Source organism: Puerhibacterium puerhi (assembly GCF_009846865.1).
Classification (GTDB): Bacteria; Actinomycetota; Actinomycetes; order Actinomycetales; family Cellulomonadaceae; genus Puerhibacterium; species Puerhibacterium puerhi.
Window position 1 is genome coordinate 1 of the sequence record NZ_WUWN01000014.1, and the last position, 85,661, is coordinate 85,661.

The window sequence follows — 85,661 nt, forward strand, 5'->3', positions numbered from 1 at the left end:
GGCGGGGGCGGGCGGCCGCCAGCCCGGCGGCCGGCGTCCGGGCCCGCAGCCGCGCCTCGCGCCGGCCGCGCACCGCGCCGACGCCGGCCACGAGGGGCGCCAGCAGCACCACCCGCGCCAGCTTGGCCACGGTGGCGGTGGCGAGCGCCGTCGTCGACACCGCGCCCGCCGCGGCCACGACCTGGGCGACCTCCTGGACGCTGGCGCCGACCCACAGCCCGGCGCGCTCGTCGCCGAGCCCCAGCAGCCGGGCCAGCGGCGGGAGCACCACGATCGCCAGCGTGCCGTACGCGGTGACCAGCGCGAGGGCGGCGGCGACGGCGTCGCGCAGCCCGCGCTCCCGCTCGGCCCGCTCCTGCGGCGTCTCGCCGGGCCGGGCCCGCTCCAGCACGCCCGTCATGGCGGACACGGCCGCCGCGCCGCAGACGGCGAAGCCCGTGGCGACGAGCAGGGACTCCTCGCGGGTGGTGCCCACGCGGCGGCCGAGCAGCAGCGTGCCGGCGAAGGTCACCGCCAGCGTCCCGGCGACGACCGCCAGCCCGCGCCAGCCCAGCGCCAGCACGTCCGGCAGGGACAGGCGCAGGCCCAGCAGCACGACGCCCACGCGCAGCACCCGCCTGGCCACGACGGCGGTGCCGGGCGCCGTTGCCGCCCAGCGGCGCCCGGCGGCGGGGGAGCGGCGGGCGGCCGCGCCGGCGACCGTGCCGACCAGTGCGCCGAGCACCAGGGCGAGCACGAGCGGCGAGACGGTGGGCGTCAGCGGGGCGAGCGCGAGCAGCGCCGCGGTGGCGGCGGCGCACAGGAGCAGTCCGGGCAGGAGGGGCACGCCCCCACCCTGCCTCCCGCACCGCCGGCCCAGAACCCCGCCTCGCCGATGGGCCCATAGCATCGGGCTATGGCGACCGAACGGCAGCGCGGGGAGCGCGCGTCCCTGGCGCTGCTGGAGCTGCTGGTGGCGACCCAGGCGCACGGGTCGATCAGCGCCGCCGCGCGGGCGCTCGGCATCAGCCAGCCCACCGCCTCGAACGGCCTGCGCGCGCTGGAGCGCCGCCTCGGGCTGGCCCTGCTGGCGCGCACGCCGCGCGGCGCCCGGCTCACGGCGGCGGGTGCCGCGGTCGCCGCGTGGGCCGGCGAGGTGGTCGCCGCGTCCGACCGCTTCGAGGACGCCGTCACCGCCCTGGGGTCCGGCGCGCGCGAGCGGCTGCGCGTCGCGGCGAGCCTGACCGTGGCGGAGTACCTCGCCCCGCGCTGGCTCGCCGCGCTGGCCGACGACCCCGGCCGCGGCGTGGCCGCCGACGTCGAGCTCGCCGTGCGCAACTCCCGCGACGTCATGGCGGCGCTGCTGCGCGAGGACGCCGACCTCGGCTTCGTCGAGGGCCCGGGCGTGCGGCGCGGCCTGCGCAGCCGCGTGCTCGCCGACGACGAGCTCGTCGTCGTGGTGGCGCCGACGCACCCCTGGGCGCGCCGCCGGTCCGTCGGGGCGGCGGCGCTCGTCGACGGCGGGCTGGTGGTGCGCGAGGAGGGGTCCGGCACGCGCGACGTGCTGGCGCGGGCGCTCGCCGCGGCCGGCGTCGCGCTCCCGGAGCACCTGCCGACGCTCGGCTCGACGGCCGCCGTCAAGGCGGCGGTCGCGCACGGCGGCGCGGTGGCGGTGGTCTCCGCGCTGGCGGTGGCCGACGACGTCGCGCGGGGCGCGCTGGTGCGGGTGCCGGTGGTGGGGCTGGACCTGCGGCGGCGGCTGCGGATGGTGTGGCGGGACGGCGCCGCGCTGTCGCCCGCCGCGCGCCGGCTGGCCGACATCGCCACGGGCGGGCGCGCGGGCCTCAGCGCCTCGTGAAGCGCCAGCAGTCCGTGGCGTAGGGCAGCGGCACCTCGGTGCGGCCGGCCAGGTCCGGGTGCGTGCGGGCGAGGGCGTCGACGCGGTCCAGCAGGGCCGCCCGGTCCGCCTCGGGCAGCGTGAGCACGTGGCTGCGCGACGCCGCCAGCGCGCGCAGGCCGGCGGGCGTCACGGTGTCGTCCCAGCGGGTGGTGGTCAGCTCCGGCGGGCCGAAGGCGGGCCCCGGCCGCGGCGTGTGCTTGGTGCCGCCCAGCACGTCGCCGTGGCGGACGATCGCCGCGAACCGCGCGACCCAGTCCACGGACTCGTCCCAGAGGTTCCACACGACACCGAGGACGCCGCCGGGCCGCAGCACGCGCGCGATCTCGGCGCCCGCGGCGGGCTCGTCGAACCAGTGCCACGCCTGGGCGACCACGACGGCGTCCACCGACGCCTCGGGCAGCGGCAGCGCCTCGGCGGGCGCCACGTGCGCCTCGACGCCCGGCAGCGCCGCCGTGAGCCGGTCGAGCATGCCGGGGGAGTGGTCGACGGCCACCACGTCGTGGCCGTGCGCCACCAGCAGCGCGGTCATCTTCCCGGTCCCGGCGGCGAGGTCGAGCACCCGGCGGGGGGCCGGCAGCAGGGCGGCGACCACCGCGTCCGGGTACGACGGGCGCGCGGCGGCGTAGAGCTCCGCCTCCTGCCCGAAGGAGGCGGCGCGGTCGGCGTGGGAGGCCGGGTCGGGACGCATGCGTCGATCATGGCAGCGTCCGCGCAGAGGACGTGTCGAAGGCCACGCTGCGCTCACCTGCGCGGCTTTGGAACCACGGCCCATCGTCGGGTAATGTTCTCTGCCGTTGGCCCGTTCGGGACGGCGCCCTGAAAGCGTCGGATTTGTCCCGAAAGGTCCACCACCATGGGGTATGGTGTAATTGGCAGCACGAGTGATTCTGGTTCACTTAGTCTAGGTTCGAGTCCTGGTACCCCAGCGCTGAGCACCGGCCGGCATCGGCTAGAGTTCTCACGGCACGGTCCGGCGACGGACCGACGTCACGCCCCTATCGTCTAGTGGCCTAGGACGCCGCCCTCTCACGGCGGTAACGCGGGTTCAAATCCCGCTGGGGGTACGCAGCAGCCGCACCGGCGACGGGCGGCGACGCACCGGCTCTTCGGAGCCACAGTTCTAGCCCCTATCGTCTAGCGGCCTAGGACGCCGCCCTCTCACGGCGGTAACGCGGGTTCAAATCCCGCTGGGGGTACAGGCAGGAGGCCCGGTCCGAACGGACCGGGCCTTCGTCGTTCTCCGGGATGGGTCGGGGCGGCGCGAGGGTGCGCCGAGGGGCCGGCCGGCCCGCCGGTCAGCCGAACAGGCCCCCGACGAGGTCCACCAGGCGCCCGAACGCGGTGGTGATCACGTCCCACGCCGCCTCGAGGATGTCCGCCGCGCGGTCCGGGCTCGTCACCACGGCGTAGATCAGGAAGATCACGACGAGCCAGACGACGACGGTCCTGAGCCTGCGCATCGGGTCCTCTCGAGATCGGCGAGCGGGGTGGTCGAGCCGGGCGCACGGCTGCGGTGCGCCCGACCCGCACTGTAGTGAGCGACGGGGCGGCGGCCGGGGTCATTCCCCGGCGCGGCGCAGGACCTCGGTGAGGCGGTTGGCGGCCGCGACGACGGCCGCGGAGTGCAGGCGGCCCGGCTGGCGCGTGAGGCGCTCCACCGGCCCGGACACCGACACCGCGGCGACGACCTTGCCCGACGGCCCGCGCACCGGGGCCGACACGCTGGCGACGCCGAGCTCGCGCTCGGACACCGACTGCGCCCAGCCGCGGCGTCGGACGCCGGACAGGATCGTGGCGGTGAAGACGGCCTCGCGCAGGCCGCGGTGCAGGCGGTCCGGCTCCTCCCAGGCGAGCAGCACCTGGGCGGCCGAGCCGGCGTGCATGGTGAGCGTCGCGCCCACCGGGATCGAGTCGCGCAGGCCGACCGGCCGCTCGGCGGCCGCGACGCAGACGCGGTGGTCGCCCTGGCGGCGGTAGAGCTGAGCGCTCTCGCCGGTGTGGTCGCGCAGCGCGATCAGCACCGGGTTGGCCGCCGCGAGCAGGCGGTCCTCGCCCGCCGCCGTGGCGAGCTCGTTGAGGCGCGGTCCGAGGATGAACCGGCCCTGCATGTCGCGCGCGACCAGGCGGTGGTGCTCGAGCGCCACGGCGAGGCGGTGCGCGGTCGGTCGAGCAAGGCCCGTCGAGGCCACGAGCTGCGCCAGCGTGGCGGGCCCGGCCTCGAGCGCGCCCAGCACGGACGCGGCCTTGTCCAGCACGCCGACTCCGCTAGTATCGTCCATAAGTCGATATTGCCGTCTCAGGTGCTGAGATTGCAAGTCGGCGGCATCGAACCCCGAGAAGGAGACGAGCACATGGCCGGCACGCTGGCGGAGAAGGTCTGGCAGGCGCACCTGGTGCGCCGTGGTTCCAACGGCGAACCGGACCTCCTCTACATCGATCTCCACCTGCTGCACGAGGTCACGAGCCCGCAGGCCTTCGAGGGCCTGCGGCTGGCCGGGCGGCCGGTGCGCCGCCCCGACCTCACGATCGCGACCGAGGACCACAACACCCCGACGCTCGACATCGACCTGCCGATCGCGGACCTCACGAGCCGTACGCAGATCGACACGCTGCGCGCCAACGCCAAGGAGTTCGGCATCCGCCTGCACTCCCTGGGCGACTCCGACCAGGGGATCGTCCACCAGGTGGGACCGCAGCTGGGCCTGACGATGCCCGGTCTCACCGTCGTCTGCGGCGACTCGCACACCTCGACCCACGGTGCCTTCGGCGCCCTGGCGTTCGGCATCGGCACCTCCGAGGTGGAGCACGTGCTGGCCACCCAGACGCTGCCGCTCGCGCCGTTCAAGACGATGGCGATCACCGTCAACGGGCAGCTGCCGCCCGGCACGACGAGCAAGGACATCATCCTGGCGATCATCGCCAAGATCGGCACCGGCGGCGGGCAGGGCTACGTGCTCGAGTACCGCGGCGAGGCCATCCGCTCCCTGTCGATGGAGGCGCGGATGACGATCTGCAACATGTCGATCGAGGCCGGCGCGCGCGCCGGCATGATCGCGCCGGACGAGACCACGTTCGAGTACCTCAAGGGCCGCCCGCACGCGCCCGAGGGCGCCGACTGGGACGCCGCGGTGGAGTACTGGAAGACGCTGCGCAGCGACGACGACGCCGTGTTCGACGCCGAGGTCGTGCTCGAGGCGGCCGACCTGGAGCCGTTCGTCACGTGGGGCACCAACCCGGGCCAGGGCCTGCCGCTGTCCGCGAGCGTGCCCGTGCCGGAGCAGATCGCCGACGAGAACGAGCGCACCGCCGCCGAGCGCGCCATCGAGTACATGGGCCTGGAGCCGGGCACGCCGTTGCGCGAGATCGCGGTGGACACCGTGTTCATCGGCTCGTGCACCAACGGGCGCATCGAGGACCTGCGCTCGGTGGCCAAGGTGCTGCAGGGCCGCAGGAAGGCCGAGAACGTCCGCGTGCTCGTCGTGCCGTCGTCGGCCCGCGTGCGCCTGCAGGCCGAGGCCGAGGGCCTGGACGTGATCTTCAAGGAGTTCGGCGCCGAGTGGCGCAACGCCGGGTGCTCGATGTGCCTGGGCATGAACCCCGACCAGCTCGCGCCGGGAGAGCGGTCGGCCTCGACGTCGAACCGCAACTTCGAGGGCCGCCAGGGCAAGGGCGGGCGCACCCACCTGGTCTCGCCGCTGGTCGCCGCGGCCACGGCAGTGCGCGGCACGCTGTCCTCGGTCGCCGACCTGGACCTGCCCGCCGACGTCGACCTCACGACGTTCGACGGCTCGCCGCTGTCGCCGCTGGCCGCCCCGTCGCTCGTCTGACCGCCCCCGCCCGAGGAGTCATCGCCATGGAGAAGTTCATCAGCCACACGGGCGTCGGGGTGCCGCTGCGCCGCAGCAACGTCGACACCGACCAGATCATCCCCGCCGTCTACCTCAAGCGGATCACCCGCACCGGGTTCGAGGACGCGCTGTTCGCCGCCTGGCGCGGCGACCCGTCGTTCGTGCTCAACCAGGACGCCTACCGCGCCGGGTCCGTGCTCGTCGCCGGCCCCGACTTCGGCACCGGCTCGTCGCGCGAGCACGCCGTGTGGGCGCTCAAGGACTACGGGTTCAAGGTCGTGCTCGCCTCCCGGTTCGCGGACATCTTCCGCGGCAACTCGGGCAAGCAGGGCCTCGTGGCCGGCGTCGTCGCCCAGGAGGACATCGAGCTGCTCTGGAAGATCCTCGAGACCAAGCCGGGCACCGAGGTGACCGTCGACCTCGAGGCGCGCACCGTCCACGCCGACGACGTCACGGTGCCCTTCCAGATCGACGACTACACCCGCTGGCGCCTCATGGAGGGCCTGGACGACATCGGCCTCACGCTGCAGCGCGAGGACGAGATCTCCGCCTTCGAGGCGCAGCGCGAGGCGTGGCGGCCCAGGACGCTGCCCGCCAAGCACCTGCCGTCCGTGCCCGTCGAGCCGGCCCGCCCGGTGGAGCGCACGGCCTGAGACGTCCCACCGCTGCGAGTGTCGGGCCCCGGCGCGTCCGGGCTCACAGGCGCGGCGGCCCCTGGCGCACCTTCTCCAGCAGCACCTCGGGCGTCACCGTCGTCGGGTCCCACCACGACTCGAGCCACCACGTGGCCCCGGCGTCGGCGAGCTCGCGCGCCTGCGCCGCGGCCTTCTGCGGGTCCTCGTCCAGGCGGCCCTGGAACGCGATCTCGAACGGCCCGGCGTCGGGGCCGCGGCGCTCGGCGATCCATGCGGCGAGGTCGCGGATCGCGAGCGCGTCGGCCTCGGCGTCCTCGGGCGACTCGCCGCGCACCTGCGGGACGATGCCGTCCCAGCGCAGGGCGCGCTCCAGGCTGCGCAGCGGCGGGCGCTCGGCGTCCCACACCCCCACGGGCCACACCGGGACGCGCCCGCGCACCGGCGGCACCGGGAACCGGAACGGGCCCGTGGTGACCAGCTCGCCGTCGTAGTCGAACTCCTCGCCCGACCAGGACCGCTCCAGCCAGCCCAGCACCTCGTCCAGCAGCCGCGCGCGCTCGCGCAGCGCGACCGGCTGGCCGGGCACCGAGGTGAACGCCCGGTCGGTCGGCACGCCCACCCCGACGGGCAGCACGAGCCGGCCGCCGGACAGGTGGTCGACGGTCAGGACCTGCTGGGCCAGCTCCCACGGTCGGCGCCGCGGGACCGCGAACACCACCGCGCCCAGGGTGATCCGCTCGGTCACCGCCGCCGCCGCGGCCAGCAGCGCGAACGGGTCCCACGTCGGGTGGGCGTCGAAGCCCCCCTCGTCGAGGCTCACGCCGTCCCAGCTGAAGAAGCCGTCCCAGCCGTGCTCCTCCGCCTCGCGCGCCAGCCGCACCTGCTGCTCCGGGGTGCCGTAGCTCCCCACGAATCCGAACCGCATCGTCCGTCCCTTCGTCGTCGGGCCCCACCGACGATACGAGCCGCCGCCGACACGAGTTCCCCCGCTCGTGCCCGAGGGGTTCCGCGGGCACGTGACGTGCGGCGATACTGGCGCCCATGGAGGCCACCGCCGTCGTCCTGCTCGCCGTCACCGCCCTCGGCGCAGGGGTCGTGAGCGGGGTCTTCTTCGCGTTCTCGGGCTTCGTGATGCAGGGGCTCGACCTGCTGCCGGCGCCGGAGGCCGCCCGGGCGATGCGGTCGATCAACGTCACCGCGCTGCGGCCGCCGCTGATGGTCGTGCTGTTCGGGACCGCGGTGCTCGCCGTCGTCGTCGCGGTGGTGACCGTCGTCGACGGCGCGGGCGGCGCGTGGTGGGCGGTGGCCGGCGCGGCCGTCTACCTGGCGAGCGTCGTCGGCGTGACCTCCGCGGCGAACGTGCCGCGCAACAACGCCCTGGACGCCGCGCCCCGCCAGGACGAGGCGCTCGCGCGGGCGTGGTGGGCGTACCGGCCGGGGTGGACGGCGTGGAACCACGTGCGCACGGCCGGCGGCGCCGTCTCGGCCGCGCTGTTCGTCGTCGCGCTCGTCGCCACCGTCGGGGGCTGAGGGGGAGACGTGACGCGCTACGTCGGCCTGCTGCGCGGCATCGCGCCGTCGAACCCCGCCATGCGCAACGCCAACCTGCGGCGCGTCGCCGAGGGCGTGGGGCTGCGGGACGTGCGGACGGTGATCTCCAGCGGCAACCTCGTGTTCGACGCCGACGCCGAGGCCGCCGACATCGAGGAGCGGCTCGAGGCAGCGTGGCCCGAGCAGCTGGGCTTCGCCAGCACGTCGATCGTGCGCAGCCGCGCGGAGGTCGAGCGGCTCGTCGCGGCGGACCCGTTCGCCGGCCTGGAGCACGGGCCGGCGTCGTACCTGCTGGTGACGTTCCTCAAGGACCCGTCGCGGGCGGCCGAGCCGCCGGCGGCGGCGCCCGACGGAGCGGCCTTCCGCCTCCTCGGCGCGGCGCACGGCGCGGTCTTCAGCGTCACCGACACCACGGGCCGGGCGGTCGACGTGATGTCGTGGCTGGAGAAGGTCTACGGGACGGGCATCTCGTCGCGCACCTGGCGCACGGTGCTGCGCCTGCGCGACGCGCTGCGCTGACCTGCTGCGCTGACCTGCTGCGCTGACCTGCTGCGCTGGCGCGCTGTGCTGACGGGCTGACCGCGAGAGACGCACCTCACGCCACGGCGACCTTGCGATCCGAATAGGCTGGGCGCCATGGCTTCCCACTATGACGTCGTCCTCCTCGGAGCCGGCCCCGGCGGCTACGTCGCCGCCATCCGAGCTGCGCAGCTCGGCAAGTCCGTCGCCATCATCGAGGAGAAGTACTGGGGTGGTGTCTGCCTCAACGTGGGCTGCATCCCCTCCAAGGCCCTGCTGCGCAACGCGGAGCTGGCGCAGATCTTCACCCAGCAGGCCGACCTGTTCGGCATGTCGGGTGACGTGACGTTCGACTTCGGCAAGGCGTGGGACCGCTCGCGCGAGGTCGCGGACGGCCGCACCAAGGGCGTCCACTTCCTCATGAAGAAGAACAAGATCACCGAGTACGACGGTCGCGGCACCTTCAAGGACGCCAAGACCATCGAGGTGAAGCTCAACTCGGGCGAGACCGAGACGGTCACGTTCGACAACGTCATCATCGCCACGGGCTCGAAGGTGCGCCTGCTGCCGGGTGTCGAGCTGAGCGACAACGTCGTGACCTACGAGAAGCAGATCATGACGCGCGACCTGCCGAAGTCGATCGCCATCGTGGGCGCCGGCGCCATCGGCATGGAGTTCGGCTACGTCATGAAGAACTACGGCGTGGACGTCACCATCATCGAGTTCCTCGACCGGGCGCTGCCGAACGAGGACGCCGACGTCTCCAAGGAGATCGCCAAGCAGTACAAGAAGCTCGGCATCAAGCTCCTCACCTCCACGGCCGTCCAGACCGTCAAGGACGACGGCACCTCGGTGACCGTCTCCTACAAGGGCGTCAAGGACGACAAGCCGGGCGAGCTCACCGTCGACAAGGTGCTCATGGCCGTCGGGTTCGCCCCGAACGTCGAGGACTACGGCCTCGAGAACACCGGCGTGCAGCTCACCGAGCGCGGCGCGATCGCGATCGACGACCACATGCGCACCAACGTGCCGGGCATCTACGCCATCGGCGACGTGACCGCCAAGCTCATGCTGGCCCACGTGGCCGAGGCGCAGGGCGTCGTCGCCGCCGAGACCATCGCCGGCGCCGAGACCATGACGCTCGGCGACTACCGCATGATGCCGCGCGCCACGTTCTGCCTCCCGCAGGTCGCGTCGTTCGGCCTCACCGAGCAGCAGGCCAAGGACGAGGGCTACGACGTCAAGGTCGCCTCGTTCCCGTTCATGGCCAACGGCAAGGCGCACGGCCTGGGCGAGCCGGTCGGCTTCGTCAAGATCGTCGCGGACGCCAAGTACAACGAGCTGCTCGGCGCCCACATGATCGGCCCGGACGTCTCGGAGATGCTGCCCGAGCTGACGCTCGCCGCGAAGTGGGACCTCACGGCCGACGAGGTCGCCCGCAACGTGCACACCCACCCGACGCTGTCGGAGGCCATCCAGGAGGCCATCCACGGCATCGCGGGGCACATGATCAACTTCTGAGTTGATGGCTCTGCCGGCACTCGCCGGCAGACCTGGTCAGAGGCCCGGATCGGCGGAAAACCGCAGGTCCGGGCCTCTTTCTGTCTCGGGGTGCTGAGGACACCTAGGGGCAGGAGGGGCCCGGAGAACCCATCCGCTATGGCACGCGGGTGGCACGACGGGCACGACCAGAGGTAGAGACATGGCTACCGAAAGGGTCTCCACCTGCTGCCAAGATGCTGCCGTGGATGACCCCCGAATCTGGATCACTTTCCTTGCAGTTCTCGGCTTCGTTATGCCGGCAGGGGGATTGCTCAGCGCCTTCCGACATGCCCGGACGAGCGCTCGCGAGGTGAATACCCAGCTGTCCCGAGGCCTTCAACTCATGCGTCAGGAGGAGATGGAGCGCAGTGTTGTGCCTTACAGCGATCAACAGAGCCGGGCAGAGATCCGCCAGCGCTACGCGCGAATGCGTGCCGACGAGGGGATCCAGATGGATACGTACGGCTCCGTGGCGTTCGCGACCCTCACGGCCAAAGACCAGATCTGGAGCACAGCGCTCTCTGGGATCAAGGGCGACCTCGTGTGGGTAGGTGTGGGACTTGTCGCTGGCGGCGTGGCCAGCGTCTGGTCCACCTGGATCTGACGCCGGACGTCCCGCGCCGGTCAAGCTGCGGGCGCTCCGGCACACGTCTCCGCGTGGAGGGCGACAGGCCAGCAGACGCGGGGATGCAAGAGACGCCAGCGGCCGCACTTCTCGACCCTCGCACCCAGATACCGCCCTGCGCGTGCAGCACGACGCGGTCGGCATGGCCGCTGGTGGTCGCCTGGAGACGCCAACGTCACGTTACCTCCGTTGGCGTTGTACCCCACTTGATCTCGTCGACGGGGCCGCAGGCGAGAGCCGTCTGCCGTGGGCAACTTGGCCATCGACTCGGCGTTCCGGGGTCGCGAGCAGAGACGCGGCTGCTGAGGTCGTCGATCTGCGCTGGTCCTCTCCGGCAGGTTCGTCACTTGGGGCAGCCGTACTGCGCCGCGGACGCCAGCGGGGCGAGGTGCCCACGCTCGAGCAGCCGTCGGTCTGTGTGGCCCCTCCGATAAGGCGACGTGGTCCCGGTACCAGGACCTAGGCCGTCACGAGACGGCCGCGCGGTCGCCCTGCGAGCAAGACCGCACGCGCTCGTTTTCGACTGCCGTGCGAGGCTCAGCGGGACGGCACAGGCTCGCTTCATGGGTGATGACGTGAAGTTCAGCAAGGGCGACGAGGTCACGTGGTCCAGCCACGGGCAGACGGTGCACGGCGAGGTGGTCGAAGAGATCACCGAGGACACCGAGGCAGCGGGCCGGACGGTCCGGGCGTCGAAGGACGATCCGCAGTACCGCGTGCGCAGCGACAAGAGCGGCAAGGACGCGGTGCACAAGCCGTCCGCGCTGAAGGACGAGAAGTGAGCGACGAATTCGACGAGGCCGTCAACATGACGGCGAGCGAGCTGGAGCGGTGGCTGGACGCCGACGAGTCGAAGTCGGTGGGCCAGTCCGACGGCGGCGAGTCGGTCGGCCACGAGTCCGGCCGGCGGATCGTGGAGCTGCTGCGCAAGAAGAAGGGCGACCTGACCGACGACGACGAAGCGCACATGCGCAAGGTGGTGGGGTACGTCCACCGGCACCTCGCCCAGCGCCCGGACGGCGACGTTAAGGACACGAGGTGGCGCTACTCCCTGATGAACTGGGGACACGACCCGCTGAAGGACTGAGCCGCAAGGCGCTTGGTTCTTAGCCGCGGTGTGGGGACTGCGTCTGTATCTGCATGCTCTTTACCGTTGGGGTGCGCAGTCTCTGAACTTGGGCTGGGTAGCCCCTAACGTGAGAGTCGTGTGGCCGCCATTTCAGAAATGATATTTGTGCTGGTCCTCCGCTAGGGGGAACAAGCCTAGAGCGATTGCGCTGGCCTCATCGAACGAGTCATGGTCGATCCATGGCTTCTGCTTGACATGGGTTTCCATCCAACGCCGGTCGGTCCTATCGTGCCTGATCGTGTAGGCGTGTGAAGGCGCAACGAGGTATGTCGACGTTATGGCCCATTGCGTAGGAATGTACTCCACAGTGGGCCGGGCTAGGGGATGCTTGAGAGCGAAGAGCAGGGTTTCAGACAGGCGTGTGAGTGCATACGCGGGGTCAGGTTTACCCCATACGTTGAGCGGCTCAAGGCACCGTGCGGCGTCTGTGAAGAGCGCGACTAAATCCATACTCTCGTGGGCCCATGACTTGATCGGTTTGCCGTCCGCCGATTCGAGTGTGACCACCAGCTTCGTGTTCCACTCGAATCTGAATCTCTCCGAAATTTCGGGTCCCGCTGTTACGCGTACGCCCGCGGCGTCGATTAAGTTTGAACGTAGGGCCGCTTCGATCGCCGCACTGAGCGTCTCCATGGTCGGTGCGTCAGTTGCGATTGATTCGAACAGTTCCTTCTTGTCGGCGCGCTCAGAAGCCAGTCTTTCGTCTACCCGGTCGCTCAGATCGCTAAGATCCTTCAAGCCCTCGACCCGTGTATCGAGATCCTCGAATGTGGTGCGCAATGCCCCAGTGGTGGCCTCCTCCACATCGTCGACCCGTTGCTGCAGCCGGGACGCGACGAATTCGATCGGCGCGACCAGCAGGATCGTCGTGCCGAGCCCCAGAAGCGCAGATTCGATCCACTCCCCAAGCCACACGGGTGCGGTTCCCGGATGAGACGCGATCCAGGGGGTCAGGAACGAGGCGCCGATGCAAACGAGGCCCACAACGCATGTGGCGGCAATCGCCTGCTTGCTCGTCACTCGGTCGAGCCACCGGGATCCGCGAACGTTCGAAGTCACCGTCGAATGGTGGCAGACCTTCCACCGTGCCTCTGGCGCCGGCGAGCCCTCGGCGCAGTGGGGGCGCTCCCGTAATCGACTCGGCCGCTAGGACCGCCCCGTCGTGTTGGGCTGTGCCTGCCGCCGCGGGAGCGGGCATGGCTTGGTAGTTGCGTATCCCGTACGAGCGGACCTCTGTGATCCCGCCGCGTAGGGCAGGGGCACTGGTGATGCGGGTCGGTTGAGGCGCTCAGTAGTGAGCTCGGGAAGCCGGCTCAGGTACACCGTGGCCGTCGAGTAGCAGGTTGGCGCTGGTCATCGTCATCGCCGGGCCCGCCGCCGCGGCTCCGGCCCCGCCTACCTCTACGGCACGCCGGAGACCCCCGCCGACGAGGAGAAGTGCGCCCTCCTCTACTGGCTCGCTGACCAGTTCAAGCGCTATCAGTTGCACGGCCACGGCCTGAGCGAGGACGCGGCCGGCACCCCCGCGCCACGAAGGGCACGGAGTGTCCGACACCGAGCACGACCGACCGAGGGTGAGTAGCCTCACTCGGCGGGGGGAGCGGCGGCGATGGCCCTCGACGAGCCCCCGGATGCGGCCCTCCGAGTACCGCGACTGGGATGCCACAGAGCCGTGAATGACCTGTGCGAGGGCGCGCGCGCGTGTGCGTCGGGCGGGGCCCGACGTGTTGTTGCGGGCGGTGGGTTAGGCGGCGGGTTCGAGGTGGACGGTGTGGCCGAGGTGTTCGAGCTGGGCGACCAGTCGGCGGGTGTGGGCCTCGGTGTTGCGGCGGGTGTGCCAGTCCGGGCCGAGGTCTTGGTAGGGCTCGTCGCGGGCGAGCATGTAGTAGGCGCTGACCAGGATGGAGTGGGCCACGGCGATCTGGGCGCGGCCGGCCCCGCGGCGGCGGGCGAGGCGGTCGTGCTGGGCGGCGAGGTGGTTGCGCCCGTGCATGCGGCCGGTGGCGGCGGCGGCCTCGACCAGGGCGGAGGTGAGCCACTTGTTGCCGTGGCGTTTGCCGGTCGGGGCGCGCCGGCCGGCGGACTCGGAGATCCCCGGGGCCAGGCCGGCCCAGGCGGCCAAGTGGGCGGCCGAGGGGAAGCGGGACATGTCCGCGCCGGTCTCGGCGATGATCACCTGGGCGGCCTTGGCGCCCACTCCGGGGATGGTCTGCAGCAACTGAAGCTGGTGGGCCCATGGGGCGCAGGCGGTGGCGATGGCCTGGTCGAGGTCGGCCAGGGCGTGTTCGACCAGCTCCAGGCGGTCCAGGATCGCGGCGGCCAGGACGGCGTGGTGGGCCTCGAAGTGGCCGTCCAGCGCCTGGGCGAGCTCGGGGATCTTGGTGCGCATGCGGGTCTTGGCCATCTCGGCCAGCACGAGCGGATCGCGTTGCCCGGCGATCATCGCCCGCAGCATGGCCCGGGCGGAGACGGTGGTCAGGGACGAGGCGACCGAGGACAGCTTGATCGAGGCATCCTCGAGCATCAGCTCCAGGCGGGTGGCCTCGCGGGTGCGGTCGCCCATCAGCTGCATCCGTAGCGGGTCAGCATCCGCAGCTGCCGGATCGGTGGGGGCGGGACGAACGAGGCGGTCAGCAGCCCGTGCTCGCGCAGCTGGGCGATCCACTCCGCGTCGCGCACGTCGCTCTTGCGCCCCGGCACCGCCTTCATGTGGGCGGAGTTGAGCAGCCAGACCTCCATGACCTCCTCGAGGCAGTAGAACGGCGGCTTCCAGTAGGTCGAGGTCGACTCCATCGCCGCGATCGTGACCCCGGCCTCGACCAGCCATGCGCGCATGACCCGCAGCGCCCCGGCCGTGGTGCGGAAGGTGCGCGTCTCGCTGGCCCGCCGGCCTCCGGGGGGCGGGGGTGCGCACGCAGACCGTGACCGTCGCCTTGCCCACGTCCAGCCCGGCGACGCGTTCGAACAGCACTTCCATGACCGGCCTCCCTTCGGCCGGCCGGCCGCGACCACCGCGGCCGGCGCCGCCCGGAAGGCCCTCTGCCAGGACACAGACCCGCGTGCTCGTAGCGACAATCCACCGGCACCCGAGGACCTCGCGCCATACACCGTCTACGGGCTCGCCCGCACCAGTGTGGTCCGGCGTCGCCGGGCGCACCCCGATTCTCAGCGACCACCGCGGCGACCGCCAGGCCGCCATCCGTTACACCTCTGGCAAGTCGCGGCAGGTGGGTTTCGTCCGCACGTAACCGCAGGGTCGGAGGTTCGCGTCGGTTGCATGCACTAGAGTCGGCAGTCGTAGGAGGAGGGTGTCGATGTCACTAGTGGTGCAGATTGAGACATCCTCACCACGCCCTGGACGTCGGTTCGAGCCGGTTCAAGAGCGCGCACTACACGCAGCAGCCACGGCTGCGTGCCACAGCCTTCCAGGTGCAGCGCGGGGGCTTGTTGTAATCCCGGAGTTCTCGGGTCCGATAGGTATACCTGACTTCACAGCGTTCATAGGCGACGCAGGGGATCTCATTCGGCGCCAGCGGCTTAGCGTACCCGCGACGACCAATGAAATCGATGCAGGAATTCTCTCTGTCGCCCACGTGCAGAGGCCGCGAACGGCCGCGAGCATGGCTCAATCCTTGAACTGGCCGCTGAGCACCATCGCAGGCCGGCTTCGCGGCCTGGTTCTCCGGGGTTCTCTATTGGAGCCGACTCCTGGACGCTTTGTGCGACCAGCCGAACTCTCAGCCCGCGGAAGGCTATACGCTGTCGAAGCGAAGGTGGACGACTGGCGGTCCGGGCTCCGACAGGTGCGAACGTATCGCGTATGGGCAGATGCGTACGTCCTTGTCATGGCTAAGGTCGCGGAGCGCGCACTTGGCCAATTGACGGACGAAGTGACGCGCGACCGCGGTGGTCTCGTCGTTGATGGCGAATGGATCCTTCGCCCGCGTATCGGCCGTTTAAGTGCTCACCGGAAGCTTCAGGCCTGGGAGATGTTCGCCAACGCGTCGCGTTGTGGGTTAGAAGCGCCAGCCCTCGCTCCGGGCGTACATGCGTAGCCCTTCTTGCAGAGGATCGATCCATTCCGCGGACCGATCGCGAATGCCGCTTGATGAAGACACGGCCGCCCACCCCGCGCGGGCATTAGAGTACATCCCATCGAGAATTCGAAATCGATCCTCGTAGCTTCGGCCCGACGCAACAGCAAGCACTGCGCCACTTACGGCACTGATGTGGTGGAGGAACGAGGCCCTTGGGCCGGGCGCTGCGGGAAGCCCGCCGAGACGGGCAGCAAGTGCCGGGTCTTGCTGGCCCAAGAGTTGACCGTCGCGCTTGCTGAGTGTACCGAGTAGGCCAGCGACCGTGGGTCGCTCGTACCAACTAGCAATGCCGTTTCCGGTGGTCCGAGCGGCGTAGTCGGCGTAGGCCATCACCCGCTGCCGCTTGTCCCAGCCGCTCCCTACGGATGTCGCTCCCGCAGCAACTGCCGGCAACGCAGCGAAATCTCCGTGTGATATGTGAACTGGGCTGTATTCGCTCAGTGCGCGCACTGTGCGACAGCGCCCAAATACCTCGTTTGGTGTGACACTTGGCGGCGGGTCGTTGTCGGGCTGGACAAACGAAATGAGCCAGCCACCCGGAGTCAGCGCGGCGAGCGCTCCGACATGAGCGTCGAGGTCGGTGCCGTCGCTCCAGAAACTGCCGGTTCCGGCGATGGTCAAAGTGGCCGCGGGGTCGCGTTCCACGGCGAATCGCGCGGTGTCGAGTGCAATTGCGCTCAGGTTGTTGAGGCCTGACGGAAGCAGCGGGGTAGGCGCTAGGTGGGGTGCACCAATTTCATCTTGGAGCCTATAGACGCGGCGCACATGCTCGTCACGATAGGCCGCTTGCGAGAGGTCCCCGACCGGTCCGCCCCAGAGTGGGTACTCGGAGTAGTAGCGAAGGTCTCCGACCCCTGTCATTTGAAGGACATGGGTAGCGGGGTCGAACCAGTAGGGGATGCCAGCAGACCGGAACTCTTGCGATCGCGGTCCCAGTCCCGGCTTGTTGCCGGAACCGCCGCGATGCCTGTAGGGCGAGGCCCAGGGAGAGATAACCGCCCCAGCGGCGTAACCCGCCGCGGCGGCATCAGTGATCCAGCCGACCTGGAATGGTCTTGGGCTGTCTTCGACGTACGCGGTCATGGCGTGGCAAGAAGTGCGTCGCGAAGAGCGGCACCGTTGAGGTACCTGCGCGCTGGCTGGGGGTGGAGCGTGCGCATCACCAGGGAAGCTTGCTCCTGGGTGAGGTCGGGACGGAGCGTTGCGAGCGGTTGGAGGGAGCCGCTTCGAAGGCGATCGAAGTACTCAAGATCATTTCCGTGGTAGGGATACGGCGAGGTGCCGGTCAGGGCGGTATACATAAGGATTCCGACCTGGAAGATGTCCGACATGGGCATCGGACCGCCGCTGTAACTATTGAGGTGCTCGGGAGTCAGATAACCCGGCGTGCCGGGTTGTCCGGCGACTGTGAGGCCAGACCTGAGGGTATGCCGCGCGAATCCGAAATCAAGCACCTTGTACGTGCCGTTTGTGAGCCTCCGTACGTTGTTGGCGCTCAAGTCCCGATGGATCACTGCCTTTTCGTGACCCGCGGCCAACCCCACGGCGACCTGGCGCGCCATCTCTCGCACATCCGTCCAGGCCCAAGGAACTCGCCTAGCGAGGATCGCTCCGAGATCTTCGCCGTCGAGGTACTCCTCAAGCCATGCCGCGCCGTGTACAGGGTCGCCGAGCTCGATCAAGGTCGACTCGACGTGCACGACGTTGGGGCATTCGAGGCTTGCGAGGAGATCCACTTCGCGCTCGGCCCTCTTGAGAGTCTCGTCCGTAGCGAAGTCGACAGCGACTACCTTGAGGACGCACTCAGTTCCGTCCCGCTCGACCAGGCGCACAGCTTTCTGGCCGCCGACGGCGCCAATGGACCCCTTGTCGACGAGGTTGAGAGCAACTAGTGCTTCCTTGACGAGAGCGTCGTCGGCCACTGCCATGCGGGGAGGCTATCGCCACGGACGGTGACTTCGGCGGAAGGACACGTCTTGCGGGTGAATTCACCCTGCATCGGTCTCGTTCGACGCTGAGACTGCAGCGCAGTAGTGCGGAACGAATTCCCACGGCGTGGGCTCGGTGGCAGCGGGAGTTGCGGGGAAGTGTCCAGTCTCGTCGGCTGGCGCCGGGCGCTTCCGCGCTGCATCGCAACAGCTACTCGCTAGCCTGTGGAGTGCGGCCCTGGCGAGGCGTTCTGGCGTCCAGAGCGGCACGCAGGTGGCACGAGGTGAAGCCGAGAGCAGCAGAATCGGCGGAATTCCAACGGTCTTCGGCAACTGGCCTACTTGATCAACTTCTAGTCGATGGCGTCCGCCGGCACCTGGCGGCAGGCCTGGTCAGAGGCCCGGCTCTGCGGAAGACCGCCGGTCCGGGCCCCTCTCTGTCGCGGGCCGTCGAGGACTCCTGGGGCGAGTCTGCAAGGAGCGCGAGTCGGGTCGAACGGAACCGCAACCCCCGTCGACGGTCGGCGGGTCCGCTCCTAGCGTTGCCCCATGGCTGGCTCGCGGCGGGTTCTGATTGTTGCGACGAACGCTCATCGGTTCGAGAGGGTGGGTTTCCGGACGGGGTTGTGGCTCAGTGAGCTCACCCACTTCTGGGATGTCGTCGAGGATGCGGGGTTCGCGATGGACATCGCCAGCCCGTCCGGCGGCAAGGTCCCGCTGGACCCGGAGAGTCTGCTGCTCACGGAGATGGGCAGTGCCGTGGGAGTGAAGGGCCAGTTGGCCAAGCGATACGAAGACCCGGACTTCATGCGCCTCCTCGACGCGACCACCGCCGTCGCGGATGTGGACGCCGCTCAGTACGACGCCATCTATCTGACTGGCGGTCACGGCGTCATGTTCGACTTCCGCGATTCGCCGCTCGCGGAGCTGGTGGCACGGTTCTACGACGCGGGCAGGGTCGTCTCCGCGGTGTGTCACGGACCCTGTGGCTTGCTTGACGTGCAGCTGGGCAGCGGCGGGGCGCTCGTGGACGGCAAGCAGGTGACGGGGTACTCCTGGACCGAGGAGGTCGCCGCCAGGCGCAATGACGCCGTGCCGTTCAGCCTCGAGGAGGAGCTTCAGAGGCGCGGCGGGAGATACAGCAAGTCCAAGGTGCCGTTCAGGTCGCACGTCGTCGAGGACGGGCGGTTGATCACGGGACAGAATCCGAGGAGCGCGCCTGACGTTGCGGAAGCAGTCGTCAAGATGCTGAACGCGACCACCGATCAGTCCCCGTCCCGTTCGACCACCCTCGGGGAGTAGTTGCAGGGCCTCCCGCCGACCGACCGTCGTGCCGGGCGCCGCCTCGCTCGCCGCGCCCGGCGGCAACCCGATGGACCTGTCGACGCGCACGACGGCGAACCGCGGACGCTAGGGCGCCGCAGGCACGTAGCACCCCTCGCGCTCCGCGCGGACCGCGGCCAACGTCCTCGACGGCGCCTGGAGCTTGTGCAGGATGTGTTCCACGTGCGTGGCCACCGTGCGGCCCGAGACCCCGAGCCGCCTGGCGATCTGCTGGTTGGAGCGGCCGTCGATCACCAGCCCCAGCACCTGGAGCTCGCGCGGGGTGAGCCCTCGGTGCTCGGCGGCGGGCGCCACCACGACCAGGCCGAGGACGCAGTCCGGGAGGTCGGCCGCCGCCAGGACGGTCAGGCGGACGTGCTCCGCCGTCGCGTGGCCGTCGTGCGCCGGCCACAGGAAGGACCGGTAGACCTGGCCGTCACGGAGCGTCGCGCGAGCGATCCGCACGACGGGCGAGTCCCCGGCCAGGAGCGCGTCGCCCGCGAGACCCGGGAGCGGACCGACGGTCTCGTCGTCCAGCAGGACGGCCCCGGCGGTGGCGCCCCGCACGATCCGTGCGCTGGCGGCCAGCGCACGCATGGGTGACAACGCCCGGGCGATCAGCGACGAGAGCCTTCCCAGGCGGTCCCGCAGCCACGCGGGCGGCGGGTCGCCCGCTGTCGACAGCAGGCCCAGGAACCCCACGTACCGGCCTCCGGTGTCGAAGAGGGCCGTGCCCAAGCCTCCCCTGAGGCCGGCGGGAAGCAGGCACTCCGCCCCGGAGGGCAGCTCCTCCAGCGCGAGCGGGAAGTCCGCGACGCTCATCGGGGTCGCGCTGCGGTCGAGCCCCACGAGCTCGATCTCCCGGGCGACGGACGGACCGTCCAGGTAGTCGACGACGGATCGATCCAGCCCCGTGCTGGCGACGTAGGCGATACGGCTCGTCCCGGGCACGGTGACGGCGACCCACAGGGTGTCGAAGGTCGGCGCCCAGCGGTGCAGCGTCTCCACGACGGCCTGCGCTCGTTCGGCCAGGGGCGCGCTGGATGCGGCGATCGCAGCCATCTCGGCCATGGGGCGAACCGGGCGCATCTCGGCACCTTAGGGCGACACCCGACCAGTCGCGTCCGGGCGACCCGAACGGCCTCACGGGGCCGACCAGCCGCGCCCGCACGCCGACCGGATAACCCGTCAACCGTACCGCCGGAGCCCCGGCCAGGCCCGCTCGGTGGGGCGCGCGCCGGGGCGCGCGATTCCCGAGGTGCGGAGGAGAGGCACACCGGGGAAATCGGCAGGTCTGCCGATACCGCCCCTGGCGCCGCCCTACGTGTAATGAGGTGCCCGCCCGGGACCGGACGGGGGATACCCACTCGCGACCCGGAGGCAGCGATGAAGGCAGTGGTGTACGAGGGCCCGCGGCAGGTCAGCGTCAAGGACGTGCCGGACGCCCGGATCGAGCGGCCGACCGACGTCCTGGTCCGGGTGACCTCGGCGAACATCTGCGGCTCGGACCTGCACATGTACGAGGGCCGCACCGACTTCGAGACGGGCCGCTGGTTCGGGCACGAGAACCTGGGTGAGGTGGTGGAGGTCGGCGACGGCGTCGACAAGGTCAAGGTGGGCGACTGGGTCGTCCTGCCGTTCAACATCGCCTGCGGGCACTGCAAGAACTGCGAGCGGCAGCTGACGAACTACTGTCTGACCGCCCAGCCGGAGCCGCAGATGGCCGGCGCCGCGTTCGGCTTCGCCGACATGGGCCCTGGCCCGGCGGGCAGGCAGAGCTGCTGCGGGTGCCGTGGGGCGACTTCAACTGCCTGCGGCTGGGCGAGGACGCGGAAGAGAAGCAGACCGACTACGTGATGCTCGCCGACATCTTCCCCACCGGCTACCACGCCACCGAGATGGCCGGCGTGAAGCCCGGGGACCAGACCGTGATCTACGGCGCCGGTCCGGTCGGACTGATGGCCGCCCTGTCGGCCACCATCCGCGGGGCCGGCAAGGTGATGGTCGTCGACCGGCAGCCCGACCGGCTGCGCCTGGCCGAGTCGATCGGCGCGATCGCCATCGACGACTCGAAGGTGGACCCGGTGCAGGTAGTCCTCGACGAGACGATGGGGCTGGGCGCGGACAACGGGTGCGAGTGCGTCGGCTACCAGGCGCACGAGCCTGACGGCCAGGAGCAGGCGAGCCTGACGATGAACCGGTTGGTCGCCTCGGTCCGCTTCACCGGGAGCATCGGCGCCGTCGGCGTCTACGTGCCGCAGGACCCGGGCGGCAGCGACGACCTCGCGAAGCAGGGCAAGATCGCCCTCGACTTCGGCATGCTCTGGTTCAAGGGCCTGCACCTCGGCACCGGCCAGGCGCCGGTCAAGAAGTACAACCGGCAGCTGCGCGACCTGATCGCCGGCGGCAAGGCCGAGCCGTCGTTCATCGTCAGCCACGAGCTGCCGCTGGAGCAGGCTCCGGAGGCCTACGACCACTTCGACAAGCGCGACGACGGCTGGACGAAGGTCGTGCTGCACCCGGCGATGGCCGGAGCGGGGGCCTGACGTGGCAGCGCTGGACGGACGACGGGTCGCCATCCTGGCGGCCGACGGCGTGGAGCGGGTGGAGCTGGAGCAGCCGCGCCAGGCCCTGGACGGCGCGGGCGCCCGCACCGAGGTCGTGTCGATCAAGGACGGCGAGATCCTGGCGCGCGACCACGACCTGGAGGACGCCGGCACGTTCGCCGTCGACCGCCTGGTCGGCGACGCGTCGGTCGACGACTACGACGCCCTGCTGCTGCCCGGCGGCACGGTGAACCCGGACAAGCTGCGCATGGAGCCGGCCGCGGTCGCGTTCGTCCGCGACTTCGTCCAGTCGGGCAAGCCGGTCGCCTCGATCTGCCACGGCCCGTGGAACTTCGTCGAGGCCGACGTCGCGCGCGGGCGCCGGCTGACCTCGTTCCCGAGCGTGCGCACCGACCTGCGCAACGCCGGGGCGGAGGTGGTCGACGAGGAGGTGGTCACCGACGGCAACATCACGACGAGCCGGTCGCCCGACGACCTGCCCGCGTTCTGCGAGCGGATCGTGCAGGAGTTCGCGGGTGCCTCGGCCGCCGCCGCGGGGGGTGGGACATGACCTTGTCGGTCGGAGGAGTGGTCTCGTTCGCCGCCGGCGCCGTCGGGAGCGTCGTCCGCCTCGTGCGCCGGCTCGTCAACCCGTCCGCCGCCCGGCCGGCCGGCCGGGGGTCGCCTGCGTCGGGATGGCTCGCGGTCACCGTGCTGCGCGAGCCGTCCGAGGTGGACATCGCGGCGCTGCCCGCGCCCCTGGCCGAGCTCGGCGGCCGGGTCGAGGCCCGGACCCGCCCGGCTCCAGGCGGCAAGGGCACCGAGCTGGCGGCGCGCCTGCGCGACCGACCGCCCGGGGGATCCCCCGCCGCCCGCCTGACCGGGCGCGATCCGCAGGCGGACCTCCGGTCCGCGCTGCGCCAGGCGAAGCAGGTCCTCGAGGCGGGCGAGGTGCTCGCGGTGGACCCCGCGCCGCACGGCAAGCGGCCGCCCACCCCCGGCGGCCTGCTCCTGGAGGCGTGGACCAAGGTGGCTCCCAAGGCAGGTGTGCGATGAAGGCGGTGACCTGGCGCGGGGTCAACAAGATCGGCGTCGAGGACGTCCCCGAGCCGACGATCCTCAACGACCACGACATCATCCTCGAGGTCGGCCTGAGCACCACCTGCGGCTCGGACCTGCACCTGCTCGGCGGCTATATCCCGGCCATGCGCGCGGGGGACGTGCTCGGGCACGAGTTCATGGGCACCGTCGTCGAGGTGGGCCACGGCGTGACGAAGCACCACGTGGGTGACCGCGTGGTGGTGGTCTCCTTCATCGGCTGCGGCCAGTGCTGGTACTGCCGGCAGGGGCTCTGGTCGCTGTGCGACAACGGCAACCCCAACCCGGGGATCACCGAGGCGCTGTGGGGCCAGTCCATCGGCGGCTGCTTCGGGTACTCCCACGCGATGGGCGGCTGGGCGGGCAGCCACGCCCCCTACATCCGCGTGCCCTACGCCGACCAGGGGGCCTTCGCGATCCCCGACGGCGTCTCCGACGAGCGGGCGCTGTTCGCCTCCGACGCCGCACCCACCGGCTGGACGGGGGCGCACCAGGCCGGGGTGGAGGCCGCCGACGTCGTCGCGGTCTGGGGTGCCGGCGGCGTGGGCCAGATGGCCGCCCGCGCGGCCATGCTCATGGGCGCCGAGCGCGTCGTGGTCATCGACCGGTACGACAACCGGCTCGAGCAGGTCCGCACGCACATCGGGGCGGAGACCCTCGACTACGAGCAGGTCGACGTCCCGGGGGAGCTGCGGGAGATGACCGGGGGCCGTGGCCCCGACGTCTGCATCGAGGCGGTGGGGATGGAGGCGCACAGCCCGGGGCCGCAGTACCTCTACGACCAGGTGAAGCAGCAGCTGCGGCTGCAGACCGACCGGCCCACCGCGGTCCGCGAGGCGATCTACGCCTGCCGCAAGGGCGGGACGGTGTTCACCCTCGGCGTCTTCGCCGGTCTGGTGGACAAGTTTCCCCTGGGCGCGGTGATGAACAAGGCGCTGACCCTGCGCGGTGCCCAGCAGCACGGGCAGCGCTACGTCCCGCAGATCCTCGAGCACATGAGCCGCGACGAGCTGCGGACCGAGCACCTCGCCACCCACGTGATGTCGCTCGACGACGGGCCCAAGGGCTACGAGATGTTCAAGAACAAGGAGGACGGCTGCGTGCGTGCGGTGTTCCGCCCCGGCGCATGAGGCGTGCTCAGGCCCGGGCCTGCGCGAGGCGGGTGCGGCGGTCCTCCTCCCGCTTCGAGTACGCGGCCGCGCGGATCGCCTCGTCCGACTCCAGGCCGCTGCCGAGCCCGCCGCCGACGGTGGCCGCGGACGCGACGAACCAGGCCAGCAGGAACAGGTCCTTGTAGCCGAGCGACTGCTGGACGGAGCTGCTCATCACGCCGGGGTCGAGGATGAACAGCGCCCAGGCCAGGTTCACCAGGTACAGCGCGACGTAGCAGATGGTGACCCCTGCGAGCAGGGTCAGCAGCGTCGACGCGTTGTACAGGCGCGACCTGTCCCGCGCCGCGGCCGAGGTCCGGTCGGGGCGCTCCCACAGGTTGCCGTCGATCGTCAGCCAGGCGACGACCAGCGTGATGGACACGACCGTCGCGAGCGCGAGGCGCCACCCCGCCAAGGAGCTGGCCAGCAGCCAGACGGTGGAGTTGATGGTGGCGATGGCGCCCGTGGTCAGCGCCGCGACCAGCGCCGACTTGAGCCCCGGGACGAGCAGCCAGGGGCGGTTGGCCAGCACCATGCCCCGGAGCAGGCGCCACCGCCCGCTGCGCCGGGGAAGGTGCACGCGGTGCTCGCCCTGCGAGGTTTCCGGGTCGGCCATGCCGGCGACCAGCGTGCGCACCGCCTGCCGGGTGCGCGCGTGCATCCGCAAGCCCCCGAGGGCGGGCAGGGACACCACCGCGGTCCGTCGCCGCGGGTCGGTCTCGACCAGCATGTACCGGCCGTCGTCGTCGCGGACCGGAAGCTCGGTGATGCCGACGACCACGTCCCAGTCGTGCTCGCGGGCATGGTCGGTGAGCCGCCCCAGCGCCGTGGCCACGTCCTCGGACTCGACGGTGAACGGCTCGCTCAGGACCTCGACGTCCCAGGCGCCGGCTCCCCGGGGCCCGTCCGGGCCGAGGCGACCCAGCCGGCGCGCGATCTCGGAGGGCTTGGCCGGGTCGGCCACCAGGCCGATGCGCAGCGGCCTCATACCAGCAGGCTAGGGCGCAGCCGGCACGGACGCGCGGCACGGGCGGCGTGAGCCGGCCGTGCGGCGGCAGGGGTCGAGCGCGGCTCCCGGGAGCAGCTTCTTGACGGGGCCGAACGCGTCGCCTACGGTTGCCGCAACCGGTTGCGCAACGATGACTAGCGAAGGAGCTAGAAGCGATGACCATGACCCGACGCGCGGCCAGGCCCCTGGCCCTGGCGACCGCCCTCTCCGCCGTCCTGCTCGGGGCGGCCTGCGCCCCTTCGCCCACGTCGTCCGACGACTCCTCCGCCGGCTCGGGGAAGGGCACCACCATCACCGTCGGCATGGAGGCCGGCTCGCCGCACGAGGCGTTCTACAAGAAGGCAGCCGCGGACTTCACCGAGGAGACCGGCATCAAGGTCCAGATCCTCGGCGTCCCGCACGACAACATGCACCAGCAGTTCCTGTCCGACGCGATCGCCGGCGGTACCGCCTACGACGTGCTCATGGTCGACCAGCCGTGGGTGTCCGAGTTCGCGGCGAACGGCTACCTCGAGCCGCTGGACGACCGGCTGAGCGACGAGGACCGGTCCGACTTCGTCGCCGGCACGCTCGACACCGAGAGTTACGACGGCAAGCTCTACGGCCTGCCCTTCCTCGTGCACAACCTGGTCACCTACTACCGGCCGAGCATGCTCGAGGCCGCGGGCATCGACGCCCCGCCCACCACCTGGGAGCAGTACCGCGAGGCGGCCCGTCTCACCACGGACCCGGGCACGGGGACCTACGGCACGATGATCCCGGGCAACCGCGACGGCGAGGTGGCCACCCGCTTCGAGAGCTACGTCCAGCAGGCCGGCGGCGACATCGTCGACGCCCAGGGCAAGCCCGACATCGACACCCCGCAGGCCCGCGCCGCCCTGCAGATGATGACCGAGATCCAGTTCGACGACGGCTCCAGCCCGGCGGGGCTGCACGACTTGTCGGCAATCCAGGGTCAGTTCCTGGAGGGCAAGATCGCGATGGTCTCGGTCTGGCCGTACCTGTGGGCGATGGCCACCGACCCGGAGCAGTCCAAGATCGCCGACGACGTCGCGGTGGCGCTCAACCCGGGCAACCCCGACCAGGTCGCCACCACGTTCTCCTGGGGCCTGGGCGTCTCGGCCGGCTCCGACGCCAAGGACGCCGCGTGGACGTTCGTCTCCTGGGCCACCAGCACGGACGTCCTGACCCGCAAGGGGATCGAGCAGCTCTCGCCGGTGCCGCGCACGTCCGCGATGGACGCCATCGCGCAGTCCGACGAGCTGTCCGAGGCTGACCGCAAGGCCCTCGCAGTCTTCTCCGACTCGGTGGCGCGCAGCACCACGATGCCGATGACGCCGGCCTACTCCGCCTACCAGTCGGCGATGTCGGAGGCGGTGTCGTCGGTCATGTCGCGCCAGGCCACGCCTGACCAGGCGCTGGCCACCGCGCAGAAGCAGATGGAGCAGGCCGATGAGGGCTGACCACCCCGCCGGAGCGGTCGCCGCCGCCGGCCCGGCGCCCGTCCGTGGACAGCGAGCACCCACGGTGGCCGGTGACCGCCCGCACGGCCGGACGCGGGGCCGCACCATCGCCGGCCGGCGCCGGCTGACCGGCATCATGATGACGGCGCCGGCCCTGGTAGCCCTGGCGGCGACCGCGCTCTTCCCCCTGCTGTGGACCGTGAGCCTGAGCCTGCAGAGCTTCAGCGTCGCGGTCGGCGGTCCGGAGCCGGGCTTCGTCGGTCTCGCCAACTACGGTCGGGTCCTCGCCAACCCGGCGTTCTGGACCGCGCTGGGGCAGACCCTCGCCTACGTCGTCGTCACGCTCGTCGTCGAGCTCGCCGTCGGCCTGGCCGTCGCGCTGGCCCTCGCCAAGGAGACCGCGGGGCGCAAGGCGCTCCGGGTCGTCGTGGCGCTGCCGCTCATGATCGCCCCGGTCGTGGCGGCGATGGCGTGGAAGTTCCTGTTCTCCCCGGGCTACGGGCTCGTCAACGAGGGGCTCGCGCGGCTCGGGATCGAGGGGCCGGCCTGGCTCGCCGACCCGTGGCTCGCCCGCGCGACGATCCTGGTCACCAACGCGTGGATCGCGCTGCCGTTCGTCATCCTGGTGCTGCTCGCCGGTCTGGCCAACATCCCCGGAGAGCTCAACGAGGCCGCGCGGGTGGACGGCGCCGGCCACTGGCGGCGCCTCTGGCACATCACGCTGCCCCTGCTGCGCCCGGCCATCCTCATCATCCTGGTGATCCGTCTCGCCGACGCCTTCCGGGTCTTCGACGCCGTCTACGTCATCACCGGGGGCGGCCCCGGCGACGCCACCGAGGTGCTGTCGACCTTCCTGTACCGACAGATGTTCACGAGCGCCGACTTCGCCGGCGGGGCCGCGACCTCGGTGCTCTTCGTCGTCGTCATCGCCCTGACCGCCGGTGCGGTCTTCGCGGTGCTGCGCCAGCGGGAGGACCGCCGATGAACCGCACCCAGTCGCGCCACCCGGTGCGCACCCTGTCCCGCGCGACCGCGTTCGGCGTGCTCGCCGTCGTCGCGGCCTTCCTGTTCGTGGTGCCCGTCGTGTGGGTCGTCGCGACGTCGCTCAAGCCGGACGGCGAGATCTTCGCCATCCCGCCCACCCTGCTGCCGAAGGAACCCACGCTCGCCCACTTCGTGTCCGTCCTGGGTGACGAGTCGATCCTGCGGTTCTTCCGCAACAGCCTCGTGGCCGCGGGCCTGGCCACCGGCGTCAGCCTGCTGCTCGGGGTGCCCGCCGCCTTCGGCTTCGCGCGGTTCCGCTACCGGGCCTCCGGGCTGCTGCTGGGTGCGGTGCTGGTCACGCGCATGTTCCCGCCGGTCGCGCTGGCGCTGCCCTTCTTCCTGCAGTTCCGCCAGCTGGGCCTCCTGGACTCGCCGGTCGGTCTGGCCGTGGCCTACCTCCCGGTCGTGCTGCCCCTCGTGATCTGGATGCTGGAGGGCTTCTTCCGCGAGCTGCCGGAGGAGGTGCTGGAGGCGGCGCGCCTCGACGGCATGGGCTCGCTCGGCTCGCTGCTGCGCATCGTCGTGCCGATCTCCCGGCCGTCGATCGCCGTCGCCACGATGTTCGGGTTCCTCGCCGCGTGGAACGAGTTCGTCATCGCGCTGTCGCTGACGCGCACCCCCGCCGGGCAGACGATGCCCGTCGGCATCGGCGGCTACATCACCCAGTTCCAGACGCTCTGGGGCGACATGACGGCGGCGTCGGTGCTCTACCTGGCGCCGGTGCTCGTGATCACCGCCCTCGCGCAGCGCGGGATCATCTCCGGCCTCACCGCCGGCGCCACCAAGGGCTGAGACGCCCCCGGGCGCCCCGCGCCCCACCACCTGCTTCCTACTTCAGCTTCAGGAGAGATCACGTGATGCAGATCCACACCACCGGCGGCCCCGACCGGCACGGCATCGAGCTGCGGCTCGACCGCGAGCCCGTGGCCGCGGCCGAGCACCCGGTGCTGGTCGAGGCGTTCGACGGAACGCCCGGCGGCTGGCAGGGTCGGCCGGTGGCGTCCGGCTATGCCGAGGTGCGTCAGGACGGCGGCATGGTCGTCGGGATCGCGCGCGTCGAGGTCGCGCAGGCCCGGCTCGAGGTCACCGACACCTGGCGCGTGGCCGAGGGCGGGGGTGTGCGGCTCGAGCGGCGGATGCGGTGCCTGGCCGCCGAGCCGGGCGCGGCCGTGCGCCTCGTGCTGGGCCTCGACGTCGTGGCGGAGGGCTTCGACGCGGGCTCGCAGGTCTTCGCGCCGCCCGCCCTGTACGACCTCAATGACGTCGACGGCGACGGCGTGGAGGACTACCTCGACACCCGCGAGCTCGTCTTCCGGGACGACCGGCTCACCGGCCTCGCCGTGCTGGCCTACGAGCCGCGACGCGGCCTCGGGCTGGCGCTGACCCGCGACGACCTGCCGGAGCACGACGACGTCCCCGACCGGGCGCGAGGCCAGCAGGCGGTCGTGCAGCGCACCGACGTCGGCAGCCTCGGGCTGGTGCCCACCGGCGCGGGCTGGCTGCTCACCGCGGCGTACCCCTTCGTCGAGCGTGGGCGCAGCCACGCCCTCACGGCGCAGGGGCGCGAGCCCTGGGGCGCCTTCCTGCCGGTCACCGCCGGGCTGGAGGTCACCGTCGACTACGGCGTGCGCGCGGTCGGGGGCGCCTCGGCCCCCGAGGCGCTGTGGCGGCTGTGGACGCAGCGCATGGCGACCCTCGCACCGCGCCGGGTGGAGCTCGCCGAGCCGCTCGAGGAGCTCACGCGCCTGCGCCTCGACGCCCTCATGCCGTACTACCGCGAGGACGCGACGACCGCCGGCTTCGTGACCAACTGCCACCCGCAGGACGGCGTACAGCTCGGCGACGTGCTCCAGTACGGGTTCACCGGGCAGACCGTGCTCAACGCGCTGCACGTGCTGCGGCACGCCGACGAGATGCCCGACCCCGAGGCCCGCGCCAAGGGCCTGCGGGTCGTCGACAGCTTCGTACGTCGTGCCGAGCGCTCCCCGCTGGGGCTGGTCCACACGCTGTACGACTTCGCCACCCAGCGCGACGCGAGCTGGTGGAGCGGCCTGCTCCTGCCGCTCGCCTACGCCGACGAGGACAGCGGCATCGAGCAGCTGATGGGCCCCGTGCGCGAGCACATGGCCTACGCCATCGACGCGCTGTCGGGCGCGCCCGACGGCACCTACCTGCGGTGCGTCGCCGAGGAGCACCACGCCCTGCTGCGCGCCTACCGCAGCGAGCTCGAGGCCGGCGTCGAGCACGACGACTGGCTGGCCGTGGCCCGTTCGTTCGGCGAGTTCCTCCTGGGCGCGCAGGAGGACGACGGGTCGTGGCGCCGGGCGTACGCCTTCGACGGCACACCGCTCGTGGAGCCGCGGGCCTGGTTCGGACGCGCCGAGCTCAACCAGAAGTCGTCCACGGCGACCGCGGTGCCGTTCCTGCACGAGCTGTACCGCGTGACCGGGGAGGCGCGCTGGCGCGACGCGGCGGTCGCTGCGGCCCAGTTCGTCGCCGAGCACTTCGTGCGCCGGATGAAGTTCAACGGCGGCATCCACGACTCCATCTACGCCCGGGCGCAGCTCGTGGACTCCGAGAGCATCCTGTTCTCCCTGCGCGCCTGCCTGGCGGCGAGCGAGATGATCGACGACGCGGACTTGCGCGCGGCGGCGGTCGACGCCGCACGGGTCCTCGCCACCTGGGTCTACCTGTGGGACGTGCCGTTGCCGCCGTCGAGCACGATGGCGCGGTTCGGCTTCCGCAGCACCGGCTGGAGCGCGTGCGACACGGCGGGTGCCGGCTACATCCACCCGTACGAGCTGCACGCCGTGCCCGACCTGCTCGAGGCTGCCGTGCTCGGCGGCGACGAGCACCTCGCCGTCGTGGCCGACCTCGTGCTGCACGGGTCCAACGAGACGGTCGCGACCGTGGGGCGCGACTGGGGCTACGCACGTCCCGGCCTGCAGGAGGAGGGGCTCCTCGTGAGCTGGTGGCTGGTCGACGACCCGATGTTCGTCGACACCGGCTTCGGGGGCCGCGGCAAGGGCGAGGGCAACAAGACGTGCCTGCCCTGGATCTCGGCCGTCGGCATCGACGCGACCGACGAGGTGCTGCTGCGGCACGGGACCACCGAGCTGCGCGCCGCGTGGCGCCGTGCCGTCGCCCCGGTCGCCGCGGACACTATGGTCGAGGCGTGACGGCGGCAGGGGCAGGAGGGGCGCGTGGGTAGCGTCGACAGCCGCGACGCGGTGCGGGCGAGGCCACGCCGGACGACCCTCGCCGACGTGGCGCGCCTCGCCGGTGTGTCCAAGGCGACCGCTTCGCGCGCCCTCAACGGCCGCGGGGAGATGAGCGCGGAGACGCGCGACCGGGTGGTGGCCGCGGCCGCCGAGCTGGCGTTCACTCCGTCGGCCATGGCGCGGAACCTGGCGAACGGGCGCACCGGGACCGTGGGGATCCTGACGAACGACCTCGAGGGCCGCTTCGTGATCCCGATCCTCATGGGGGCCGAGGACGCGCTCGGCGCCGGGCGGACGTCCGTGATCCTCACCGACGCGCGAGGCGACGCCGTGCGCGAGCGTCAGCAGCTGCGGACGCTGCTGGAGCGGCAGATCGACGGGCTGATCGTCGTGGGCGGCCCGCGCACCGACCCGCGCCCGTCGCTCGGCCGGGACCTCCCGGTGCCCGTCGTCTACGCCTACGCGCCGTCGGAGGACCCGGACGACCTGTCGCTGGTGGTGGACAACGTCCGGGCGGGGAGGATCGCTGCCGAGCACCTGTGGGAGCTCGGCCGGCGCCGCGTCGGCTTCGTGGGGGGCGACCCGACGTACTGCGCGTCCCGCGAGCGCGAGGCCGGCGCAGCCGCGGCGCTCGCGGAGCACGGAGCCGAGCTCCTGGGTACGGGCCTGCGGTCCGGCGACTGGACCGAGCGCTGGGGGAGGGCCGCGGCCGGCCGGCTGCTCGAGCTGCACCCCGACCTCGACGCGGTGATCGCGGCCTCGGACCAGCTCGCGCGTGCCGCGATCGAGGTCCTGCGCGAGACGGGGCGGGCGGTGCCGGAGGATGTCGCAGTCGTCGGCCACGACAACTGGTCGGTCGTCGTCGCGAACACCCGGCCGGAGCTCACGAGCGTCGACGGACGGCTCGAGACGATGGGGCGGACGGCCGCCGGCCGGATCTTCGACGCGCTCGCCGGGCAGGAGCTGGGCCACGGCGTCGAGCTGACCGGGGTGGACCTGGTGATCCGCGGTTCCACCGTGCCGGACGAGTAGGCGACCCCGGCACGGAGGCTCGGCGGTCCCGGCTGCGGGAGCTCAGCCTGCGACCGCCCGCGCCGCGCGGTGCCCCAGGCCTGCCGAGATCCTCCGCGCCGCCTCCAGCACCACGGGCTCGAGCGCCTCGAGCCGCTCGGGCGGCATGTACGGGCGGGTCGCCGAGACGCTGACGGCCGCGACGATCGCGCCGGAGATGTCGCGCACCGGCGCGGCGACGCACAGGATGCCGGGCTCGTTCTCCTCGAGGTCGAAGGTGGTGCCGCGCGCCACCGACGCCTCCATGACGCGCACGAACGCGTCGGCAGTCAGGACGTCGCGCTCGAGCCCCTGCCCGGCGCCCGCCGGCCGGTCGGCGAGGAACTGCTCGCGCCAGCGGTCGGGGGAGTCCAGCAGCAGCGACTTGCCGATCCCGGTGCGGGTCAGCGGCATGCGGTGCCCGATCCGCGACCGCATCTCCGCGCCGCGGGTCCCGGGGATCTTGTCCAGGTAGAGCACCTGGCCGCGGTCCTCGATCGCCAGGTGGACGGTGTCGCGCACCTGGCCGGCCAGCGCGCGCAGCACCGGCCCCGCCACGGTGGTGACCGGGTTCTCCTGCAGCGCCTGGTAGCCGAGCTCGATGAGCGCGGGCCCGAGCGCGTAGTCGCCGCCGTCGAGCTGGCGCAGGTACCCGGTGGCCAGCAGCAGCTGCAGCAGCCGGTGCGTGGTGCTGCGCCCGACGCCGGTCTCCTGCGAGATGTCCCGCAGCCGCGCGTGCCCGCGCGCGACGGCGTTCACGATCGCGATGCCGCGAGCGAGCGTCTGGGTTCCCGGGGGAGCGGCGGGCTGCTCGGGCGTCGTGGGGGCGGTCATGTCGACATCGTATCCCGATAATAGGGAAGCCGTTGAGATTATCGGGACGGCGGTCCTAGCGTGCGCCGCATGGTCGACGACGCATCGAGGCGCACGGCGGGGCTCATCGCCCTGGACTGGGGGACGACGTCGTTCCGGGGCTGGCTCCTGGACGACGCCGGAACCGTGGTCGACCGCGTCCGCTCCGCCGACGGGACCCTGCAGGTCTCCGAGCGGGCCGACTCCTCGGGTGAACGCGCCGCCGCCTTCGACGCCGCTTTCGCCCGGCTGTGCGGCCACTGGCTCCAGCAGCGTGCCGACCTCCCGGTGATCGCCGCGGGGATGGTCGGCTCCAACCACGGGTGGGCCGAGGCCGGCTACCTCGACGTGCCGGCCGACCTGGCCGACCTCGCCGACCACCTGACCCGCGTCCCGGGCACGCGCGTGCACATCGTGCCGGGGCTGCGCGTCCCGGGCCCCGACCCGGACGTCATGCGCGGCGAGGAGGTGCAGCTCGTGGGCGCGCTCGCCGAGACCGAGCGGCCCTCGACCGTCGTCCTGCCCGGCACCCACTCCAAGTGGGTAGACCTCGCCGGCGCCCGCGTCACCACCTTCACCACCGCCATGACCGGCGAGCTGTACGGGCTGCTGCTGCGCGACAGCATCCTCGCCCGGCTCGCCACCGAGCCCGCCGGGCCCGCCGGGCCCGCCGGGGACGAGGTCTCCGCCGCCTTCTCGCGCGGCCTGGACGTCGAGGCCGCGCGCGGCGACGAGCGAGGCCTGGCCGCCCTGCTCTTCACCGCCCGGACCTTCGTCATGGCCGGCCGGCTCGACGGGGCCGACGTCGCGGACTACGTCTCCGGGCTGCTCGTCGGCGACGAGGTGCGCCACGCCGTGCGCGGCATCCCCGCCGACGTCGTCGCCGTCTGCGGCTCGCGCCCGGTCGCGTCCCGCTACCGCATCGCGCTCGAGCGCCACGGCGCCACCGTGCGCCTCGTCGACGAGGACGCCGCCGCCCGCGGGCTGTGGCAGGTCGCGCTCGACGCCGCGCTCGTCCCCGCCCCCGCCACCCGCACCACCGAGGAGCTGCTGCCATGACCGCCACCGTCGGGCTCGTCGCCATCCTGCGCGGCGTCACCCCCGCCGAGTCCGTCGACGTCGCCTCCGCCGTCCTGACGGCAGGCTTCGACGCCGTCGAGATCCCCCTCAACTCGCCCGAGCCGCTGGAGTCGGTGGCCCACGTGCGCGCGGCCTTCCCCGACCGGCGCGTCGGCGCGGGCACCGTGCTCACGCCCGACGACGTGCGCCGCGCCGCGGAGGCCGGCGCCTCGCTGATCGTGTCGCCCAACACCCGCGCGGACGTCGTCGCGGAGACCGTCCGCCTGGGGCTGGAGAGCTGTCCCGGCGCCGCGACGCCGTCGGAGGCGTTCGTCGCCGTCGAGGCCGGCGCCCGCGCCGTCAAGCTCTTCCCGAGCCCCAGCATCGGCATCGGCGGCATGCGCGCCTGGGCGAGCGTCCTGCCGGCCGGCGTCGGCCTGGTGCCGGTCGGTGGCGTCGACGCCACCAACCTCGGCGACTGGGCCGCCGCGGGCGCGGCGGGGGCCGGCATCGGCACCTCGCTGTACCGACCGGGGGACGGCGCCGACGTCGTCGGCGAGCGCGCCGCCGAGCTCGTCGGGATCTGGGCGCGGCACGCCGCCTGAGCCGCCCCCCGGACACCACTCGCACCACCCGCACGACCGCACCACCACCGACCGCACCACCACCGACCGCACCACCACCGACCGCAATGACGCACAGAGCACAGAAGCCGGAAGGGTTGCCGTGAAGATCACGTCGATGACGACATTCGTCGTCCCGCCACGCTGGGTGTTCCTCAAGATCGAGACCGACGAGGGGATCGTCGGCTGGGGCGAACCTGTGCTCGAAGGGCGGGCGGCCAGCGTCGTCGCCGCCGTCGAGGAGCTGTCCGAGTACCTGATCGGGCAGGACCCGCGGCGCATCGAGGAGCACTGGACGGTGCTGTACCGCTCCGGGTTCTACCGCGGCGGCGGGATCCACATGAGCGCGCTGGCCGGGATCGACCAGGCGCTGTGGGACATCAAGGGCAAGGCGCTCGGCGTGCCCGTGCACGACCTGCTCGGCGGGCGGCTGCGCGACAGCATTAAGGTCTACTCGTGGATCGGCGGCGACCGGCCGTCCGACACCGCCGCCGCGGCCAAGGACGCCGTCGACCGCGGCTTCACCGCCGTGAAGATGAACGGCCCGGAGGAGCTGCAGTACATCGACACGCGGGCCAAGGTCGAGAAGGTCGTCGACAACGTGCAGGCGGTGCGCGACGCCGTCGGGCCGAACATCGGCATCGGCGTCGACTTCCACGGCCGGGTGCACCGCCCGATGGCGCGCGTGCTGCTCGACGCGCTCGCGCCCTACCACCTGATGTTCGTCGAGGAGCCCGTGCTCTCGGAGCACGTCGACGGCATCGCCGAGGTGCTGCGCACCTCCGCGGTACCGATCGCCCTCGGCGAGCGCCTGTTCTCGCGCTGGGACTTCAAGAACGTCATCACGCAGGGCCTGGTGGACATCATCCAGCCCGACCTGTCGCACGCCGGCGGCATCACCGAGGTCCGCAAGATCGCCGCGATGGCCGAGGCCTACGACATCGCCGTCGCCCCGCACTGCCCGCTGGGGCCGATCGCGCTCGCGGCCTGCCTGCAGCTCGACGCCGTGGCGTACAACGCGGTCATCCAGGAGCAGAGCCTCGGCATCCACTACAACACGAGCAACGACCTGCTCGACTACCTCGTCGACCCGTCGGTGTTCGCCTACTCCGACGGGTCCGTGGCCATCCCGCGCGGCCCGGGTCTCGGCATCGAGGTGAACGAGGAGTACGTGCGCGAGCGCGCGGTCGAGGGGCACCGGTGGCGCAACCCCGTGTGGCGCCACAGCGACGGCTCGTTCGCGGAGTGGTGAGCGCCATGACCCCGACCTCCGCTGCGTCCTCTGCGCCGTCCGCTGCGACGTCCGCCACCGGTGCCGCCACCGGTGCCGCCCACGGCGCGGACCCCCGCGCCGGCCTGCGCCGCCAGGCGTCCCGTGCCCGCCTGCTCATCGCGGTGCTGCTCTTCGTCACCGTGGTGATCAACTACCTCGACCGCGCCAACCTGTCCGTCGCCATGCCGGCCATCGCGTCCGAGCTCGAGCTGTCCACGGGCCAGCAGGGCATCCTGCTCAGCGCGTTCGGATGGACCTACGCCGCCCTGCAGATCCCGGGTGGCTGGCTCATCGACCGCGTCTCGCCGCGCATCCTGTACCCCGCGTGCCTGGTGCTGTGGTCGCTGGCCACCGCGTTCATGGGGCTCGCGGGCGGGTTCGTCGCGCTGATCTGCCTGCGCCTGCTGGTGGGCATGCTCGAGGCACCGGCCTACCCGATCAACAACCGCGTGGCCACCACCTGGTTCCCGGACAAGGAGCGCGCCACCGTCATCGGGTTCTACACCTCCGGCCAGTTCATCGGCCTGGCGCTCCTGACCCCCGTGCTCACCTGGCTGCAGGCCGCGTTCAGCTGGCACTGGATCTTCATCGTCACCGGCGGTGTCGGCGTGCTCTGGGGCGTGGTCTGGTACCTGGTGTACCGGGAGCCGCGGGCCTCCAGGGCCGACGAGCTCGAGATCGAGCACATCCGCTCGGGCGGCGGGCTCGTCGACCTGGACACCGAGATCCGCGCGGCCGAGCGCAAGAAGAAGCTCGACGCCCGCGACTTCGCGCACGTGCTGCGGTCGCGCAAGCTGTGGGGCATCTACATCGGCCAGTTCTGCCTGACCTCGACCCTGTGGTTCTTCCTCACCTGGTTCCCGACCTACCTGGTCGACTACCGCGGGATGGACTACATCAAGTCCGGCTTCCTGGTCTCCCTGCCGTACGTCGCCGCGCTGATCGGCGTGCTGCTGTCCGGCGTCGTGTCCGACGGGCTGCTGCGGCGGGGGCGGTCGCTGGGCCTGGCCCGCAAGGGTCCGATCATCACCGGGCTGCTGCTGTCGACCGCCGTCCTCGGCGCCAACTTCACCGACGACACCACGTGGGTCATCGTGTTCCTGTCCGTGGCGTTCTTCGGCAACGGCCTCGCGTCGATCACCTGGTCGCTGGTCTCGGCCCTGGCCCCGGAGCGGCTGCTCGGGACCACCGGCGGCATGTTCAACTTCATCGGGAACCTCTCGTCGATCGCGACCCCGATCGTCATCGGGTTCCTGGTCAGCTCGACGAGCTTCGCGCCCGGCTTCGTGTACATCACCGCGGTCACGCTGCTGGGCATCGCGTCGTACGTCTTCCTGGTGGGCAAGGTCGAGCGGGTCGCGGACCGGCCCGGCACGGCGGCAGCCACCGCGTAGGGGCGGGCGCGCCCGCGGTCCTGCCCGTGCGGCAGGCCCGCGGGCGCGGCGTGTCAGCTGAGGCGCTCGGCCGCGAGCTCGGGACGCCAGCCGAGCTGGACCATGTCGCCGAGCGGCAGGCTCACGCTGGTCATCGTCACCGCCGGCGCGGCGGCCGCGGCTCGGGCGAGCAGGCGTACTCCCGCCACGTTCATGAAGGACACCCGGGAGGTGTCGATCTGGAGCGGGCCGTCGAGCGCGTCGAGGTGGGCGGAGGCCTCCGCCTCGACGCGGTCGAACACGGACTGGTCGATCTCGCCCCACATGGACCAGGCGCCGTCGCCGAAGTCGACGCCTCCTGCGGGATCGGAACCACGGGCTCGGTCAGAAGTCACGACGGATCAGCCTCGTCGGGCGCACCACGATGATCACCGACGCGGCGCGCGCCCACGGGCCTGGGTCGGCTCGGCCACCGAGAGGCGCTGGCGGCCCCTCGGCGAGAGTCCTCCGTCACCCTTTTCGGGGGACCTTGGTCACGCTACGCCGAACGGTGGTGCGACGACACCCGCGGGGCTAGCCCGGTCCCGGGGAGGGACGCGTGGGGAGCGAGGTGGAGCGGGCGGCGCCTGTCGTGCTGGCAGGATGACCACGTGCCCGCGACCCGACCCGATCCCGCCGCCCCGCTCGACGGGGCACTCGTGCGCCTGCGCGCCCTGACCGAGGCCGACCTGCCGGCGCTGTTCGACGCCGTCGGGCACCCCGAGGTGTTCGCCGGCGGCTGGGGCGGCGGCGCGGCTGCCTACCGCGAGGACTACGCCGCCTGGGCCGACTTCGCGCGCGGGTACCTGCCGTGGGCCACGGGCAACGTCTACGCCGTCTCCGTGCGCGAGGCGGCCGACGCCGTCGTGGGCACGACGACGCTCGGCGACTTCGACCTGCGCAACGAGGCCACGCACATCGGCTGGACCGCGTACGCGCCGCGGGTGTGGGGCACCGGCGTCAACGCCGACGCCAAGCTCCTGCTGCTGTCGACGGCGTTCGCGCACGGGTTCGAGCGCGTGCGGCTGCAGGCCGACGTGCTCAACACTCGCTCGCGCGCCGCGATCGAGCGCCTCGGCGCCCACCCCGAGGGGGTGCTGCGGCACGTGCAGCGGCGCGCCGACGGGTCGTGGCGCGACACCGCGGTGTACTCGGTGCTGCGCGAGGAGTGGCCGCGGGTCGAGGCCGGGCTGCGGGCGCGGCTCGACGCCGCCCGGGCGACGCCAGTGCGCTGACCGACGCCGCGCCCGTCAGGCGGCGCGCGCGAACCAGTCGAGCGCGAGGTCGGCGACGGCGGCGGGGGCGTCGTCGGTGACGAAGTGCGCCGCGTCGTCGACGTAGGCGAGCTCGAGCCTGTCGGCGTACCGCTCCGGGTCGGGGCAGATGCGCCCCATGAGCTCCTCGGTGGTGGGGTGGTCGCGGCGGCCGAACACGACGAGGGTCGGCACGACGAGCCGCCGGCGGCGGTAGACCCCGCGCATCATGCGCGCGGCCTCGGCCAGGACCATGCGACGCACGAGCGGCCGCACCGCGGCGTCCACCTCGGCCCGGCGCATCGGCGCGAGGTGGGCGTCGACGGTCGCCGCCGACATCGGGCGGGCGGCGTACCGCGGGGAGAAGGTGCCGCGCAGCGAGGCGCCCGGGCGGTGCCAGATCAGCGGCGGCAGGTGCTGGAAGGCCGGGAAGAGCCTCGGGCTGAACGTGAAGAAGGCCGGCCACACGGACAGCTGCACGGCCGTGCGGACCCGCTCGGGGTGGTCGTAGCTCAGCTGGACCGCGGTGATGACACCCATGTCGTGGGAGACGAGGTGGGCGCGCTCGATCCCGAGGGCGTCGAGGAGCGCGAGCACGTCGTGCAGCCGCGTCTCGCGCCCGATGCGGGGGTCGTCGGCCACGGTCCAGCCGGCGCCGCGCAGGTCGGGGCACAGGGCGCGGTAACCCGCCGCCGCGACGGTGGGCGCGATGTCGTGCCACTGCCACCAGTGCTCGGGGAACCCGTGCAGCAGCACCACCGGCTCGCCGTCGCCCACGGCGGCGACGTGCGTGCGCAGGCCGGGCGTCTCGACGACGAGGTGCTCGAAGCCTGGTGCCTCGGGGAGGGGTGGCGTCCACTCCAGCACCTCGTGGGGGCCGGTGAGCCGGGGCTGTGACGCGTCCATGGCGAACCCCCTCGTGGCGTGGCCTACTACGTTCATAGTAGAACCATGGGGGAGCGAGGTCCATGCCCGACGGCGACCGGGAACGGGAGTGCGGGCGGGAGAAATGGCGGGTGCACCTGGTGGACCCGGTGCTAGCGTCGTGGCGATCGTGACCCGTCGGCCGGGGGAGGTGAGTCCCATCAACGCAGTCATCGAGGTGGGCGCTCCCCAGGAGCCCACGGTCGCGCGGCTGAGGTAGCCGCTGCGGGGAGCGCTCGCGGCACTTCGCGAGAGGCGACTCCCATGAACGCACCATTCCCCTCCGCCGCGCCCTCGGCCGCCGAGGCGGCGCGGCCCCACCAGGACCAGTCGCAGGTCGACGCCGCGAGAGGAACGGACGCCGCGCGCGAGCGAGCGCTGGTCCTCGGCGGCGGCGGGTCGGCCGGCAACGCCTGGCTGATCGGCGTGCTCGCCGGCCTGTCCGACGGCGGTCTGGACGTCACCCAGGCCGACCTGGTCGTCGGGACGTCGGCCGGAGCGACAGCGGCGGCCCAGATCGCCGGCGCCGCCCCGAGCGAGCTGCTCGCCGCCATCCTGTCCGAGCCCCGGCAGCAGCCACGTCCGGCTGCAGCCCAGCAGCCACGTCCGGCTGCAGCCACCGGCGGACGGGGGCCGGCGTCGGCGAACCACATGGAGCGGACCGGCCGGATCATCGCCGCGGCAGGCGACGTGGCCGACATGCGCCGTCGGCTCGGCGCGTCGGCGCTCGAGCTCGACGCGGACGACTCCTGGTCGCAGCGCTGGCGCGCCACCGTCGCCGCCCGCCTGCCCGGCCCCGACTGGCCGCAGCGACCGCTGCTCATCACGGCGGTCGACGCCCGCACCGGTGAACCGGTCGTCTTCGACCGCCACAGCGGCGTCGACCTCGTCGACGCCGTCGCCGCCAGTACCTCCAGCGGCCTGCCCTACGCGGTCGGCGACGACCGGTACCTCGACGGGGCGTACCGGCGCAACGAGAACGCCGACCTGGCTGCCGGGTACGAGCGGGTGCTGGTGCTGTCGCCGCTCGGCGGCCGGACACGCATGCCGCTGGACTGGGGCATGCAGCTGGCGGTGCAGGCCGACGAGCTCCGCGCGTCCGGCAGCCAGGTCGAGACCGTCCTGCCGGACAGCGCCTCGCTCAGCGCGTTCGGCAGCAACCTGATGGACCTGTCGACGCGACCGTCGTCTGCTCGGGCCGGTTACGACCAAGGTCAGGAGCTGGCCGAGCAGCTCGCCGGACTCTGGCGCTGACACCGACACGCGAGCGCTCCGGAGGCGGAGCGGAAGGCGGTTAGCCTGCGTGCAGGAGTGGCGCGGACCCACGCGGTCCGCGCTCCTCCTGCACGTTGCGCGCCTGGAGACGTTGGAGGCGAACATGTCGCACTGGACCGAGGTGGCGCGCTGATGCGGCACACGCCCCGCTACCTGATGACCGACCCGGACGAGGTCAAGCGCCTCATCCGTGCCAACCCCTGGGCCACGTTCGTCTCGTCGGTCGACGGCGAGCTGGTCGCCTCCCACTACCCGGTGCTCCTCGACGAGGACGCGGGGCCGGGCATCGTCATCCTCAGCCACTTCGGCCGGCCCGACGACCAGCTGCACCAGCTGGGGCAGCATCGGGTGCTGGTGATCATCCAGGGGCCGCACGACTACGTCTCGCCGAGCTGGTACGCCCCCGGCGACGTCATCCCGACCTGGAACCACGTCACCGCGCACCTGTACGGCACGCCGGAGATCCTCACGGAGGAGGAGAACTACGCGGTGCTGTCACGGCTCACCGACCACTTCGAGAGCCACCAGCCGCACGGCCGCAGCCTGAGCGAGGACGAGGCCGGAACCCGCCGTGCCGCGAAGGGCACCGTGGGCCTACGGATGCGCGTCGACCGGTTCGACGCCCGCGCCAAGCTCAGCCAGAACAAGGCGCCCGAGGTCGTCCAGAACATCACCGCGCACCTCGCGGTCGGTAACCCCGCCCTGGCCGAGGAGATGCGCCGCACGCACCGAGAGGCGGGACCGGGCGCCGGCGAGTGACCGGAGCGGCTCGGCAGAGCGGTGACAGGGACCTTCCTTGCACCACTCGACGGCGGCTGCTCCGCGCCCGGCGACGGCGATGCCACACCTCTGGCTACCCGCGCCGAGCAGTCCGTCCGTAAGACGACCGTCGGGCTGTCGCGAGGTGCTCCGCTGGAGGTGCTCCGCGGCCCTGGGAGTACCGCGGATGGCGTATGGCGGCCACGGCGGAAGGCGGATGCGGCAGCAGTGCGTCCTCCGCGATCCTCACATCTCGAAAAGACCTCGCCACGTGACAGGAGGGAGACCGTGAGCTTTGGGCGGCCACAAGGCAAGCGAGCGGCGAACCGAGACTGCGGATCTGCGGCCGGGAGGCGCGATGCGCCCCGGGTCGGCCGACAGGGGCTCACGAGGAGCTGGCCGGCGGTTCCTGCTGACCGGTGTGGCCTCGAGCGGCGTCTACGGGGCTGTGGCCACAGCCCTCGGGGCCGCCGCCGGCATATCCCTCCAGGCGGCGCACCTGATCGCGACCGCAATCTCGACTGCAGTCGCCAGCGCCCTGCATCGCGGATTCACCTTCCACGCAGCGCGGTCCGCCACCTGGCAACGGAGCCAGGTGGCGGGCGCCGGCGCGGCGCTCGTCGGCTTCGCCGCAACCTCGGGCGCTCTGGCGGTGTGGCAGGACTTGGCCCCGCACGCCGGCAGGACCTCGAGCGTGCTGCTGGTCTATGCGGTTCAAGGGCTCGTCGGTGTGCTGAACTTCCTCGTGATGCGTCGCGCGCTGCGCGCACAACCCCAGACCCCGGCAGGTGGGGTTGCAGGAATGAGGCCCGACGGGCTCGGGGGATGACCCGGAACGCGGTTGGAGGCGGCAGATCGTCCGGCGTAGGTACGGACGGGGAGGTGTGATGACGAACGGCAGTACCGTGCGGCTCGGCGCCCGCGTCGACGCGTTGACCCGCGTGGGGCGCGTCGGCCGTCCTGCACCGGCTGCCTGGTTCCTGACTTTCGGGGCCCTGCTGGTGATGCTGGTGACGACCTCGGTCCGCACCGGTGCGTACGTGCCCGACGTCTCGCGGCTCGTGGCCGTCGTCGTGCTGTGGTTGCCCCTGCTGTTGCGCACCTGGCGACCGCTGCTCGCGCTGGCGGGCACGGTCATGGCCGAGTCGGCCTACCTGGCGCTGTACACGGACATCCACGCCACGGCTACAGGCGCCGACTTCGGAGCATTCCAGCCGGTGCCGCTCGCGACCATGGTCGCTGCCTGGACGGTGGCCTCGCGCGCCCGGCGCCTCATCGGGTGGAGCGCCGGCCTCGTCGCGGGCGCGGTGCTGTTCTTCGTCAGCATGGCCACCCACGAGTCCGGCCTCCTGCTTCCCGACCTGGTGATGTTCAACCTGGTCGCGCTCGCCACGGGCATCGGAGCGGTCGTGGCCGCCCGGCGCGAGGCCATCGAGGCCGCGGCCCGTGCCCGTGAGGAGGACACGCGGCAGGCCGTCCTGGACGAGCGGCTGCGGATCGCGCGCGAGCTGCACGACGTGCTCGCGCACAACCTGACGCTGGTCAACGCCCAGGCCGCCGTCGCGGACTTCCTCATACGCACCGACCCGGACGCCGCCTCGGGCGCCTTGAAGGACATCACCCGGCACACGAGCCGCGCGATCGACGAGCTGCGCGCCACGGTAGGCCTGCTGCGCCATGGTGACGACGGCACCGCCGACGACCGCGGTGCAGAGACCGGACTGCGTCCCGTGCCGGGGCTGAACGACCTGGACCGCCTGATCGAAGAGTTCCGAGCCACCGGTCACCGTGTCGACCTGGCCGTCACCGGCGAGCCGGCGTGGCTCGGCCAGCAAGGTGATCTGGCGGCCTACCGCCTCCTGCAGGAAGCCCTGACCAATGCCGCCAAGCACGGACCGGACGAACCCGTCACCGTCCGGCTGCAGTGGTCCCACGAGTCACTGAGCCTGTGGGTGTCCAACCGTGTCCCTGCGATGCCGGACCGCACGGACCGGGCGCCCGGCACCGGACACGGGATCATCGGCATGGCCGAGCGGGCTGCGAGTGCGGGCGGCAGCCTGACGGCTGGACCGACCCCGGACGGCCGCTTCGAGGTCACCGCGACCCTGCCCCTCCCGCCCGCTCATGCGTCCGACAGCCCGACCCCGGCCACCGCGGTCGATACCCAGGAGGAAACGCCCCGATGACCGTGCGCGTCCTGCTCGCCGATGACCAAGCCCTGCTGCGCTCCACCTTCCGGCTCCTGCTCGACTCGGTCGCGGACATGGAGGTGGTCGGGGAGGCCGCCACCGGCGCCGAGGCGGTGCGCAAGGCCCGGACCAACCCGCCCGACGTCGTGCTCATGGACATCCGGATGCCTGACATGGACGGCATCGAGGCGACCCGCCGCATCAGCGCCGACCCCGTCCTGGCCGACGCCAAGGTGCTCATCCTGACGACGTTCGAGACCGACGACCTCGTCGTCGGCGCGCTGCGCGCCGGCGCATCCGGCTTCCTCGGCAAGGGCGTGGCGCCCGAGGCCCTGCTGGACGCGATCCGCACGGTCGCATCCGGCGAGCGACTGCTGTCGCCGACGGCCACGCGCGCGCTGATCGAACGGGTCCTGACTCAGCCCCTCGCACGCACGGTGCCCGGGATGGACGAGCTGACGGAGCGGGAACGCGAGATCACCTTGCTCGTGGCGGCCGGGCTGTCGAACACCGAGATCGCCGAGCGCCTGGTCATCAGCCCTGCCACCGCCAAGACGCACGTCAACCGCGCGATGATGAAGACCGGCGCCCGCGACCGGGCCCAGCTGGTCGTGTTCGCCTACGAGTCGGGGCTCGTCGCCGCCGGCTCCTGACACGCATCCGCGAGCCACTGCAGGGTGCCCGGAGGTACCGCGGCCGCGGTAGGCCGGACGCACCGGTGAGGCGACGACGCTGCCGAGCACGGCGGCGAGCCTGGATGGCATGACGACGTCGACGACCCCGCCATGGTTGGAGCTGGACTCACGCGCCGAAGACGGCTCCGTGGCGGTCCGCCGCCGGGACAAGAGGCAGCCCGACGTGACGTGGCGGTTGCTGGCCTGCCGGACACGGCAGCTCGCGGGCGTCCTGCACCACGCGGGAGTTCGACGCGGGCACCGCGTCGCAGTCATGACCGGGCCCGGACCGATGCGTACCGCCACGCTCTACGCCGTGTGGCGGCTGGGCGGGATCGTCGTCGCCGCGAGCGACACGCTGAGCCGTCGCGAGCGTCTGACCGCGATTGCCTCCGCGCGACCCGTCGCCGTCATCGGTGACCGTCGCTCCCTGGCCGGCACGCGACAGCTGGCGTCGGTCCACCTGCGCCTGGCCACCGAGCCGCTGAGCCCGCTGGACATGCTCACGACCGGTACGCGCCTGCACGTGGCCGCCCTCGTCGCGCGGCGCCCGCACGTGATCTTGCCGTCCCCGCCCGCGCCGGACGACGACGCGGCGCTGTTGTTCCCTCGTCCTGGTGGTGCCGCCGATCCCGTCGGCGTCTTCTACACGCAGGCCGAGCTCGCCGACGTCTACGCCCGCATCCACCCCGACGCGAGCCCGCGGCCCCGCACCGGCGCGCCTGGTGCACCCGGGCTGGTGGCGCGCTCGTCCCGGGCCGGGGCCGCCGGGCTGGCCGCCGCCCTCGTCACGCCGGGGTTCCCCGCCGCCGAGCTTCATCTGCCCGCCCACCTGCTCGTCGCGGACGAAGCACCTGCCTGCCGCTCGTGTGCGTCGCCAGGCGTGCGGCGCGTACCGCAGACGGCGTAGGCCACAGCCTGCAGCGGGCCGACGACCGAGGCCGCCCTCCGCCGGAAGCCTTGGGGATGTTCAGCCTCGACCTCGAAAGGCACTCTCGTGAGCGCACTCGCCCAGTTCTGCTACCGACGGCGCAGGCTCGTCCTGATCGCCTGGCTCGTGGCCGTGATCGGCCTCGCCACCGCCGCGCTGAGCGCCGGCACCGCTTTCAACACCGCGACCGACCTGCCCGACCGCGAGTCCTCCCGCGCGTACGCCCTGCTCGCCCAGGCGGGCCCAGGGAGCGACACCTCCGACGGCACCGTGGTCTGGAAGACCGACGGCGCGCCGATCGACGACCCGGCAGTCCGGGCCGAGATCGACGCCCTGCTCGACGACCTCTCCGCCGTGCCCGGCGTCGAGGGCGTCGTCAGCCCGTACACGCCCGAGGGTGCGGCCCAGGTCAACGCCGCCGAGCACACCGCGTTCGCCACCGTCGCCGCCACCGACGACGTCGTCGTGGACGACGTGCGGGCGGTGGCCGAGGCGCACACCGGTCACGGGCTGGAGATCGGCGTCGGCGGACAGGCGTTCGCCGAGAACCCGGCCCCGTCCCACGGCACCGAGGCCATCGGCATCCTCGCCGCCCTGGTCATCCTGCTGCTGGTCTTCCGCTCCGGCTGGGCCGCCGCGCTGCCCATCCTCACCGGCGTCACCGGCGTCGCCACCTCGCTGCTGACGGTCATGCTGCTGGCCCACCTGATCGACCTGGACGCCACGTCCCTGACGATGGGCGCCCTGATCGGCCTGGGCGTCGGCATCGACTACGCCCTGTTCATCGTCAACCGCTACCGCAAGGCGCTGAGCGCCGGCGCGAGCGTGCCGCAGGCGATCAGCCAGGCCGTGACCACCTCCGGGCGCGCCGTCGTGTTCGCCGGCCTGACCGTCGTCGTCGCCCTGCTGGGGATGTTCGTCGTCGGCATGGGCGTGCTGACCGGCATGGGCCAGGGCGGCCGCGGTCACCGTCGTGTTCACCGTCCTGGCCGCGATCACGCTGCTGCCTGCCCTGCTCGGCATGCTCGGCGACAAGGTGCTGTCCAAGAAGCAGCGCCGCCAGCGGGCCATGGGCCTGATCCTGCCGGAAACCACCGCCGGATCCCTGTGGGCCCGCTGGGCGCAGCTGCCGCTCAAGGCACCACGCACCACCGCCGTGGTGGCGCTGGCCCTGCTGGCCGCCCTCGCGGCGCCCGCGCTGAGCATGCGGGTCGGCAACTCCGACGCCAGCTCCGACCCCGCCGGGTCCCCGACCCGCGAGTACTACGACCTGATGGCACCCGCGTTCGGTGAGGGCGTCGACGCCGGTCTGGTCCTGGTGGCCGAGGTGCCCGACGCCGCGGCCGCCACGGCGTTCAACCACCTGGCCGCGCAGCTGCCCGACGTCGCCGGCGTCGCGTCGGTGCAGGCGGCGCCGGCCGAGGCCGGCCAGCCCGTGGCGATCGCCGCGGTCGTCCCCACCACCAGCGCGCAGACCGCCGAGACGCAGGACCTGGTGGACGCCCTGCGCACCGACGTCATCCCGGCCGCGGAGTCCGGGACCGGACTGCAGGTCTACGTCGGCGGCGAGACCGCCACCAACGTCGACATCGCCGAGGCGCTGATGGGCAAGCTGCCGCTCTACCTCGGGCTGGTGGCGCTGCTGGGGTTCGTCCTGCTGGTCGTCGCGTTCCGCAGCATCCTGGTCCCGCTGGTCGGGGCGCTGACCAACCTGCTGACCCTGGCCGTCGGGCTGGGCGCGATCACCGCGATCTTCCAGCTCGGGTGGGGCAGCGGGCTGCTGGGCGTCGGGTCCGGCGCGCCGATCATGTACATCGTCCCCGTGATCATCGTCGGCGTGATGTTCGGCCTGTCGATGGACTACCAGGTCTTCCTGGTCAGCCGCATGCACGAGGAATGGGTCCACACCCGCGACAACGCCCGTGCCGTGCGCGTCGGGGTCGCCGAGACCGGCCGCGTCATCGCCACCGCCGCGACCATCATGCTCGCGGTGTTCGCCTCCTTCGGCTTCAGCGGCGAGCGGATCGTCTCGGCCATCGGCATCGGCCTGGCGATCGCCGTCCTGGTCGACGCGTTCCTGGTGCGCCTGACCCTGGTCCCCGCCCTCATGCGCCTGCTCGGCAAGCGCAACTGGAGCTATCCCCGCTGGGCCGACCGCATCACCCCGCACCTGTCCGTCGAGGGGGCCATGGAGACGACCGCAGGCACCGCTGGTGCGGACGAGCACGCGCGGCTCGTGGGAGCCGGCGCCGGACCCGGTGACCGGTACCTGGACTGACCTCACGGGGAGGGCCGCGGGCCCAACGCATCGGCCCGGGCGGCACCCAGTGCCGCCCGGGCCGATGCGTCCCGCCGAGCCCACCGCGATGCCGGTGCCGTGCGATGGCTTCGGGTGCGTCCCCTAGCATGTGCGCGGCGTGGTGATCCGCCGGACCGAGGCGACGTGCCCGTGTGGGCCGGCTCCGTGACCTCGGTCCGCGCCGGGAGCCGCGCCCTTCTGCGCACACCAGGGGGCTGCAACGTGATCAGGATCGGCATCGTCGAGGACGACGCTGCGAGCGCTGCGCTGCTCACCGGGTACCTGCGCCGCTTCGAGGAGGAGAGCGGCGAGGAGCTCGTCGTCACCCGGTACACCGACGGCAGCGCGTTGGTCGCCGGCTACCGCCCCGACTTCGACATCCTGCTGCTGGACATCGAGATGCCCGGGCTCGACGGGTTCGCCGCGGCCGAGCAGATCCGGCAGGTCGACCGCGACGTGGTGATCGTCTTCGTCACCAACACGCCGCAGTACGCCGTGCGCGGCTACGAGGTGGACGCGCTGAGCTACGTCCTCAAGCCCGTGTCCTACTTCGCGCTGGTGCGAGAGCTCAAGCGCTCGATCGCCCGGCTGCGGCAGCGGCCCGCGCACTACCTCGTGCTCACCGTCGACGGCGGCCTGGTGCGGGTGAACACCGACGACGTCGTGTACCTCGAGAGCGCCAAGCACCGCACGATGGTGCACACCGTCGACGGGAAGCACTCGGTGGTCGGCCCGCTCAAGGGCCTGGAGGCGCAGGTCGACGGCATGGGCTTCTGCCGGATCAACAGCGGGTACGTGGTGAACCTGCGCCACGTCGTGGCGGTCCAGCAGAGCAGCTGCCTCGTCGTCGGCGGCCAGACCCTGCCGATCAGCCGGCCGCGCAAGAAGCCCTTCCTCGCGACCCTGACCGACTACCTCGGGGCGTCGCGCGCATGATCCTGGACGCCCTGCCGGACATCCCGCGCAGCCTCACCGGCCTGGCGGAGTGGGCGGCCTGCCTCATCTACGTGCTGCTGCGCCCCCACCGGGTGCGGCCGCTGCGGCTCGGGCTGCTCGCGGCGGGCGCGCTGGGCGTGCTGGTGGGCGTCCAGCTGCTGGCGGGCACGCTGCCGCACCTGCTGTGGCCGGCCGGGATGCTCGCCGCGGCGGCGGGCATGTTCGGGTTCATCGTCGCGGCGGTGAAGGCGCCGCTGCGCGACGCCGGCTACCTGTGCGCACGCGCCCTCGTGCTGGCGGAGCTGGTCGCGGCGCTGCACTGGCAGGTGCACTCCTTCTTCTTCCTCGAGGCGGGCCGCCTCGACCCCGGGTGGCGGGTCCCGTTCTTCTTCGTCGTCTATCCGCTCGCCCTGGTCGCCGCCTACCTGATCGAGGCGCGGCACTTCCGGCGGGCCGAGGCGCTCGCCGTCACGCCGCGCGAGCTGGCCTCCGCGCTCGCCATCGCGATGGTGACGTTCTGCATGAGCAACCTCAGCTTCCTCAACGCCAACACACCGTTCAGCGGGCGCCTCGGGCTGGAGATCTTCTACATCCGCACGCTCGTGGACCTGTGCGGGTTCGTGGCGCTGTGGGCGCAGCAGGGCCAGCGGCTGCAGCAGCGGGCCAAGGCCGAGGTCCGGGCGATCGACGGCATCCTGCGCAGCCAGCACGAGCAGTACCTGCAGTCCAAGCAGAGCATCGACGCCGTCAACCGCCGGTACCACGACCTCAAGCACCAGATCGACGTCATCCGGGCGGAGCGGGACCCGGACCGCAAGGCGTCGTACCTGGACGACCTCGAGGCGAGCATCAGCGACTACGCGGCGCGGGCGGACACGGGCAGCGGCGTGCTGGACGTCATCCTGACGGCCAAGAGCCAGCAGTGCGCCGCGCGGGGCATCAAGCTCACCCACGTGGTGGACGGGGCGCTGCTGGACTTCCTGCCCGCGATGGACATCGCCGCGGTGTTCGGCAACGCCCTCGACAACGCGATCGAGGGGGCCGCGCGGGTGCCGGACCCCGAGCAGCGGCTGATCACCATGGCGGTGTTCGCCAAGGACCGCCTGGCCATGGTGACGATCGAGAACTCCTTCACCGGCGAGCTGCGGATGGAGAACGGGCAGATCGTCACGCGGCGGGCCGACCGGGAGCGCCACGGGTTCGGCCTCAAGAGCATCCGGTACACCGCCGAGAAGTACGGCGGGTCGGTCACGGTCAACGCCGAGGACCAGTGGTTCGTGCTGCGGATCCTGCTGCCGATGCCGCGGGCCGCGGCCGCCCGCGCCGGGAGCGCGGAAGCCCGCCGCTGACCGCACCCGCTGACCGCGCCGCCTGACCCACCCGCGGCCGTGCGGTGGCGCAAGACGACAGTTTGTGCTCCGCAACGCGCAATTCATGCATGCGCCGTTCTGCGGCCTCCCGCGGTCTGCTTCGATCACCGCGTCCGGGTCGGTGCGCGACCCGGGCCTGGATGTCGACGACGACCAGCCGCTGACGCGCCCGTCCACCCCCGGTCGCACCGCAGCCCGAGGCCGCGAGCGCGCACCAGCACTGCACGGACCGCACGTCGTCGCGCGGCCCGCCACCCCTCACCGAGAGAGGCTCAGCATGTCCCAGCGAAAGAAGAACCGGCGGCTGTCGATGCCGATCGCCGTCGGTACCTACGCCCTGTGCGCGGCACTGGGCGTGGGGCTCGTGGTCGGCAACGTGTACGCCGGCAAGTACTCCGACCTCGTGTCGGTCTACCTCGACCAGCCGACGCAGAAGGTCGTCTCCGCCGACGGCGAGAAGGCCGAGTACTTCACGAGCGACTTCACCAGCGACGAGGAGCGCCAGGAGCACCTCGCGTCCGTCGGGACGCGGATCTCCCAGGAGGGCATCACCCTCGTGCAGAACGACGGCGGGCTGCCGCTCGCCGCGGGCGCCAAGATCAGCGTGTTCGGGCAGGACGCCGTCGACCCGGTCTACGGCGGCGGGGGCGCCGGGTCGGTCGACCCGGCCAAGGCGGTCAGCCTCGAGTCGTCCTTCGCCGACGCGGGCCTCGAGGTCAACCCGACGCTGTGGGACTTCTACGCGTCCGGCCCGGGCAAGGACTACCGCAAGACCACCCCCGACGTGTACGGCGAGGGCGAGTTCAACGTCAACGAGGTGCCGCAGAGCGCCTACACCGACGAGGTGAAGGCGAGCTACGGCGAGTACGGCGACGGGGCCGTCGTGGTCCTCGGCCGCTCCGGCGGCGAGAGCGGCGACCTGGCCCACACCCCGGACGCGGCGGGCAGCACCTACCTGCAGCTCACCGGCGACGAGCGCGACCTGCTGCAGTCCGTCACGGACAGCTTCTCGACCGTCGTGGTCCTGCTCAACACGCAGAACCCGCTCGAGCTGGGCTTCCTCGAGGAGTACGACGTCGACGCCACCCTGTGGATCGGCGCCCTCGGCCAGACCGGCGCCGCCGCCGTCGGCCAGGTGCTCACCGGCGAGGTCAACCCGTCGGGCGCGCTGGTGGACACCTACGCCTACGACTCCCTGAGCGCCCCGAGCATCGCGAACCTGGGCAGCTACTCCATCACCAACAGCTCGATCGACCGCGGCAACCAGTACATGGTCTACGCCGAGGGCATCTACGTCGGCTACCGCTACTACGAGACCCGCTACGAGGACGTCGTCCTCGGCAACGAGCAGGCGTCCGCGTTCGACTACGCCACGCAGGTCCAGTACCCGTTCGGGCACGGCGAGTCGTACACGACGTTCGAGTGGTCGGACTACGGGGTGACCGAGAGCGACGACGAGTTCGCGGTGCAGGTCACCGTGACCAACACCGGCGACGTCGCCGGCAAGGACGTCGTCCAGGTCTACCTGCAGTCGCCGTACACCGACTACGACCGCGAGCACGGCATCGAGAAGTCCGCGGTCGAGCTGGCCGGCTACGCCAAGACCTCCGCGCTGGACGCCGGCGCCTCGGAGACGGTCACCGTGACCGTCCCCAAGGAGCTGATGAAGGCGTACGACGCCGACGGCGCGGGCACCTACGTCGTCGACGCCGGCGACTACTACCTGGCCGCCGGGACGGACGCGCACACCGCGCTGAACAACATCCTCGCCGCCAAGGGCAAGACCACGGCGGACGGCATGGACGCCGACGGCGACGCCGGCTTCGCCCACCAGGTCACCGTCGGCGACCTGGACGCCACGACCTACGCCGTCTCCCAGGCCACCGGCGAGCCGATCACCAACCAGTTCGCCGACGTCGACCTGCGCCACTACGACGAGGGCTTCACCTACCTCAGCCGCTCCGACTGGGCCGGCACGTGGCCTGCGACCTACCAGGACGGCGAGTGGACGGCGCCCGAGCAGCTGCTCGCCGACCTGGAGATCCCGTCGGTCGAGGACCCGGAGGCCACCAGCCCCGCGTTCGACACGGTCAGCGACGAGTACGGCGAGCTGAACACCGCCACCCTCGTCGGCGAGGACTACGACGCCCCGTCCTGGGACGCGCTGCTCGACCAGATGACCGTCGAGGAGACGGACGAGCTCGTGCGCGTGGGCGGCTACGCCACCAAGCGCGTCGACTCGATCGGCCTGCCCGGCACCACCGACAAGGACGGCCCCGCCGGCATCTCCGACACCCTCGTGGGCGGCAAGAGCGGCATGGGCTACCCGCCGGCCATCGTGCTCGCCTCGACGTGGAACGACGCGCTCGCCGAGGAGTTCGGCGCCGCCATCGGCGAGGACAGCCTCGCCCTCGGCGTCGCCGGCTGGTACGGCCCGGCGATGAACATCCACCGCTCCCCGTACAGCGGCCGCAACTTCGAGTACTACGCCGAGGACTCGGTGCTGTCCGGGAAGATGGGCGCCGCCGTCGTCGACGGGGCGCAGTCCAAGGGCGTCCTGGTGTTCATGAAGCACTTCGCGCTCAACGACCAGGAGACCAACCGCATCGGCCTGGCGACGTTCGCCGACGAGCAGGCCGTCCGCGAGCTGTACCTGACGCCGTTCGAGCTCACGGTGCGCGAGGGCGGCGCCCGCGGCGCGATGGCGTCGATGAACCGCCTCGGCGCCCGGTGGTCCGGCGCCCACGCGGGGCTGATGACCGCGACCCTGCGCGACGAGTGGGGCTTCCGGGGCGTGGTCGTCACCGACCAGGCGTCCTTCGACGTGTTCGCCTACGAGGACCTGCGCGCCGGCCTCGCCGCCGGGACGGACCTGTGGCTCAACACCGACGCGAGCCTGTGGAAGCTGTCCGACGAGCAGATGACGCCGACCGTGCTGGCGAACATGCGCCAGGCCGCGCACAACGTCGCCTACGCCGTGGCGCAGAGCAACGCGATGAACGGCCTGTCCTCCGACAGCCGCATCGTGCCGGTCACCCCGCTGTGGCAGAAGGCGCTGATCGGGGCGGACGTCGTCATCGGCCTGCTGCTGGCGGGGACCGTCTTCCTCGTCACGCGGAAGCTGGTGCGCCAGCGGCGCGTCGAGGCGCGCCCCGGCGCGGGCGCCGGCGCCTGACGGCGGCGCCCGGTGGCCCGGTGACGGCACCGGGCCGACGGGCGCGGCCGGGCCGCCTCCTCCCGATGCGGAGCGAGCGCGGCCCGGCCCGCCCGGGCGCGAGCGGACGCGCCAGACCCAGCAACAGCGTGCGAAGGGAAGGCTCCGCGTGAGCGAAGCGACGAGGGCGGCCGGGCAGGTCGAGAACCTGACCCTGCTGGAGAAGGCCGCCCTGCTGACCGGCAAGACCGTCTGGGAGACCCACGACCTGCCGCGGCACGGCGTGCGGTCGCTGTGGCTGGCCGACGGCCCGCACGGCGTGCGCAAGCAGACCGGGGCGGCCGACCACCTGGGCATCGCGGAGTCGCAGCCGGCGACCTGCTTCCCGACGGCGGCCGCCGTGGCCAACACCTGGGACCCGGAGCTGGCCGAGGAGGTCGGGCGGGCGCTCGGCGCCGAGGCCGCGGCGCAAGACGTCGACGTGCTGCTGGGCCCGGGCCTGAACATCAAGCGCTCGCCGCTGGGCGGGCGCAACTTCGAGTACTTCTCCGAGGACCCGCTGCTGGCCGGGAGGCTGGCCGCCGGGTACGTGCGGGGCATCCAGTCGGCGGGCGTCGCTGCCTGCCCCAAGCACTTCGCCGCCAACTCCCAGGAGCTGCGCCGGATGGCGTCCGACTCCGTCGTCGACGAGCGGACGCTGCGCGAGGTGTACCTCTCGGCGTTCGGGACCGTCGTCACCGAGGCCCGGCCGCGCACGATCATGTCGGCCTACAACCGGGTCAACGGCACCTACGCCCACGAGAACCCGTTCCTGCTGCGGCAGGTGCTGCGCGAGGAGTGGGGCTTCGACGGGGCGGTGGTGTCCGACTGGGGCGGCTCCAACGACGTCGTGGCCGCGGCCGCCGCCGGCGGCACGCTCGAGATGCCCGCCGCGGGCCTGGACTCCGCACGCCAGCTCGTGGCGGCCGTCCACGACCGCCGGCTCGCCGAGGCCGACCTGGACGCCCGGGCCGCCGAGGTGCTGCGGCTCGTGGCGGACGCCCGCGAGCCCGGCACGGCGCCCGCCGTCGACGCCGCCGCGCACCACGCGCTCGCCCGCCGCGTCGCCGCCCGCTCCGCCGTCCTGCTCAAGAACGACGACGCCGTCCTGCCGCTCGCAGCCGGTACCCGCGTGGCCGTGATCGGCGACTTCGCGCGCACGCCGCGCTACCAGGGCGCCGGCTCCTCGGCCGTGAACCCGACCCGCCTGGACTCCGTCCTCGACCTGATCGGCTCGTCCGGCCTGACGATGACCGCGTTCGCCGCCGGCTTCCGGCGCGACGGCACGCCCGACGCCGCGCTGCACGCCGAGGCGGTCGAGGCGGCCCGCGGCGCCGACGTCGCGCTGCTGTTCCTCGGCCTGGACGAGATCGCCGAGTCCGAGGGCCTGGACCGCTCCACGCTGGAGCTGCACGCGGCCCAGACCGAGCTGCTCGCGGCCGTCGCCGCCGTCAACCCGAACACCGTCGTGGTGCTGTCCGCCGGCGGGGTCGTCGAGATGCCGTGGCTCGCCTCCGCCAAGGCCCTGGTGCACGGCTACCTGGCCGGCCAGGCCGGCGCCGGCGGGCTGCTCGACGTCCTGACCGGTGCGGTCAACCCCGCCGGCCGCCTGGCCGAGACGGTCCCGGTGCGGCTGGCCGACACCCCGACCGCCACCACGTTCCCGGGCCGGCAGCGCACCGCCGAGTACCGCGAGGGCCTGTACGTCGGCTACCGGTACTACACGACGGCGGGCGTCGCGGTGACGTTCCCGTTCGGCTTCGGCCTGTCGTACACGACGTTCGCCTACTCCGACCTGAGCGCCACGGCCGACGCCGCGACCGTGACCGTGACCAACACCGGCGCCGTCGCGGGCGCCGACGTCGTGCAGGTGTACGTGTCCCGCACGACGCCCGGCGTGCACCGGCCGGTGCGCACGCTCGCCGGGTTCGCCCGCGTCGAGCTCGGGCCGGGGGAGTCCCGCGCCGTGACGGTCCCGCTCGGCGACGCCGCGTTCCGCCACTGGGACGCCGCGACCGGGGCGTGGCAGGTCGAGCAGGGCGCCTGGCGCGTGCTGGCGGGCGCGCACGTCGACGACCTGCCGCTCGCGGTCGACGTCGAGCTCGTCGGCACCGTCCCCGCCCGCACGGAGGACGTGCCGAAGCGGTACATGACCGGCGACGTGCAGCACGTGCCGGACGAGGACTTCGCCGCGCTGCTCGGCCGACCCGTGCCCGACGCGGCGTGGACGGGGCCGCTCGGCGCGAACGATGCGCTGGGCCGGATGCAGACCGCGCCGAGCCCCCTGGCGCGGCTCGCGTACCGCATCCTCGCGGCCCTGCGCGACCGCGCCGAGCGCCGGGGCAAGCCCGACCTCAACATCCTGTTCCTGCTCAACATGCCGTTCCGCGCCATCGCGAAGATGACGAACGGCATGGTCAGCGCCGAGATGGTCGACGGCATCGTCCGCATCGTCAACGGCCACTTCTTCAGCGGCGCGGGCGCCACGGTCCGCGGGTTCGTCCGCACCCGCCGCGCCGACCGTGCCACCGCCCGCCGGCTGCGCGGCGACGCCTGACCTCCGAAAGAGAGCTCTCTCGCATGTTCACCCGACTCAAGGACGCCTGGCGGCGGTTCGCCGAGCAGCGTCCCGGGATCGCCCAGTTCGTCGTGTTCCTCGTGCTGAGCAACGGCATCACCGTGCTGCAGCTCGCGCTGATGCCGCTCATCAAGTGGCTGTTCGGGATGACGTCCCTGGTCGACACGGCGTTCCAGGTGTGGCCGATCGGGTCCAACCCCGACGGGTCGCAGTACTTCGTCTTCGACTACGCCGCCGGGCCGCTGCCGGGCGGCGGGGGCGGTTTGGCATACTTCCTGGCCGTGCAGATCACCCTGCTGATCGCGCAGGTGATCAACTTCTTCGCCCAGCGCAACATCACGTTCAAGTCGAGCTCGTCCGTCGCCAAGGCCGCCACCTGGTACGCCGTGGCGTACGTCGTCATCACGCTCGTCGCCGCCGCGCTGCAGGGGCTGTACAAGACGCCGATCTACGACCTGTTCATCGACACGTGGGGCCTCGGCGGCACGGGGGAGACGCTCGCCGACGTCGTCACGATGATCATCAACGCGGCGATCTCGTTCTGGGTCTTCTTCCCGATCTTCAAGGTCATCTTCCGCAGCGGGCCGAGCGCCGACCCGGCGCCCGCCGCGGCGGTGCCCGCCGAGAGGCCGGCGGCGTGAGCGCCGTGCTCGAGGCGCCGGCCGGCGCCCGCCGCCCCGCCGCGACGACGCAGGCGCCGGTCGCCGAGCCGGTCCTGTCGGTCATCGTGCCCGCCTACAACGCCGAGGCGTACCTCGAGCGCTGCCTCGACTCGCTCGTCGGGGCGGGCCCGGACGTCGAGGTGCTGGTCGTCGACGACGGGTCCACGGACGGCACCGCCGCGCTCGCCGAGCGCTACGCCGAGGCGCACCCCGGCGCTGTCGAGGTCGTCCGCAAGGCCAACGGCGGGCACGGCTCGGCCATCAACGCGGGGCTGGCCCGGGCCCGCGGCCGGTACGTCAAGGTCGTCGACAGCGACGACTGGCTCGACCGGGACGCCTTCGCCCGGGTGCTGGAGACCCTGCGCGGCTTCGTCACCGGCGGCGACGTCGACCTGCTGGTCAGCAACTACGTGTACGAGAAGGCCGGCAAGCGCCGCAAGACCGCCGTGCGGTACCGCAACGCGCTGCCGCGCGAGCGGGTGTTCACCTGGAGCGACACCCGCCGCTTCCGCAAGCGCCAGTACCTGCTGATGCACTCGATGATCTACCGCACCGAGCTGCTGCGGGAGTGCGGACTGCGGCTGCCTGAGCACACGTTCTACGTCGACAACCTGTACGCCTTCGAGCCGCTGGCGCGCGTCCGCACCGCCTACTACCTCGACGTCGACCTGTACCGGTACTTCATCGGCCGCGAGGACCAGTCGGTGCACGAGGCGGTGATGCTGCGCCGGCTCGACCAGCAGCTGCGGGTCAACTGGCTCATGCTGCGCCACCTGCAGACCACGCCGGTCACTGACCGGCGGCTGCACGCCTACCGGCTGCACTACGCCCGGATCATCTGCGCCGTCTCCTCGATCCTGCTGATCCGGTCCGGGACCCGCGCGGCGCTGGCGGAGAAGGACCAGCTCTGGCGCGAGCTGCGGCGCGAGGACCCCACCCTGTACCGCCGGCTGCGCTGGAGCACGCTCGGGCACCTGAGCAACCTGCCCGGCGCCGCGGGGCGCCGGGTCTCGGTGCTGGCCTACCGCGTCGCCCAGCGCGTGGTCGGGTTCAGCTGACGCACGCCCTCCCCACCCACCCCTACGAGCGAAGGACCGCCATGGCAACCGCCCTCGGGCTCGACGTCGGAGGCACGAAGATCGCGGCCGGTGTCGTGGACGACGCCGGCCGCGTCCTGGCCTCGGTCCGCCGCCCCAGCCCGACGCACGACTTCGCGGCGGCCCTGGCGGTGATCGACGAGATCGTCGAGTCCCTGGGACGCGAGCACGAGGTGAGCGCGATCGGGATCGGCGCGCCCGGGTTCGTCGACAACGACATGTCGACCATCTCGCTGGCGCCCAACCTGGGGTGGCGCAACGTCAACCTCGGCGCCGCCGTCGCCGACCGCACGGGCCTGCCGACGGTCGTGGAGAACGACGCCAACGCCGCGGCCTGGGCCGAGTACCGCTTCGGCGCCGCGCAGGGGCTGGGCTCGGCGGTCATCCTGACCATCGGCACCGGCATCGGCGGCGGCATCCTCGAGGGCGGCCGCCTGGTGCGGGGCCGCTACGGCTTCGCCGCCGAGGTGGGGCACATCGAGATCAAGGCCGACGGGCGGCGCTGCAGCTGCGGGCTGCGCGGGTGCTGGGAGCGGTACGGCTCGGGCACCGCGCTGGTGCACGAGGCGCGCGAGCTGGCGACCGTCGCCCCGGCCAACGCCCGGCGCCTGCTGGAGCTGGCCGGCGGTGACGTCCAGCGCATCGACGGGCCCGTCGTCACCGAGGCGGCGCTGCAGCTGGACCCCACGGCGCTGGAGATCTTCGCGATCGTCGGCACGTGGATCGGCCGCGGCATGGCCCAGCTGGCCGCCGTCCTCGACCCTGCCGCGTTCGTCCTCGCCGGCGGCGTCGCCGAGGCGGGCGAGATCCTGCGCGCCCCCGCGGTCGCGGCCCTCGAGCAGCGCCTGACCGCCCGGTCGTTCCGCACGGCCCCGCAGGTGCTGCTCACCGGCCTGTCCGGGCAGGCGGGCATCGTCGGGGCCGCCGACCTGGCCCGGGCCGGGAGCGCCGCACCCGCGGGGGTCTGAGGGTCGCCGCCGGCGACGGGCCGCCGTGCCGCAATCTTGCGCAAGGGTTGACAGGCTTGCGCAAAAGACGGCAAGGTGTGTCGGTCGTCACTGGAGACCGGAGGACACCGTGGTTCCCACCCTCACCGAGGTCGCTCAGCGCGCGGGCGTCTCGCTCTCGACCGCGTCGCGCGCCTTCAGCGAACCGGACCGCATCTCGCGCGAGGCGCTCGACCGCGTCGTGCAGGCCGCTGACGAGCTCGGCTACGTCGCCTCCAGCCCGCGCCGCGGGCGCGGGGGCAACCGGCCCACCCGCTCGACGACCGTCGCGATGGTGGTGCCCGACCTCGCCAACCCCGTGATCGCCCAGTTCGTCAAGGCGGCGCAGGCCCACGGGTGGTACCGGCGCCAGACGCTGGTGCTCGCCGACACCGACGGCAGCCCGGACCGGGAGCGCGAGGTGATCGGCGAGCTGCAGGGCCGCGTGGACGGGTTCATCGCCTGCGCCCCGCGCCTGCCGGCGCACGACATCCGCGAGCTGTGCGGCGCGGTCCCCCTGGTGCTGTTCAACCGGGACTCCGACGAGGTCCCCAGCGTGCTGACCGACGCCGAGCACGGGCTGCGGCAGGCGCTGGAGTACCTGCGGGTCCTCGGCCACGAGCACGTGGCCTACGTGCAGGGCAGCCAGTACTCGTGGTCGAACACCCAGCGCGTGGCCGCGATGCGGCGGCTGTGCGAGGAGAACGACCTCGCGCTCACGCTCGTGCCGTGGCAGGCGGAGTCGATCGCGGGCGGCAACGCCGCCGCCGCGAGCGTCGTGGCCAGCGGCGCCACGGCGGTCATCGGGCACAACGACCTCGTCGCGGTGGGCCTCGTCCAGGGGGCCGCGCAGCTCGGCCTCGCCGTGCCGGACGACCTGAGCGTCGTGGGCATCGACGACACGTCGATGGCCCAGGTCGCCACGCCCGCGCTGACCAGCATCCAGGTCCCGGCGTCTCGCGCCGGCGTGCTGAGCATCGACATGCTGCACCGCGCCATGTCCGGCGAGGAGCCGGACGAGACGGCCCCCGCCACCGTCCACCTGCCCACCCAGCTGGTGGTCCGCCGGTCGACCGGGCCGGTCTCGGGCTGGACGCCCGGAGGCGGGCGATGAGCGCGCTCACGGTCGTGGTCACCGACGCCAACCTCGTGCCCCTGCGCGACGAGCTCGAGCGCCTGCTGCCGGCCGGCACCGACGTCGTCTGGGCGCCCGGCCGGAGCGGCGCCGAGCTGGCCCCGCTCCTGCGCGGTGCCGACGTGCTCGTCGGCCCGGAGCTGACGCCCGAGGCCGCCGCGGGCGCCGACGCGCTGCGGCTCGTGCACGTGGCCGGCATGGGCGTCGACCGGGTGGACCCCGCGGCGGTGCCGCCGGGAGCCGCGGTCGCCACGACCGCCCACCACGAGCGCTCGATCGCCGAGTACGTCGTCTGGGCGGTGGCCGGGCTGCGCCGCGAGCTGCCGCAGGCGGACGCAGCGCTGCGCCGGGGGCGGTGGCGCTCGTCGGTGTACGACGCCGCGATGCCGCAGGCCGAGACCCTGGGCACCGCGCAGGTGGGGTTCCTCGGCTTCGGCAACATCGGGACCGCCGCGTGGGAGTACCTGCGCGTGTTCGGCGCCCAGGGGCGCGCCGTCACCGGCAGCGGGCGCGTCGACGCCCGGGCGGCCGGCCTGGCGTGGGCCGGCGGGCCCGACGACCTGCTGCGCCTCGCCGAGGAGTCCGACGTGCTCGTCGTCAGCGTGCCGCTCGACCGGCGCACCCGCGGTCTCGTCGGCGAGCGCGAGCTCGCGGCGCTCGGGCCGCGCGGCGTGCTGGTCAACGTGGCCCGCGGGCCCGTCGTCGACGAGAGGGCGCTGTTCCGGGCCCTCGCGGAGCACACCATCCAGGGCGCGGCGATCGACGTCTGGTACTCGTACCCCGGGCCGGACGGGCGGGCGGCCCCCGCGAGCGAGCCGTTCCACACGCTCGACAACGTCCTCATGACGCCGCACCTGTCCGGCGTCACCCGGCAGACCTTCCTCGGCCGCGTGCGCGACGTCGCGGCCAACGTCGACGCGCTCGCCCAGGGGCGGCCGCTGGAGCGGACGGTCCCGATCGAGACCCAGGAGCCCGTGGCATGACCGACACGATCGTCGGGGCGGAGGTCTTCCTCACCAGCCCCGGCCGCAACTACGTGACCCTGCGGATCACCACCGCGGACGGCGTCGTCGGGCACGGCGACGCCACGGTCAACGGCCGCGAGCTGGCGGTCGCCTCCTACCTGCGCGACCACGTGGCGCCCCTGCTCGTGGGCCGCGACCCGGCCCGCATCGAGGACACGTGGCAGTACCTGTACCGCGGTGCCTACTGGCGGCGCGGCCCGATCACGATGGCGGCGATCGGCGCCGTCGACGTGGCCCTGTGGGACATCCTCGCCAAGCGTGCCGGCCAGCCCCTCTACCAGCTGCTCGGCGGCGCCGTGCGCGACCGGGTCCTGACCTACACCCACGCGTCCGCGTGGGACACGTCGGCGCTGCTCGACGCCGTCGACGCCCGGCGCGAGCAGGGCTTCCGGGCGGTGCGCGCGCAGTTCGGCGTCCCCGGGCTGCCCACCGTCTACGGCGTGCACAAGGACGTCGCGGCGTACGAGCCCGCCGCCCGCGGGGCCGCGCCCGCGGAGGAGCGCTGGGACACCTCGGCCTACCTGCGGCACGCCCCCGCCGCGCTGGCGGCCGTGCGCGACCACGTCGGGCACGAGCTCGAGCTGCTGCACGACGCCCACCACCGCCTCACGCCGCAGCAGGCGGCGCGGCTGGGCAAGGCGCTGGAGCCGGTCGACCTGTACTGGCTGGAGGACGTCACGCCCGCCGAGAACCAGGAGGCGCTGCGCCTGGTGCGCCAGCACACCACCACCCCGCTGGCGATCGGCGAGGTGTTCAACACCGTCTTCGACCTGCACCACCTGGTCACCGAGCAGCTCGTCGACTTCGTCCGCGTCGCCGTCGTGCACGCCGGCGGGGTCAGCCACCTGCGCAAGATCTTCGCGCTCGCGGAGGCCTTCCAGGTCCGGGGCGCCCCCCACGGGCCCTCGGACGTGTCGCCCGTGTCCTTCGGCGCGAGCGTCCACCTGGGGATGTCCACGCACAACTTCGCCATCCAGGAGTACATGGGCTACGCCGACCTCGTCCACGAGGTGTTCCCGCACGCCTGGAGCTACGCCGACGGCTACCTGCACCCCGGGCAGGAGCCCGGCGTCGGCGTCGGGTTCGACGAGCGGCTCGCCGCGCGGTACCCCTACGACCCCGCCTACCTGCCGGTCGCCCGCCGGCTCGACGGCACCCTGACGGACTGGTGACCCGATGACGACGACGACCGCCGCCACCCGGCCCCTCGGCCGCGCCGCGCTCGCGGGCAGCGCCGACCTGCTGACCGGCCCGCCGCCCGGGCGCACGGGCATCGTGCACCTCGGGCTGGGCAACTTCCACCGCGCCCACCAGGCCGTGTACACGGCCGTGGCCCAGGGCGCCGAGCCCGGCGACTGGGGCATCCTCGGCGTGGCCAACCGCTCGCGCACGGTGGTGGACGCGCTGCGCGCGCAGGACCACCTCTACTCGGTGCTGCAGCTGTCGCCGGAGGGCTCCCGGGTCAGCGTCCCCGGGGTCCACACCGGGACGCTCGTCGCGGCCGAGGACCCGCACGCGGTGGTCGCCGCGATCGCCGACCCCGCGGTGCGCGTGGTGACGCTGACCGTCACCGAGCACGGCTACCGGATCGCGCCCCGCACGGGGCGCCTCGACCTCGACGCCGACGACGTGCGCCACGACGTGCGCGGCGGGGCGCCGCGCACGACGGTCGGCCAGGTCGCGCGGGCCCTCGAGCGGCGCGCGCTGTCCCACGCGGCGCCGCTGACGGTGCTGTCGTGCGACAACGTGCAGGCCAACGGCGCCACCACCCGCGGCCTGGTGCTCGACTTCCTCGCGGCCGCCGGTGCCCACCCCGACGTCGTCGACTGGGTCGAGCGGACGGTGACCTTCCCCAACACGATGGTCGACCGCATCGTCCCCGCGAGCGCGCCGCGGTACGCGGCCGAGGTGCGGCGCCTGACCGGCCTGGACGACCGCGCTCCGGTGCCCGCCGAGCCCTTCAGCATGTGGGTGGTCGAGGACCGCTTCGCCGCCGGACGCCCGGCGTGGGAGCGCGCCGGAGCCGTCTTCAGCGACGAGGTGGACGCGTACGAGCTGGTCAAGCTGCGCCTGCTGAACGGCACGCACTCGCTCATCGCCTACCTGGGCGCCCTGGACGGCCGCGCGACGATCCCGGACTCGCGGGCCCAGGACTTCGTCGAGCAGGCGGCGCGCGCCGTGATCGCCGACGAGTACCTGCCCAGCATCGAGCTGCCGTCCGGCTTCGACCCCGAGGCCTACGTCGACGAGCTCTTCGCGCGCTGGTCGAACTCCGCGCTCGGGCACCGGACGAGCCAGGTCGGCTCCGACGGCTCCGTCAAGCTGCCCCAGCGCGTCCCCGAGCCGGCGACCCGGCTGCTCGACCGCGGCGTCGTCCCGCAGCACCTGGCGCTCACGGTCGCTGCGTGGCTCTGCTGCGTCGCGCCGCCCGACGGCTTCGACCCCGGCCCGCACGCGCGGGCCATGGCCGACCCGGCGGCGCCGCGGCTCGCCGCGCTGGCGCGCGAGGCCGGCACGGCCCGCGATCTCGTCGAGGCGGTGTTCCGCCACGGCGGCGTCTTCGGCGCCGACCTGGCCGAGCGCCCGGACCTGCTGGCCCGGGTCGCCGAGTACGTCGACCTGATCACCACCCACGGCCCGCGGGAGGCCGCGGCGGAGGCCGCACGCTCCCGCGCCGCCGCCCGCGAGGCCTGACCGCCGACCGGACGCACGCGCACGGCCGGCCGACCGCCGGCCCGGGCGACGACGCCCGCACGACCCGCAGTGGTCGTCACGACGAAGTGACCCGCTCCCGGCGACGGGAGCCTGACCGGAGGAGCCAGCACATGGACCCCGCAACCACCGCGACGCCCACCGAGGCGCGCACCCGCGCCCCACGCCCCGACGCGCAGCCCGAGCCCCGGGAGGTCCGGCGCGCCGCCATGGCCGGCCTCGTCGGGACGGCGCTGGAGAACTACGACTTCGTGCTCTACGGCACGGCCTCGGCGCTCGTGTTCAGCGAGCTGTTCTTCCCGAACATCTCGCCGGCGGCCGGCATCCTGGCCAGCTTCAGCGCCTACGCCGTCGGGTTCTGCGCCCGACCGCTCGGCGGCTTCTTCTTCTCGCGCTACGGCGACCGCATCGGACGCAAGTGGGTCCTCGTGGCGACCCTGTTCCTCATGGGCGTCTCCACGCTGGCGATCGGCCTGCTGCCCACGTACCACCAGGCCGGCCTGCTGGCACCGGCGCTGCTGGTGCTGTGCCGCTTCGGCCAGGGCTTCGGCGCCGGCGCCGAGCAGTCGGGCGGTGCCACGCTGCTGACCGAGACGGCGCCGCGGGGCAAGCGCGGACGCCTCGCGTCGTTCGTCATGGTCGGGGCCGCCCTCGGCACGGTGCTCGGCGCCGGCGCCTGGGCGCTCGTGCAGCTGCTGCCCGAGGACGACCTCATGAGCTGGGGCTGGCGCGTCGTGTTCCTGTCCAGCATCCTCGTCACCGCCTCGGCGTACGTGTTCCGGCGCAAGCTCACCGACACGCCGGTCTTCCGCGAGGCCAAGGAGCAGCGCCACACCTCCAGCGCGCCGGTGCGCGAGGTCTTCCGCAACGGCCGCAGGCCGCTGCTGATGGTCACGTTCATGACCGTGGGGCTGAGCGTGCAGTCGTACACCTACCAGGTGTTCATGGCCTCCTACCTCAAGGAGGACGTGGCGATCGACGCCTCCGCGGTGCCCCAGATCCTGCTCGTCGGCGCGATCTTCGGCGGCATCGGCGCGTTCCTCTTCGGCCGCCTGTCCGACCGGTTCGGGCGCAGGCCGGTGTTCATCGCCATCGCCGCCGTCCTGCTGGTGCTGCCGTACCCGACGTTCATGGCGCTCAGCTCGGGCAACCTCGCCCTGATCTACCTCGTGATGATCGTGGGCTTCATGCTGGCCTGCCAGGGCGGCGTCGCCGTCACGATGAGCTACTTCCCGGAGCTGTTCGGGTCGCGGTACCGCTACGCCGGCGTCACGCTCGGGCGGGAGTTCGCGGCGGTGCTCGGCGGTGGCTTCGCGCCGCTGCTCGCCGCCGCCCTGGTGACGGCGTTCTCCGGCTCGTGGCTGCCCGTCGCCGTCTACATGACCCTGGCGATGGTGCTCGCGCTCGTCGCCGCGCTGACGGCGCCCGAGACGCGCGACCGCGACCTGACGGTCCCGGAGAACGCCACCGACGAGCGCGCGGCCGCCGCGCGCTGAGCACGACCGGCTGAGCACGACCGAGAGAGGCTGCACGATGACCAGCTCCACCACCGCCCCCGTCCCGACCCCCGCGCCGCCGGGCGACCCGGTGCTCGCCGTCGTCGCCCACGGGGCCGGCGACCTGCGGGTCGAGCGGCAGCCGGCCCCGCGGCCCCGCGAGGACGAGGCGCTGGTGCGCATCGCGTACGGCGGCATCTGCGGCTCGGACCTGCACTACTGGCGGCACGGCGCGGCCGGGGAGTCGGTGCTCCGGGCGCCGATGCGGCTCGGGCACGAGGTCGCGGGCACGGTCGTCGCGGCGGCGCGCGACGGGTCCGGTCCGGCGGCCGGGGCCCGGGTCGCCGTCCACCCGGCGACCCGGGGCACCGCGCCCGGCCGCTACCCGCACGAGCGGCCCAACATCTCGCCGGGCGCCACGTACCTCGGCAGCGCCGCGACGTACCCGCACTCCGACGGCGCGTTCGCGTCGCTCGTCGCGGTGCCGTCCCGGCTGCTGCGGGCGCTGCCGGCGGGGCTCGACCTGCGGACCGCCGCGCTGGCCGAGCCGGCCGCCGTCGCCTGGCATGCGGTGGACCGGGCGGGCGACGTGCGCGGCCGGGTGGCGCTCGTGGTGGGGGCGGGGCCGATCGGTGCGCTCGCGGTGAGCGTGCTGCGCCACCACGGCGCCGCGCGCGTCGTCGCCGTCGACGTGCACGAGCACCCGCGCGACGTCGCGCGGGCGCTCGGCGCCGACGAGACCCTCGCGGCCGCCGACGCCGAGGCGATCGCCGCGGTGGAGGCGGACGTCGTGCTCGAGTGCTCGGGCTCGACGCCCGGGCTGGAGTCGGCGGTGCGCGGCGCCGCGCGCGGCGGCACGCTCGTCCTGGTCGGCCTCATGCCGAGCGGGCCGCAGCCGGCGCTGCTCTCCCTCGTCGTGACCCGCGAGCTCGACGTGCGGGGCTCGTTCCGGTTCAACGAGGAGTTGGACCAGGTGCTCGAGGCGATGGCCGACGGCACCCTCGTCGTCGACCCCGTCGTCAGCCACGAGCTGCCCGCCGAGCAGGCGCTCGAGGCGTTCGCCGTCGCGGCGGACCCGTCGCGCTCGTCGAAGGTGCTCCTGCGCTTCTAGGCCGGGCGCCGTGCACCCGGGCGGAAGACCCGGTCCCGCCCGGAGGGTTCAGCCTTCCGGGCGGGGCCGGGCCTTGCGACGATGGGCGCGTGGAGCTGCGCACCAGCGTCGACGTGGCCGCCTCCCCGCACCGCGTGTGGGAGGTGCTCGTCGACGTCGAGCGGTGGCCGGAGTGGACGGCCTCGGTGCGCAGCGTCCGCCGGCTCGACGACGGCCCGCTGGCCGTGGGCTCGCGGGTCGCGGTCTCCCAGCCGCGGATCCCGACCGGCACGTACACGGTGACCGCGCTCGAGCCCGACAGCGCCTTCCGGTGGGAGCAGCGCCAGCCCGGCAGCACCGTGCAGGCCCACCACGTGTGCGAGCCGCTGTCGGACGGCACCACCCGGGTCGAGCTGAGGGTCGTGATGAGCGGGCCGCTCGGGGGAGTGGTGGGCCGGCTGTACGGGAGGCTCACCGAGCGCTACCTCGCCATGGAGGCCGCCGGGCTCAAGGCCCGCGCCGAGGGGCGGCGGTAGGGAGCGGTGGGGGCCTGCGCCACCAGGCCCATGCCTCGGCTCGGGTCAGCCGCCGTCCGCGCCGCCGGGCGCCGACGTCACCATCGGCGCCGGCACGACCGAGGCGACGTCCACCGCGACCGGCACGCCGTACCGCTCGCTCAGCTCGTCGGCCAGCACTTCAGGGTCCTCGTGGGCGCCGGGCGCCACCCCGACCGTCAGGCCGGAGTAGTCCGGCGCGGGCGCCGCGAACGAGACGCCGTCGACCCCGGTGACCACCGTCTGAGCCAGGTCACGCATCCTCCCGGGAAGGTAGGCGGTCTGCTCGACGCGGATCGCGACGTCGGGATGCCGCTCGATCATGGCCGTCAGCTCCGGCGGCGGGTCGCCGTGCCAGTGCACGACGTACCCGCCCGCGCCGTCGAGCGCGACGGTGCCGAACCGCGGGTCGTTCTGGAACGCCACCGTCAGGTCCTGGGCCGCGTCGCCGTCGTCCACCGTCCTCGGCGCGTGCTCGGGCATGCCGGGCAGGTCTCCCAGGTCGTCGATGAGCTGCGGCGGGGCGGTCTGCGCCGGGTCGGTGACGACCGGTGCGGGCTCCGCGGGCACGTCCATGGTCAGCGGCGACGGGGAGTCGCCGGGCGCACCCGGCGGCGTCTCCGCCGTCCCGCACGCCGCCAGCGCCAGCGGCGCGAGCAGCAGGAGCACCCGCCGCGGCCGGGGGCGGGCGCGGGTCGTCCAGCGCCCGCCGTCCGCCGATCTGCTCACACTCCCTCGACGTCCCGGACGCCGGGAAGGTTGCCCAGGGAGGAGGAATTCACCCTCGGCTGGCCCGCTACGTCACCAGCTCGGCGAGCGTCGCCACGACGTCGACCAGCGCCCCGCGCCGGTAGAGCGTCACCGGGAACGGCCGGCCCACGGCGGTGCCGAGCATGAGGCGCTGCAGGTCCTGCGGGGTGCGGACGGGCGTCTCGCCGGAGGCGATGACGATGTCGCCGAGGTAGATCCCCGCGGCCGCCGCGGGGCTGCCGCGGACCACCTCGGCGACCCGCAGCCCCGTGCGGCGCCCGAGCCGGTCCGCCAGCGCCGGCGGCAGCGGCATGGCCGCCCCGGCGATGCCGAGGTAGGCCCGGCGCACCCGGCCCCTGCTCGCCAGCTCGGTGAGGATCCGCCGCGTGGTGGTGTTGATCGGGACCGCGAGACCCAGGCCGATGCCGGCCACGGCGGTGTTGACGCCCACGACCGTCCCGGTCGCGTCGGCGAGCGCCCCGCCGCTGTTGCCGGGGTTGAGCGCGGCGTCGGTCTGGATGACGTCGTCGATGGAGTGCGCGCCGAGCGCGGTGCGCACCGGCAGGGACCGGCCCAGCGCGCTGACGACGCCGGCGGTGACCGACCCGGCGAAGCCGAGCGGGTTGCCGACGGCCACGACGAGCTGGCCGACGCGCAGGTGGTCGGCGTCGCCGAGCCGGGCGGGGGGCACGAGGTGCGCGCGGGTGCGCAGCACCGCGAGCTCGGACAGGCGGTCGGCGCCGAGCACCTCGAAGGGTGCCTCCTCGCCGTCGGCGGCCACGACGCCGCCGCCGTCGACGCCCTCGACCACGTGCGCGCTGGTGAGCAGCAGTCCGTCGTCGGTGAAGGCGACGGCCGAGCCGGCGCCCTCGCCGCGGCGGCTGCGGACGAGCACGGAGAGCACCGACGGCGCCAGCGCCGCCGCCACGGAGGTCACCACCTGGGAGTAGGTGTCGAGCGGATCGTCCATGACGGTGCAACACTTCGGCGGACCGGTCCATGCCCGCCCCGCACGCAGCTCCGGCGGAGTAGCGTCCACCCTGAGGGCCGTGCCGCCCCGAGCAGCCGGCCCGCGCGGGAGCGGCATGACCGTGGACCTGGTCGGCGAGGCGAGGACGTCCTTCGCGCGGCAGCGGTGGGCGGAGGCGTACGCGCGCCTCGCCGCCCTCGACGGCGGGCGCGACGACGACGCCGGCGGCGTGGGCCCCGACGACCTCGTCCGCCTCGCCACGGCGGCCGTCCTGCTCGGCCGCGACGTCGAGGGCAGCGACCTGTTCGGCCGCGCCCACCACGCCTACCTGGCGGGCGGCGACGTCGAGGCCGCCGCCCGGTGCGCGTTCTGGGCCGGCATGGTCCTCGTCGGGCGCGGCAGCCCCGCGCAGGGCGGCGGCTGGCTCGCCCGGGCCGCGCGGGCAGCGGCGGACCTGCCGGCCGACGCCGTCGTGCGCGGCTACCTGCGCATCCCCGCGGCGCTCGCGGCGATGCGGGCGGCGCGGTACGCCGAGGCGCTGGAGGACTTCGACGCCGCGCTCGAGGTGGGGCTGCGTCACCGGGACCGCGACCTCCTGGCGCTGGCGCGGCTCGGCGTCGGCGGCACCTGGGTGCTGGTGGGGCAGAACGCGGCCGGGACCGCGATCCTCGACGAGGTGATGGTGGACGTCACCGCCGGGCAGGTCTCGCAGATCCCCTCCGGCATCGTCTACTGCGCGGCGATCGGCGTGTGTCGCGAGACGTACGACCTGCCGCGGGCGCGCGAGTGGACCGCCGCGCTGAGCCGCTGGTGCGCCGAGCAGCCCGACCTCGTGCCGTTCCGCGGGGAGTGCCTGGTCGACCGCGCGCACATCATGCTCGTGCGCGGCGACTGGGCCGACGCCCTGGCCGAGTGCGAGCGGGCGGTCGAGCGCCTCGCCGACCCGCCCGGACAGCCCGAGCTGGGCCCGGCGCTGTACCAGCAGGCCGAGGTGCTGCGCCTGCAGGGGCGCCTGACGGAGGCCGAGGCGGCGTACCGGCGCGCGAACCAGCACGGGTGGTCGCCCCAGCCGGGCCTGGCGCTGCTGCGCCTGGCCCAGGGCCGCACGGACGACGCGGCGGGTGCCGTCCGCCGGGCTCTCGCCGAGACCGACGAGCCCGTCGCGCGGTGCCACCTGCTGCCCGCCGCCGTCGACGTCCTGCTCGCGGAGGGCGACGTCGCCGCGGCCAGGGCGGCGGCGGAGGAGCTCGGGGCGACGGCGGGGCAGCGCGAGACCGCGTGGCTCGCGGCGGCTGCCGCGGCCGCCCGCGGTGCGGTGCTGCTCGCCGAGGAGCGCCCCGGCGAGGCGCTGCCGGCGCTGCGCCGGGCGTGGGGGCTGTGGCAGGAGCTCGGCGTGCCGTACGAGGCCGCCCGCACGCGCGTCGCGATGGGTCGGGGCTACCGGGCGCTGGGCGACGAGGACGCCGCCCAGCTCGAGCTGGACGCGGCCCGGTGGGCGTTCACCGAGCTCGGCGCCCGCTCGGACCTCGCCTGCACCGAGGCGCTGAGCCGGCGCACCGCCGTCGCGCCGGGCGGCCTGACCCCGCGCGAGGTGGAGGTGCTGCGGCTCGTGGCGACCGGGCGGACCAACCGCGCCGTGGCCAGCGAGCTGTTCCTCAGCGAGAAGACCGTGGCCCGCCACCTGAGCAACATCTTCGCCAAGCTCGACCTGCCGTCGCGCGCCGCCGCGACGGCGTACGCCTACGAGCACCACCTGCTGTGACCGGGCTGCGCAGAAGTACCCATGCCGCACGGGACCGGATGGGTCGACCGACCGACGCCGCCGCCGGGCGCGCTCCCTAGCGTCGTTCGTGAGCGGTCCCCGACCGGGGGCCTGGAGGGACAGTCATGGACGCACAGGTCGAGACCCTCGTCGTCGGGGCCGGGCAGGCGGGCCTGGCCACGGCCTACCACCTGAGGTGCCGGGGCGTGCCCACCCTGGTCCTGGAGGGCCGCGGGCGGGTGGGGGACGTGTGGCGGCAGCGGTACGCCTCGCTGCGGCTCTTCTCCCCGGCGGCGGCCGACGGCCTGCCGGGGATGGCGTTCCCCGCCCCGCGCGCCAGCTACCCCACGGGCGCGGCGATGGGCGACTTCCTCGAGGCATACGCCGCGGCCATGGACCTGCCGGTGCGCACGGGCGTGCACGCCGAGCGGGTCACGACCCGCACGGGCGGCGGCTTCCGGGTCACGACGGCGGACGGCGGCGTGATCGACGCGGAGCAGGTCGTGGTCGCCACGGGCGGGCACCAGCGCCCTCGTGTGCCGGCGTTCGCCGCGGACCTGGACCCGGACATCGTGCAGATCCACTCGGCCGGGTACCGCGACCCGGGCCAGCTGCAGGACGGTCGGGTGCTCGTCGTCGGCGCCTCGCACTCCGGCGCCGACCTCGCCTTCGAGGCCGCGGCCACGCACCCGACGCTCCTGTCGGGACGGCTGCCCGGTGAGGTGCCGTACACCCTCGGGCGGCCGTCGGCGCGGCTCGCCGGCCTGGTGATCCCCTTCGTCTTCCGGCGCGTCCTGACGCTGCGCACCCCGCCCGGGCGCCGGCTGGCGTCGGCGGTCCGCCACGGCGGCGCGGCGCCGCTCATCCGCGTCAAGCGCCGTCACCTCGCCGCGGCCGGCGTCGAGCTGGCCGAGGCCCGCACCGTCGGGACCCGTGACGGGCGGCCGCTGCTGGCCGACGGGCGCGTGCTGGACGACGTGCGCAACGTGCTGTGGTGCACCGGGTACACCGAGGACTTCCGGTGGGTCGAGCCGGCGCCGCTCGACGCGGACGGCCGGCTGCGGCACGTGCGCGGGGTGGTCGAGGAGGTGCCCGGCCTGTACTTCACGGGCCTGGTCTTCCAGCACTCGTTCGCGTCCATGCTGATCCTCGGCGCGGGCCACGACGCCGAGCACGTGGCCCGCCGCGTCGCGGCCCTGCGCCGAGAGCGGGGGAGCGGGCCGGCCGGGGGACGGCGTCAGGGGCGGCGCCAGTCGTCCGACGTCAGGCTCGAGCCGGCCGTCGGGCCCATCCGGGTCATGCCGCCGTCGACGACCCACGACGCCCCCGTGACGTAGCTCGACCCCGGGCCGCAGAGGAAGGCCACGACGGAGGCGATCTCGCGGGCGTCGCCGGGGCGGCCCAGCGGCACGCCGGGGCGGGGGTTGCCGTGCGGGTCCTCGTCCTCCTGGCCGGTCATGGGCGTGGCGATCTCGCCGGGTGCCACCGCGTTGACCGTGATGCCGTGCTCGCCGAGCTCGATCGCGGCGGTCTGGGTCAGCAGGCCGAGCCCGCCCTTGGCGGCGCAGTACGGCGCGGCGCCGACCTTCGGCAGGTGCTCGTGCACGCTGGTGATGTTGACGATGCGCCCGCCGCGCCCCGCGGCGACCATGTGCCTCGCGGCCGCCTGCATGAGCAGGAACGGGCCGTCGAGGTCGGTCTCGATGACCGTGCGCCAGGCGGGGTAGTCGAGCTCGAGGAACGGCGTGGACGTCCCGGTGCCGGCCACGTTCACCAGGGCGTCGAGGCGCCCGAGCCGCTCGACGAGCTCGTCGACGGCCGGCGCGAGGGCCGGCAGGTCGGTGACGTCGAGGTGCCGCAGCTCGGCGCGGGCGCCGTGCGCGGCGACCTCCTGCGCGGTGGCCTTCGCCTCGTCCTCGTCGGCGTACCAGCACAGGCCCAGGTCGAACCCCGCGGCGGCGAGGGCGACGGCGCTGGCGCGCCCGATGCCCGACTCCGAGCCGGTCAGGACCGCGACGGGGCGACCGTCGCCGGGGGAGGCCTGCGCGCCGCTGCGCGGGTCGAGGTCCGGGGCGGCGTTCTCGGGGCGTGCGCTGCTCTGCGTCATGGCCCCAGGCTCGGCGGGCGCGCCGGGGCTCGCACGCGGACGTGCGAAGGGCCGGCCGCCTCCGGGGAGGCGGCCGGCCCTACGGCCTGCGGGACGGGGTCAGGACCCGACGTGCCCGGTGTAGTCGACGTCCTTGGTCTCGCGGGACAGCAGGAGCGCGACGAGCGTCAGCAGCGACATCACGGCCAGGTACACGCCCACGAGCCAGGTGGAGCCGTCGGCCAGCGTCCACAGCCACACGGCGATGAACGGGGCCACCGCGGCGCCGAGGATCGACGAGACGTTGTAGGCGACCGCCGAGCCGGTGTAGCGCACGTTGGCCGGGAACAGCTCGGGCAGGATCGCCGCCATCGGGCCGAAGGTCAGGCCCATGAGGGTGAAGCCGAGCACGAGCACCGCCATGACGCCGACGGTGCCGCCGGAGAACAGCGGGGCGAACAGCGCGCCGAACACCACGATGGCGGTGGTGACCCACAGCAGGTGCTTGCGGCGGCCGAAGCGCTCGGCCAGCGGGCCGGACACGACGGTGAAGATGCCGAAGAACACCACGCCGACGATGAGCATCCACAGGAAGTCGGTGCGCTCGTAGCCCAGGCCCGACGGCGTGGCGTCGGTCGGCGCCGTGCCGTAGGTCAGCGTGAACGTGGTCATCAGGTAGAACAGCACGTACGTGGCCAGCATGATGAACGTGCCGGAGACGATCTTGCGCCAGCTCGACCGGAACACGTGGGCGACGGGGACGGAGACGACGGCGTTGGTCTCCTGCACCTTGCGGAAGGCCGGGGTCTCGATGAGCTTGAGGCGCACCCACAGGCCCACGATCACCAGCACGGCCGAGGCCAGGAACGGCACGCGCCAGCCCCACGAGGTGAACTGCTCCTCGCTCAGGGTGGCGGCCAGGGTGATGAACACCGTGTTGGCCAGGATGAACCCGATCGGGGCGCCGAGCTGCGGGAACGTGCCCCACACGGCGCGCTTGCCGGCGGGCGCGTTCTCGGTCGCCAGCAGGGCGGCGCCGCTCCACTCGCCGCCCAGGCCCAGGCCCTGGCAGAAGCGGCACAGCACCAGCGCCGCGGGCGCCAGCAGCGCCCAGCCCGGCGTGGAGGCGGGCGGGATCAGGCCGATGAGGAAGGTCGCGACGCCCATGACGAGCAGCGACGCCACGAGGGTGGCCTTGCGCCCGACGCGGTCGCCGAAGTGGCCGAAGAGGATCGACCCGAGCGGGCGCGCCACGAACGCGACGCCGAACACGGCGAACGAGCTCAGGAGCGCGGTCGCGTCGCTCTGGGTGGCGAAGAAGAGCGTCGGGAAGACCAGGACGGCGGCCGTGGCGTACGCGTAGAAGTCGTAGAACTCGATGGACGTGCCGATGAGGCTCGCGACGACGACGCGGCCGCGCGAGTTCTCGGCGGCCGGTGCGTCGACGGCGCCGGCGGCGGCACTCGTGACAGCGGGGGAGGACATGGCGGCGACGATAGTCCCGCGTCCGCATGGCGGAAGGACCTGTCTGCGATGTGGACACTGGTTGACACCGCCGGGACCGTGTGCGGCAGGCCACAGCGGCCCGCGCCGCGGCGCCGTCGCAGGTCGGCGCGGGCGGGCCGGTGAAGGGCTGCGGCGTGTCGTCGCGCGGCGGCACGGAGGCAGGGTGAAGGTGTGGTGAACGGGAACGAACCGCCCGGTCGGCGTGTTGGCACCGGCGAACTCGCGGGGGGAGGATCAGCGGCGGTCCAGGGCGCACCGACGTGCGACGGACCGCACGAGCCTTGCCCCGGACGAAGCGACCTCGACGACAGGACGACGACGAGCACATGAACGACTTGCTGTACGTGAACGGCGGTAACCCCCTCGAGGGCACGATCACCGTGCGAGGGGCCAAGAACTTCGTCTCCAAGGCGATGGTCGCCTCGCTCCTCGGCGAGACCGCCAGCGTGCTGCGCAACGTGCCGCAGATCCGCGACGTCGCCGTGGTCACGGGCCTGCTCGAGCTGCACGGCGTGACGGTGAAGTCGGACCCCGACGCCGGGATCCTCGACCTCGACCCGTCGAACGTCGAGTCCGCGCACATGGCGGACATCGACGCGCACGCCGGCTCCAGCCGCATCCCGATCCTCTTCTGCGGCCCGCTGCTGCACCGCCTCGGGGAGGCCTTCATCCCCGACCTGGGTGGCTGCCGCATCGGCGACCGGCCGATCAACTACCACCTCGACATCCTGCGGCAGTTCGGCGCCGTGGTGGACAAGCGCCCCAACGGCATCCACCTGCGCGCCCCGCGCCGCCTCCAGGGCACCAAGATCTCCCTGCCGTACCCGTCGGTCGGCGCCACCGAGCAGCTGCTGCTGACGGCCGTGCGCGCCGAGGGCATCACGGAGCTGTCCGGCGCGGCCACCGAGCCGGAGATCATGGACCTCATCGCCGTGCTGCAGAAGATGGGCGCGATCATCTCCGTCGACACCGACCGCGTGATCCGCATCGAGGGCGTCGACCGGCTCGAGGGCTTCACGCACACCGCGCTCGGCGACCGCATCGAGGCGGCCTCCTGGGCCTCGGCCGCGCTGGCCACCGGCGGCGACATCACCGTCAAGGGCGCCACCCAGCCGGAGATGATGACCTTCCTCAACACGTTCCGGAAGGTCGGCGGCCAGTTCGACGTCCAGGACGACGGCATCCGGTTCTGGCACCCGGGCGGCGACCTGCGCTCCATCGTGCTCGAGACGGACGTGCACCCCGGCTTCATGACCGACTGGCAGCAGCCGCTCGTCGTCGCGCTGACCCAGGCCACCGGCCTGTCGATCGTGCACGAGACGGTCTACGAGAACCGGTTCGGCTTCACCGAGGCACTGCGCCAGATGGGCGCCACGATCCAGGTGTACAAGGAGTGCCTGGGCGGCGGCGACTGCCGCTTCGGCCAGCGCAACTTCCACCACTCCGCGGTGATCTCCGGCCCGACGCCGCTGGCCGCCGCCGACATCGAGGTGCCCGACCTGCGCGGCGGGTTCTCGCACCTCATCGCGGCGCTCGCGGCCAAGGGCACCTCGACCGTGCGCGGCATCAGCCTGATCGACCGCGGCTACGAGAACTTCCAGGAGAAGCTGGTGGCCCTCGGCGCGGACGTCTCGCGCGACTGAGCCCGCAGCCCCTGGGCAGCACCGCCCGACGACGGCGCCCCCGGCCATCCGGCCGGGGGCGCCGTCGTCGTCGCGGGTACCCTCTTCGAGTGCCTGTCGCCCGCCCCGAGTCCCGAGCGTTCCGCGCCATCGCGTGGCTCGTCCGCCACCTGCTGTTCGCGATCTTCCGCTACGAGTGGTCGGGTGCCCGCCACCTGCCCGCCCAGGGCGGGTTCATCGCCGCGGCGAACCACGCCACCGAGCTCGACGCGCTGACCTTCGCCCACTACCTGTTCGACCAGGGGTACGAGCCGCGCATCCTCGCCAAGCGGAGCCTGTTCACCACCCCGGTCGTCGGCTGGGTCCTGCGGGCCACCAACATGATCCCCGTGGACCGGGGCACCGCCGACGCCGGCCGCTCGCTCGAGGCGGCCCGCGAGCAGCTCGGCGACGGCGCGTGCGTGGCGATCTTCCCCGAGGGCACCATCACCCGGGACCCCGACCTGTGGCCGATGGAGGGCAAGACGGGCCTGGCCCGCATCGCCCTGGCCACCCGGATGCCGGTGGTGCCCGTGGCCCAGTGGGGCGCCACCGCGGCGCTGCCCCGGTACGGCCGCATGCTGCGGCCGTGGCCGCGCAAGCGGGTCCAGGTGGCGGCCGGGCCGGCCGTCGACCTGTCCGACCTCTACGACCGGCCGATGGACGCCGCGACGCTGCGCGAGGCCACCAGCCGCGTCATGGACGCCATCACCGAGCTCCTGGCGCAGCTGCGCGGCGAGCCGGCGCCGAGCGCCCGCTTCGACCTGCGCAAGCACCCGGAGTACGCGGCCAAGCGCACCGTCTACCCGCCGGTGGAGCGCCCGTGAGCGCCGCGGGGTCGACGACGCGGCCCGTCGCCGCCGTCCTGGGCGCCGGCTCCTGGGGCACCACGTTCGCCAAGGTGCTCGCCGACGCCGGCTGCGAGGTGCGCCTGTGGGGCCGCGACGCCGAGGCGGCGCGCGAGATCACCGAGCGCCACCGCCACAGCCGCTACCTGCCCGACGTCGAGCTGCCGGCGCGCCTGACCGGCACGACTGACGCGGCCGCCGCGCTCGCCGGCGCCCGGGTCGTCGTGGTGGCCGTGCCGTCGCAGGTCGCGCGCGGCGTGCTGGAGGGCGTGCGCGACCTGGTCGAGCCGGACGCCGTCGTCGTGTCGCTCATGAAGGGCGTCGAGCTCGCGACCGACCGCCGGATGAGCCAGGTGGTCGCCGAGGCGCTCGGCGTGCCGGACGAGCGCGTCGCCGTCGTCTCGGGGCCGAACCTCGCCCGCGAGATCGCCGACGAGCAGCCGACCGCCACCGTCGTCGCGTCGACCTCCGAGGAGACCGCGCGGCTCGTGGCCGCCGCCTGCACCACCGGCTACTTCCGGCCGTACACCAACCCCGACGTCGTGGGCGTCGAGCTGTGCGGCGCGGTGAAGAACGTCATCGCCCTGGCGGTCGGCATGGCACAGGGGCTCGGGTTCGGCTGGAACACCACCGCGAGCCTCATCACCCGCGGGCTGGTGGAGATCACCCGCCTCGGCCAGGCGCTCGGCGCCGAGCCCGAGACGTTCGCCGGCCTGGCCGGCATGGGCGACCTCGTGGCGACGTGCGCCTCGCCGCTGAGCCGCAACCACACCCTCGGGCGGCACCTGGGCCAGGGCCTGAGCCTGGAGCAGGCGGTGGCCGCCACGGGCGGCACCGCCGAGGGCGTGAAGTCGTCGCAGTCGGTGCTGGACCTCGCCACCCGCCACGGGGTGGAGATGCCCATCACGGCCGGGGTGGTCGCCGTCGTCGAGGGCACGCTGCCCATCGCCGAGCTGGGGCCGACCCTGCTGGCGCGCCCGCAGAAGGCCGAGGGGGCCTGACGCCCGGGCGCCCGACGCCGGCCGGCGTCGGGCGCCCGGGGGCCGGATCAGGCGGCGGCGGCGCGCAGGGCCTGGTCGAGGTCGGCCCAGAGGTCCTCGACGTCCTCGACGCCCACCGACATCCGCAGCAGGTCCTCCGGCACCGTGAGCGACTCGGTCGCGAAGCGGCGGCGGCGCTCGAGCGTGGACTCCACGCCGCCCAGGCTCGTGGCCGGCACCCACAGGCGCAGCGCGGCGACGACGGCGTCGGCCGCGGCGGCGCCGCCGGCCGGGCGCAGGCCGATGATCGCGCCGTAGCCGCCCATGAGGCGGGTGGCGCGGTCGTGGCCGGGGTCGGCCGGCAGCGAGGGGTGGCGCACCTCCGCGACGGCCGGGTGGTCGGCCAGGCGGCGGGCCAGCTCGGCGGCGTTGGCCTGGGCGCGCTCGACCCGCAGGTGCAGCGTGCGCAGGCCGCGCAGCGCGAGCCACACCTCCATCGGGCCGGCGATGGCGCCGTGCAGCGTGCGGTAGCCGCGCAGCTCGGCCTCGATCGCGGGGTCGTTCGTCAGCAGCGCGCCCATCACCACGTCGGAGTGCCCGGCCAGGTACTTGGTCACCGAGTGCAGCACGACGTCGGCGCCCAGCTCCAGCGGCCGCTGGACCAGGGGCGTGGCGAAGGTGTTGTCGACGACGGTGCGCACGCCGCGCTCCCTGGCCGCCGCGATCAGCGCGGGCAGGTCGGCGACCTCGAGCATCGGGTTGGTGGGCGACTCCAGCAGCGCGACGTCGGCGCCGTCGAGCGCCGCCACCACCTGGTCGGTGTCGGCGATGTCGACGCGGCGGACCTCCACCGCGTGCCGGGCGGCCAGGTCGTCGGCGAACCCGAGGCTCACCTGGTAGGCGTGCCGGGGCACCACGAGCACGCCCCCGTGCGGCACGGCCGCCAGCGCCGCGGCCACGGCAGCCATGCCGGAGCCCATGACGACGGCGGGGCACGCGGCGCCCTCGAGCGCGGCCAGCGCCGCCTCGAAGTCCTGCCAGGTCTCGGTGCCCGAGCGGGTGTAGAGCAGCTCGTCGCCGGGCGTGCCCTGCGACACGTAGGTGGAGCTGAGCACGATCGGCGGGTTGACCGGGCCGCCCTGCACCCGCGCCGGCCGACCGGCGGTGACGGCGATGGTGGCGGGGGCGAGCGGCTGGGAGGACATCTCGGGCATGGCCGCAGGGTACGACCCGCGGCCGGGGGCCGGGCGTGGCGTCTCGCCGCGCGGGGCGCCGGGTGGCCGCGAGACGCCCGGGGCACGGGACGCCCGGGCCGTGCGCGTCAGGAGGCCTGGCGGAAGGTGCGCCGGTAGGCCGTCGGCGTGACGGCCAGCACCTCCTGCATGTGCGCGCGCAGCGACTGCGCGCTGCCGAAGCCGCAGCGCGCCGCGACCTGCTCCACCGACAGGTCCGAGCCCTCGAGCAGCCGCCGGGCCTCCTCGAGGCGCTGGCGGGTGATCCACCGCCCGGGGCTCTCGCCCGTCTCCTCGCGGAAGCGGCGGGTGAAGGTGCGCACGCTCATGGCGCTGCGCCGTGCGAGCTCGGCCAGCGGCAGGGGTCGGTCCAGGTGCTCCAGCGCCCACGCCCGGGCCGCGGCCGTGCCCGTGTCGGTGGGTTCCGGCACCGCGCGGCGCACGAACTGCGCCTGGCTGCCGTCGCGGTGCGGGGGCACCACCGTGCGCCGGGCGATGTCGTCCGCCACGGCGGCGCCGAAGTCGCGGCGCACGAGGTGCAGGCACAGGTCGATCCCCGCGGCGACCCCGGCCGACGTCAGCACGTCGCCGTCGTCGACGTAGAGCACGTCCGGGCGCAGCCGCACCCGGGGGTAGACGCGGGCGAACCGCTCGGCGTCGACCCAGTGCGTGGTGGCCGGACGCCCGTCCAGGGCGCCCGTGGCGGCGAGCACGAACGCCCCGATGCAGATCGACACCAGGCGCGTGCCGGGGCGCACGTGGGCGAACGCGGCCGCGACCTCGGGCGTGGTGCGGCCCTCGTCGAACATCGGGCCACCCTCGTAGGACGAGGGCACCACGACCGTGTCCGCCGTGGCCAGCGCCTCGGGGCCGTGCTCGACGTCGACGGCGAAGTCGGCGTCGGACCGCACCCGGCGAGGCCCGCCGGTGGTGGCCGTGACGACCTCGTAGACCGGGCGGCCGGCCGCGTCCCGGGCGCGCCCCAGGATCCGGTGGGGGATGCCGAGCTCGAACGGGATGAACCCGTCCAGCACGAGCACGACGACGCGGTGCAGGCCCATGGCCGGATCCTAGCGAACCATGTCTATCCGGCCAGTCGCCCGGTGCGGGCGTCGCACGCGAGGATTCCCGGCGTGACGACGACTCCGCCCGAGGCCGCCGACCCCACCCGCCCCGCCCTTCCGGCCTCCTCGCCCGGTCGGCCGCTGCGGGGTGCGCGCCACCCCGCCTGGCGCGTGGCGGGCGTCGCGTTCCTGACGATCGTCGCGGCCGCCGCGTTCGGCTCGGCGCCGGGGCTGCTCGTCGAGCCCCTGAGCGCGGACCTCGGCTGGTCCCGCGCCGCGGTGGGCCTGGGCGTCTCGGTCCAGCTCGCGCTGTACGGGCTCACGGTGCCCTTCGCGGCGGCGCTCATGGACCGCTGGGGGATCCGCCCGGTGCTGACCGTCGCGCTCGGGCTCGTCGTCGTCGGCGCCCTGGCCACCGTGGGCATGACCCAGGAGTGGCAGCTGGTGCTGGGCTGGGGCGTGCTCGTCGGCCTCGGCACGGGGTGCATGGCGCCGGCCTTCGCGGCGACGGTCACGGCGCGGTGGTTCACCGCGCACCGCGGCCTGGTCAGCGGCGTGCTCACCGCAGCGTCGGCGTCGGGCCAGCTGGTGTTCCTGCCGCTGCTGTCCTGGCTGATCGCCACCCACGGGTGGCGGTCGGCGTCCGTCGCCGTGGCGCTCGCGGCGGTGGCCGCCGTGCCGCTGGTGCTGCTGTGGATGCGCGACCGGCCGGCCGACCTCGGGGTGCCGCCGTTCGGGTCCACGGTCGTGGTGCCCGCGCCGGCGCCGGCCCGGGGCGCCGCGCGCCGCGCCGTCGTCGCGCTCGCGCGGGCCGCCCGCACGCCGACCTTCTGGCTGCTGTGCGGCGCGTTCGCGATCTGCGGCGCGACGACCAACGGGCTGGTCAAGACCCACTTCGTGCCCGCGGCGCACGACCACGGCATGGCCATGACGGTCGGCGCCTCGCTGCTGGCGCTCGTCGGCGTCTTCGACATCGTGGGGACCGTGGCGAGCGGCTGGCTCACCGACCGGGTGTCCCCGCGGGTGCTGCTCGGTGTCTACTACACGGGCCGCGGTGTGGCGCTGATCTTCCTGCCCGCGCTGCTGGCGCCCACCGTGGAGCTGCCGATGGTGTTCTTCATCGTCTTCTACGGGCTCGACTGGGTCGCGACGGTCCCGCCGACGATGGCGCTGTGCCGCGAGCACCACGGCGACGACGCGCCGGTCGTCTTCGGCTGGGTGCTCGCGTCGCACCAGGTGGGCGCCGGGCTGGTCGCGTGGGCCGGCGGTCTCGTGCGGGACCACACCGGCAGCTACGACCTGGTCTGGTACGTCGCCGGGCTGCTGTGCGCGTTCGCCGCCCTGATGTCGCTGATCGTGCGGCGGATCGACGCGGCGGCGTGAGCGGCGCCGAGCCCCGATGCGCCGGCCCGGCTCCCCGGTCAGTCCTCCAGCGGCCCCAGCAGCGACTGCGCCACGGTGGAGTGCGCCGACTCGTCGTCGGAGGGGTGGAAGATCCCGGCCAGCACGTCGCGGTAGAGCCGGCCGAGCTCGGACCGGTTGAAGTAGGTCGAGCCGCCCGAGGCGCGGATGGCCTCGTCGACGACGTAGCGGGCCGTCTCCGTGGCGCGCACCTTCACGCCCGCCGTCGCGCGGAACCACCCGGCGCCGCGATCCACGCCGGCGTCGATCTGCCCGGCGACCTGGTCGATCTGCGGCCAGACGCCGTCCTGGGCGAGCGCGGCCGACGCGAGGCGCCACCGGATGTCCGGGTCCTGGGAGTACGCCTTGCCGGTCTTCATCGACGTGCGCGTGCGCACCGTCTCGACGGCCAGCTGCAGGGCGCGGTCGGCGATGCCGGCGTAGACCGAGGCCAGCAGCACCTCGAAGGACGTGAAGATGCCCAGCACGTACGGGTCGAGCGACGGGCCCGGGGCGATCGTGCGCATCACCCGCTCGGCCGGCGCGTGGGCGCCGTCGAGCACGGTGGTGCGCGACTGCGAGGCGCGCATGCCGATGGTGTCCCAGTCGTCGAGGATCTCGAACCCGCCGCCGTCGCGCGTGACGAAGGCGTGCACGATCACCGGGTTCTCCGGGTCCGTGGTCGAGTCGAGCCCCATCACGCCCAGACGCGTCCAGCCGGGGGAGTTGGAGGTGAAGATCTTGCGGCCGTGGAACGTGTAGCCGCCGGCGCCGTCCGGGCGGGCCTCGGTGCGCGAGCCGAGCAGCACCAGGTCGTTGCCGGCCTCGGAGTAGCCGAAGCCGAACACCTCGCCGGCGGCGGCCTCCTCGAGCAGCCAGTCCATCGACGCGTCGCCGCGGTCGTGCAGGTGGCGCGCGACGCCGACCCACACGTGGTGCATGTTCACCGCCAGCGCCGTCGCCGGGGCGGCGCCCGCCAGGCGGGCCTGCTCGTGCGCCGTCTCCCGCAGCCCCAGGCCCGCGCCGCCCAGCTCGGCCGGGACCAGCGCGCCGAGGTACCCGGACGCCCTGAGGTCGGCCAGGTCGTCGTCGAAGAAGTCGTTCTCCCGGTCGTGGACCGCCGCCCGGCCCCGGATCGCGGCCAGGAGGTCGTCGTCGAGCAGGGTGCGGGTGGGCAGCGCGGCGGCGGGGACGAACAGTTCGGCGGCCATGGGAACTTCCTACCACCCGCGCCGCGCCCGCGGTCAGCCCCCTTTCACCCCGCCCGCGCGTCCCCGCGGGGCTGACCGGTCGATGTGACGCTCGTTACAGTGGCGGCCAGAGCGGCGGTCACCGCCGACCGCCGCCGCCGAGGCGGGCGCGGCCCGCGAGGGAGGTCGGCCAGCATGGTGATCCGCAGCCCGTACCCCGACGTCGAGGTGCCCGACCAGACCCTGTACGACTTCCTCTTCGCCTCCCTGGCCCCCGAGGACCTCGGGCGCGTGGCCGTGGTCGACGGCGTCAGCGGGGAGGCGACCACCTACGGCGAGCTGCGCGCGCAGGTCGACGCCGTCGCCGGGGCGGCCGCCGCGCACGGGCTCGGGGTCGGCGACGTCGTCGCGCTGCACAGCCCCAACGTGCCGGCGTTCGTCAGCGTCTTCCACGGCCTGCTGCGCGCGGGCGTCACCGTCACCACGGTCAACGCCCTGTCGTCGGGGGAGGAGGTGGCCAAGCAGCTGGTCGCCTCGGGCGCGCGCACCCTGCTGACCGTCTCCGCCCTGCTGCCGGCGGCCGAGCCCGGCGCCCGCAGCGCCGGGCTGCCGCCGTCGGAGGTGGTGGTGCTCGACGGCGCCCCGGGCCACGTCGCGCTGGCCGACCTGCTGGCGGCCGGCGGGCCGCCGCCGGAGGTGGCCCTCGACCCGGCCGAGCACCTCGCCGTGCTGCCGTACTCCTCCGGCACGGTGGGCCTGCCCAAGGGCGTCATGCTCACCCACCGCAACCTCGTGGCCAACGTGCTGCAGTGCGAGCCGCTCATCCGCCTGACGGCCGACGACGTGGTGCCCGCCGTGCTGCCGTTCTTCCACATCTACGGCATGACGGTGCTGCTCGACGCCGCCGTGCACCACCGCGCGACGCTGGTCACGCTGCCGCGGTTCGAGCTCGAGCGGTACCTCGACGTCATCGCCAAGCACGGCGCGACGTACCTGTTCGTCGCGCCGCCCATGGCCCTCGCGCTGGCCAAGCACCCGGCGGTCGAGGCGTACGACCTGCGCACCGTGCGCGCCGTGCTGTCCGGCGCGGCGCCGCTGGACGAGGCGCTCGCGGCCGCCGTCGAGCGGCGCCTGGGCGCCCGCGTGGTCCAGGGCTACGGGATGAGCGAGATGAGCCCGGTGTCGCACGTCGTCCCGCTCGACCGGCCGGACATCTCCTCCGGCTCCGTCGGCCTGCTGGTGCCGAGCATGCGGGCGCGGCTCGTCGACCCGGTCAGCGGCGCGGAGATCCCCCAGCCCGCCCTGGGCACGAGCGCGCCGGGCGAGCTGCTGTGCGCCGGGCCGAACGTCATGCGCGGCTACCTGGGCGACGAGGCCGCCACGCGCGCCGCGATCGAGCCGGACGGCTTCCTGCACACCGGCGACATCGTCACCGTCGACGACCGCGGGGTGTTCACCGTCGTCGACCGGCTCAAGGAGCTCATCAAGTACAAGGGCTACCAGATCGCCCCGGCCGAGCTGGAGGCGCTGCTGCTGACGCACCCCGACGTCGCGGACGCCGCCGTCGTCGGGGTGGCGGACCCGGACGTGGGGGAGGTGCCCAAGGCGTTCGTGGTGCCGGCGCCGGACGCCGTCGTGACGCCCGAGGAGCTCATGGCGCACGTCGCCGAGCACGTGGCGCCGTACAAGAAGCTGCGGGCCGTGGAGGTCGTCACGGCCATCCCCCGGTCGGCCTCGGGCAAGATCCTGCGCAAGGAGCTGCGGGCCCTGGAGGCCCGGCGCCGCACGCCGCTGTGAGCCGCGGCGGTCCGGTAGGGTCGGCGCGATGTCCGAGACCGTCCCGACGCCGTCCGCCGGCGCCACCTCCGCCTCTGTCCCCGCCCGCCGGACCCGCGTCGCGCTGCTGTTCGGCGGTCGCTCCGGCGAGCACGCCGTGTCCGCGGCCACGGCCGCCGGCGTGCTGCGCGCCATCGACCGCGAGCGGTACGACGTCGTGCCGGTCGGCATCACGCGCGACGGCCGCTGGGTCGTGGCGGCGGACGAGCCCGAGCGCTGGGAGATCGCCGACGGCCGGCTCCCCGAGGTCACGGCGGAGTCGGGCGGCGAGGTGGTGCTGTCCCTGACGTCGGGCGAGCGCACCCTGCGCGTGCTCGAGCAGGGCCGCGTGCCGGACGTGCTGGGCCAGGTCGACGTCGTCTTCCCGCTGCTGCACGGCCCGTTCGGCGAGGACGGCACCCTCCAGGGGCTGCTCGAGCTGGCCGACGTGCACTACGTCGGCGCCGGCGTGCTGGCCTCTGCCGTCGGCATGGACAAGCACTTCATGAAGCTGGTGCTGGCCGGGCAGGGGCTGCCCGTGGGCCCGTACACGGTGATCCGGCCGCAGGACTGGGAGCACCGCCGCGCGGCCTGCCTCGGCGCCGTCGAGGCGCTCGGCCTGCCCGTCTTCGTCAAGCCTGCGCGCGCCGGGTCGTCGCTCGGCATCACGCGCGTCGACGACCTGGCCGCCCTGCCCGCCGCCGTCGAGGAGGCCCGGCGGCACGACCCCAAGGTCGTCGTCGAGGCGGGCATCGAGGGCCGCGAGATCGAGTGCGCCGTGCTCGGCGGCCGCGGCGGGCGGCCGCCGCGCGCGTCGCTGCCCGGCGAGATCGTCGTCGACCACGCCACGCACGCGTTCTACGACTTCGAGGCGAAGTACCTCGACGAGGCGCACGTCGACCTGCGCTGCCCGGCGGACCTGCCGGAGCACGTCATCGAGGAGGTGCGCCGCCTGGCCGTGCGCACCTTCGAGGCGGTGGGCGCCGAGGGCCTGTCGCGCGTGGACGTGTTCGTCACGCCCGACGAGCAGGTGATCGTCAACGAGATCAACACCATGCCGGGGTTCACGCCGTTCTCGATGTACCCGCGGATGTGGGCAGCGTCCGGCTTGGCCTACCCGGACCTGGTGGACGAGCTCATCCAGCTCGCCCTGGAGCGCCCGACCGGCCTGCGCTGACCGTGCCGCCGGCGGCTGGCACGCCGCCCGGAACCCCGGCGAGCTGGGCGACTCGCTGCTGCCGCAGCCCGCGGGCCAGCCCAGCCCAGCCCGCGTCAGCGCGTCACGAGCACTGCGCGGTGGCCTCGATCTTCGACACGGCCGGGGCCAGATCGCCGATGAACGACGTCGAGTGGTCCTCGGTGACCGACGGCGGCACCAGCACCTCGACGGCGGGCTCGCGGCCGTAGGTGACGAAGCGCCACGTGCCGTCGTCGCCGGCCTGCACGATCCAGTCCACGGTGCCCGACGGCGACTCGACCTGCTGGCAGTCGGCCGACGGCCCCGGCGGGGTGACGCCGCAGCGCAGCGTCACCGCTGCGCCCGGGCTGCCCCACGCGGTGGTGGCCTGCGCGTCGGTGTCCACCTGGTCGAGGTCGCCGCCGATCCGGTCGGGCAGCGTGAGCATCACCTCGGCGCACAGCGGGTCGGCGGCGTCCTCGGCGGCGGGCACGCCGATCGTCGGCGTGCAGGCGGCCAGGGCGACGACGGAGGCGGCGACGGACGTGAGGGCGAGCAGGGCGGAGACCGGGCGGGCGGGGCGGCGGAGCACCCGACCACGGTACCCGCGCGCCGCGCCCGGCGATGACCGCCCGAGGACTGCCCGTAGGGTCTGACCGTGACGTCCCCCGAGCCCCTGCGCGTGGCCGACCTCGACGAGTCCGCCCTGCTCGCGCGCATCTTCCCGCTGCTGCCCGCCGGCGCCTCGACCCTGCTCGGCCCGGGCGACGACGCCGCGGTGGTCGCCGCCCCCGACGGCCGGTTCGTGGTCTCCACCGACGTGCTCGTCGAGGACCGCCACTTCCGGCGCCGCTGGTCGACGGGGTACGACGTCGGGGCACGCGCCGCGGCGCAGAACCTCGCCGACGTGGCGGCGATGGGCGCAAGGCCGACCGCCCTCGTGGTCTCGCTCGCCGTGCCCGCCGACCTCGAGGTCGCGTGGGTGGAGGGGCTCGCCCGCGGGCTGGCCGAGGCGTGCGCGCCCGCCGGCGCCGCCGTCGTGGGCGGCGACCTGTCCGGCGCGGAGGCCGTCGTCGTCGCCGTCACCGTGCACGGCGACCTCGCCGGCGCGGCCCCGGTGCGCCGCTCGGGCGCCCGGCCGGGGGACGTCGTCGCGCACGCGGGCGTGCGCGGCCGCTCGGCCGCCGGGCTGGCGCTGCTCGAC

The 85,661-nt window shown here is 73.4% G+C and carries 77 protein-coding genes, 3 tRNA genes and 1 pseudogene; 59 read left to right on the forward strand and 22 right to left on the reverse strand.

Features of this window, described 5'->3' with window-relative positions; genetic code table 11:
* Positions 1-826 (reverse strand): putative sulfate exporter family transporter (locus tag GSF02_RS09385; protein WP_159795099.1); only part of this gene is annotated, 826 nt, incomplete at its 3' end.
* 69 nt (positions 827-895) lie between these two features.
* Between GSF02_RS09385 and GSF02_RS09390 the strand changes: the two genes are divergently transcribed.
* On the forward strand, positions 896-1,837 hold the full coding sequence (locus GSF02_RS09390) for a LysR family transcriptional regulator (protein ID WP_159795101.1): 942 nt from the start codon (positions 896-898) through the stop codon (positions 1,835-1,837).
* Here GSF02_RS09390 and GSF02_RS09395 read toward each other — a convergent pair.
* Positions 1,824-2,567 carry a class I SAM-dependent methyltransferase gene (locus GSF02_RS09395; protein WP_159795103.1) on the reverse strand — a complete coding sequence of 248 codons (744 nt, stop codon included), beginning with the start codon at positions 2,565-2,567 and terminating at the stop codon, positions 1,824-1,826. The two genes, GSF02_RS09390 and GSF02_RS09395, sit on opposite strands and share 14 nt — an antisense overlap.
* Positions 2,568-2,733: 166 nt before the next feature.
* Between GSF02_RS09395 and GSF02_RS09400 the strand changes: the two genes are divergently transcribed.
* The 3 genes from GSF02_RS09400 to GSF02_RS09410 all read left to right on the forward strand — a co-directional run bounded on the left by GSF02_RS09400 (position 2,734) and on the right by GSF02_RS09410 (position 3,075).
* A tRNA-Gln gene (locus GSF02_RS09400) sits at positions 2,734-2,805 on the forward strand.
* 65 nt (positions 2,806-2,870) lie between these two features.
* Positions 2,871-2,943, forward strand: a tRNA-Glu gene (locus tag GSF02_RS09405).
* A gap of 59 nt (positions 2,944-3,002) precedes the next feature.
* Positions 3,003-3,075 (forward strand) — tRNA-Glu (locus GSF02_RS09410).
* Between the two features lie 99 nt (positions 3,076-3,174).
* Here GSF02_RS09410 and GSF02_RS18595 read toward each other — a convergent pair.
* Together GSF02_RS18595 and GSF02_RS09415 are read right to left on the reverse strand one after the other, a co-directional pair.
* Complete coding sequence (locus GSF02_RS18595) at positions 3,175-3,339, reverse strand: hypothetical protein (protein WP_201308861.1); 165 nt, start codon at positions 3,337-3,339, stop codon at positions 3,175-3,177.
* 99 nt (positions 3,340-3,438) lie between these two features.
* Positions 3,439-4,158, reverse strand: coding sequence for an IclR family transcriptional regulator (locus GSF02_RS09415; RefSeq protein ID WP_069982023.1), 720 nt, complete (start codon positions 4,156-4,158; stop codon positions 3,439-3,441).
* Positions 4,159-4,230: 72 nt separating this feature from the next.
* Between GSF02_RS09415 and leuC the strand changes: the two genes are divergently transcribed.
* Positions 4,231-5,706, forward strand: coding sequence for a 3-isopropylmalate dehydratase large subunit (gene leuC, locus GSF02_RS09420; protein WP_159795105.1), 1,476 nt, complete (start codon positions 4,231-4,233; stop codon positions 5,704-5,706).
* 26 nt (positions 5,707-5,732) lie between these two features.
* The gene (gene leuD, locus GSF02_RS09425) at positions 5,733-6,380 is read left to right on the forward strand and encodes a 3-isopropylmalate dehydratase small subunit (protein WP_159795107.1); all 648 of its coding nucleotides are present in this window, start codon (positions 5,733-5,735) and stop codon (positions 6,378-6,380) included.
* A gap of 43 nt (positions 6,381-6,423) precedes the next feature.
* Here the strand turns inward: leuD and GSF02_RS09430 are convergent, their stop codons facing one another.
* Positions 6,424-7,287 carry an LLM class flavin-dependent oxidoreductase gene (locus GSF02_RS09430; RefSeq protein ID WP_159795109.1) on the reverse strand — a complete coding sequence of 288 codons (864 nt, stop codon included), beginning with the start codon at positions 7,285-7,287 and terminating at the stop codon, positions 6,424-6,426.
* Between the two features lie 116 nt (positions 7,288-7,403).
* On the opposite strand from GSF02_RS09430, the gene GSF02_RS09435 reads away from it, so the two are divergent.
* The 6 genes from GSF02_RS09435 to GSF02_RS09460 all read left to right on the forward strand — a co-directional run bounded on the left by GSF02_RS09435 (position 7,404) and on the right by GSF02_RS09460 (position 11,686).
* Positions 7,404-7,892 carry an anthrone oxygenase family protein gene (locus tag GSF02_RS09435; RefSeq protein WP_159795111.1) on the forward strand — a complete coding sequence of 163 codons (489 nt, stop codon included), beginning with the start codon at positions 7,404-7,406 and terminating at the stop codon, positions 7,890-7,892.
* A 9-nt stretch (positions 7,893-7,901) separates the two neighbouring features.
* Positions 7,902-8,432: a DUF1697 domain-containing protein gene (locus GSF02_RS09440; protein ID WP_159795113.1), complete on the forward strand. Its 531-nt coding sequence runs from the start codon at positions 7,902-7,904 to the stop codon at positions 8,430-8,432.
* 117 nt (positions 8,433-8,549) lie between these two features.
* Positions 8,550-9,953 carry a dihydrolipoyl dehydrogenase gene (gene lpdA, locus GSF02_RS09445; RefSeq protein WP_159795116.1) on the forward strand — a complete coding sequence of 468 codons (1,404 nt, stop codon included), beginning with the start codon at positions 8,550-8,552 and terminating at the stop codon, positions 9,951-9,953.
* Positions 9,954-10,176: 223 nt separating this feature from the next.
* A complete protein-coding gene (locus tag GSF02_RS09450) occupies positions 10,177-10,578 on the forward strand; it encodes a hypothetical protein (RefSeq protein WP_159795119.1) in 402 nt (133 codons plus the stop codon).
* Positions 10,579-11,162: 584 nt separating this feature from the next.
* On the forward strand, positions 11,163-11,381 hold the full coding sequence (locus tag GSF02_RS09455; protein ID WP_159795122.1) for a hypervirulence associated TUDOR domain-containing protein: 219 nt from the start codon (positions 11,163-11,165) through the stop codon (positions 11,379-11,381).
* The gene (locus GSF02_RS09460) at positions 11,378-11,686 is read left to right on the forward strand and encodes a DUF3140 domain-containing protein (protein ID WP_159795125.1); all 309 of its coding nucleotides are present in this window, start codon (positions 11,378-11,380) and stop codon (positions 11,684-11,686) included. The genes GSF02_RS09455 and GSF02_RS09460 overlap by 4 nt, the downstream gene beginning before the upstream one ends.
* A 132-nt stretch (positions 11,687-11,818) precedes the next feature.
* On the opposite strand, the gene GSF02_RS09465 is transcribed toward GSF02_RS09460, so the two are convergent.
* The 4 genes from GSF02_RS09465 to GSF02_RS09475 all read right to left on the reverse strand — a co-directional run bounded on the left by GSF02_RS09465 (position 11,819) and on the right by GSF02_RS09475 (position 17,753).
* Positions 11,819-12,787 carry a hypothetical protein gene (locus GSF02_RS09465; RefSeq protein WP_159795128.1) on the reverse strand — a complete coding sequence of 323 codons (969 nt, stop codon included), beginning with the start codon at positions 12,785-12,787 and terminating at the stop codon, positions 11,819-11,821.
* Positions 12,788-13,472: 685 nt separating this feature from the next.
* Positions 13,473-14,291 carry a transposase gene (locus GSF02_RS09470; protein ID WP_201308862.1) on the reverse strand — a complete coding sequence of 273 codons (819 nt, stop codon included), beginning with the start codon at positions 14,289-14,291 and terminating at the stop codon, positions 13,473-13,475.
* A complete protein-coding gene (locus GSF02_RS19020) occupies positions 14,291-14,836 on the reverse strand; it encodes an IS110 family transposase (RefSeq protein WP_328799014.1) in 546 nt (181 codons plus the stop codon). The genes GSF02_RS09470 and GSF02_RS19020 overlap by 1 nt, the downstream gene beginning before the upstream one ends.
* A gap of 2,068 nt (positions 14,837-16,904) precedes the next feature.
* Positions 16,905-17,753 (reverse strand): serine/threonine-protein kinase, encoded by an 849-nt coding sequence (locus tag GSF02_RS09475; RefSeq protein WP_159795130.1) that lies wholly within the window; start codon positions 17,751-17,753, stop codon positions 16,905-16,907.
* A 549-nt stretch (positions 17,754-18,302) separates the two neighbouring features.
* Here GSF02_RS09475 and GSF02_RS09480 point away from each other — a divergent pair.
* Positions 18,303-19,055 carry a type 1 glutamine amidotransferase domain-containing protein gene (locus GSF02_RS09480; protein ID WP_159795133.1) on the forward strand — a complete coding sequence of 251 codons (753 nt, stop codon included), beginning with the start codon at positions 18,303-18,305 and terminating at the stop codon, positions 19,053-19,055.
* 108 nt (positions 19,056-19,163) lie between these two features.
* On the opposite strand, the gene GSF02_RS09485 is transcribed toward GSF02_RS09480, so the two are convergent.
* Complete coding sequence (locus GSF02_RS09485; RefSeq protein WP_201308864.1) at positions 19,164-20,147, reverse strand: response regulator transcription factor; 984 nt, start codon at positions 20,145-20,147, stop codon at positions 19,164-19,166.
* A gap of 315 nt (positions 20,148-20,462) precedes the next feature.
* Between GSF02_RS09485 and GSF02_RS18855 the strand changes: the two genes are divergently transcribed.
* The 5 genes from GSF02_RS18855 to GSF02_RS09505 are packed head-to-tail and all read left to right on the forward strand — an operon-like array spanning position 20,463 to position 23,850.
* Positions 20,463-20,933, forward strand: coding sequence for an alcohol dehydrogenase catalytic domain-containing protein (locus GSF02_RS18855; RefSeq protein ID WP_235915477.1), 471 nt, complete (start codon positions 20,463-20,465; stop codon positions 20,931-20,933).
* A complete protein-coding gene (locus GSF02_RS09490) occupies positions 20,864-21,622 on the forward strand; it encodes a zinc-binding dehydrogenase (RefSeq protein ID WP_235915478.1) in 759 nt (252 codons plus the stop codon). The genes GSF02_RS18855 and GSF02_RS09490 overlap by 70 nt, the downstream gene beginning before the upstream one ends.
* A 1-nt stretch (position 21,623) precedes the next feature.
* Positions 21,624-22,193 carry a type 1 glutamine amidotransferase domain-containing protein gene (locus tag GSF02_RS09495; protein WP_201308865.1) on the forward strand — a complete coding sequence of 190 codons (570 nt, stop codon included), beginning with the start codon at positions 21,624-21,626 and terminating at the stop codon, positions 22,191-22,193.
* Positions 22,190-22,678 carry an SRPBCC family protein gene (locus GSF02_RS09500; RefSeq protein WP_159795139.1) on the forward strand — a complete coding sequence of 163 codons (489 nt, stop codon included), beginning with the start codon at positions 22,190-22,192 and terminating at the stop codon, positions 22,676-22,678. The genes GSF02_RS09495 and GSF02_RS09500 overlap by 4 nt, the downstream gene beginning before the upstream one ends.
* Entirely contained in the window at positions 22,675-23,850 is a 1,176-nt protein-coding gene (locus tag GSF02_RS09505) for a zinc-dependent alcohol dehydrogenase (RefSeq protein WP_159795142.1), read from the forward strand. The genes GSF02_RS09500 and GSF02_RS09505 overlap by 4 nt, the downstream gene beginning before the upstream one ends.
* A 7-nt stretch (positions 23,851-23,857) precedes the next feature.
* Here the strand turns inward: GSF02_RS09505 and GSF02_RS09510 are convergent, their stop codons facing one another.
* Entirely contained in the window at positions 23,858-24,859 is a 1,002-nt protein-coding gene (locus GSF02_RS09510) for a hypothetical protein (RefSeq protein ID WP_235915479.1), read from the reverse strand.
* A gap of 182 nt (positions 24,860-25,041) precedes the next feature.
* Here GSF02_RS09510 and GSF02_RS09515 point away from each other — a divergent pair, with 182 nt between their 5' ends.
* From GSF02_RS09515 to GSF02_RS09535, 5 genes are all read left to right on the forward strand, one after another.
* On the forward strand, positions 25,042-26,343 hold the full coding sequence (locus tag GSF02_RS09515) for an ABC transporter substrate-binding protein (RefSeq protein WP_159795145.1): 1,302 nt from the start codon (positions 25,042-25,044) through the stop codon (positions 26,341-26,343).
* Positions 26,333-27,328: a carbohydrate ABC transporter permease gene (locus GSF02_RS09520; RefSeq protein WP_159795148.1), complete on the forward strand. Its 996-nt coding sequence runs from the start codon at positions 26,333-26,335 to the stop codon at positions 27,326-27,328. Before GSF02_RS09515 ends, GSF02_RS09520 begins: the two co-directional genes overlap by 11 nt.
* The gene (locus GSF02_RS09525; RefSeq protein ID WP_159795151.1) at positions 27,325-28,179 is read left to right on the forward strand and encodes a carbohydrate ABC transporter permease; all 855 of its coding nucleotides are present in this window, start codon (positions 27,325-27,327) and stop codon (positions 28,177-28,179) included. The genes GSF02_RS09520 and GSF02_RS09525 overlap by 4 nt, the downstream gene beginning before the upstream one ends.
* Positions 28,180-28,241: 62 nt before the next feature.
* A complete protein-coding gene (locus tag GSF02_RS09530) occupies positions 28,242-30,566 on the forward strand; it encodes a hypothetical protein (RefSeq protein WP_159795154.1) in 2,325 nt (774 codons plus the stop codon).
* 24 nt (positions 30,567-30,590) lie between these two features.
* A complete protein-coding gene (locus GSF02_RS09535) occupies positions 30,591-31,640 on the forward strand; it encodes a LacI family DNA-binding transcriptional regulator (RefSeq protein WP_159795157.1) in 1,050 nt (349 codons plus the stop codon).
* A 42-nt stretch (positions 31,641-31,682) separates the two neighbouring features.
* Here GSF02_RS09535 and GSF02_RS09540 read toward each other — a convergent pair whose 3' ends face one another.
* The gene (locus tag GSF02_RS09540) at positions 31,683-32,492 is read right to left on the reverse strand and encodes an IclR family transcriptional regulator (protein WP_159795159.1); all 810 of its coding nucleotides are present in this window, start codon (positions 32,490-32,492) and stop codon (positions 31,683-31,685) included.
* 69 nt (positions 32,493-32,561) lie between these two features.
* On the opposite strand from GSF02_RS09540, the gene GSF02_RS09545 reads away from it, so the two are divergent.
* The 4 genes from GSF02_RS09545 (at position 32,562) to GSF02_RS09560 (ending at position 36,859) form a co-directional block, all read left to right on the forward strand.
* Positions 32,562-33,569 carry a 2-dehydro-3-deoxygalactonokinase gene (locus GSF02_RS09545; RefSeq protein WP_159795162.1) on the forward strand — a complete coding sequence of 336 codons (1,008 nt, stop codon included), beginning with the start codon at positions 32,562-32,564 and terminating at the stop codon, positions 33,567-33,569.
* On the forward strand, positions 33,566-34,174 hold the full coding sequence (locus GSF02_RS09550) for a 2-dehydro-3-deoxy-6-phosphogalactonate aldolase (protein ID WP_159795165.1): 609 nt from the start codon (positions 33,566-33,568) through the stop codon (positions 34,172-34,174). Before GSF02_RS09545 ends, GSF02_RS09550 begins: the two co-directional genes overlap by 4 nt.
* Before the next feature lie 136 nt (positions 34,175-34,310).
* Positions 34,311-35,444 carry a galactonate dehydratase gene (dgoD, locus tag GSF02_RS09555; RefSeq protein WP_456239000.1) on the forward strand — a complete coding sequence of 378 codons (1,134 nt, stop codon included), beginning with the start codon at positions 34,311-34,313 and terminating at the stop codon, positions 35,442-35,444.
* Between the two features lie 5 nt (positions 35,445-35,449).
* Entirely contained in the window at positions 35,450-36,859 is a 1,410-nt protein-coding gene (locus GSF02_RS09560; RefSeq protein ID WP_159795171.1) for an MFS transporter, read from the forward strand.
* Positions 36,860-36,912: 53 nt separating this feature from the next.
* Here the strand turns inward: GSF02_RS09560 and GSF02_RS09565 are convergent, their stop codons facing one another.
* Positions 36,913-37,233 carry an STAS domain-containing protein gene (locus GSF02_RS09565; protein WP_159795174.1) on the reverse strand — a complete coding sequence of 107 codons (321 nt, stop codon included), beginning with the start codon at positions 37,231-37,233 and terminating at the stop codon, positions 36,913-36,915.
* Positions 37,234-37,488: 255 nt separating this feature from the next.
* Between GSF02_RS09565 and GSF02_RS09570 the strand changes: the two genes are divergently transcribed.
* Positions 37,489-38,112, forward strand: a complete 624-nt coding sequence (locus GSF02_RS09570) for a GNAT family N-acetyltransferase (protein ID WP_159795177.1) — start codon at positions 37,489-37,491, stop codon at positions 38,110-38,112.
* A 15-nt stretch (positions 38,113-38,127) separates the two neighbouring features.
* On the opposite strand, the gene GSF02_RS09575 is transcribed toward GSF02_RS09570, so the two are convergent.
* On the reverse strand, positions 38,128-39,036 hold the full coding sequence (locus tag GSF02_RS09575) for an alpha/beta fold hydrolase (RefSeq protein ID WP_159795180.1): 909 nt from the start codon (positions 39,034-39,036) through the stop codon (positions 38,128-38,130).
* A gap of 282 nt (positions 39,037-39,318) precedes the next feature.
* Between GSF02_RS09575 and GSF02_RS09580 the strand changes: the two genes are divergently transcribed.
* The 22 genes and pseudogenes from GSF02_RS09580 (at position 39,319) to GSF02_RS09680 (ending at position 65,997) form a co-directional block, all read left to right on the forward strand.
* Positions 39,319-40,308: a patatin-like phospholipase family protein gene (locus tag GSF02_RS09580; RefSeq protein WP_159795183.1), complete on the forward strand. Its 990-nt coding sequence runs from the start codon at positions 39,319-39,321 to the stop codon at positions 40,306-40,308.
* Between the two features lie 153 nt (positions 40,309-40,461).
* Entirely contained in the window at positions 40,462-41,088 is a 627-nt protein-coding gene (locus tag GSF02_RS09585) for an FMN-binding negative transcriptional regulator (RefSeq protein WP_159795186.1), read from the forward strand.
* A gap of 358 nt (positions 41,089-41,446) precedes the next feature.
* Positions 41,447-41,917 carry a GtrA family protein gene (locus tag GSF02_RS09590; RefSeq protein WP_268892863.1) on the forward strand — a complete coding sequence of 157 codons (471 nt, stop codon included), beginning with the start codon at positions 41,447-41,449 and terminating at the stop codon, positions 41,915-41,917.
* A gap of 58 nt (positions 41,918-41,975) precedes the next feature.
* Positions 41,976-43,274 carry a sensor histidine kinase gene (locus GSF02_RS09595; protein WP_235915484.1) on the forward strand — a complete coding sequence of 433 codons (1,299 nt, stop codon included), beginning with the start codon at positions 41,976-41,978 and terminating at the stop codon, positions 43,272-43,274.
* The gene (locus GSF02_RS09600) at positions 43,271-43,930 is read left to right on the forward strand and encodes a response regulator (protein ID WP_159795195.1); all 660 of its coding nucleotides are present in this window, start codon (positions 43,271-43,273) and stop codon (positions 43,928-43,930) included. Before GSF02_RS09595 ends, GSF02_RS09600 begins: the two co-directional genes overlap by 4 nt.
* Before the next feature lie 109 nt (positions 43,931-44,039).
* On the forward strand, positions 44,040-44,861 hold the full coding sequence (locus tag GSF02_RS09605; protein WP_159795198.1) for an AMP-binding protein: 822 nt from the start codon (positions 44,040-44,042) through the stop codon (positions 44,859-44,861).
* Between the two features lie 153 nt (positions 44,862-45,014).
* Positions 45,015-45,821, forward strand: a pseudogene (locus GSF02_RS18860) (MMPL family transporter); the annotation flags it as partial.
* A 34-nt stretch (positions 45,822-45,855) separates the two neighbouring features.
* Positions 45,856-47,160, forward strand: a complete 1,305-nt coding sequence (locus tag GSF02_RS18605) for an MMPL family transporter (RefSeq protein ID WP_201308866.1) — start codon at positions 45,856-45,858, stop codon at positions 47,158-47,160.
* 243 nt (positions 47,161-47,403) lie between these two features.
* On the forward strand, positions 47,404-48,117 hold the full coding sequence (locus GSF02_RS09615; protein WP_159795201.1) for a LytR/AlgR family response regulator transcription factor: 714 nt from the start codon (positions 47,404-47,406) through the stop codon (positions 48,115-48,117).
* Complete coding sequence (locus GSF02_RS09620; protein ID WP_159795204.1) at positions 48,114-49,466, forward strand: ATP-binding protein; 1,353 nt, start codon at positions 48,114-48,116, stop codon at positions 49,464-49,466. The genes GSF02_RS09615 and GSF02_RS09620 overlap by 4 nt, the downstream gene beginning before the upstream one ends.
* 298 nt (positions 49,467-49,764) lie before the next feature.
* The gene (locus GSF02_RS09625; RefSeq protein WP_159795207.1) at positions 49,765-52,662 is read left to right on the forward strand and encodes a glycoside hydrolase family 3 protein; all 2,898 of its coding nucleotides are present in this window, start codon (positions 49,765-49,767) and stop codon (positions 52,660-52,662) included.
* Between the two features lie 148 nt (positions 52,663-52,810).
* Positions 52,811-55,237, forward strand: a complete 2,427-nt coding sequence (locus GSF02_RS09630; protein ID WP_159795210.1) for a glycoside hydrolase family 3 C-terminal domain-containing protein — start codon at positions 52,811-52,813, stop codon at positions 55,235-55,237.
* Between the two features lie 23 nt (positions 55,238-55,260).
* Positions 55,261-55,899 (forward strand): GtrA family protein, encoded by a 639-nt coding sequence (locus GSF02_RS09635; RefSeq protein WP_159795213.1) that lies wholly within the window; start codon positions 55,261-55,263, stop codon positions 55,897-55,899.
* Entirely contained in the window at positions 55,896-56,978 is a 1,083-nt protein-coding gene (locus tag GSF02_RS09640) for a glycosyltransferase family 2 protein (RefSeq protein ID WP_235915481.1), read from the forward strand. The genes GSF02_RS09635 and GSF02_RS09640 overlap by 4 nt, the downstream gene beginning before the upstream one ends.
* A gap of 41 nt (positions 56,979-57,019) precedes the next feature.
* Positions 57,020-57,985, forward strand: a complete 966-nt coding sequence (locus tag GSF02_RS09645) for an ROK family glucokinase (protein ID WP_159795216.1) — start codon at positions 57,020-57,022, stop codon at positions 57,983-57,985.
* 109 nt (positions 57,986-58,094) lie between these two features.
* Positions 58,095-59,117: a LacI family DNA-binding transcriptional regulator gene (locus GSF02_RS09650; RefSeq protein WP_159795219.1), complete on the forward strand. Its 1,023-nt coding sequence runs from the start codon at positions 58,095-58,097 to the stop codon at positions 59,115-59,117.
* Positions 59,114-60,121, forward strand: a complete 1,008-nt coding sequence (locus tag GSF02_RS09655; protein WP_159795222.1) for a 2-hydroxyacid dehydrogenase — start codon at positions 59,114-59,116, stop codon at positions 60,119-60,121. Before GSF02_RS09650 ends, GSF02_RS09655 begins: the two co-directional genes overlap by 4 nt.
* Positions 60,118-61,335 (forward strand): D-mannonate dehydratase ManD, encoded by a 1,218-nt coding sequence (gene manD / locus GSF02_RS09660; RefSeq protein WP_159795225.1) that lies wholly within the window; start codon positions 60,118-60,120, stop codon positions 61,333-61,335. Before GSF02_RS09655 ends, manD begins: the two co-directional genes overlap by 4 nt.
* Before the next feature lie 4 nt (positions 61,336-61,339).
* Positions 61,340-62,857, forward strand: coding sequence for a mannitol dehydrogenase family protein (locus GSF02_RS09665; protein WP_159795228.1), 1,518 nt, complete (start codon positions 61,340-61,342; stop codon positions 62,855-62,857).
* Between the two features lie 131 nt (positions 62,858-62,988).
* Positions 62,989-64,371, forward strand: coding sequence for an MFS transporter (locus GSF02_RS09670; protein WP_159795231.1), 1,383 nt, complete (start codon positions 62,989-62,991; stop codon positions 64,369-64,371).
* A 37-nt stretch (positions 64,372-64,408) separates the two neighbouring features.
* A complete protein-coding gene (locus GSF02_RS09675) occupies positions 64,409-65,482 on the forward strand; it encodes a zinc-binding dehydrogenase (protein ID WP_159795234.1) in 1,074 nt (357 codons plus the stop codon).
* An 89-nt stretch (positions 65,483-65,571) separates the two neighbouring features.
* Positions 65,572-65,997, forward strand: coding sequence for an SRPBCC family protein (locus tag GSF02_RS09680; protein ID WP_159795237.1), 426 nt, complete (start codon positions 65,572-65,574; stop codon positions 65,995-65,997).
* Positions 65,998-66,042: 45 nt separating this feature from the next.
* On the opposite strand, the gene GSF02_RS09685 is transcribed toward GSF02_RS09680, so the two are convergent.
* A complete protein-coding gene (locus GSF02_RS09685) occupies positions 66,043-66,744 on the reverse strand; it encodes a hypothetical protein (RefSeq protein WP_159795240.1) in 702 nt (233 codons plus the stop codon).
* A 67-nt stretch (positions 66,745-66,811) separates the two neighbouring features.
* Complete coding sequence (locus GSF02_RS09690) at positions 66,812-67,735, reverse strand: S1C family serine protease (protein WP_159795243.1); 924 nt, start codon at positions 67,733-67,735, stop codon at positions 66,812-66,814.
* A gap of 115 nt (positions 67,736-67,850) precedes the next feature.
* Between GSF02_RS09690 and GSF02_RS09695 the strand changes: the two genes are divergently transcribed.
* A complete protein-coding gene (locus tag GSF02_RS09695) occupies positions 67,851-69,497 on the forward strand; it encodes a LuxR family transcriptional regulator (RefSeq protein ID WP_159795246.1) in 1,647 nt (548 codons plus the stop codon).
* Positions 69,498-69,622: 125 nt separating this feature from the next.
* Positions 69,623-70,834, forward strand: a complete 1,212-nt coding sequence (locus GSF02_RS09700; protein ID WP_159795249.1) for a flavin-containing monooxygenase — start codon at positions 69,623-69,625, stop codon at positions 70,832-70,834.
* On the opposite strand, the gene GSF02_RS09705 is transcribed toward GSF02_RS09700, so the two are convergent.
* Both GSF02_RS09705 and GSF02_RS09710 read right to left on the reverse strand, forming a co-directional pair.
* Positions 70,735-71,604: an SDR family oxidoreductase gene (locus GSF02_RS09705; RefSeq protein WP_159795252.1), complete on the reverse strand. Its 870-nt coding sequence runs from the start codon at positions 71,602-71,604 to the stop codon at positions 70,735-70,737. The genes GSF02_RS09700 and GSF02_RS09705 overlap by 100 nt on opposite strands.
* A gap of 99 nt (positions 71,605-71,703) precedes the next feature.
* The gene (locus tag GSF02_RS09710; RefSeq protein WP_159795254.1) at positions 71,704-73,068 is read right to left on the reverse strand and encodes an MFS transporter; all 1,365 of its coding nucleotides are present in this window, start codon (positions 73,066-73,068) and stop codon (positions 71,704-71,706) included.
* 347 nt (positions 73,069-73,415) lie between these two features.
* Between GSF02_RS09710 and murA the strand changes: the two genes are divergently transcribed.
* The 3 genes from murA (at position 73,416) to GSF02_RS09725 (ending at position 76,599) form a co-directional block, all read left to right on the forward strand.
* Complete coding sequence (gene murA / locus GSF02_RS09715; RefSeq protein WP_159795257.1) at positions 73,416-74,732, forward strand: UDP-N-acetylglucosamine 1-carboxyvinyltransferase; 1,317 nt, start codon at positions 73,416-73,418, stop codon at positions 74,730-74,732.
* Positions 74,733-74,821: 89 nt separating this feature from the next.
* The gene (locus GSF02_RS09720) at positions 74,822-75,577 is read left to right on the forward strand and encodes a lysophospholipid acyltransferase family protein (protein WP_159795260.1); all 756 of its coding nucleotides are present in this window, start codon (positions 74,822-74,824) and stop codon (positions 75,575-75,577) included.
* Positions 75,574-76,599: an NAD(P)H-dependent glycerol-3-phosphate dehydrogenase gene (locus tag GSF02_RS09725; RefSeq protein WP_159795263.1), complete on the forward strand. Its 1,026-nt coding sequence runs from the start codon at positions 75,574-75,576 to the stop codon at positions 76,597-76,599. Before GSF02_RS09720 ends, GSF02_RS09725 begins: the two co-directional genes overlap by 4 nt.
* 47 nt (positions 76,600-76,646) lie before the next feature.
* On the opposite strand, the gene GSF02_RS09730 is transcribed toward GSF02_RS09725, so the two are convergent.
* Entirely contained in the window at positions 76,647-77,792 is a 1,146-nt protein-coding gene (locus tag GSF02_RS09730; protein ID WP_159795266.1) for a trans-sulfuration enzyme family protein, read from the reverse strand.
* A gap of 107 nt (positions 77,793-77,899) precedes the next feature.
* Entirely contained in the window at positions 77,900-78,871 is a 972-nt protein-coding gene (locus GSF02_RS09735; RefSeq protein ID WP_159795269.1) for a GlxA family transcriptional regulator, read from the reverse strand.
* A gap of 72 nt (positions 78,872-78,943) precedes the next feature.
* Here GSF02_RS09735 and GSF02_RS09740 point away from each other — a divergent pair, with 72 nt between their 5' ends.
* Positions 78,944-80,257 (forward strand): MFS transporter, encoded by a 1,314-nt coding sequence (locus tag GSF02_RS09740; RefSeq protein WP_159795272.1) that lies wholly within the window; start codon positions 78,944-78,946, stop codon positions 80,255-80,257.
* 38 nt (positions 80,258-80,295) lie between these two features.
* Here GSF02_RS09740 and GSF02_RS09745 read toward each other — a convergent pair whose 3' ends face one another.
* Positions 80,296-81,486 carry an acyl-CoA dehydrogenase family protein gene (locus GSF02_RS09745; protein ID WP_159795275.1) on the reverse strand — a complete coding sequence of 397 codons (1,191 nt, stop codon included), beginning with the start codon at positions 81,484-81,486 and terminating at the stop codon, positions 80,296-80,298.
* A gap of 174 nt (positions 81,487-81,660) precedes the next feature.
* Between GSF02_RS09745 and GSF02_RS09750 the strand changes: the two genes are divergently transcribed.
* Both GSF02_RS09750 and GSF02_RS09755 read left to right on the forward strand, forming a co-directional pair.
* Positions 81,661-83,262: an AMP-binding protein gene (locus GSF02_RS09750; RefSeq protein WP_159795278.1), complete on the forward strand. Its 1,602-nt coding sequence runs from the start codon at positions 81,661-81,663 to the stop codon at positions 83,260-83,262.
* Positions 83,263-83,290: 28 nt separating this feature from the next.
* Positions 83,291-84,457 carry a D-alanine--D-alanine ligase family protein gene (locus tag GSF02_RS09755; RefSeq protein ID WP_159795281.1) on the forward strand — a complete coding sequence of 389 codons (1,167 nt, stop codon included), beginning with the start codon at positions 83,291-83,293 and terminating at the stop codon, positions 84,455-84,457.
* Positions 84,458-84,560: 103 nt separating this feature from the next.
* Here the strand turns inward: GSF02_RS09755 and GSF02_RS09760 are convergent, their stop codons facing one another.
* A complete protein-coding gene (locus tag GSF02_RS09760) occupies positions 84,561-85,049 on the reverse strand; it encodes a DUF3515 domain-containing protein (RefSeq protein ID WP_235915482.1) in 489 nt (162 codons plus the stop codon).
* A 66-nt stretch (positions 85,050-85,115) separates the two neighbouring features.
* On the opposite strand from GSF02_RS09760, the gene GSF02_RS09765 reads away from it, so the two are divergent.
* The coding region (locus GSF02_RS09765) for a thiamine-phosphate kinase (protein ID WP_235915483.1) at positions 85,116-85,661 on the forward strand (546 nt) is incomplete at its 3' end.

What these genes read in the sequence shown, in the direction of transcription:
- GSF02_RS09390 (WP_159795101.1), top strand. Translation starts at nt 896, where the DNA reads ATGGCGACCGAACGGCAGCGCGGGGAGCGCGCGTCCCTGGCGCTGCTG.
- GSF02_RS09395 (WP_159795103.1), bottom strand. Translation starts at nt 2,567, where the DNA reads ATGCGTCCCGACCCGGCCTCCCACGCCGACCGCGCCGCCTCCTTCGGG.
- GSF02_RS18595 (WP_201308861.1), bottom strand. Translation starts at nt 3,339, where the DNA reads ATGCGCAGGCTCAGGACCGTCGTCGTCTGGCTCGTCGTGATCTTCCTG.
- GSF02_RS09415 (WP_069982023.1), bottom strand. Translation starts at nt 4,158, where the DNA reads ATGGACGATACTAGCGGAGTCGGCGTGCTGGACAAGGCCGCGTCCGTG.
- leuC (WP_159795105.1), top strand. Translation starts at nt 4,231, where the DNA reads ATGGCCGGCACGCTGGCGGAGAAGGTCTGGCAGGCGCACCTGGTGCGC.
- leuD (WP_159795107.1), top strand. Translation starts at nt 5,733, where the DNA reads ATGGAGAAGTTCATCAGCCACACGGGCGTCGGGGTGCCGCTGCGCCGC.
- GSF02_RS09430 (WP_159795109.1), bottom strand. Translation starts at nt 7,287, where the DNA reads ATGCGGTTCGGATTCGTGGGGAGCTACGGCACCCCGGAGCAGCAGGTG.
- GSF02_RS09435 (WP_159795111.1), top strand. Translation starts at nt 7,404, where the DNA reads ATGGAGGCCACCGCCGTCGTCCTGCTCGCCGTCACCGCCCTCGGCGCA.
- lpdA (WP_159795116.1), top strand. Translation starts at nt 8,550, where the DNA reads ATGGCTTCCCACTATGACGTCGTCCTCCTCGGAGCCGGCCCCGGCGGC.
- GSF02_RS09455 (WP_159795122.1), top strand. Translation starts at nt 11,163, where the DNA reads ATGGGTGATGACGTGAAGTTCAGCAAGGGCGACGAGGTCACGTGGTCC.
- GSF02_RS09470 (WP_201308862.1), bottom strand. Translation starts at nt 14,291, where the DNA reads ATGGGCGACCGCACCCGCGAGGCCACCCGCCTGGAGCTGATGCTCGAG.
- GSF02_RS09475 (WP_159795130.1), bottom strand. Translation starts at nt 17,753, where the DNA reads ATGGCAGTGGCCGACGACGCTCTCGTCAAGGAAGCACTAGTTGCTCTC.
- GSF02_RS09480 (WP_159795133.1), top strand. Translation starts at nt 18,303, where the DNA reads ATGGCTGGCTCGCGGCGGGTTCTGATTGTTGCGACGAACGCTCATCGG.
- GSF02_RS09485 (WP_201308864.1), bottom strand. Translation starts at nt 20,147, where the DNA reads ATGGCCGAGATGGCTGCGATCGCCGCATCCAGCGCGCCCCTGGCCGAA.
- GSF02_RS18855 (WP_235915477.1), top strand. Translation starts at nt 20,463, where the DNA reads ATGAAGGCAGTGGTGTACGAGGGCCCGCGGCAGGTCAGCGTCAAGGAC.
- GSF02_RS09500 (WP_159795139.1), top strand. Translation starts at nt 22,190, where the DNA reads ATGACCTTGTCGGTCGGAGGAGTGGTCTCGTTCGCCGCCGGCGCCGTC.
- GSF02_RS09505 (WP_159795142.1), top strand. Translation starts at nt 22,675, where the DNA reads ATGAAGGCGGTGACCTGGCGCGGGGTCAACAAGATCGGCGTCGAGGAC.
- GSF02_RS09510 (WP_235915479.1), bottom strand. Translation starts at nt 24,859, where the DNA reads ATGAGGCCGCTGCGCATCGGCCTGGTGGCCGACCCGGCCAAGCCCTCC.
- GSF02_RS09515 (WP_159795145.1), top strand. Translation starts at nt 25,042, where the DNA reads ATGACCCGACGCGCGGCCAGGCCCCTGGCCCTGGCGACCGCCCTCTCC.
- GSF02_RS09520 (WP_159795148.1), top strand. Translation starts at nt 26,333, where the DNA reads ATGAGGGCTGACCACCCCGCCGGAGCGGTCGCCGCCGCCGGCCCGGCG.
- GSF02_RS09525 (WP_159795151.1), top strand. Translation starts at nt 27,325, where the DNA reads ATGAACCGCACCCAGTCGCGCCACCCGGTGCGCACCCTGTCCCGCGCG.
- GSF02_RS09540 (WP_159795159.1), bottom strand. Translation starts at nt 32,492, where the DNA reads ATGACCGCCCCCACGACGCCCGAGCAGCCCGCCGCTCCCCCGGGAACC.
- GSF02_RS09545 (WP_159795162.1), top strand. Translation starts at nt 32,562, where the DNA reads ATGGTCGACGACGCATCGAGGCGCACGGCGGGGCTCATCGCCCTGGAC.
- GSF02_RS09550 (WP_159795165.1), top strand. Translation starts at nt 33,566, where the DNA reads ATGACCGCCACCGTCGGGCTCGTCGCCATCCTGCGCGGCGTCACCCCC.
- dgoD (WP_456239000.1), top strand. Translation starts at nt 34,311, where the DNA reads ATGACGACATTCGTCGTCCCGCCACGCTGGGTGTTCCTCAAGATCGAG.
- GSF02_RS09560 (WP_159795171.1), top strand. Translation starts at nt 35,450, where the DNA reads ATGACCCCGACCTCCGCTGCGTCCTCTGCGCCGTCCGCTGCGACGTCC.
- GSF02_RS09575 (WP_159795180.1), bottom strand. Translation starts at nt 39,036, where the DNA reads ATGGACGCGTCACAGCCCCGGCTCACCGGCCCCCACGAGGTGCTGGAG.
- GSF02_RS09580 (WP_159795183.1), top strand. Translation starts at nt 39,319, where the DNA reads ATGAACGCACCATTCCCCTCCGCCGCGCCCTCGGCCGCCGAGGCGGCG.
- GSF02_RS09585 (WP_159795186.1), top strand. Translation starts at nt 40,462, where the DNA reads ATGCGGCACACGCCCCGCTACCTGATGACCGACCCGGACGAGGTCAAG.
- GSF02_RS09590 (WP_268892863.1), top strand. Translation starts at nt 41,447, where the DNA reads ATGCGCCCCGGGTCGGCCGACAGGGGCTCACGAGGAGCTGGCCGGCGG.
- GSF02_RS09595 (WP_235915484.1), top strand. Translation starts at nt 41,976, where the DNA reads ATGACGAACGGCAGTACCGTGCGGCTCGGCGCCCGCGTCGACGCGTTG.
- GSF02_RS09600 (WP_159795195.1), top strand. Translation starts at nt 43,271, where the DNA reads ATGACCGTGCGCGTCCTGCTCGCCGATGACCAAGCCCTGCTGCGCTCC.
- GSF02_RS09605 (WP_159795198.1), top strand. Translation starts at nt 44,040, where the DNA reads ATGACGACGTCGACGACCCCGCCATGGTTGGAGCTGGACTCACGCGCC.
- GSF02_RS09620 (WP_159795204.1), top strand. Translation starts at nt 48,114, where the DNA reads ATGATCCTGGACGCCCTGCCGGACATCCCGCGCAGCCTCACCGGCCTG.
- GSF02_RS09625 (WP_159795207.1), top strand. Translation starts at nt 49,765, where the DNA reads ATGTCCCAGCGAAAGAAGAACCGGCGGCTGTCGATGCCGATCGCCGTC.
- GSF02_RS09635 (WP_159795213.1), top strand. Translation starts at nt 55,261, where the DNA reads ATGTTCACCCGACTCAAGGACGCCTGGCGGCGGTTCGCCGAGCAGCGT.
- GSF02_RS09645 (WP_159795216.1), top strand. Translation starts at nt 57,020, where the DNA reads ATGGCAACCGCCCTCGGGCTCGACGTCGGAGGCACGAAGATCGCGGCC.
- GSF02_RS09655 (WP_159795222.1), top strand. Translation starts at nt 59,114, where the DNA reads ATGAGCGCGCTCACGGTCGTGGTCACCGACGCCAACCTCGTGCCCCTG.
- manD (WP_159795225.1), top strand. Translation starts at nt 60,118, where the DNA reads ATGACCGACACGATCGTCGGGGCGGAGGTCTTCCTCACCAGCCCCGGC.
- GSF02_RS09665 (WP_159795228.1), top strand. Translation starts at nt 61,340, where the DNA reads ATGACGACGACGACCGCCGCCACCCGGCCCCTCGGCCGCGCCGCGCTC.
- GSF02_RS09670 (WP_159795231.1), top strand. Translation starts at nt 62,989, where the DNA reads ATGGACCCCGCAACCACCGCGACGCCCACCGAGGCGCGCACCCGCGCC.
- GSF02_RS09675 (WP_159795234.1), top strand. Translation starts at nt 64,409, where the DNA reads ATGACCAGCTCCACCACCGCCCCCGTCCCGACCCCCGCGCCGCCGGGC.
- GSF02_RS09690 (WP_159795243.1), bottom strand. Translation starts at nt 67,735, where the DNA reads ATGGACGATCCGCTCGACACCTACTCCCAGGTGGTGACCTCCGTGGCG.
- GSF02_RS09695 (WP_159795246.1), top strand. Translation starts at nt 67,851, where the DNA reads ATGACCGTGGACCTGGTCGGCGAGGCGAGGACGTCCTTCGCGCGGCAG.
- GSF02_RS09700 (WP_159795249.1), top strand. Translation starts at nt 69,623, where the DNA reads ATGGACGCACAGGTCGAGACCCTCGTCGTCGGGGCCGGGCAGGCGGGC.
- GSF02_RS09705 (WP_159795252.1), bottom strand. Translation starts at nt 71,604, where the DNA reads ATGACGCAGAGCAGCGCACGCCCCGAGAACGCCGCCCCGGACCTCGAC.
- GSF02_RS09710 (WP_159795254.1), bottom strand. Translation starts at nt 73,068, where the DNA reads ATGTCCTCCCCCGCTGTCACGAGTGCCGCCGCCGGCGCCGTCGACGCA.
- murA (WP_159795257.1), top strand. Translation starts at nt 73,416, where the DNA reads ATGAACGACTTGCTGTACGTGAACGGCGGTAACCCCCTCGAGGGCACG.
- GSF02_RS09730 (WP_159795266.1), bottom strand. Translation starts at nt 77,792, where the DNA reads ATGCCCGAGATGTCCTCCCAGCCGCTCGCCCCCGCCACCATCGCCGTC.
- GSF02_RS09735 (WP_159795269.1), bottom strand. Translation starts at nt 78,871, where the DNA reads ATGGGCCTGCACCGCGTCGTCGTGCTCGTGCTGGACGGGTTCATCCCG.
- GSF02_RS09745 (WP_159795275.1), bottom strand. Translation starts at nt 81,486, where the DNA reads ATGGCCGCCGAACTGTTCGTCCCCGCCGCCGCGCTGCCCACCCGCACC.
- GSF02_RS09750 (WP_159795278.1), top strand. Translation starts at nt 81,661, where the DNA reads ATGGTGATCCGCAGCCCGTACCCCGACGTCGAGGTGCCCGACCAGACC.
- GSF02_RS09755 (WP_159795281.1), top strand. Translation starts at nt 83,291, where the DNA reads ATGTCCGAGACCGTCCCGACGCCGTCCGCCGGCGCCACCTCCGCCTCT.